Annotated in this window: 104 protein-coding genes, 1 tRNA gene, 2 pseudogenes and 4 riboswitches (2 of these 111 cut by a window edge); of the genes and pseudogenes, 75 read left to right on the forward strand and 32 right to left on the reverse strand. The window is 67.2% G+C overall.

The genetic code is table 11. The annotated features are described in order from the left end of the window. On the forward strand, nucleotides 1-269 hold the 3' portion of the coding sequence (locus ASE96_RS00280) for a carbon storage regulator (RefSeq protein WP_056424404.1). 4 nt of this gene lie to the left of the window's left edge; 269 of the gene's 273 nt are visible here — the last part of the coding sequence; the start codon falls outside the window, past its left edge; it ends in the stop codon at nucleotides 267-269. A 60-nt stretch (nucleotides 270-329) separates the two neighbouring features. Here the strand turns inward: ASE96_RS00280 and flgN are convergent, their stop codons facing one another. Continuing rightward, a complete protein-coding gene (gene flgN / locus ASE96_RS00285; protein ID WP_056424407.1) occupies nucleotides 330-896 on the reverse strand; it encodes a flagellar export chaperone FlgN in 567 nt (188 codons plus the stop codon). A gap of 216 nt (nucleotides 897-1112) precedes the next feature. On the opposite strand from flgN, the gene ASE96_RS00290 reads away from it, so the two are divergent. Then, a complete protein-coding gene (locus tag ASE96_RS00290) occupies nucleotides 1113-1931 on the forward strand; it encodes a sigma-70 family RNA polymerase sigma factor (RefSeq protein WP_056424411.1) in 819 nt (272 codons plus the stop codon). A 209-nt stretch (nucleotides 1932-2140) separates the two neighbouring features. Further along, nucleotides 2141-2620, forward strand: coding sequence for a Dps family protein (locus ASE96_RS00295; RefSeq protein WP_056424415.1), 480 nt, complete (start codon nucleotides 2141-2143; stop codon nucleotides 2618-2620). Between the two features lie 74 nt (nucleotides 2621-2694). Here ASE96_RS00295 and ASE96_RS00300 read toward each other — a convergent pair whose 3' ends face one another. Next, complete coding sequence (locus ASE96_RS00300) at nucleotides 2695-4236, reverse strand: MFS transporter (protein WP_442853879.1); 1542 nt, start codon at nucleotides 4234-4236, stop codon at nucleotides 2695-2697. A gap of 217 nt (nucleotides 4237-4453) precedes the next feature. On the opposite strand from ASE96_RS00300, the gene ASE96_RS00305 reads away from it, so the two are divergent. The 10 genes and pseudogenes from ASE96_RS00305 (at nucleotide 4454) to ASE96_RS18665 (ending at nucleotide 14247) form a co-directional block, all read left to right on the forward strand. Continuing rightward, nucleotides 4454-4993: a TetR/AcrR family transcriptional regulator gene (locus tag ASE96_RS00305; protein ID WP_056426469.1), complete on the forward strand. Its 540-nt coding sequence runs from the start codon at nucleotides 4454-4456 to the stop codon at nucleotides 4991-4993. A 299-nt stretch (nucleotides 4994-5292) separates the two neighbouring features. Further along, a riboswitch (glycine riboswitch) is annotated at nucleotides 5293-5391 on the forward strand. A 1-nt stretch (nucleotide 5392) separates the two neighbouring features. Continuing rightward, nucleotides 5393-5510, forward strand: a riboswitch (glycine riboswitch). A 39-nt stretch (nucleotides 5511-5549) separates the two neighbouring features. Continuing rightward, on the forward strand, nucleotides 5550-8438 hold the full coding sequence (gene gcvP, locus ASE96_RS00310; protein WP_442853870.1) for an aminomethyl-transferring glycine dehydrogenase: 2889 nt from the start codon (nucleotides 5550-5552) through the stop codon (nucleotides 8436-8438). A 12-nt stretch (nucleotides 8439-8450) separates the two neighbouring features. After that, complete coding sequence (gene gcvT / locus ASE96_RS00315) at nucleotides 8451-9599, forward strand: glycine cleavage system aminomethyltransferase GcvT (RefSeq protein WP_056424421.1); 1149 nt, start codon at nucleotides 8451-8453, stop codon at nucleotides 9597-9599. A gap of 546 nt (nucleotides 9600-10145) precedes the next feature. Beyond that, complete coding sequence (gcvH, locus tag ASE96_RS00320) at nucleotides 10146-10529, forward strand: glycine cleavage system protein GcvH (RefSeq protein WP_056424424.1); 384 nt, start codon at nucleotides 10146-10148, stop codon at nucleotides 10527-10529. A 174-nt stretch (nucleotides 10530-10703) separates the two neighbouring features. Further along, on the forward strand, nucleotides 10704-11402 hold a 699-nt coding region (gene glyA / locus ASE96_RS19410; protein ID WP_268753727.1), incomplete at its 3' end, for a serine hydroxymethyltransferase. 1 nt (nucleotide 11403) lies between these two features. Beyond that, nucleotides 11404-11829 (forward strand): annotated as a pseudogene (locus ASE96_RS19415) (serine hydroxymethyltransferase); the annotation flags it as partial. A gap of 4 nt (nucleotides 11830-11833) precedes the next feature. Next, the gene (locus ASE96_RS18660) at nucleotides 11834-12214 is read left to right on the forward strand and encodes a hypothetical protein (protein WP_082492566.1); all 381 of its coding nucleotides are present in this window, start codon (nucleotides 11834-11836) and stop codon (nucleotides 12212-12214) included. Nucleotides 12215-12382: 168 nt separating this feature from the next. After that, nucleotides 12383-13312 (forward strand): L-serine ammonia-lyase (locus ASE96_RS00330; protein ID WP_056426475.1); only part of this gene is annotated, 930 nt, incomplete at its 3' end. Between the two features lies 1 nt (nucleotide 13313). Then, a pseudogene (locus ASE96_RS19775) lies at nucleotides 13314-13910 on the forward strand (L-serine ammonia-lyase, iron-sulfur-dependent, subunit alpha); the annotation flags it as partial. Between the two features lie 43 nt (nucleotides 13911-13953). Continuing rightward, the gene (locus ASE96_RS18665; protein WP_442853871.1) at nucleotides 13954-14247 is read left to right on the forward strand and encodes an L-serine ammonia-lyase, iron-sulfur-dependent, subunit alpha; all 294 of its coding nucleotides are present in this window, start codon (nucleotides 13954-13956) and stop codon (nucleotides 14245-14247) included. A gap of 16 nt (nucleotides 14248-14263) precedes the next feature. Here the strand turns inward: ASE96_RS18665 and ASE96_RS00340 are convergent, their stop codons facing one another. Beyond that, nucleotides 14264-14818, reverse strand: a complete 555-nt coding sequence (locus ASE96_RS00340) for a TspO/MBR family protein (RefSeq protein WP_056424427.1) — start codon at nucleotides 14816-14818, stop codon at nucleotides 14264-14266. Between the two features lie 115 nt (nucleotides 14819-14933). On the opposite strand from ASE96_RS00340, the gene ASE96_RS00345 reads away from it, so the two are divergent. Continuing rightward, on the forward strand, nucleotides 14934-16007 hold the full coding sequence (locus ASE96_RS00345) for a lipid II:glycine glycyltransferase FemX (RefSeq protein ID WP_056424430.1): 1074 nt from the start codon (nucleotides 14934-14936) through the stop codon (nucleotides 16005-16007). Nucleotides 16008-16038: 31 nt separating this feature from the next. Then, nucleotides 16039-17535, forward strand: a complete 1497-nt coding sequence (locus tag ASE96_RS00350; RefSeq protein ID WP_056424434.1) for a threonine/serine ThrE exporter family protein — start codon at nucleotides 16039-16041, stop codon at nucleotides 17533-17535. Between the two features lie 136 nt (nucleotides 17536-17671). Here the strand turns inward: ASE96_RS00350 and ASE96_RS00355 are convergent, their stop codons facing one another. Next, nucleotides 17672-18511 carry a siderophore-interacting protein gene (locus tag ASE96_RS00355; RefSeq protein WP_056424437.1) on the reverse strand — a complete coding sequence of 280 codons (840 nt, stop codon included), beginning with the start codon at nucleotides 18509-18511 and terminating at the stop codon, nucleotides 17672-17674. A gap of 62 nt (nucleotides 18512-18573) precedes the next feature. Next, entirely contained in the window at nucleotides 18574-19359 is a 786-nt protein-coding gene (locus ASE96_RS00360; RefSeq protein ID WP_442853872.1) for a uracil-DNA glycosylase, read from the reverse strand. Between the two features lie 123 nt (nucleotides 19360-19482). Between ASE96_RS00360 and ASE96_RS00365 the strand changes: the two genes are divergently transcribed. From ASE96_RS00365 to ASE96_RS00390, 6 genes are all read left to right on the forward strand, one after another. Then, a complete protein-coding gene (locus tag ASE96_RS00365; protein WP_056424444.1) occupies nucleotides 19483-19800 on the forward strand; it encodes a DUF3263 domain-containing protein in 318 nt (105 codons plus the stop codon). An 80-nt stretch (nucleotides 19801-19880) separates the two neighbouring features. Continuing rightward, nucleotides 19881-20483 (forward strand): LytR C-terminal domain-containing protein, encoded by a 603-nt coding sequence (locus tag ASE96_RS00370; RefSeq protein ID WP_056424446.1) that lies wholly within the window; start codon nucleotides 19881-19883, stop codon nucleotides 20481-20483. A gap of 228 nt (nucleotides 20484-20711) precedes the next feature. Beyond that, nucleotides 20712-20915: a cold-shock protein gene (locus tag ASE96_RS00375; RefSeq protein WP_056426478.1), complete on the forward strand. Its 204-nt coding sequence runs from the start codon at nucleotides 20712-20714 to the stop codon at nucleotides 20913-20915. 143 nt (nucleotides 20916-21058) lie between these two features. After that, entirely contained in the window at nucleotides 21059-22321 is a 1263-nt protein-coding gene (locus tag ASE96_RS00380; protein ID WP_156367494.1) for an ABC transporter substrate-binding protein, read from the forward strand. A gap of 318 nt (nucleotides 22322-22639) precedes the next feature. Continuing rightward, the gene (gene groL, locus ASE96_RS00385; protein ID WP_056424449.1) at nucleotides 22640-24277 is read left to right on the forward strand and encodes a chaperonin GroEL; all 1638 of its coding nucleotides are present in this window, start codon (nucleotides 22640-22642) and stop codon (nucleotides 24275-24277) included. A gap of 171 nt (nucleotides 24278-24448) precedes the next feature. Then, nucleotides 24449-25444: a ribonuclease HI family protein gene (locus ASE96_RS00390; protein ID WP_056424453.1), complete on the forward strand. Its 996-nt coding sequence runs from the start codon at nucleotides 24449-24451 to the stop codon at nucleotides 25442-25444. Between the two features lie 27 nt (nucleotides 25445-25471). Here ASE96_RS00390 and ASE96_RS00395 read toward each other — a convergent pair whose 3' ends face one another. From ASE96_RS00395 to ASE96_RS00420, 6 genes are all read right to left on the reverse strand, one after another. Further along, nucleotides 25472-25759, reverse strand: a complete 288-nt coding sequence (locus ASE96_RS00395; protein ID WP_056424456.1) for a WXG100 family type VII secretion target — start codon at nucleotides 25757-25759, stop codon at nucleotides 25472-25474. Between the two features lie 122 nt (nucleotides 25760-25881). Beyond that, entirely contained in the window at nucleotides 25882-27399 is a 1518-nt protein-coding gene (locus ASE96_RS00400; protein WP_082492504.1) for a sensor histidine kinase, read from the reverse strand. 6 nt (nucleotides 27400-27405) lie between these two features. Continuing rightward, nucleotides 27406-28116: a response regulator transcription factor gene (locus ASE96_RS00405; RefSeq protein WP_056424463.1), complete on the reverse strand. Its 711-nt coding sequence runs from the start codon at nucleotides 28114-28116 to the stop codon at nucleotides 27406-27408. Nucleotides 28117-28220: 104 nt separating this feature from the next. After that, nucleotides 28221-29867, reverse strand: coding sequence for a DNA repair helicase XPB (locus ASE96_RS00410; protein WP_056424467.1), 1647 nt, complete (start codon nucleotides 29865-29867; stop codon nucleotides 28221-28223). Beyond that, nucleotides 29864-32353 (reverse strand): helicase-associated domain-containing protein, encoded by a 2490-nt coding sequence (locus tag ASE96_RS00415; RefSeq protein WP_056424468.1) that lies wholly within the window; start codon nucleotides 32351-32353, stop codon nucleotides 29864-29866. The genes ASE96_RS00410 and ASE96_RS00415 overlap by 4 nt, the downstream gene beginning before the upstream one ends. 10 nt (nucleotides 32354-32363) lie before the next feature. Then, entirely contained in the window at nucleotides 32364-32597 is a 234-nt protein-coding gene (locus tag ASE96_RS00420; protein WP_056424471.1) for a hypothetical protein, read from the reverse strand. Nucleotides 32598-32776: 179 nt separating this feature from the next. Between ASE96_RS00420 and ASE96_RS00425 the strand changes: the two genes are divergently transcribed. From ASE96_RS00425 to ASE96_RS00435, 3 genes are read left to right on the forward strand one after another with little or no spacing between them, the layout of a single operon-like run. Then, nucleotides 32777-33160, forward strand: a complete 384-nt coding sequence (locus tag ASE96_RS00425) for a cold-shock protein (RefSeq protein WP_056426482.1) — start codon at nucleotides 32777-32779, stop codon at nucleotides 33158-33160. Nucleotides 33161-33168: 8 nt separating this feature from the next. Continuing rightward, nucleotides 33169-33858 (forward strand): DUF3027 domain-containing protein, encoded by a 690-nt coding sequence (locus ASE96_RS00430; RefSeq protein WP_056424474.1) that lies wholly within the window; start codon nucleotides 33169-33171, stop codon nucleotides 33856-33858. A 41-nt stretch (nucleotides 33859-33899) separates the two neighbouring features. Beyond that, nucleotides 33900-35231 (forward strand): MFS transporter, encoded by a 1332-nt coding sequence (locus ASE96_RS00435; protein ID WP_056424476.1) that lies wholly within the window; start codon nucleotides 33900-33902, stop codon nucleotides 35229-35231. A gap of 1 nt (nucleotide 35232) precedes the next feature. On the opposite strand, the gene serC is transcribed toward ASE96_RS00435, so the two are convergent. Next, entirely contained in the window at nucleotides 35233-36360 is a 1128-nt protein-coding gene (serC, locus tag ASE96_RS00440) for a phosphoserine transaminase (RefSeq protein ID WP_056424478.1), read from the reverse strand. A 264-nt stretch (nucleotides 36361-36624) separates the two neighbouring features. On the opposite strand from serC, the gene ASE96_RS00445 reads away from it, so the two are divergent. The 8 genes from ASE96_RS00445 to ASE96_RS00480 all read left to right on the forward strand — a co-directional run bounded on the left by ASE96_RS00445 (nucleotide 36625) and on the right by ASE96_RS00480 (nucleotide 47254). Continuing rightward, complete coding sequence (locus ASE96_RS00445; RefSeq protein ID WP_056424481.1) at nucleotides 36625-37320, forward strand: metal-dependent transcriptional regulator; 696 nt, start codon at nucleotides 36625-36627, stop codon at nucleotides 37318-37320. 144 nt (nucleotides 37321-37464) lie between these two features. Then, nucleotides 37465-37679: riboswitch (cyclic di-AMP (ydaO/yuaA leader) on the forward strand. A 4-nt stretch (nucleotides 37680-37683) separates the two neighbouring features. Beyond that, complete coding sequence (locus ASE96_RS00450) at nucleotides 37684-38505, forward strand: M23 family metallopeptidase (RefSeq protein WP_056424484.1); 822 nt, start codon at nucleotides 37684-37686, stop codon at nucleotides 38503-38505. 137 nt (nucleotides 38506-38642) lie between these two features. Then, nucleotides 38643-38812, forward strand: a riboswitch (cyclic di-AMP (ydaO/yuaA leader). Nucleotides 38813-39121: 309 nt separating this feature from the next. Continuing rightward, the gene (locus ASE96_RS00455; protein WP_056424486.1) at nucleotides 39122-39898 is read left to right on the forward strand and encodes an NlpC/P60 family protein; all 777 of its coding nucleotides are present in this window, start codon (nucleotides 39122-39124) and stop codon (nucleotides 39896-39898) included. 222 nt (nucleotides 39899-40120) lie between these two features. Then, nucleotides 40121-40621 (forward strand): HNH endonuclease, encoded by a 501-nt coding sequence (locus ASE96_RS00460; RefSeq protein WP_056426487.1) that lies wholly within the window; start codon nucleotides 40121-40123, stop codon nucleotides 40619-40621. 79 nt (nucleotides 40622-40700) lie between these two features. Continuing rightward, the gene (locus ASE96_RS00465) at nucleotides 40701-41681 is read left to right on the forward strand and encodes a DUF6457 domain-containing protein (RefSeq protein ID WP_056424490.1); all 981 of its coding nucleotides are present in this window, start codon (nucleotides 40701-40703) and stop codon (nucleotides 41679-41681) included. Then, nucleotides 41678-43180, forward strand: coding sequence for a molybdopterin molybdotransferase MoeA (locus tag ASE96_RS00470; RefSeq protein WP_056424492.1), 1503 nt, complete (start codon nucleotides 41678-41680; stop codon nucleotides 43178-43180). The genes ASE96_RS00465 and ASE96_RS00470 overlap by 4 nt, the downstream gene beginning before the upstream one ends. Before the next feature lie 75 nt (nucleotides 43181-43255). After that, on the forward strand, nucleotides 43256-44128 hold the full coding sequence (gene fdhD, locus ASE96_RS00475) for a formate dehydrogenase accessory sulfurtransferase FdhD (RefSeq protein WP_056424495.1): 873 nt from the start codon (nucleotides 43256-43258) through the stop codon (nucleotides 44126-44128). A gap of 102 nt (nucleotides 44129-44230) precedes the next feature. Next, on the forward strand, nucleotides 44231-47254 hold the full coding sequence (locus ASE96_RS00480) for an alpha-mannosidase (protein ID WP_056424499.1): 3024 nt from the start codon (nucleotides 44231-44233) through the stop codon (nucleotides 47252-47254). 249 nt (nucleotides 47255-47503) lie between these two features. Here ASE96_RS00480 and ASE96_RS00485 read toward each other — a convergent pair whose 3' ends face one another. Genes ASE96_RS00485 through ASE96_RS00495 form a run of 3 tightly spaced genes read right to left on the reverse strand, consistent with a single transcriptional unit; the run spans nucleotide 47504 to nucleotide 49766 of the window. Further along, nucleotides 47504-48244, reverse strand: coding sequence for a hypothetical protein (locus ASE96_RS00485; RefSeq protein ID WP_056424502.1), 741 nt, complete (start codon nucleotides 48242-48244; stop codon nucleotides 47504-47506). A 44-nt stretch (nucleotides 48245-48288) separates the two neighbouring features. Next, complete coding sequence (locus tag ASE96_RS00490; protein WP_056424504.1) at nucleotides 48289-49023, reverse strand: hypothetical protein; 735 nt, start codon at nucleotides 49021-49023, stop codon at nucleotides 48289-48291. Further along, nucleotides 49020-49766: a hypothetical protein gene (locus tag ASE96_RS00495; RefSeq protein WP_056424507.1), complete on the reverse strand. Its 747-nt coding sequence runs from the start codon at nucleotides 49764-49766 to the stop codon at nucleotides 49020-49022. The genes ASE96_RS00490 and ASE96_RS00495 overlap by 4 nt, the downstream gene beginning before the upstream one ends. A 228-nt stretch (nucleotides 49767-49994) precedes the next feature. Here ASE96_RS00495 and ASE96_RS00500 point away from each other — a divergent pair, with 228 nt between their 5' ends. Together ASE96_RS00500 and ASE96_RS00505 are read left to right on the forward strand one after the other, a co-directional pair. Then, nucleotides 49995-51665 carry an ABC-F family ATP-binding cassette domain-containing protein gene (locus ASE96_RS00500; protein ID WP_056424510.1) on the forward strand — a complete coding sequence of 557 codons (1671 nt, stop codon included), beginning with the start codon at nucleotides 49995-49997 and terminating at the stop codon, nucleotides 51663-51665. Then, nucleotides 51662-53575 carry an ABC transporter ATP-binding protein gene (locus ASE96_RS00505; protein ID WP_056424513.1) on the forward strand — a complete coding sequence of 638 codons (1914 nt, stop codon included), beginning with the start codon at nucleotides 51662-51664 and terminating at the stop codon, nucleotides 53573-53575. The genes ASE96_RS00500 and ASE96_RS00505 overlap by 4 nt, the downstream gene beginning before the upstream one ends. Nucleotides 53576-53619: 44 nt before the next feature. Here ASE96_RS00505 and ASE96_RS00510 read toward each other — a convergent pair whose 3' ends face one another. The 3 genes from ASE96_RS00510 to ASE96_RS00520 form a co-directional block, all read right to left on the reverse strand. Then, on the reverse strand, nucleotides 53620-54039 hold the full coding sequence (locus tag ASE96_RS00510; protein ID WP_056424516.1) for an NUDIX hydrolase: 420 nt from the start codon (nucleotides 54037-54039) through the stop codon (nucleotides 53620-53622). After that, a complete protein-coding gene (locus tag ASE96_RS00515; RefSeq protein ID WP_056426493.1) occupies nucleotides 54036-54533 on the reverse strand; it encodes a DUF6314 family protein in 498 nt (165 codons plus the stop codon). Before ASE96_RS00515 ends, ASE96_RS00510 begins: the two co-directional genes overlap by 4 nt. Before the next feature lies 1 nt (nucleotide 54534). After that, nucleotides 54535-54607, reverse strand: a tRNA-Arg gene (locus ASE96_RS00520). A gap of 86 nt (nucleotides 54608-54693) precedes the next feature. Between ASE96_RS00520 and ASE96_RS00525 the strand changes: the two genes are divergently transcribed. Next, the gene (locus tag ASE96_RS00525; RefSeq protein WP_056424521.1) at nucleotides 54694-55464 is read left to right on the forward strand and encodes a DUF998 domain-containing protein; all 771 of its coding nucleotides are present in this window, start codon (nucleotides 54694-54696) and stop codon (nucleotides 55462-55464) included. A gap of 29 nt (nucleotides 55465-55493) precedes the next feature. Here ASE96_RS00525 and ASE96_RS00530 read toward each other — a convergent pair whose 3' ends face one another. Genes ASE96_RS00530 through ASE96_RS00540 form a run of 3 tightly spaced genes read right to left on the reverse strand, consistent with a single transcriptional unit; the run spans nucleotide 55494 to nucleotide 58306 of the window. Continuing rightward, nucleotides 55494-55898 carry a hypothetical protein gene (locus ASE96_RS00530; protein WP_056424525.1) on the reverse strand — a complete coding sequence of 135 codons (405 nt, stop codon included), beginning with the start codon at nucleotides 55896-55898 and terminating at the stop codon, nucleotides 55494-55496. A 9-nt stretch (nucleotides 55899-55907) separates the two neighbouring features. After that, nucleotides 55908-57395 (reverse strand): PGAP1-like alpha/beta domain-containing protein, encoded by a 1488-nt coding sequence (locus ASE96_RS00535; protein ID WP_056424527.1) that lies wholly within the window; start codon nucleotides 57393-57395, stop codon nucleotides 55908-55910. Continuing rightward, nucleotides 57392-58306, reverse strand: coding sequence for a hypothetical protein (locus ASE96_RS00540; protein ID WP_156367464.1), 915 nt, complete (start codon nucleotides 58304-58306; stop codon nucleotides 57392-57394). Before ASE96_RS00540 ends, ASE96_RS00535 begins: the two co-directional genes overlap by 4 nt. 482 nt (nucleotides 58307-58788) lie before the next feature. Between ASE96_RS00540 and ASE96_RS00550 the strand changes: the two genes are divergently transcribed. After that, nucleotides 58789-59238: a DUF7793 family protein gene (locus ASE96_RS00550; protein ID WP_056424535.1), complete on the forward strand. Its 450-nt coding sequence runs from the start codon at nucleotides 58789-58791 to the stop codon at nucleotides 59236-59238. Then, nucleotides 59228-60763: a putative bifunctional diguanylate cyclase/phosphodiesterase gene (locus ASE96_RS00555; protein WP_056424538.1), complete on the forward strand. Its 1536-nt coding sequence runs from the start codon at nucleotides 59228-59230 to the stop codon at nucleotides 60761-60763. Before ASE96_RS00550 ends, ASE96_RS00555 begins: the two co-directional genes overlap by 11 nt. A gap of 81 nt (nucleotides 60764-60844) precedes the next feature. On the opposite strand, the gene ASE96_RS00560 is transcribed toward ASE96_RS00555, so the two are convergent. Continuing rightward, complete coding sequence (locus ASE96_RS00560; protein WP_056424542.1) at nucleotides 60845-61141, reverse strand: hypothetical protein; 297 nt, start codon at nucleotides 61139-61141, stop codon at nucleotides 60845-60847. Between the two features lie 211 nt (nucleotides 61142-61352). Between ASE96_RS00560 and ASE96_RS00565 the strand changes: the two genes are divergently transcribed. After that, complete coding sequence (locus ASE96_RS00565) at nucleotides 61353-62375, forward strand: hypothetical protein (RefSeq protein ID WP_056424545.1); 1023 nt, start codon at nucleotides 61353-61355, stop codon at nucleotides 62373-62375. Nucleotides 62376-62585: 210 nt separating this feature from the next. On the opposite strand, the gene ASE96_RS00570 is transcribed toward ASE96_RS00565, so the two are convergent. Beyond that, complete coding sequence (locus ASE96_RS00570) at nucleotides 62586-63239, reverse strand: hypothetical protein (RefSeq protein WP_056424548.1); 654 nt, start codon at nucleotides 63237-63239, stop codon at nucleotides 62586-62588. A gap of 108 nt (nucleotides 63240-63347) precedes the next feature. Between ASE96_RS00570 and ASE96_RS00575 the strand changes: the two genes are divergently transcribed. From ASE96_RS00575 to sucD, 5 genes are all read left to right on the forward strand, one after another. Continuing rightward, complete coding sequence (locus ASE96_RS00575; RefSeq protein ID WP_056424551.1) at nucleotides 63348-64205, forward strand: inositol monophosphatase family protein; 858 nt, start codon at nucleotides 63348-63350, stop codon at nucleotides 64203-64205. 347 nt (nucleotides 64206-64552) lie between these two features. After that, the gene (gene pcrA / locus ASE96_RS00580; RefSeq protein ID WP_442853880.1) at nucleotides 64553-67081 is read left to right on the forward strand and encodes a DNA helicase PcrA; all 2529 of its coding nucleotides are present in this window, start codon (nucleotides 64553-64555) and stop codon (nucleotides 67079-67081) included. 80 nt (nucleotides 67082-67161) lie between these two features. Next, entirely contained in the window at nucleotides 67162-67869 is a 708-nt protein-coding gene (locus ASE96_RS00585; RefSeq protein WP_056424558.1) for a hypothetical protein, read from the forward strand. A 224-nt stretch (nucleotides 67870-68093) separates the two neighbouring features. Then, nucleotides 68094-69263 (forward strand): ADP-forming succinate--CoA ligase subunit beta, encoded by a 1170-nt coding sequence (gene sucC / locus ASE96_RS00590; protein ID WP_056424561.1) that lies wholly within the window; start codon nucleotides 68094-68096, stop codon nucleotides 69261-69263. Between the two features lie 12 nt (nucleotides 69264-69275). Then, complete coding sequence (gene sucD / locus ASE96_RS00595; RefSeq protein WP_056424563.1) at nucleotides 69276-70178, forward strand: succinate--CoA ligase subunit alpha; 903 nt, start codon at nucleotides 69276-69278, stop codon at nucleotides 70176-70178. 443 nt (nucleotides 70179-70621) lie between these two features. On the opposite strand, the gene ASE96_RS00600 is transcribed toward sucD, so the two are convergent. Together ASE96_RS00600 and ASE96_RS00605 are read right to left on the reverse strand one after the other, a co-directional pair. Continuing rightward, nucleotides 70622-71104, reverse strand: a complete 483-nt coding sequence (locus tag ASE96_RS00600) for an SRPBCC family protein (RefSeq protein ID WP_056424566.1) — start codon at nucleotides 71102-71104, stop codon at nucleotides 70622-70624. After that, complete coding sequence (locus ASE96_RS00605; protein WP_056424571.1) at nucleotides 71101-71499, reverse strand: ArsR/SmtB family transcription factor; 399 nt, start codon at nucleotides 71497-71499, stop codon at nucleotides 71101-71103. The genes ASE96_RS00600 and ASE96_RS00605 overlap by 4 nt, the downstream gene beginning before the upstream one ends. 182 nt (nucleotides 71500-71681) lie before the next feature. Between ASE96_RS00605 and ASE96_RS00610 the strand changes: the two genes are divergently transcribed. The 9 genes from ASE96_RS00610 (at nucleotide 71682) to ASE96_RS00650 (ending at nucleotide 82211) form a co-directional block, all read left to right on the forward strand. Next, the gene (locus tag ASE96_RS00610) at nucleotides 71682-72086 is read left to right on the forward strand and encodes a tautomerase family protein (RefSeq protein WP_056424574.1); all 405 of its coding nucleotides are present in this window, start codon (nucleotides 71682-71684) and stop codon (nucleotides 72084-72086) included. Between the two features lie 244 nt (nucleotides 72087-72330). After that, a complete protein-coding gene (gene iolC / locus ASE96_RS00615; protein WP_056424576.1) occupies nucleotides 72331-73332 on the forward strand; it encodes a 5-dehydro-2-deoxygluconokinase in 1002 nt (333 codons plus the stop codon). Continuing rightward, complete coding sequence (locus tag ASE96_RS00620) at nucleotides 73329-74291, forward strand: Cgl0159 family (beta/alpha)8-fold protein (RefSeq protein WP_056424579.1); 963 nt, start codon at nucleotides 73329-73331, stop codon at nucleotides 74289-74291. The genes iolC and ASE96_RS00620 overlap by 4 nt, the downstream gene beginning before the upstream one ends. Before the next feature lie 39 nt (nucleotides 74292-74330). Next, nucleotides 74331-76259 (forward strand): 3D-(3,5/4)-trihydroxycyclohexane-1,2-dione acylhydrolase (decyclizing), encoded by a 1929-nt coding sequence (gene iolD, locus ASE96_RS00625; RefSeq protein ID WP_056424582.1) that lies wholly within the window; start codon nucleotides 74331-74333, stop codon nucleotides 76257-76259. A gap of 62 nt (nucleotides 76260-76321) precedes the next feature. Further along, nucleotides 76322-77836, forward strand: coding sequence for a CoA-acylating methylmalonate-semialdehyde dehydrogenase (locus tag ASE96_RS00630; protein WP_056424585.1), 1515 nt, complete (start codon nucleotides 76322-76324; stop codon nucleotides 77834-77836). Nucleotides 77837-77886: 50 nt separating this feature from the next. Further along, on the forward strand, nucleotides 77887-78798 hold the full coding sequence (locus ASE96_RS00635) for a sugar phosphate isomerase/epimerase family protein (protein ID WP_056424588.1): 912 nt from the start codon (nucleotides 77887-77889) through the stop codon (nucleotides 78796-78798). A gap of 19 nt (nucleotides 78799-78817) precedes the next feature. Then, complete coding sequence (locus tag ASE96_RS00640; RefSeq protein ID WP_056424591.1) at nucleotides 78818-79831, forward strand: Gfo/Idh/MocA family protein; 1014 nt, start codon at nucleotides 78818-78820, stop codon at nucleotides 79829-79831. A gap of 83 nt (nucleotides 79832-79914) precedes the next feature. Continuing rightward, entirely contained in the window at nucleotides 79915-80790 is an 876-nt protein-coding gene (locus ASE96_RS00645; RefSeq protein ID WP_056424592.1) for a sugar phosphate isomerase/epimerase family protein, read from the forward strand. Further along, nucleotides 80787-82211: a sugar porter family MFS transporter gene (locus ASE96_RS00650; protein WP_056424595.1), complete on the forward strand. Its 1425-nt coding sequence runs from the start codon at nucleotides 80787-80789 to the stop codon at nucleotides 82209-82211. Before ASE96_RS00645 ends, ASE96_RS00650 begins: the two co-directional genes overlap by 4 nt. Nucleotides 82212-82241: 30 nt before the next feature. On the opposite strand, the gene ASE96_RS00655 is transcribed toward ASE96_RS00650, so the two are convergent. Continuing rightward, nucleotides 82242-82691, reverse strand: a complete 450-nt coding sequence (locus tag ASE96_RS00655; protein ID WP_056424597.1) for a MarR family winged helix-turn-helix transcriptional regulator — start codon at nucleotides 82689-82691, stop codon at nucleotides 82242-82244. 171 nt (nucleotides 82692-82862) lie between these two features. Here ASE96_RS00655 and ASE96_RS00660 point away from each other — a divergent pair, with 171 nt between their 5' ends. The 7 genes from ASE96_RS00660 to ASE96_RS00690 all read left to right on the forward strand — a co-directional run bounded on the left by ASE96_RS00660 (nucleotide 82863) and on the right by ASE96_RS00690 (nucleotide 90382). Continuing rightward, complete coding sequence (locus ASE96_RS00660) at nucleotides 82863-84092, forward strand: MFS transporter (protein ID WP_056424600.1); 1230 nt, start codon at nucleotides 82863-82865, stop codon at nucleotides 84090-84092. 271 nt (nucleotides 84093-84363) lie between these two features. Next, the gene (locus ASE96_RS00665) at nucleotides 84364-85359 is read left to right on the forward strand and encodes a substrate-binding domain-containing protein (RefSeq protein ID WP_056424603.1); all 996 of its coding nucleotides are present in this window, start codon (nucleotides 84364-84366) and stop codon (nucleotides 85357-85359) included. Nucleotides 85360-85411: 52 nt separating this feature from the next. Beyond that, entirely contained in the window at nucleotides 85412-86461 is a 1050-nt protein-coding gene (locus ASE96_RS00670; RefSeq protein WP_056424606.1) for an ABC transporter permease, read from the forward strand. Between the two features lie 15 nt (nucleotides 86462-86476). After that, nucleotides 86477-87394 carry an ATP-binding cassette domain-containing protein gene (locus tag ASE96_RS00675; protein ID WP_056424609.1) on the forward strand — a complete coding sequence of 306 codons (918 nt, stop codon included), beginning with the start codon at nucleotides 86477-86479 and terminating at the stop codon, nucleotides 87392-87394. Nucleotides 87395-87426: 32 nt separating this feature from the next. Next, the gene (locus tag ASE96_RS00680; RefSeq protein WP_056424611.1) at nucleotides 87427-88557 is read left to right on the forward strand and encodes a Gfo/Idh/MocA family oxidoreductase; all 1131 of its coding nucleotides are present in this window, start codon (nucleotides 87427-87429) and stop codon (nucleotides 88555-88557) included. Then, nucleotides 88557-89351: a TIM barrel protein gene (locus tag ASE96_RS00685; protein ID WP_056424615.1), complete on the forward strand. Its 795-nt coding sequence runs from the start codon at nucleotides 88557-88559 to the stop codon at nucleotides 89349-89351. The genes ASE96_RS00680 and ASE96_RS00685 overlap by 1 nt, the downstream gene beginning before the upstream one ends. After that, entirely contained in the window at nucleotides 89348-90382 is a 1035-nt protein-coding gene (locus ASE96_RS00690; RefSeq protein WP_056424616.1) for a Gfo/Idh/MocA family oxidoreductase, read from the forward strand. Before ASE96_RS00685 ends, ASE96_RS00690 begins: the two co-directional genes overlap by 4 nt. Before the next feature lie 125 nt (nucleotides 90383-90507). Here ASE96_RS00690 and iolB read toward each other — a convergent pair whose 3' ends face one another. The 3 genes from iolB to ASE96_RS00705 form a co-directional block, all read right to left on the reverse strand. Further along, nucleotides 90508-91404 (reverse strand): 5-deoxy-glucuronate isomerase, encoded by an 897-nt coding sequence (gene iolB / locus ASE96_RS00695; protein WP_056424620.1) that lies wholly within the window; start codon nucleotides 91402-91404, stop codon nucleotides 90508-90510. A 173-nt stretch (nucleotides 91405-91577) separates the two neighbouring features. Beyond that, complete coding sequence (locus ASE96_RS00700; protein WP_056424623.1) at nucleotides 91578-92318, reverse strand: GntR family transcriptional regulator; 741 nt, start codon at nucleotides 92316-92318, stop codon at nucleotides 91578-91580. 169 nt (nucleotides 92319-92487) lie between these two features. Beyond that, a complete protein-coding gene (locus ASE96_RS00705; protein ID WP_056424626.1) occupies nucleotides 92488-93297 on the reverse strand; it encodes a gamma-glutamyl-gamma-aminobutyrate hydrolase family protein in 810 nt (269 codons plus the stop codon). A 53-nt stretch (nucleotides 93298-93350) separates the two neighbouring features. On the opposite strand from ASE96_RS00705, the gene ASE96_RS00710 reads away from it, so the two are divergent. The 5 genes from ASE96_RS00710 to ASE96_RS00730 all read left to right on the forward strand — a co-directional run bounded on the left by ASE96_RS00710 (nucleotide 93351) and on the right by ASE96_RS00730 (nucleotide 98292). Then, nucleotides 93351-93863, forward strand: a complete 513-nt coding sequence (locus ASE96_RS00710) for a polyketide cyclase / dehydrase and lipid transport (RefSeq protein ID WP_056424629.1) — start codon at nucleotides 93351-93353, stop codon at nucleotides 93861-93863. A gap of 85 nt (nucleotides 93864-93948) precedes the next feature. Beyond that, nucleotides 93949-94656 (forward strand): FadR/GntR family transcriptional regulator, encoded by a 708-nt coding sequence (locus ASE96_RS00715; protein ID WP_056424632.1) that lies wholly within the window; start codon nucleotides 93949-93951, stop codon nucleotides 94654-94656. A 202-nt stretch (nucleotides 94657-94858) separates the two neighbouring features. Then, nucleotides 94859-96244 (forward strand): MFS transporter, encoded by a 1386-nt coding sequence (locus tag ASE96_RS00720; protein ID WP_056424634.1) that lies wholly within the window; start codon nucleotides 94859-94861, stop codon nucleotides 96242-96244. Between the two features lie 26 nt (nucleotides 96245-96270). Next, nucleotides 96271-97044 (forward strand): SDR family NAD(P)-dependent oxidoreductase, encoded by a 774-nt coding sequence (locus tag ASE96_RS00725; protein WP_056424637.1) that lies wholly within the window; start codon nucleotides 96271-96273, stop codon nucleotides 97042-97044. 114 nt (nucleotides 97045-97158) lie between these two features. Further along, nucleotides 97159-98292, forward strand: coding sequence for an LOG family protein (locus ASE96_RS00730; protein ID WP_056424640.1), 1134 nt, complete (start codon nucleotides 97159-97161; stop codon nucleotides 98290-98292). Between the two features lie 4 nt (nucleotides 98293-98296). Here the strand turns inward: ASE96_RS00730 and ASE96_RS00735 are convergent, their stop codons facing one another. Both ASE96_RS00735 and ASE96_RS00740 read right to left on the reverse strand, forming a co-directional pair. Next, nucleotides 98297-99205, reverse strand: coding sequence for a matrixin family metalloprotease (locus ASE96_RS00735; RefSeq protein WP_056424643.1), 909 nt, complete (start codon nucleotides 99203-99205; stop codon nucleotides 98297-98299). Beyond that, nucleotides 99205-100404 carry a VIT1/CCC1 transporter family protein gene (locus tag ASE96_RS00740; protein WP_056424645.1) on the reverse strand — a complete coding sequence of 400 codons (1200 nt, stop codon included), beginning with the start codon at nucleotides 100402-100404 and terminating at the stop codon, nucleotides 99205-99207. The genes ASE96_RS00735 and ASE96_RS00740 overlap by 1 nt, the downstream gene beginning before the upstream one ends. A gap of 263 nt (nucleotides 100405-100667) precedes the next feature. Between ASE96_RS00740 and ASE96_RS00745 the strand changes: the two genes are divergently transcribed. Next, nucleotides 100668-100904 carry a hypothetical protein gene (locus ASE96_RS00745; protein WP_056424648.1) on the forward strand — a complete coding sequence of 79 codons (237 nt, stop codon included), beginning with the start codon at nucleotides 100668-100670 and terminating at the stop codon, nucleotides 100902-100904. A gap of 110 nt (nucleotides 100905-101014) precedes the next feature. Here ASE96_RS00745 and ASE96_RS00750 read toward each other — a convergent pair whose 3' ends face one another. Next, nucleotides 101015-102538, reverse strand: a complete 1524-nt coding sequence (locus ASE96_RS00750; RefSeq protein WP_056426498.1) for a sodium:solute symporter — start codon at nucleotides 102536-102538, stop codon at nucleotides 101015-101017. A gap of 310 nt (nucleotides 102539-102848) precedes the next feature. Between ASE96_RS00750 and ASE96_RS00755 the strand changes: the two genes are divergently transcribed. From ASE96_RS00755 to ASE96_RS00800, 10 genes are all read left to right on the forward strand, one after another. Beyond that, on the forward strand, nucleotides 102849-103424 hold the full coding sequence (locus tag ASE96_RS00755; RefSeq protein ID WP_056424651.1) for a helix-turn-helix domain-containing protein: 576 nt from the start codon (nucleotides 102849-102851) through the stop codon (nucleotides 103422-103424). 150 nt (nucleotides 103425-103574) lie between these two features. Beyond that, nucleotides 103575-104663 carry an agmatinase gene (speB, locus tag ASE96_RS00760; protein WP_056424655.1) on the forward strand — a complete coding sequence of 363 codons (1089 nt, stop codon included), beginning with the start codon at nucleotides 103575-103577 and terminating at the stop codon, nucleotides 104661-104663. Then, nucleotides 104660-106324, forward strand: a complete 1665-nt coding sequence (locus ASE96_RS00765; protein ID WP_056424657.1) for a thiamine pyrophosphate-binding protein — start codon at nucleotides 104660-104662, stop codon at nucleotides 106322-106324. Before speB ends, ASE96_RS00765 begins: the two co-directional genes overlap by 4 nt. A 162-nt stretch (nucleotides 106325-106486) precedes the next feature. Beyond that, nucleotides 106487-106966, forward strand: a complete 480-nt coding sequence (locus ASE96_RS00770) for a MarR family winged helix-turn-helix transcriptional regulator (RefSeq protein WP_056424660.1) — start codon at nucleotides 106487-106489, stop codon at nucleotides 106964-106966. 10 nt (nucleotides 106967-106976) lie between these two features. Further along, nucleotides 106977-108713 (forward strand): MDR family MFS transporter, encoded by a 1737-nt coding sequence (locus ASE96_RS00775; RefSeq protein ID WP_235500059.1) that lies wholly within the window; start codon nucleotides 106977-106979, stop codon nucleotides 108711-108713. Between the two features lie 249 nt (nucleotides 108714-108962). Continuing rightward, nucleotides 108963-110696: an ABC transporter ATP-binding protein gene (locus tag ASE96_RS00780; RefSeq protein WP_056424663.1), complete on the forward strand. Its 1734-nt coding sequence runs from the start codon at nucleotides 108963-108965 to the stop codon at nucleotides 110694-110696. A gap of 158 nt (nucleotides 110697-110854) precedes the next feature. Continuing rightward, nucleotides 110855-112798: an ABC transporter ATP-binding protein gene (locus ASE96_RS00785; protein ID WP_056426501.1), complete on the forward strand. Its 1944-nt coding sequence runs from the start codon at nucleotides 110855-110857 to the stop codon at nucleotides 112796-112798. 68 nt (nucleotides 112799-112866) lie between these two features. Beyond that, nucleotides 112867-113295: an acyl-CoA thioesterase gene (locus ASE96_RS00790; RefSeq protein WP_056426504.1), complete on the forward strand. Its 429-nt coding sequence runs from the start codon at nucleotides 112867-112869 to the stop codon at nucleotides 113293-113295. 133 nt (nucleotides 113296-113428) lie between these two features. Beyond that, nucleotides 113429-113689 (forward strand): hypothetical protein, encoded by a 261-nt coding sequence (locus ASE96_RS00795; protein WP_056424665.1) that lies wholly within the window; start codon nucleotides 113429-113431, stop codon nucleotides 113687-113689. Nucleotides 113690-113765: 76 nt separating this feature from the next. Next, nucleotides 113766-114754, forward strand: the beginning of a protein-coding gene (locus tag ASE96_RS00800; protein ID WP_056424667.1) for an McrB family protein. Its footprint extends 1243 nt past the window's final position; only the first 989 of its 2232 coding nucleotides appear in the window; its start codon is at nucleotides 113766-113768; its stop codon lies beyond the right edge, outside the window.

Raw genomic sequence — 114754 nt, forward strand, 5'->3', positions numbered from 1 at the left:
TGGTACTTACACGCAAGCCGGGCGAACAGATCATGATCGGCGACGGGATCGTCATCACGGTTCTGGAAGGCCGCGGCGACGGTGTTCGGATAGGCATTGAGGCCCCCCGCGGGGTTCCGATCCAGCGCCGCGAGGTCATCGAGGCGATTGCCGCGGCGAACCTGGCGGCGGCTGAAGCCGGAGCAGAGGCCGGGCAGGACGCGGAGGACGCGCTGCGCGGGCTCCTGCCCCCGGCCCCGGCCCCGAAGCCGGCCCGCTCCGCGGACTAAGCGCCGGCGCTTAACCCCCGAACGGGCACACGCAGACGCGTCACGCACAGACAGTCGCAGTCAGCCGCGGTTGCCGCCCAGAAACTGCTCCAGAAGGGGCTGGGCCGTCCGGCGGACCAGCGCTAGGGCGCGCTCAATGTTTCCCGCCGTCGTCAGCTGGTCAAGAGTCCCCGCAGTGTCCGCGGGCAGGGTGGCAGCGGCGTCGCCGTTGCGCGTTCCGGCGGCCGCGCCGGACGCGACCGGCCGGCTCAGGTTGCGCAGCGTGTCCTCGTTGGCGAGAGCGGCATCGTTGAGCTGCCGGAGCAACGCGCGCAGGCCGTCCAGATGATCCTGCAGGACCTCGGCCCAGGCGCCAGGCGGTGCCCCCGCGGCGAGCTCGTTCAGGGTTGCCTGGGCGGGCAAACCCCACTCGGCCGCCACCGCGGCCGACTCGACACCCCGGGCCAAAGCCTCAAAGCGCAGGCGATCAAGGACGCTCTCCACTTCGGAGGCCGTGAAGCTCAACCACTGGACGTTGCCGGCCAGGACATGGAGCCGCTGCGTCTCCAGTCTGAATAAGAGCAATTCCAACTGACGGCGCTCCTGCCAGAGAGCTGCCGAAAGATCACCTGCACCCATGGGCCCCATTCCCCTTGCCGCCCCGGCCGAGAAGCCTTACCGCATTTTCAGCCAAGCTTTTCCCTGAGGTTACACGCAGAGCGCGGATCAGGTGATAGGTTTCGACTTGGGTGCTGCGCCCGGGTTTTTAACACCGACTTCCATGGGGGGAGCACGGGGCCCATTTCGGGTGCGGCTCCCGCTCGTTTAAGGCTGCCGGATCCTGTCTCATGGGGGGACACTCTATTGAATCGCGTGGAACGCAACGAGATGGTCACACAGCATCTTCCGCTGGTGGGCTACCTCGTCTCAGACTTGTGCTCAAAGGCGTCACACCTTTCCCGCGATGACCTGGCGTCTGCGGGCGCCATTGCCCTGATCACCTCGGCGGACTCCTTCGACCCGGACCTCGGCGTGCCGTTCGGTGCCTTCGCGCGCCGGCGGATCCTGGGCGCGTTCGCGGACGAGATGCGCGCCAGCGACTGGGCCACCCGCTCGGCGCGGCGCCGGATCAAAGAAACCATGTCGGTCCAGGAAACCCTCGCCGCTGCCCTCGGACGCACCCCCAGCGTCGACGAGATCGCCGCAGCCCTGGGTGTGCAGCAGAGCGTCGTCGAGGCAGCCCTCGCGGACGCCTCCCGGACCCTGACGCCACTGGATGAAGCCGTGGTCGACACGCTGGCCGCGGAGACCCTGACCCCCGAACATTCCGTACTCGCGGACGAGCGGCTTCAGTACCTCCGCGCGGCGGTTAAGTCCCTCCCGGAGCGGATGCGTTACGTCGTCGAGGAGATCTACTTCGGCGACAGGACCGTCAAGGATCTGGCAGCGGAACTTGGATCCACCCACGCCGCCGTTTCCCAGCAGCGCGCCGAGGCCATCCGGCTCATGCGTGACGGCCTCACCGCGCACTACTCGGACGATCCCGGGCAGGGTTTTGAGCCGCAGTCCCGGATCACCCCCAAGCGCCGTAATGACTACCTCGCCCAGCTGGCAGAGACCACCACGGGCGGATTCACGCGGGCCATCTTCCCGCAGGGGCCGGTGCTCAACGAGGCCGTCTAAACGGTTCCCGGACGCACCCCCCGGCAAGTAGTAAGCCGACTTAGTAAGCTGACCGAGAAATTATCGGCGGAGCGTCGCGGTCCCTCCCGGCGCTGGGGTAGCGTCGGTAGCATCGGATCTGGCGGTACCGGACGAACCAGCAGTGGACTCACCAGCATCGGTTCAACCGCAACGCGGCGCGACGGTACCGGAACTACTCAGGAGGACGCATGAAAGCAACACCAACGCTCACGACGAACCTGCAGGCAGTGCTCGTGGACCTGATCGAACTTCACGTTCAGGGCAAGCAGGCGCACTGGAACATCGTCGGGACGAATTTCCGGGACCTCCACCTGCAGCTGGACGAGATCATCGACTCGGCCCGCGCTTTCGCGGATGACCTGGCGGAGCGCATGCGCGCCCTTCACGCCCTCCCGGACGGCCGGAGCTCCACGGTGTCCAAGTCCACCTCGCTCGCTGAGTTCCCGGCCGGTTTGATCAACACCAAGGACGCCATCGAGCGGATCGTCGCAGCCCTCGAGGCCGCCGTCGGTACCATGCGCAAGGTTCACGACGCCGTGGACGAGGAAGACCCCACGACGGCGGACCTGCTGCACGAATTCATCGCCAAGTTCGAGCAGTACGCCTGGCTGGTCAACGCCGAGACGATGCGGGCCAACACCAGCGTCACCACGGCGGACAGCAAGTAACGTCCGACGGCAACGTCAGCGCCCGGCGCCGGTTCCCACCGGCGTCGGGCGCTTTGGCGTTTAACCCCTCGGGGCTACCGGGCCGTCGGCACCTTGCGGAGGACGACGGCGGCGAGGACTGACGCTCCCGCCATCAGGACGAGCGCGATGGCCGCCGTGATGTGGACGCCCGAGTCAAAGGCGGCCCGGGCGGCCGTCATCACCGCGTCGGCCAGCGGTCCCGGCAGTCCCTGGGCCAGCTCGACGGCGCCCGCGAGGGTCTCGCCGGCCTGGGCGGAGGCCTCCGCGGAGGCAGCCTCGGCGGCGCCGGCGGGAAGCCGGAGGTTGCCCTGGTAGGAGGCCGTCAGGATGGAGCCCAGGATGGCGGTGCCAAGCAGGGAGCCGATTTCATAGCCGGTCTCCGAGATCGCGGCCGCGGCACCGGATTTATCCGCGGGAGCGGCGCCGAGGATCAGGTCGTTGGAGATGGTTTCCGCGGCGCCGACGCCGAGGCACAGCACCAGCAGGGCCGCCAGCAGCAACGCCGGGCCGTTGCCGTGATCGCCGAAGGCCACCACGAAGTAGCCGGCTGCGCTCAGGAGCAGCCCGCCGGCCACCACAAAACCGGGGCGGACCTTCTTCACCAGCGGCACCACCAGCAGCCCGGCCGCCACAGTGGCGATGAGGGCGGGGATCATGGCGACGCCTGATTCCGAGGGCGATTGCCCCTCAAGCAGCTGCAGGTGCTGGGCGAGGAACAGGATGAAGCCGTTGAAGGAGAACAATGCCAGCACGTTGGCGATGATGGCGGTGCTGAAGACCGGGTTGCCGAAAAGGCTGATATCCAGCAGGGGAGCGGGGCGGGTCCGTGCCCCGGCGGCGCCTTGTGCCGGGGCTGCTACTGCCGGACTGTTCTGTGCCGGGGCTGCCGGCAGCAGGTGCCGCTGGCGCCGGATGAAGACATAGCCCATCAGCAGGCCAAAGCAGATGGCGGCCAGCGGTTCCGCGGCCGGTCCGTGGGTGGCCAGGATCTTGATGCCGTAGACGACCGGCACCATCACCAGCAGGGACAGGATGATGCTGGGCACGTCCACCCGTCCCGGGTTCGGGTCGCGGGATTCCGGAATCAGGGCCGGACCGAGGATCAGCAGCGGGAGGATGATCGGCGCGGCCACGAGCAGGACGGCGCCCCACCAGAAGTTCTCCACCAGCCAGCCGCCGAAAATCGGGCCCAGGGCGGCGCCGCCGGAGAAGCCTGCGGCCCAGATGGCCACGGCCAGCCGGCGCCGGTTGGGCTCGGGGAAGATGTTGCGGATCAGGGACAGCGTGGAGGGCATCAGCATGGCGCCGAAGAAGCCCAGCCCGGCGCGTCCGGCAATCAGCCATTCGGCGCTCGGGGCGAACGCGGTGGCCGCCGAGACGGCGGCGAAGCCTGTACTGCCGATGAAAAGCAGCCGGCGGCGGCCAATCCTGTCGCCGAGGCTGCCCATTGCCACGAGCAGGCCGGCGAGGACCAGCGGATAGGCGTCGACAATCCAGAGCAGCTCCACACCGGTGGCGTCGAGGCTGCGCGCGATCGCCGGCAGGGCAAAGGTCAGGGCGGTGTTGTCGACGGCCACGAGCAGCACCGGGAACATCAGCAGCGCCAGCGCCAGCCAGTCACGCCACGGCGCGCGCGGTGCCTGGCCGGATGTTGCCCCGGTGGGCGTTTTTCCGACCGCGTTGGTGACAACCGGGCCGGTGCTGTTGCGGGTGATGGAAGTGTTGCTCATGCGCTTAACTGTACCGTCTGGACGGTACAGTTAGGAAACCCGGCGTTAAGAAACGCTTCCGCCACGGGGCATGATGGAACGCATGGCCAGAAAACCCGTCGCCCGCGAAGCCGTCCTTGACGCGTTCGAGTCCCTGCTGATTGAAGAGGGTGAGCGGGCCGCGACCCTGGATGCCGTGGCCCGGCTGGCCGGGGTCTCCAAGGGCGGGCTGCTCTACCACTTTCCCAACAAAGAAGCGATGATCTCGGTCCTGCTGGAACGGCTGGACCGGCTGCTGGCCGAGGACCTCGCTGCCATGGCAGCCGCACCGGAAGGCGCCGCGGCGTTCTTCATCAAGTCCTCGGTCTGGGCGGACACGCCGCTGGACCGGGTCTTTGTCGCCGCCACCCGACTCGCCGAAGTGGCCCACCAGGAAACCCTGCGGCGGATGGCCGCCGTCCAGGCGTCCTGGCTGGAACTGCTGGCGGCCGACGTCGGTCCCGCCATGGCCAAGCCGGTCCTCTATATGGGGGACGGGCTGTACTTCAATGCCATGCTGGCGCGCGGGCCGGGCGGGCCGGATCCGGAGGTCGGCGCCGACGTCGAAAGTCTCCTCACCGCCCTGGGGCGGCTCCGCGGCTGAGTCGGCTCAACACATGACGCTCCCGCACGTCTGGCGGGTCAACACAGGACGCTCCCGCACGTCTGGCGGGTCAACGCAGAACGCTCCCGCACGTCTGGCGCGAGAGAGTTTGGGAACTTCAGTCGAATGCGTCGGAGCGTTTGGGAAACTTCAGCCGGATGTGCGGGAGCGTCTGTCGTGGGCCGACGGCGGCTCCGGCGCGTAACGCTCGCGCGGCCCCGGTTCGTTGGTTTGCGGACGCGGGCCGGGCGTAGGACAATGAGAGCTGTGACTGTTGTCACGCCAAGTTAATATGCCTTTGATCTGCGGCGGGAGAGTTCTGCTTGTAGGTACAAGCAGGCGCCGTAGGAGCAAACCCTCCCCAGGAATCTCTCAGGCCCATGTACCGCCGCGGCAAGGCAACTCTGGAAAGTAGCAGGCATGTCTTTTGACTTGCTGTGCTCACCGACGGTGCAAGCGGAGCCATGCGAGAGCACGGCTACGCGGAAACTCTCAGGTCCAATACAGAGCGGGGAGGAACCCGAATCAATGTGGCGTACCCTGCGCCGCCTTAGTTATGGAGTTCCTTGTGACTGTTACCTCAGCCTCCACGTCCTTCGTTGACCGGCACATCGGCGCACGCCGTCAGTCCGACGTCGACGCCATGCTGAAGGCTGTCGGCTACGACACCGTCGACGCCCTCGTGGACACCGCCGTTCCCAAGGACATCCGGCAGGACTCCCCGCTGGCGCTGGGCGCGGCGCTCAGCGAAGTCGAGGTCCTGGCTGAGCTGCGCCAGCTGGCCGCGATGAACAAGACCGCCGTCCAGATGATCGGCCAGGGCTACTACGACACCGTCACTCCGGCCGTCATCCGCCGGAACATCCTCGAAGCCCCGGCCTGGTACACGGCCTACACCCCGTACCAGCCGGAAATCTCCCAGGGCCGGCTCGAGGCGCTGCTGAACTTCCAGACCATGGTCCAGGACCTCGTCGGCCTTCCGATCGCCAACGCCTCACTGCTGGACGAAGCCACCGCCGTGGCCGAGGCCGTGCTGATGATGCGCCGGGCCAACAAGAATAAGTCCGCGCACGACGGCAAGACCGTCCTCGACGCCGACTGCCTGCCGCAGACCATTGCGATCGTCAAGGGCCGCGCCGAGGCCCTCGGCTTCGAGGTGGAGGTCGCTGACCTCTCCAAGGGACTGCCCGACGGCGTCATCAACGGCGTCGTCCTGCAGCAGCCCGGCGTCTCCGGCCGCGTGTTCGACCACACCGCCGTGATCGCCGAGGCCAAGGAACGCGGCGCCCTCGTCACCGTCGCGGCGGACCTCCTCTCCCTGACCCTCCTCACGTCCCCGGGCGAGCAGGGCGCCGACATCGCCGTCGGCTCCGCCCAGCGCTTCGGCGTCCCGCTGTTCTTCGGCGGCCCGCACGCCGCGTACATGGCGGTCCAGAAGGGCCTCGAGCGGTCCATGCCCGGCCGCCTGGTGGGCGTGTCCAAGGACAACGCCGGCGTTCCGGCCTACCGCCTGGCCCTGCAGACCCGCGAGCAGCACATCCGCCGCGAGAAGGCCACGTCCAACATCTGCACCGCGCAGGCGCTGCTGGCCATCGTCTCCTCCTTCTACGCCGTTTACCACGGCCCGGACGGCCTCAAGGCAATCGCCGAGACCACCCACGGACACGCCCGGACCATCGCGGCCTCGCTCAAGGCCGCCGGCCTGGACGTGCTGCACACCTCCTTCTTCGACACCGTCACGGTCTCGGTCCCCGGCAAGGCAGCGGACATCGTCGCCGCCGCCGAGGCGAAGGGCATCAACCTGCGCGGCATCGACGCGGACACCGTCGGCATCTCCACCGATGAAGCCACGACGGCGGCCATCGTCGCCGACGTCGTCGCCGCCTTCGGGGCGACGGTGGCTGACTCAGTAGAAGGCTTTGCCCTGGATGCCGCCGTCGAGCGCACCTCCGACTACCTCCAGCACCCGGTCTTCAACACCCACCGCTCCGAGACCCAGCTGCTGCGCTACATCCGCCGCCTTTCCGACCGCGACCTCGCCCTGGACCGCACCATGATCCCGCTGGGCTCCTGCACCATGAAGCTGAACGCCACGGCCGAGATGGAAGCCATCTCCTGGCCGGAGTTCGCCTCCATCCACCCCTTCGCCCCCGAGTCCCAGACCGCCGGCTGGCGTGAACTGATCACGGACCTCGAAGCGCAGCTGACCGAGATCACCGGCTACGACCAGGTGTCCATCCAGCCCAACGCCGGATCCCAGGGCGAGCTCGCCGGCCTGCTGGCCATCCGCGGCTACCACCACTCCCGCGGTGACGAGCAGCGCAACATCTGCCTCATCCCGGCCTCCGCGCACGGCACCAACGCGGCCTCCGCCGTGCTCGCCGGCATGAAGGTGGTCGTCGTCGCCACCGCGTCGGACGGCACGATCGACCACGCGGACCTCACCGCCAAGATCGAGCAGCACCGGGACGCCCTGTCCTGCATCATGATCACCTACCCGTCCACCCATGGTGTGTACGACGCCGACGTCCGTGAAGTCTGCGACGCCATCCACGCCGCCGGCGGCCAGGTCTACATCGACGGCGCCAACCTCAACGCGCTCGTCGGGCTGGCCCAGCCGGGCCTGTTCGGCGGCGACGTCTCGCACCTGAACCTGCACAAGACCTTCTGCATTCCGCACGGCGGCGGCGGCCCCGGCGTCGGCCCGGTCGCGGCCAAGGCGCACCTGGCACCGTTTATGCCCGGCAACGCCGCGGATCCGGCCAACGGCGAAAGCGGCACGCCGATCTCCGCCTCCCGCTACGGCTCCGCCGGTGTGCTGCCGATCTCCTGGGCGTACGTGAAGCTCATGGGCGGCCAGGGCCTGACCGAGGCCACGAAGTCCGCCCTGCTCGCGGCCAACTACATCGCCTCCCGCCTGAACGACTTCTTCCCGGTGCTCTACACCGGCGAGGGCGGACTCGTGGCCCACGAGTGCATCCTGGACCTGCGCGAGCTCACGGCCAAGACCGGCGTCACCGCCGAGGACGTGGCCAAGCGCTTGATCGACTACGGCTTCCACGCCCCCACCCTCGCGTTCCCGGTGGCCGGCACGCTGATGGTCGAGCCCACCGAATCCGAGGACCTCGGCGAGATCGACCGGTTCATCACGGCGATGATCTCCATCCGTGCCGAGATCGACCAGGTGGCCCACGGCGACTTCGCCGTGGAGCACAGCCCGCTGCGCAACTCCCCGCACACCGCCGCTGCTGTCATCAGCACCGACTGGACCCGGAAGTACCCGCGTGAACAGGCCGTTTTCCCGGTCCACACGCTCAAGCAGGACAAGTACTTCCCGCCGGTCGGCAGGATCGATGGCGCCGCCGGCGACCGCAACCTGATCTGCTCGTGCCCTCCACTCGAAGCCTTCGAAGACCACTCCGACGACTCCGCCTCTGACAGCTAAGGACAGCCACCGATGACTGAGAACTACACGGCCCTTTACGAAGAGCACAAGAAGCTCGGCGCCTCCTTCACGGACTTCGGCGGCTGGCAGATGCCGCTCAAGTACAGCTCCGAACTCGCCGAACACCACGCCGTCCGCAAGTCCGCGGGCCTCTTCGACCTCTCCCACATGGGCGAAGTCTGGGTCACCGGCCCGGACGCCGCGGCGTTCCTGGACTACGCCTTGGTCGGCAAGATCTCCGCGATGGCGATCGGCAAGGCCAAGTACTCGCTGATCTGCAACGAGGACGGCGGCATCATCGACGACCTCATCACCTACCGGCGCCCGGCGGGGGCCGGCAACACTGATAAGTTCCTCGTGGTTCCCAACGCGGGCAACGCCAAGGTCGTGGCCGCGGCCCTGGCCGAGCGGGCTGAAGGCTTCCAGGTCACCGTCCAGGACGCCTCCGCCGAGATCTCGCTGATCGCCGTGCAGGGTCCCAAAGCCCAGGAAATCCTGCTGCGCCTGGTTCCCGCCGCGCAGCACGAGCTCGTCACCGGGCTGAAGTACTACGCTGCGGTGGAGGTTCCGTTGATGTTCGGCGGCACCAGCCAGGAACTCCTGCTGGCCCGCACCGGCTACACCGGCGAGGACGGCTTCGAGATCTTCGTGTCCAACGGCGACGCCGCCGCTCTGTGGCAGGCGCTCGTCACGATCGCCGAGGACGGCGAGCTGACGCCCGCCGGGCTGGCGTCCCGCGACTCGCTCCGCCTCGAGGCGGGGATGCCGCTCTACGGCAACGAACTCTCCCTCGAAGGCGACCCGTTCGCCGCCGGGCTGGGCCCGATCGTCGCGCTGTCCAAGGAAGGCGACTTCGTCGGCAAGACCGCCCTGGCCGCCAAGAAGGAAGCCGGCGCCGGATCCACCACGGGCCGCAAGCTCGTCGGCCTCAAGGGCCTCGGACGCCGGGCCGGCCGCGGTCACTACCCGGTCCTCAAGGACGGCAACGTCGTCGGCGAAGTCACCTCCGGCCAGCCCAGCCCGAGCCTCGGCTACCCGGTCGCGATGGCCTACGTCGACGTCGAGTTCACCGAACCCGGTACCGCCCTGGACATCGACCTCCGCGGTAAGGCAGAGCCGTTCGAAGTTGTGGCACTGCCTTTCTACAAGCGCCAAAAGTAGCCCGGCTGGTCCCGGGGCTGCGTGACTATGGTTGCGTTAGCCCGTCGGGTCCGACATCCTCTGCATGCTCGGTCGCGAAGACGCCCGCTGGGCGGACGTGACGCTCCCTTAGACGCATGCTGCCGGATGTCGGGCCCGAAGGGGCCCTGCTCACCTCGGGTGCAACTCACTTCCAGTCCCAGGCGTCATTGGGGGCGCCTTTGAAAACCAAAGGTGCTGGAGGATGAACCACCTACCGAGGGTCGGCCATAAGAGATTTCGAAGGGCCACGGTTCCTTTCCGGAACTGGGGCCAGTCAGACACTGTTGGCTCCCGGAACTGAACTGGCTGCTAGCGGCGGGGGCGCGGCATCCGGAAGCGTGCGTCTAAGCGAGTGCCCCATCGTCCGGGTTCCCTGACCGAGCTTGCGAGGTTAGGGGGACGGTGGGGTGTACGAGCGAGCACGCGGAGGATGGCGAACCCCGCCGCGTAACCCAGCCACGGTCCGTACGTAAGCCAGCCACAATAGATTTAGCACCAAGACCACTCCGAGACTTAGGAAAAAACATGGCAAGAGTTGCCCCTGAACTGCAGTACTCCGACGAGCACGAGTGGGTTGCGCGGGAGGCCGGGAACGTTGTTTCCATCGGCATCTCCGCCGTGGCCACGGACGCCCTGGGCGACATCGTCTACGTGGACCTGCCCGAGGTGGGCGCCACGGTGACCGCGGGGGAGACCTGCGGCGAAGTCGAGTCGACCAAGTCCGTCTCGGACCTGTACGCCCCCGTCACGGGCGAGGTCACCGAAACCAACCCCGCCGTCGTCGACGACCCCTCCCTGATCAACAGCGATCCGTACGGCGCAGGCTGGCTCTTCAAGGTTGCCGCCGAATCGGACGGTCCGCTGCTCTCCGCCCAGGAATACGCGTCCAAGAACGGTGGCGAACTGTGAGCGCGGCTCGGACGGCAGGTTCACAGACACTGACGTTTGAGCAGGTAATCTCCCCGAGCCTGGACGCGGACCTGTCCGCTTTGGATCCGGAGATCGCCGCGAAGATCGACGCCGAACTCACCCGCCAGCGGGACGGCCTGGAAATGATCGCCTCGGAGAACCACACCGCCCGCTTTGGATCCGGAGATCGCCGCGAAGATCGACGCCGAACTCACCCGCCAGCGGGACGGCCTGGAAATGATCGCCTCGGAGAACCACACCGCCAAGGCCGTCATGCAGGCGCAGGGTTCGGTGCTGACCAACAAGTACGCCGAGGGCTACCCGGGCAAGCGCTACTACGGCGGTTGCGAGCACGTGGACGTTGTGGAGCAGCTGGCGATCGACCGGGTCAAGGCCCTGTTCGGCGCCGGGTTCGCCAATGTCCAGCCGCACTCCGGCGCGCAGGCCAACGCCTCGGTCATGCACGCCCTGATCCGTCCGGGCGACACCATCATGGGCTTGAACCTGGCCCACGGCGGGCACCTGACGCACGGCATGAAGATCAACTTCTCCGGCCGCCTGTACAACGTCATCCCGTACCAGGTCCGCGAAGATGACCACCGGATCGACATGGCCGAGGTGGAGCGCCTCGCCCTGGAGCACAAGCCGCAGCTGATCGTGGCCGGCTGGTCCGCGTACGCCCGGCAGCTGGACTTCGCCGAGTTCCGCCGGATCGCGGACTCCGTCGGGGCCTACCTGATGGTGGACATGGCCCACTTCGCCGGGCTCGTCGCGGCCGGGCTGCACCCCTCCCCGGTGCCGCACGCCCACGTCACCACCTCCACCACGCACAAGACCCTCGCCGGTCCGCGCGGCGGCATCATCCTCTCCAACNGCCGGGCTGCACCCCTCCCCGGTGCCGCACGCCCACGTCACCACCTCCACCACGCACAAGACCCTCGCCGGTCCGCGCGGCGGCATCATCCTCTCCAACGACGCCGACATCGCCAAGAAGATCAACTCGGCGGTCTTCCCGGGCCAGCAGGGCGGGCCGCTGGAGCACGTCATCGCCGGCAAGGCYGTGGCCTTCAAGATCGCCGCGTCCCCCGAGTTCAAGGARCGCCAGGARCGYGTGCTGGCCGGCGCCCGGATCCTKGCCGAGCGGCTGGTCCAGCCGGACGTCACCGCGAAGGGGATCAACGTGATCTCCGGCGGCACCGACGTTCACCTGGTCCTCGTGGACCTGCGCAACTGCGAACTCAACGGCCAACAGGCAGAGGACCGCTTGGCGGAAATCGACAGCGCAGGGCTGATTCGATCGNCGGCTGGTCCAGCCGGACGTCACCGCGAAGGGGATCAACGTGATCTCCGGCGGCACCGACGTTCACCTGGTCCTCGTGGACCTGCGCAACTGCGAACTCAACGGCCAACAGGCAGAGGACCGCTTGGCGGAAATCGACATCACGGTCAACCGCAACGCCGTCCCGTTCGACCCGCGCCCGCCGATGGTCACCTCGGGACTGCGGATCGGCACCCCCGCGCTGGCCACCCGCGGTTTCGGCGAGGCGGCCTTCGCGGAAGTCGCGGACATCATCGCGGAGGCCCTCATCGCCGACGCCGGCACGGACCTGTCCGGTCTGCGATCCCGGGTGGAGGCGCTCGCCGCCGCCCACCCGCTCTACCCCTCGGTTGATAACCTCGCCTAAGGGACGTATTACAGAAGTAGAAGCAGTGCAGATCACGACGCCGGGCCGCCGCCACAAGCTGCCGCCCGGCGTCGTGCATCCGGCGGCACGCACCGCCAACCGGCGGCCGCACCGCCTTCCGGCAGGACCCTCTGCCGGGCCACAGTTAGCGCTAGTTAGGAACCGACAATGGCCGTTGGAGTCTTCGACCTCTTTTCCATCGGAATAGGACCGTCCAGTTCACACACGGTGGGTCCCATGCGGGCCGCCGCCGTCTTCGCCGAGGAGCTCAAGGCTTCCGGAGACCTGGACAAGGTGGCGTCGCTGCGCGTTGACCTGTTCGGTTCCCTCGCCGCCACCGGCCACGGCCATGGAACCATGACCGCCATCCTGCTCGGGCTGGAAGGCTTCCACCCCGAACTGATCCTCCCCGAGGAGCTCGAGGAACGGCTCGCCGCGATCGCTGAGACCGGGAAGCTGCAGCTGGCCGGTTCCGTCCAGCTTCCCTACGGCGTCCAGGACATGATCCTGCGCCCCCTGACCATCCTGCCCCGGCACACCAACGGTATGACCTTCACGGTTTCCGACGCCAACGGCGAAGTCCTGCACCGCGCCACTTTCTTCTCCGTCGGCGGCGGCTTCATCGTGCGCGAGGGCGAGGAGGACGCGGCCCTGAAGGAGCTCGACGAATCCAAGAAGGAACTGCCGCTGCCCTTCCGCACCGCCGCGGAACTGCTGGGCCGCTGCCAGTCCAAGGGCCTCTCGATCGGCGAAATCATGTTCGTCAACGAGCGCGCCTCCCGGACCGAGGAAGAGATCCGGGAAGGGCTTCTGCACATCTACTCCGTGATGGAAGGCTGCGTCGAGGTCAGCCTCAAGCGCGAAGGGCTGCTGCCCGGCGGACTCAAGGTCCGCCGTCGTGCGCCCGACTGGCACGAACGCCTCATGAAAGAAGGCCGTGACCACGATCCGGACTACCGGGACCCGAAGTACTGGCAGGAGTGGGTCAACCTGATCGCCCTCGCCGTGAACGAGGAAAACGCCTCTGGCGGCCGGGTGGTCACCGCCCCCACCAACGGCGCCGCCGGCATCATCCCCGCCGTGCTCTACTACGCCCTGNGGGCTGCTGCCCGGCGGACTCAAGGTCCGCCGTCGTGCGCCCGACTGGCACGAACGCCTCATGAAAGAAGGCCGTGACCACGATCCGGACTACCGGGACCCGAAGTACTGGCAGGAGTGGGTCAACCTGATCGCGCTCGCCGTGAACGAGGAAAACGCCTCTGGCGGCCGGGTGGTCACCGCCCCCACCAACGGCGCCGCCGGCATCATCCCCGCCGTGCTCTACTACGCCCTGCACTTCGCCCCCGGCATGGACAAGGCCACCCAGGCCGACCGCGACGACGTCGTCGTTAAGTTCCTGCTGACCGCCGCCGCCATCGGGGTGCTCTACAAGGAACAGGCCTCCATCTCCGGCGCCGAAGTCGGCTGYCAGGGCGAGGTGGGCTCGGCATCGTCGATGGCCGCCGCSGGCCTGGCCGAAGTTATGGGCGGCACACCCCAGCAGGTGGAAAACGCCGCGGAAATCGCGATGGAACACAACCTGGGCCTGACCTGCGACCCGATCGGCGGCCTCGTGCAGATCCCCTGCATCGAACGCAACGCCATCGCCGCAGCCAAGGCCATCAACGCCGCCAAAATGGCGCTGCCAGGGCGAGGTGGGCTCGGCATCGTCGATGGCCGCCGCCGGCCTGGCCGAAGTGATGGGCGGCACACCCCAGCAGGTGGAAAACGCCGCGGAAATCGCGATGGAACACAACCTGGGCCTGACCTGCGACCCGATCGGCGGCCTCGTGCAGATCCCCTGCATCGAACGCAACGCCATCGCGGCCGCGAAGGCCATCAACGCCGCCAAGATGGCGCTGTGGGGCGACGGCTCGCACCGGGTGTCCCTCGACGAGGTCATTGTGACCATGCGGGAGACCGGCCGGGACATGAGCTCCAAGTACAAGGAGACCGCGATGGGCGGCCTCGCCGTGAACGTGGTGGAGTGCTGAGTCCGTTGTTCAGCGGTCAGTTATTCAGGGCTACCCAGAGGTTCAACGACGAGGCGAACACCACCCAGGCGAGATAGGGCAGCAGCAGGAGCCCCGCCGTACGGCTGATCGGTCCGAAGTAGAGCACGGTGACGGCCACGGCCACAGCCAGGGTCACGATGATGACGAAGGCGATCCACAGGGCGGGCGTGCCAAGCGCCGGGTACAGGCCGAAGAAGACCGGGGTCCACAGCAGGTTCAGCACCAACTGGACGGCGTAGGCGGTGAGCGCGGGCCGGGTTTCTGCGGTCCTGCGGCGCCAGACCAGCCACGCAGCCACGGCCATTGCGGTGTAAAGCAACGTCCAGACCGGCCCGAACACCCAGTTCGGCGGCGACCACGGTGCTTTGTCCGCGGTGGCGTACCAGCCGTCAACGTTGGTGGCGGTGGCCAGCCCGCCGAGTCCCGCAACCAGCGCGGAGGCCGCGAGGAAAGCCAGCAGCCCCAGCACCTGGATGCCCACCCCGCGCTGTCCGGACGGGAGGGTCCGGCTTCCGGATGCTGCAGCTGGTGAGTTCTGATCTGGCGGCATGCTTCCAGCGTAGCGGCTCCGGTCCGGGCGGGAACATGGGGTGTGGCGGATAGACTTGAACCTGCATGTCCGCATGCCGCCGACGCTCGTACCGCAATGATTGGATACCGCACCCTTGCGTGAATTCACCGCCCGCTTTGCCTCTGCCGAAGAGATCGCCAACTGGGATGCCCATGTCACCGCGAACCCCAATGGCGGCAATCTTTTGCAGTCGGAGGCGTTCGCCGAGGTCAAGCAGCACTTCGGCTGGAAGCCCCTCCACCTTGTATACGAAACGGCCGACTACACGAGCTACAACCTGGTCCTGGAGAAGTCCTTCCCGCTCCTGGGCAAGCTCTGGTACCTCATCAAGGGCCCTGATGTGGCCTCCGTTGACGACATCCCGGGCATCGCCGCGGCCAACGCCGAGTTCGTCAAACGTGCCCGGCTGGGGGTCTTCGCCATCAAGATCGAGCCGGACATTGTGCTCTCCGAGTCGGCAAAGAGCGTCATCGAAGCTGCCGGACTGGTCAAGACCCATAATCTGCAGCCCAACGACTCGACGGCCCTGCTGGACATCTCCCCGGAGGAGAACCAGCTGCTGCGCAACCTGCACTCGCGCGGCCGTAACGCCGTCCGCCGCGCCATCCGCGAAGGCGTGGAGGTGCACAACGTGGAGCCCACCGAAGAAAACTTCCGTGCCATGTACGCCCTCATGACCACCACCGTGGAAGCCAAGTCCCAGGTCCGCGTCCGCGAATACGAGTACTACCGGCAGTTCTGGACCAACTTCATCAAGCGGGACCAGGGGCGGCTCCTGTTCGTCTACGAGAACGACGTCCCGTCGGTGGGTGCCTTCGTCATCAACTACGGCCGCAAAGGCACCTACAAGGACGGCGGCTCGCTGCAGAAGCGCGGCCAGTACGGTGACTCCCACCTTGTGCAGTGGCAGGCCATCAACCAGCTCAAGGAACTCGGCTGCACCGAATACGATTTCTGCGGCACGCCGCCCAGCGGTCAGCTCAAGGACACGTCCAACCCGTTCCACGGCCTGGGCCTGTTCAAGACCAGCTTCAGCAAGACCGTGACCGACTTTGTCGGCTGCTACGACCAGGTGCTGAACCCGTTGAAGTACAAGGCGTGGATGGCTGCGGGGGAGCGCGTGGCACGCCAGCTCTACACCCGCCGCACCGGCCAGCAGTTCTACTAAACCGGCCGCCACGGACATCAAGGACGCCGGAATGACCAAGGAACCCGACGGCCGCCGGAGGCCGCCCACCGACGCACTGCCCAAGACCGAGCCGATGTCGGCCACGCAGGTGCGGCAGAACGCCGCGGCCAAGCGGATGCTGCGCCGGCTGGTCCAGGGGGAGAACCCTCCCACCGCCCCGATGAGCATCGTGGACCGCCTCGCCGGCAGCCCCTACGCCAACCCCATGATCCAGGTGGGCGGGGTGGACACCTCCGCCCGCAAGACCATCGACTTCGCGCTTCACCTGGCCGAGTCCATGTTCCGGTACGGAGCCGGCGCCCTCGAAGTGGAAACCAGCATCATCGCCGTGACGGCTGCGCTGGGCCTCAAGCACATCGAGGTGGACATCACCAACCAGTCGGTGGCCATCAACTACGCCCCCAAGGACCAGACCCCCATCTCGCTGCTGCGTGTGGTCAGGTCGTGGACCAACAACTACGCCGGGCTCTCCGAGGTGCACCAACTGGTCACCGAGATCGTTGCCGGCGGTGTGGGCCGCGATGAGGCCGTGCGCCGGCTCGAGGAGATCACCCACAGGTCCAAGCCCTTCCCGCGCTGGATGGTTACCGTAGCGTTCGGGATCTTCTCCGCCGTCTTCGTCGGTGTCCTGGGCGGCGGTCCCGGCGCCTCGGCGGTGGCGTTTGTGTCCAACCTGCTGGTCAGCCTGCTGGCCCGGCAGCTGGGCCGCTGGCGCACCCCGGACTTCTTCATCACGGCCTCATGCTCCTTCCTGGTGACCTTCATCGCCCTCCTGCTGTGGCGGTTCGGCGGCCTGGTGGGGATCCAGATCGCCCCCGAGATTGTGGTGGTGGGCGGCATCCTGCTCCTCCTGCCGACCGGGCGGCTGGTCTCCTCGGTCCAGGACGCCATCAACGGCTTCCCGGTTACGGCGGCCGGCCGGTTCCTCTCCACGATGCTGACGTTCGGCGCACTCGTGGCCGGCATCGCCGTGGGCTTTGTGGTGGTGGCGATGACGGGGATGGAGCCGATCGACGTTACCAAAACATTCCCGCCGGCGTATCCGTTATGGGCGGTGGTGATCCTGATTGCCATCGCCGTGCTGATGATCGGCATCACCGAACAGACCGGCTGGACGCTGCTGCTGCCGACCGCGGCGGTGGGCGTCGTGGGCTACCTGGTCCTGATCGGGGCAGAAGCCGCGGGCATCGGGATGCGCTTTTCGCCGGCGCTCGCCGCCGTTGTGATCGGGCTGCTGGCCCGGGTGGTGGCGCTCCGGATGGGCGCTCCGCAGCTGGTGGTGGCTGTTCCGGCCGCGTTGATCCTGTTGCCCGGACTCACCATATTCCGTTCCATGTATGTATTGACGATTGAGGAATCGGAAATCCTGCTGGGCGCGGGGGGCATGCTCAACGCCGGTGCCATCGTTATGGGTGTCGCGGCCGGCATCGTGCTCGGCGACACCCTGGCCCGGCCCCTGACCCGCGGCCTGGCCAGCAACGAACGCCGCCGGGCACGCCGCCGCTAACGCTCTTTGCGGCACGGCCCGCCGGGTCACCCCACCTTTGCCGGGTCCCGACGGCGTGGCGGGCTGCCCTGCCGGCGAGCCCCGGCGTCGCGATGGCAAAGGCGGGGAAACCCCGCAGCGAGCCGCCCAGATGGTGCTAGATCTTCCCGACGGGGAGCTTCTTCTCGGCCTGGAAGTCGTCCTCCACACGGCCTTTGGCCCAGTAGCCCGACAGGGACACCTGGGAGCGCTCCAGACCGTGTTGCACGTAGAGCACGTCGCGCAGGCTCTTCATGTAGCCGCGCTCGCCGTGCGCGAAGACCTGCACCCGGCCCTCAGGCCAGGCGGCGTCGCGCACGGCGCTGACCAGCAGTTCGCTGGCACCGGCCGGAACGCCGCCGCGTCGCAGCCAGCGCAGTTCGACGCCGGCCGGCGCTGCGATTGCCTGGATATCGGCGTCGCCGTCCACCTCGAGGAACGCCAGGCCGCGGGCGTCCTGCGGCAGCGATTCGATCGAGGCGCTGATGGCCGGCAGCGCGGATTCGTCGCCCGCGAACAGGAACCAGTCCGCGGCCGGATCCGGGTTGTAGCCGCCACCCGGGCCGGTGAAAATCAGGGCGTCGCCGGGCTGGGCGGACGCGGCCCAGGGGCCCGCGAGGCCTTCGTCGCCGTGGATCACGAAGTCGATGGCGAGTTCTCCGGCGGCCTCGTCGACCCAGCGGACGGTGTAGGTCCGGGTGTGCGGCCACTGATCCCGCGGCATGGTGTCCCGGATCTCCCAGAGGTCCAGCGGGTCCGGATAGGTGACCCCGGGCTGCGGGAAGACGATCTTGACGTAACGGTCCACGAAGGCGTTGTTCACGTAGCCAGTGAAGCCCGGGCCGCCGGCCACGATCCGGACCATGTGCGGCGAGAGCTGCTCGCGGCGCAGGACGGTCAGGTTGGTCTGCGGGCGGGATTTCCGGGTGGCCGAAGTGGCGGCGGGGACTGATGTCATGGTGCCAAGCCTAGCCAAGAACCAGCCAAGAAGGATGGGCGGGACCGGGTCTGTGAAGCCGGTTAGGGTAGCGGCGGCAGTTCCCAGTCCACCGTGCCGTCGCCTTGTTCCTGGAGCAGCGTATTGGCGCGGCTGAACGGCCGTGAGCCGAAAAATCCCCGCGCGGCCGAGAGCGGGCTCGGATGGGCGCTTGCGATCACCGGCGTCGAACCCAGCAGCGGCCGGACAGCTTCGGCATCCTTGCCCCACAGGATTGCCACGAGCGGGACCGGCACGCCGTTCGCGGTGACGCGGTTCGCCAGCGCGCCGATCGCCGTCGCCGTAATGGCTTCCCAGCCCTTGCCCCGGTGCGAGCCGGCCTCCCCGACCCGGACGCTGAGGACCCTGTTGAGCAGCAGCACACCCTGGTCCGCCCACCGGCTGAGGTCGCCGTGGATCCGCGGCGGCAGCCCCAGGTCGGCGTCGAGTTCCTTGTAGATGTTTGCGAGGCTGCGCGGGATGGGCCGGGTGGAGCCGTCCACGGCGAAGGACAAGCCGACGGCGTGGCCCGGCGTCGGATACGGATCCTGGCCCACGATGAGCACCCTGACATCCGCCAGCGGCTGACGGAAGGCCCGCAGGAGGTTCGACGCCGGCGGCAGGACCGCATGGCCGCCGGCAACCTCCCTGCTGAGGAATTCCAGGACTTCGCGCAACGGCCCCTCGACCGGTGCCAGCGCCTCGGCCCAGTCGGGAGCCACCAGCTCCGTCAGCGGCAGGCGGGCCAACTCGGCGAACCCGACGGCCTCGGCCGGGACGGGCTCCAGGTCGAACAGGGCATCGGAGTCAAGGGAATCTGAGGTGGGCACAGAGCCCATTCTCGCAGGACGGCAAATGACAACCCTGTTATTCGCCCGTAGCATGGGGGAAGACTTTTCACCGGATCCGTCCGTACCGGAACAATCCTCACCGTAACATGCAGGGAGTGTGCAGTGGCCGAACAAGCGCAAGAGCACCTTTCGACGGCGGATTCGGTTGCCGCCGGGACAAGCCCCGAATCGCCCCTGAGCAGCAGGGACCAGCAGATGCTGGCGCTCGAACGGCAGTGGTGGAAGTACGCCGGCGCCAAGGAACAAGCCATCCGGGAGCTGTTCGACCTTTCCGCCACGCACTACTACCAGATCCTCAACGCCCTCATCGATACCGAGGCTGCGCTGGCCCACGATCCGATGTTGGTCAAGAGATTGCGTAGACTACGTACGTCACGCCAACGTGCGCGCACTGCCCGCCGCTTGGGCTCAGACGCGTAAAACACAGCCGGATGCGCGGATTCCCGCGCGACAGCCGGCGTCGACAATTCGTCAGAAATCAGCAAGGACGTCGTTTTACCATGACCAAATACGCTCGGGATGAATTTGATCGGGTCCCGGAGACCTCCACCCGCCAGGGTGTCCACCGGGCCGTCGCCGAAACCCGCCGCCGCCGTCTGGCACCCATCCTGGCCGTCGGCGCCGCAGCCCTGGCAGTCGGCCTCGTGGCGTTCCTGATCCTGCCGAAGCTCGGGCTCTCCAGCGGCGGAAACACTGCGGCGGTATCGGCAGAGCAGGCCGCCGGCAGCGCCCCCGCGACCACAGCCTCCAGCCCGGCATCACCCAGCGTGACGCCCTCCGCATCCCCCACGCCATCCGCCACGCCGACGCCGACACCGACCGCCGCCGTCGACAAGACCCAGCCGGTGGCGATCTTTAACGGCACCACCACCGCGGGACTGGCCAGCAGTGTAGGCAACACGGTCTCCACTGCCGGCTGGACGCTGGGCGAGTTGGGTAACTGGGGAGGAGCGCCCCAGCAGCGCTCCGTCGTCTTCTACAGCGGCGCCGCGCAGAAGGGCAACGCCGAGGCCCTCGGCCAGCTCCTCGGCATCGAGACCGTGGTGGACTCCGCCGAATTCCAGATGCCGCTGGTCGTCGTGCTGGCGCCCGGCTTCCAGTAGCCGTTCCGGTTACGCCTGAATAACTATTCGGGGCCGAACCGGCCCGCGCCGGCCGCTCCGGCCGGGGGCTGTGGGTACAGTATTTGCGGACTGTTTGTGCCTTCCGTGGTTTGCATCCTGTGTTGTGCATTCTGTGTTGTGCATTCTGCGTTGTGCATTCTGCAGGTCGCATTCCGCGGCGCACATTGTGGTGGTCCGCCCGCAAAGCCAACTGAAAGTGTGGACACCATGGCATTGGGAACCGTGAAATGGTTCAACGCCGAAAAGGGCTACGGCTTCATCACCGTGGACGATTCCGGCGCTGACGTCTTTGTGCATTGGTCCGCCATCGCGGGGGAGGGCTACCGCGCACTGGACGAGGGACAACGGGTGGAACTCGAAGTCGGCGAAGGCGAAAAGGGCCCGCAGGCCGAAAGTGTCCGGCCAGCCTAGTGACCTTCGCCGCAGCCGCAGCACCAAGGCAGGACCCTGCAGGAATTAGCCCTGCAGGCATCAGCTCCGCAGGAAAGAACCCTGCCGGAAAGCAACCCGGTCCGAAGACCGCCGGCGGCACCGTCCGTCAGCGGGCTGTGGCCCTGCGCCGGGGCTGGGCCCTGGCGGTGCTGGCCGCTGCCGCGCTGACCACCACGGGGTGCCTGGGACCGGCAGGGGGTGCCCGCGTGGAGCAGGCCGACGCGAGCGGCGACGGAATCCTGCGGATCGGGCTGATCCTCGACAACACTGGAGCGCAGAGCTTCCTCAACGCCCCCCAACTTGCCGCCGCGAAGCTCGCCGTCAAGGAAATCAACGCTGCGGGCGGCCACAAGGGCAAACCGGTGGAGTTGCTTCCGGAGACCGTCGGCGGAGACACCGCGGCGCAGGCAAAAGCCCTGGTTGCCGCCAAAGCCGACGTCGTCATCGGTCCGACCGACTCAAGCCGCGCGCCTGCCGCGATCGACGTCCTGTCCAACGCCAAAGTGGCCATGATTTCCCCCGCGAACACCGCCAGCGGACTCAGCCGTTACGAGAGCAACGGCTACTATTTCCGCACCTCGGCAGCCGACATCGCGCAGGCCCCCGTTCTGGTCAAGCTCGCCAAGGACGGCGGCGCGGCGACCATTGCCGTTGTGTACGAGGAAGGCAGCTACGGCAAGGACGTGTCCAACGCGGTGGCCGCCGCGGCGAAGGAGGCCGGACTGGGGCCTGTGGCCGTCGCTGGGTTCACCCCGGGCCAGGCACAGCAGGCGTCGGCTGCCGCGAAGGCAGCGGCTCCCGACGCCGTCGTCCTGGTTTCCCGCGAAGGTGCCCAGGGCGCCCTCGCCGAACTGAACAACGCCGGTTTATCCGGCAAGAAGCTCATCCTCAGCGACGGGGCCGTCAACCAGTACGGTTCCGGCCTGGGGTCCCGTGCACTGGACGGTGCGCGGGGGATCCTGCCGGGGACCTTTGCCTCGGCGCACTTCCAGGGCGAGTTGGTCTCCGTGGATCCGGAGCTGAAGGACATGACGTTTGCCGCTGAGACGTATGACGCCGTCAACCTTGCCGCCATCGCGGCCGCCGCAGCCCAGGACGACGCCGGAACGTCCGTGGCCGGCAGCCTGATCGCCGTGTCGGGAGGCAACGTCCAGACCTCAGGCAGCGGCGGGCCCTCCGGCGAAGCCACGGTATGCAAGACCTACCAGGAGTGCCTCGACGCCCTCCGGGCAGGCAACCGGCCCGACTACGACGGGGAATCCGGGCCGGTCGGCTTCGATTCCCACGGTGACGTCAGTTCCGCGAACTATGTCGTCTACACCTACGGGTCGGACAACACGGCCACCATGAGCGGCAACGAAACTGCCAACAGCAGCGGGAGTTAATCGCCCGTAGCGTATTGAGCCGCGCTGGAGTGCCGCCAGCACGCCGATGCAGCGCACCTCCGGCTCATTCACTGCTTGCACTCTCCCCGGGGGAGTGCTAATTATTGATTTAGCACTCCCGCGTATTGACTGCTAAAACGACGCCCGGTTCACCCGGCCGCGAAGTTGAGGCCGCCGATCCAGGAGCGAAGAAACACCTGGCTGGGGTGAGATTCCGGGTTCAGTGGCATACAGAGGCCACAGGGCCGGGATCGTCCGTCGCGGGCACCGCAGCAAAGGTTCATTCTTAACGACTGTCCCGAAAGGACTACTGCCGTTATGGCCAAGATCATTGCATTTGATGAAGAGGCACGCCGCGGTCTTGAGCGGGGCCTGAACATCCTCGCCGACGCCGTCAAGGTCACCCTCGGCCCGCGTGGACGCAACGTCGTCCTCGAAAAGAAGTGGGGCGCCCCCACGATCACCAACGATGGTGTTTCCATCGCCAAGGAGATCGAGCTGGACGATCCTTACGAGAAGATCGGCGCCGAGCTGGTCAAGGAAGTTGCCAAGAAGACGGACGACGTCGCTGGCGACGGAACCACCACCGCCACCGTGCTGGCCCAGGCCCTGGTCAAGGAAGGCCTGCGCAACGTCGCGGCCGGCGCTGATCCCCTGTCCCTCAAGCGCGGCATCGAGAAGGCTGTCGAAGCCGTCACCCGCGAGCTCCTGGCCTCCGCCAAGGAAATCGAAACCAAGGAAGAAATCGCCGCCACCGCGTCCATTTCTGCCGGTGACAACGAGATTGGCGCCCTGATTGCCGAGGCCCTGGATAAGGTCGGCAAGGAAGGCGTCATCACCGTCGAGGAGTCGAATACCTTCGGCCTGGAGCTGGAACTCACCGAAGGCATGCGCTTCGACAAGGGCTACATCTCCGCTTACTTCGTCACCGACGCCGAGCGCCAGGAAACGGTCCTTGAGGATCCGTACATCCTGATCGTCAATTCCAAGATCTCCAACGTCAAGGAACTGGTTGCTGTCCTCGAAAAGGTCATGCAGTCCTCCAAGCCGCTGCTGATCATCGCCGAAGACATCGAGGGCGAGGCCCTGGCCACGCTCATCGTCAACAAGATCCGCGGCACGTTCAAGTCCGTCGCCGTCAAGGCTCCGGGCTTCGGCGACCGCCGCAAGGCGCAGCTCGCGGACATCGCCATCCTCACCGGTGGCCAGGTCATCTCCGAGGAAGTCGGCCTCAAGCTTGAGACCGCCGGACTCGAACTCCTGGGCCGCGCCCGCAAGGTGGTTGTCACCAAGGACGAGACCACCATCGTCGAGGGTGCAGGCGACGCTGACCAGATCGCCGGCCGCGTGTCCCAGATCCGTGCCGAGATCGAGAACTCCGATTCGGATTACGACCGCGAGAAGCTGCAGGAGCGCCTGGCCAAGCTGGCCGGCGGCGTTGCAGTCATCAAGGCCGGTGCCGCAACCGAGGTTGAGCTCAAGGAACGCAAGCACCGCATTGAGGACGCTGTCCGCAACGCGAAGGCTGCTGTCGAAGAGGGCATCGTCGCCGGTGGTGGCGTGGCCCTGATCCAGGCCGGCGCCAAGGCCTTCGCGAACCTGCAGCTCTCCGGCGACGAGGCAACGGGTGCGAACATCGTCCGCGTTGCCATCGACGCCCCGCTGAAGCAGATCGCCTTCAACGCCGGCCTCGAGCCCGGCGTTGTGGTCGACAAGGTCCGCGGCCTGCCCGCAGGCCACGGCCTGAACGCAGCCACCGGCGAGTACGTCGACCTGCTTGCCGCCGGCATCAACGATCCGGTCAAGGTCACCCGCTCTGCCCTGCAGAACGCGGCGTCCATTGCCGGACTGTTCCTCACCACCGAGGCCGTTGTGGCCGACAAGCCCGAGAAGGGTGGCGCCCCGATGGGCGGCGGCGACGACATGGGCGGCATGGGCGGTATGGGCGGTTTCTAACCCCCGCTCCAGTGCTGCTCAACCAGCCCTGAACGTGCAGTAAACAACGACGGCGGTCCCTCCTTCGGGTGGGGCCGCCGTCGGCGTTAACGTGTTTTGGCGCATGGCTGGCGGAAAGCTGGCGAAAGCTCCGGGGCATCGGGCCGGGCGGAGGTCTGGCAGGATGGTGCAGTGACGATTACAGCAGCAGCCGACGGTTCGGCTTTAGGCAATCCCGGCCCGGCCGGATGGGCATGGTACGTGGACGACGACTGCTGGCGGGCCGGCGGATGGCCGCACGGCACCAACAACATGGGCGAGCTCATGGCCGTGCTGGACCTGTTCCGCTCCACCGCCCACCTGTCCGGCGAGGATCTGCACATCCTCTGCGACAGCCAGTACGTCATCAACTCCGTGACCAAATGGATGCCGGGCTGGAAGCGCAAGGGGTGGCGCAAGTCCGACGGCAAGCCGGTGATGAACGTCGAGCTGCTCAAGGAAATCGACCAGGCACTGGTCGGCCGCAAGTACACCTTCGAATGGGTGCGGGGCCACGCCGGTCACGACCTCAACGAGGCGGCGGATGACCGGGCCAGGGCTGCTGCCACGGCCTTCCAGGAGGGCGTGGCCGTGCGCCAGGGCCCCGGGTTCGGCGCGGCGGCCGAGGCCGCCGTGGAGGCAGGGGCTCCGGGAGCCCAGGCATCGCCCGCTGCGGCGCAGGCAGCCTCCCGCCCGGCGCAGCCGGAGAGCGCCAGGCAGCCGTTGTTTGGTGAACCGTCCCTCTTTGACGAACCGGATCTTTTCAGCGTTCTGGACGAGGACCCGACGCCCGCGCCGGGCACTGACGCGAGCCCGGAGGTCATCGTCGAGGCTTTGGAGCGCGAGCTCCTCCTGCCGGAAACGCGCTCCGACCTGGGGCGTACCGGAGTGCTGCTGCACCCTGACTTCACCGAAATCGGGACCTCAGGCCGGATCTGGACCCGCGACGCCATGATGATGTCCCTGGAAGACAATCCGGGCGGCCCCACCGAGGTGGAGATCCTGGGTGCTGACCGGCTGGGCGAGCAGACTATTCTCCTGACATACCGCAGCCGCGCCCGGACGGGGACGGCCCTGCGCAGCTCCCTGTGGGTCCACGACGGCGCCCAATGGCGGCTCCGCTTCCATCAGGGCACGCCGGAGGCCTGAGCCTCCCTGCGGCGCGCAGGCGGCCGGTCAGCTGAACCGCTGCGTGTTGGTCAGTTCGGCCTGGGCGTAACTGGCCGCCGCGGAGTTCAGTGCCAGGTTGATCGATGCGAGGGATGCCTCCACTTTGCCCTGGGTCAGCGTCCACTCGGCCACAAGGGCCTGGAAGTTGGTGGCGGCCGAGCCGCGCCACGTGGCCTGCAACTCGTCCAGCCCCCGTTTCATGGCCTGGACGTCCGAGCCGATCCGGTCGACTGTGGCCTTGACGGTTGCTGACTTGAGCTGGAGGAGTTCCGTATCGACGGAGATAATGCTCATTGGGGTGCCCTCTCGACAGTGCCTGCTCCGGGATTTCCGGATACTGCGAGCCTAGGCAGGTCGCGGGGCGCGGGCTAAGCCCGGCCACGGTATGTGGAAAAAGCGTCAGGATCGCGGGCGCGCTACTCCCCGCGGGCGTCGTCCGGGCCGGTGTCGGTCTCGTGATCCGCAGCCGAACCGGCACTGACACTGGAGCCGGTGTCCTCCATGGACTCGTCCAGGAACGGAAGACTGACCACCAAGGTGGCGCCGCCGCCGTCGGTCTCCTCGACCCGGACGGTGCCGGCATGCGAGCCGACGATGGCCGCGACGATCGCCAGCCCAAGCCCGCTGCCACCGGTCTCCCGGGTGCGGGAGGTGTCCGCCCGGTAGAACCGCTCGAAGATCTTTGCGGCTTCCTCGGCGGGGACGCCGGGACCATGGTCGCGGACCTCGATGACGGACAGCCGGCTGCCGTCCGCCGCGGTGCGGGCGCCGACGGCGAGTTCAATGGGCGTGCCCTCGGGGGTGTAGCGCAGGGCGTTGCCCACGAGGTTCCCCACCACCTGCCGTAGTTTGGCCTCGTCGCCCACGACCGGGGCCGGCGCGGGCGGGCCGCCGTCGAGCCCGGTCAGCGAGATGACACGGCTGCGGTCGCTCGCCTGGGTGTCCACGACGGCGTCGTTGGCGATCAGCAGCAGATCGGCGGGTTTCTGCTGGAGCGGCCGCTGCTCATCGATCCTGGCAAGCAGCAGCAGGTCCTCCACCATGGCCCCCATCCGCTTGGCCTCGCTTTCGATCCGCCCCATGGCGGTCGCCACATCCTCCGGGGTGGACAGCGCGCCCTGCCGGTACAGCTCGGAGAAACCGCGGATCGTCACCAGCGGCGTGCGCAGTTCATGCGAGGCGTCCGCGGCGAAGCGGCGCATCCGTTCCTCGGAAGCCATCCGGGCGGCGAAGGCCGTTTCGATGTGGGCCAGCATGGCATTGAGCGAGCTGCCCAGCCGGCCCACCTCCGTGTTGGGGTTTTCGATTTCGACGCGCCGGGACAGATCGCCGGCAGCAATGGCCGCCGCGGTCCTTTCGACCCGTGCCAGCGGCCGGAAGGACCGGGAGATGCTCCACGTGGCGATGAAGAACGCCAGGACAAGAGTCAGCAGCCCGACGCCGACCACCACCAGGACAGCGTGTTCCATGACGGAATCGACCGGCCACAGCGGCAGCCCGATGACCACGACGGAGCTGCGCTCCTTGCTGTCCACAACGTTCAGCGCGACCACCCGCCAGTTGCGTCCGTCCGTGCCGCGGACCTGGAAGGGGGCCTGGTCGCGGGCAGCGGCTTCCTGGGAGGTGATGGTGGGGATATCCGGGTGGAGCACCTTGTTGCCGCCGAACGGCACTGCCGGCTGCCCCGGCGCGAACAGCATCAGCGAGTAGTCGGTGGGGATGCTCTGGGTCTGGTCCTGGAGCTGGCTGAAGGACTGCTGCTGGCGCACCGAGGCAATCGCGGCCCGCAGCTTGTCGTCGACCTGCCCCTGCAGATAGCTGTGCAGCAGCGTCAGGGTCCCGGCGCCGGTGGCGGTGAGGGCCACCAGCATCAGTGCGGTCATAATCGCGACGAGCTGCGACCTCAGCGACGCCGACTTCCAACGGAGCAGCAACGGAGGTCAGCGCTTCTCGGCCGTCCGCAGCACGTAGCCCACGCCCCGTTTGGTCTGGATCAGGGCCGGGCCATCGGGGTCAATGTCCACTTTGCGGCGCAGGTAGGAGATGTAGGACTCCACGATCGAGGCATCTCCGTTGAAGTCGTACTCCCAGACGTGGTCCAGGATCTGGGCCTTGGACAGCACCCGGTTGGGATTCAGCATGAGGTAGCGCAGGAGCTTGAATTCGGTGGGGGAGAGCTCGATCACCGTGCCGCCGCGGCGCACCTCGTGGGCATCGTCGTCGAGCTCGAGGTCATCGACGCGGATGACGGCGTCGTCATCCTGGAGGGGCTGCGTACGCCGCAGCACGGCGCGGATCCGCGCCACCACCTCATCGAGGCTGAAGGGTTTGGTGACGTAGTCGTCGCCGCCCACCGTCAGGCCCATGACTTTGTCTTCGGTGTCATCCTTGGCCGTCAGGAAGAGAACGGGGAAGTGCTTGCCCGCGGCCCGGAGCCGGCGGGTGACGGTGAAGCCGTCCATATCCGGCAACATGACGTCCAGGACGGCCAGATCGGGGGAATGGAGATCGGCCGCCGCCAGGGCTTCGCGCCCGTTGGCCGCCGAGACGACTTCAAAGCCGGCAAACCGCAGGGACGTGGACAGCAGCTCGCGGATGTTCGGTTCATCATCGACGACGAGCAGCTTGGCTTCGGGACCGTTCTTCTTCATGACTCCCATGATGCTCCCAGACTCTGGGAGTTTTCTGAATGGCTCATGTGTGTTGCATGTTCCCGGGGTGCCAGGAATTTCCGGGAACAGGCATTGCCGGGCGCCTAAATCGCCGTCCCGACGTCCTTGGCATCCATGATCCGGTAGGCGTACCCCTGCTCGGCAAGGAAGCGCTGGCGTTTGGCCGCGAAGTCCTGGTCCAGCGTGTCCCTGGCCACCAGGGAGTAGAAGCGTGCGGCGCGGCCGTCCTTCTTGGGCCGCAGCAGCCGGCCGAGGCGCTGCGCCTCCTCCTGCCGGGAGCCGAAGGAGCCCGAGACCTGGATCGCCACAGACGCCTCGGGCAGGTCGATGGAGAAGTTCGCGACCTTGGACACCACCAGGGTCTGCACTTCGCCGGCGCGGAAGGCGTCAAAGAGCTTCTGGCGTTCCTTGACGGACGTGTCGCCCTTGATCACCGGCGCCTGCAGGCGCTCGCCGATCTCGTCCAGCTGGTCGATGTACTGGCCGATCACCAGCAGTTGCTCGCCCGCGTGCTCGGCGACCAGCCGTTCCACCACCAGGGTCTTGGACTCGGACGTGGCGCACAGCCGGTACTTGTCCGCGTCCTCGGCCATCGCGTAGGCCACGCGTTCGTCGCGGGGCAGGTCGATCCGGACCTCGACGCAGTCGGCCGGCGCGATGTAGCCCTGCGCCTCGATGTCTTTCCACGGCGCGTCGTAGCGCTTCGGCCCGATCAGGCTGAAGACCTCGCCCTCGCGGCCGTCTTCACGGACCAGCGTGGCGGTGAGGCCGAGCCTGCGGCGGGCCTGCAAATCCGCGGTCATCCGGAAGATCGGCGCGGGCAGGAGGTGGACCTCGTCATAGATGATGAGCCCCCAGTCGTTGCCGTCCACCAGCTCCAGATGGGGGTAGAGCCCGCCCCGCTTGGTGGTCAGGACCTGGTAGGTGGCGATCGTGACGGGCCGGACCTCCTTGACGGAGCCGGAGTATTCGCCGATCTCCTCCTCGGTGAGGGAGGTCCGCTTCAGCAGCTCGTCCTTCCACTGCCGGGCGGACACCGTGTTGGTCACCAGGATCAGCGTCGTGGTGGAGCTGGTGGCCATCGCGGCGGCGCCCACCAAGGTTTTGCCGGCGCCGCAGGGGAGCACGACGACGCCGCTGCCGCCGGCCCAGAAGTTCTCCATCGCCAGCTGCTGGTAGGGGCGGAGCTTCCAGCCGGACTCGTCGAGCATGATGGGGTGCGGCGTGCCGTCGACGTAGCCGGCCAGGTCCTCGGCCGGCCAGCCGATTTTCAGCAACAGCTGCTTGAGCTGGCCGCGCTGGGAGGAGTGCACCACCACGGTCTCACCGTCGATCCTCGGGCCCAGCAAGGGGGCGATTTTCTTGGCGCGGCTGACTTCCTCCAGCACCGGATAGTCGGAGGTACGCATGACCAGGCCGTGCTGCGGGTCCTTTTCGAGCCGGAGCCGGCCGTACCGGGACATGGTCTCTTCGACGTCGATCAGCAGGGAATGCGGCACCGGGAAACGGGAGTACTTCAGCAGCGTGTCCAGCACTCTTTCGGCGTCGAGCCCGGCGGCCCGGGCGTTCCAGAGGCCCAGCGGCGTCAGTCGGTAGCTGTGCACGTGCTCGGGGGCGCGTTCCAGCTCGGCGAACGCCGCGATGGCGTGGCGTGCTTCGGTGGCCAGTTCGTGGTCGACTTCGAGCAGGATGGTTTTGTCACTCTGGACAATCAGCGGTCCGTCGGTCACTGGAGCAATTCCTCTGCGGCTTCTACGTCGATAATCCGGTGGATGGACAGGACGCGTTCGGTTTCCTTGTCCGGATCGAACACCCGGACCCGCCCACCGTTCACAGCTACCGGAACAACTGTCTCCCGCACGGCATTCCCCAGGCCGTCGACGACGTTCATCACCACACGCTGCTTGAGCCGGATTGCCTTCTGCAGGGTTTCCAGTCCCAGCTGGGTTGCCTCCTCGCTGCCGGGTGCCGCCGCGGGATGCCCGACGGCGCCGCCCGCGGCGGGCCGCTCGCTGCGCAGCAACGCCAGCTGGGCGTCGACGTCGGCTTCCGGAGGGGCAGTGCGCGGCGCGCTATAGACCGGCCGGGCACTGCCGGGCAGCGCCGTGGTGCGGCGCAGCCGGATGCCGCCGGCTTCGGACTCCTCCACGGACGGGGACAACCCCAGGCTCCGGAGGACCTGCGCCGTGTCGCGCGGCGCCGCGTGCGAGACCAGCACGGTGGGTGCGAGCCGCACCAGGCCCAGGCCGGAGGCGCCGGGAGTGTTGAGCAGTTCGAGCAGGGCCGTTTCGTCGTCGCTCTGGATGAAGCTTGCGGCAGAGCCCACCCGCAGCCTGGCATGGCGGGCGGCGGTGTCCTCGATCAGGTACTTCAGCGGTTGAGGGATCGCCGTTGCCGAGTGCAGGCCCAGGAACTCCAGCATGGCCGCGGCATCCTGGCCCGCGTCGAGCGCGCGCCGGACCGAGGCGGTAGAGAACCGGTAGATCGTGGCCGGGCCCTGGCCTTCGGCGTCGGCCATGGTGAGGAGCTTTTCGGTGAGATCCGGTGCGAGGTAGCCGGGGGCCACCGCTGTGAGGTCCGCCTGTAGCAGCACATGGTTCAGGGCTGCCGGCAGGTGTTCGCCCAGGATTCCCATCGCCTCGTCGGGCTGCTCGGCGGCGATCGCCGCCCCGATCTGGCTGAGCGCGCCCGAGCCGATCAGCCCCAGCATCTCGGCCTCGGCCAGGACCCCCCGGATCAGGGAGCTGAAACGCCGCGCCATCCGGGGCTGGGTCCAGTCGGCGCGCTCCAACACAGCCGCGGCGTCCAGTACCGGGGCCTGCCCGTCGGCGGCCGCGGCCTCCCGGGTCAGTTCAGCCAGGATTTCCAGGATCCGTTTCCGGACCACCGGGGCGTCCGGGCGCTGGGCTTCGGCCGAGAGCGCATTGATGGTGTTGACGGCGCCGCGGTGGAGGGCCGGGACCGCGGCCTGGCCGTTGACCGGCTGCCCGACGAGGGAGGGCGCCCGCTCGCTGGCGAGCCAGGCGTTGACCAGCCAGAGCCACTGCTCCTGCCGCGGAAGCGTCAGCCACTCCAGCTGCGGCGGCTGGACCCAGGCGGAACTGTCCACGTCCAGGCGGATGAGCCCGGCCAGGGCGCACACTTCCGCCAGCACGCCGGCGTCGTGCATCTCGAGCCGGAGGCCCTCGGCCAGCCGCTTCAACTCCCGGACGCCCACACCGCCGCTGCGCAGGGTGACGAGAGGCTGCTCGCGGACGACATGGAGCAGTTCGCCGACCAGCCGCAGGGTCTCTGCGATCGCGCCCAGGGCGGCGTTGCGGCGCAGCGCCGCAGAAGTGGATCCCAGGCGCGGAACCGGGGGAGTCAGCGCAAACTTCTCGATGACAAAGCCGCCACGCAACGAGACGCCGACGCTGTGCGGAAGCTCCACGTGGGCGGCGTCCAGGGGAACCAGCAGCCCCCGGGCGAGGAGCCAGTCCACCGGCCCGACGTCGGCGGCCTCGTGCAGGACGGAAGCGCGGCGTTGGGCCTGGGGAACGGCACCCATGGCCCAGTTCCCGAACCGTGCCAGGAGTGCCGCGGTGCGGTCGGGGGCGGTGTCCAGGATCTGCCGGAGGGACTCCGGCGTGGCCGTCCAGTGCTGCAGCGACAGCGCGGCCTCCATCGGCGTCGTCGCGGGCGAGACCGCCGCGCCGCTGCGGTGCAGTTCCCCGACCAGCTGGACCACCCGCTGCGCAAAAGCCGGCTGGAGCCGCACGAGCTCTGTGTAGCTGCGCCCCAGCCCGGCCGGATAGATGCCGATCACGTCCTTGAGGCTGCCGACCGGCAGGTAGTACCGCTGCTTCGGGCCGGCGGCCGGGGCGCCGTGCGGGGGTTCCGCCCGGTGGACCAGGGCCAGTTCCTGCAGGGACTGCAGCATCTTGTCGATTGAGGCCAGTGTGGAGCCGTTGATCAGCTTCTTCAGCATTGCCGCGGAGGCGCTGTGCCCGGTGTCCGTGTTGGTGCACAGGTGCAGGGTCTCAAGGACCTGCATTTCCGGGCGGTTGAGCCGCTCCAAGGCGCGTTGCACGCTGACCCGGCCGCTGGCCCGCGCCGCGAGGGCTGCGAAGTCCGGCACGCCGGGGGTGATGAGGTCCGGCCGCGCGGTGAACAAGGCCCGCAGCGAATCATCGCTGCGTGCCTGCAGTTCCTTGCTGAGCGCGCGGATAAGGGACATCAGTGCAAGGCTACCTTTCGTCCGGTCCTCGGGTCCGGCGGCGGGCTGCCACGCCGTCGATCACGAGCAAGAGCATCAGCAGGAACGCCACGGGCAGCCCGTAGAGTGCCGTGGAGGTGATCCACACCGGCGAGGCGGCGTTGTTGAAGGCCATTGCCATCACGACGCCGACTGCCGCGAGGGACAGCACGGCGGCGACGGCCGCAACGATCAGCAGCGGCCGCCGGAAGCGCAATGGAGTCATGGAGCTAACGCTAACAGTCCGGCTTGTCCCCGCGCCCCAAACGGTCAAAGTGGGCAAGGCAGGATAACCTTGAGGGAACAGACCAACACGGTCCGGGCAGTCATACCCTGAACCCGCATATCCATGCGGATGCGGTGACCGCCGGCCGTGTCACCAGCAGAACGAAGAGGGTTGATTACGTGCCTACCGGCAAGGTCAAGTGGTATGACAAGGACAAGGGCTTCGGATTCCTCGCGGGCGAGGACGGTCAGGAAGTCTTCCTGCCGAAGTCCGCGCTCCCGGAGGGCGTAACCGAGCTCAAAGCCGGCACCCGGGTTGAATTCGGTGTGGCCGACGGCCGCAAGGGCGCCCAGGCCCTGGGCCTGCGCGTGCTGGACAAAACACCGTCCATCGCCAAAGCCAAGCGGCCCAGCGCCAAGGATCTCGCGCCGCTGGTGCAGGACCTCGTGACCGTCCTGGACAACCTGTCCGGAACGCTGTCCGCGGGCAAGTACCCGGAAGGCAACAAGGGCAAGGCGATCGCCGTCGCCCTGCGTAAGGTTGCCGACGAGCTGGACGCGTAAGGCTCCTGATGACGCCGGAGACAGATCAGACCGAGCCCACTGCCGTGGGAAGCAGCGCCGCCGGGGATAAAGCAGCAGCCGGGAACAAGAAAGCCGGAACCAAGCAGGGCCCCAAGCCGCGCGCCGGGGTCCCTGTCTGGCGTACCGGCAAGCCGGATGCTTTCCTGGCTGCCGCCGTCGACGTTGCACGTGCTGCCATTAAGGGCATCGCCCCCGCCGAGCAGATCGGCCCGCACCTGGCAGCCAAGAGCGAAGGCGACCGCCTGGTCACGCATCTCTTCGAGTCAAAGCTGCCCGGCTACGGCGGCTGGCAGTGGTATGCCGTGCTGACCCGGAACTCAAGGTCCAAGGAGGTTACGGTCGACGAGCTGGGTCTGCTGCCGTCCGAAGACTCGATCCTGGCACCCGAATGGATTCCCTGGGCGGAACGGGTCCGCCCCGGCGATGAACAAGGCGATGAAGAACTCCAGGCCGCCGCAGGCGCAGCTCCCCAGGAGGGGGCGGGCGAGGCAGCCGCCGTCGCAGCGGCTACCACCGACGCTGAGGACGCACCGGAAGACGACTCCGACGACGCCGACGGCAAAGCGGACGGTGCCGGCGACGAGTACGACACCGACGCACCGGAAGACGACGATGTCGATGACGCTGGCACCGGAGATGCTCCGAGAGACGAGTCACCGGCGACGGAGGATGACTAGCGGTTGGAACCATCAGGGGTGCTTCAGAGTGAGGGCTGGTCATGACGTCCACCTTCAAATCCCTGCACATCCTGAACTACCGGATCTGGTTCATCGGGGCGATCATTTCCAACATCGGGACCTGGATGCAGCGCACTGCCCAGGACTGGCTGGTTTTTGACCACCTGACCGAGCACGACGCCGGGGCCATGGGCATCACCATGGCCTTGCAGCTTGGCCCCCAGCTCTTCCTGGCGCCCGTGGCCGGACTGGTTGCCGACCGCTTCAACCGCAAGCACCTGCTCGTCCTGACCCAGTCCGCGATGGCAGTGCTGAGTGCAGCCCTCGGCATCCTGGTGGTTACCGGGGCCGCGCAACTGTGGCACGTTTATGCCTTTGCCCTGCTGCTGGGCGTTGTTTCCGCCCTGGATGCCCCCGTGCGCCAGACGTTCGTCTCCGAGCTGGTCCGCGACGACTACCTGCCCAACGCGGTGGCCCTCAACAGTGCCTCCTTCAATGTGGCCCGAATGATCGGCCCCGCGGTGGCGGGCATCCTCACGGTGGCGGTCGGTCCCGGCTGGGTCTTCCTGATCAACACCCTGACCTTCGTGGCGCTGCTGCTGAGCCTGTGGAAAATTCCCACCGCCTCGCTGCGCCGCCTGCCCCGGGCCGCGGCCGGAAAGGGCAGGATCCGCGAGGGACTGCGCTACGTGCGGTTCCGGCCGGACATCGTGGTGGTGCTGGTCGCGGTGTTCATTGTGGGCACCCTGGGCCTGAACTTCGTGCTGTTCATTGCGGCCATGGTGGGAACTGAATTCGGCCTGGATGCCAGCGCTTTCGGGTTGATGAACTCCATTATGGCCATCGGCTCCGTGGCCGGTGCCCTGCTGTCCGCCGGCCGCCAGAAACCCAGGCTGCGGATCATCTTCGGGGCCGCCGGGGCCTTCGGCGTGGCCTCCGGCATCGCCGCGCTGGCGCCCAGCTACTTCTGGTTCGGCGTGGCGCTGGTTCCGGTGGGGCTCTTCGCCATCACGATGATGACCAGCGCCAACGGCTACGTCCAGACGACCACGGATCCTGTCATGCGCGGCCGGGTGATGGCGCTCTACATGGCGATCTTCATGGGCGGCACGCCCATCGGAGCGCCGTTCGTGGGATGGGTCGCAAACGTTGCGGGCCCCCGCTGGTCCATGAGCGTTGCGGCGGCCGCCGGCCTGATCGCTGCCCTGATCGGGCTGGTGTGGATCATCCGGGCCAAGCAGCTGCGGATCCGGTTCGACCGCCGCGCCCGCGGGCTGCCCCACTTCCGCGTCGTGTCCGCCGTCCCGGGCGGGACCGGCCCTGCCGGGGCCGGCCCCGGCGATGCCGGCCCCGGCGGAGACGCCCGGGAATGAGCTACTTCTTCAGCTCGCCCACAACGAAGTCGATGCATTCCAGCAGCGCCGACACATCGTCCGGCTCGATCGCGACGAAGGTTGCGATGCGGAGCTGGTTGCGGCCCAGCTTGCGGTAGGGCTCGGTGTCCACGATGCCGTTGGCGCGGAGCACCTTGGCGATCGCCGCGGCGTCGATGGTGTCGTCGAAGTCGATGGTCGCGATGACGTTGGAGCGGTCCTCAGCCTGTGCCACGAACGGGGTAGCGTACTCGGAGGCCTCGGCCCAGCGGTAAATGCGGCCGGCCGAGTCCGCCGTCCGGGCGGAAGCGAAGTCCAGGCCGCCGTTCCCGTTCAGCCACTGCACCTGGGCATCGAGGGTGACGAGCGTCGCCAGCGCAGGAGTGTTATAGGTCTGGTTCAGCCGCGAGTTGTCGATGGCCGTCTGGAGATCCAGGAAGTCCGGGATCCAGCGGCCGCTGGCCTTGATCCGAGCGGCACGCTCCAGGGCTGCCGGGGAGAACAGGCCGAGCCACAGGCCGCCGTCGGAGGCGAAGTTCTTCTGCGGGGCGAAATAGTAGACGTCCGCTTCGGCGACGTCGACGTCCAGTCCGCCGGCAGCCGAGGTGGCATCAACCAGGACCAGGGAGCCCGCGTCGGCGCCGGCCACTCGCTGGACCGGGGCAGCCACGCCGGTGGACGTTTCGTTCTGCGGCCAGGCGTAGACATCGACACCGGCCTCAGCCCGGGGCGCCGGCCGGGTTCCCGGCTCGGACGTGATGATGGAGGAATCCGCGAGGAATGGCGCCTTGTTGGTGGCGGATGCGAATTTCGAGCCAAACTCGCCGAAGGACAAGTGCTGTGCCTTGTTGTCCACGAGCCCGAAGCTGGCAATGTCCCAGAACGCGGTGGACCCGCCCACGCCAAGGATGACCTCATAGCCCTCCGGAGCGCGGAAGAACTGGCTAAGCCCGTTCCGGACCGACCCCACAAGGTTCTTGACCGGCGCCTGGCGGTGAGATGTTCCCAGCAGCCCCGAAGCCGCGGCGAGGGCTTCCATCTGTTCCGGGCGGACCTTGGACGGCCCGGCGCCGAAGCGGCCGTCCTTGGGAAGGAGGTTTGCGGGAATCGTGACGTTGGTGTCGCTCACAGTGGCTCCAATTTTCGGCTGGTACAGGTGTTGGCTCGGGAGGCGGCCCGGCAGGGTGGCTGCAGCGGAGCCTGTCGTTTCATTCTGCCTGACCGCCCGGCGGAGGAGGCAAAAGCGGCCGTCATAGTCCGGTCAGTGAGATTATCCGGAGTAATTCAAAATAGGCTAAGCTGACCTGCGAACGTACGGCGGCCCCCGCCGGGGCGCAGGCAACCCGCGGTACGGTGGGAACACGCAAGGACGGCGCTCGAGGAGCTGAGCTGAATGACGGATCTGATCGATACAACCGAAATGTATCTCCGGACCATTCTGGAACTTGAAGAAGAAAACATCGTCGCCCTCCGCGCCCGCATCGCCGAACGGCTGCGTCACTCTGGCCCCACCGTTTCCCAGACCATCGGCCGCATGGAACGCGACGGTCTGGTGGTTGTTTCCGGTGACCGGCACCTTGAACTGACAGAAACCGGCCGGAAACGTGCCATTGAAGTCATGCGCAAGCACCGGCTCGCGGAGCGGCTGCTGGCTGACGTGATCGGTCTCGACTGGGCCTATGTGCATGAGGAAGCCTGCCGCTGGGAACACGTGATGAGTGAGCGGGTGGAGCGCCGGATCTTCGAACTGCTGAACCACCCCACCGTGTCGCCCTATGGCAACCCGATCCCAGGCCTTGCGGAACTGGGCGGCCTGCCTTCCCGGCCCTACACGGACGGCGTGGTGAACCTGCTCGAGGCCATGGCCGGCTACGGCCCGGATTCGCAGGTCAGGGTCAACCGGCTGGCCGAGCCCATCCAAGTGGAACCGGAACTGCTGGTCCAGCTGGATGAAGGCGGCATCCGTCCCGGTGCCCTGGTGTCGCTGGAACGGGTGGGGGAGTACATCTCGGTCCGGGTGCCGGATATCGAAGGCGCCTTGGAACTCCCGCCCGAGGTTGCGGCCCACGTCTTTGTTACGGTCGGTTAATTCGGCCTAACCGACTGGTCGTCGGACGTCCCAGGAGTTGTGCACAGTCCGATAACGGATTTATCTCTGGATGGCTTAATCGCCTATAGTTAAACACTAGTACCGATACCAAAGCGTTATCTGATCCGAAGCCGAGCTCTGCCAGCGGATCAGTAGCAGAGTCACCTTCTGGCAGGGGCGGGGGAACCACTTCCGGCTGTTTAGCAGCCTTGGGGTGAAGTCCGTCAGCGGCAAGCACATACCACCGAGGAACTCTTTTGGACGCCTCTGTGCCTGGATGCTTGCTACGGCGGACCGGGTCTTTGATCTCTCTGACCCGAATCCGACAGCTAACTTCGCAGGCTCACCAGAGAGGAACCGTTCTTGACCACCCAGACCGCCAGGGGCCGCCGTCGTGCGACCGGTCCCGCTCCGGAGCAGCGTCCGGCCGTCGCCGTTATGGCAGACCGCCCGCGTGACGCGCACCGTGACGAACGCAGAGGCCGCCGCAGTCCGTTCCGCCAGGTGACAGACTTTGCCGCCGCCAGTGGCGTGGGGCAAAAGGCGGGCATTGCCCTGGCCGCCACGGGCCTGGTCCTCACCGTCACCGTCCCCGCCACGGGTCCCGTTATGGCCACGGACGCCGGAAACTCGTCCGGATCCGTCTCGGCCGCGGTCCAGCCGGACGTCACGGCCTCCGAGGCCAAAATCGACTTCAACCGGACCGCCGTCACCACCAAGGGAGACCCGGACGGAAAGCTCAAGCAGCTGCTGAGCGCCCAGTCCGTTGGTTCGATCAGCCGGGCAGCCTCCGCGGGCAGCCTGGGGGCGCCGCTGGCACAGCTGAAGACCGCATCGCCTTTCGGATACCGCGTCAGCCCCATCACCGGCGGCTCCGGCGAATTCCACCGCGGACAGGACTACTCCGCCCAGTGCGGCACCAGCGTCCTTGCGGCGGCAAGCGGTACCGTGACCTTCAATGGCTGGCACCCCTACGGCGGCGGTAACCGCGTGGTGATCGACCATGGCAACGGCCTGGAAACCACGTACAACCACTTGTCTTCAGCCAGCGTGACCGTCGGCCAGCAGGTCTCCCGCGGCGATGTCGTCGCAATGAGCGGCACCACCGGCGCTTCCACGGGCTGCCACCTCCACTTCGAAGTCATGGTCAACGGCGAAGTCGTTGACCCCACCGGCTGGCTCTAACAAAGCTGATCGGAAGCTCTCGCATTCTTGTGACACGCCGTGATCTGAATGTGACATTGAGCCCCAACTGCTGTACCGTTTGACCTACGCCAACTTTTCCGAAGTTGGCGCTCTTGAGTGGATTGCCTAGCTCTGCCACCGCTCAAGGTCCGTTCGCATTACATCGTCTGGCAGGGGCGGGGGAACCAATTTTGGTCTTCGCAAGAAGACCTAGGGGTTAAGTCGCAAAGCTTCCCAGGAAGCAGCGCGGCCGGGTGACTCCCATCCGAATCCGACAGCTCACCTCGTAGGCATTGGGAGAGGCTACTTTCGTGTCTTCACGCCACAATGCTGCGCGTCACCGCGCTTGCGCGGCTCTTTCGAGCCCGCTGAAATCCGACTCCCGGGCTGCCCTTGCCGGCACCCGGAACGGATCTCACACCGCCGTCTCAATCTCTGCTGAGTCCGGCCCGCAGGCCATGCACCTGCACGCAGTTCCCGCTTTTGGCGCGTCTTCGCAGTACACCCTTCGCTAAGTAACCCATTTCGGGGCGATCCGGCGTACCCCCAAGATGCCGGAGCGTCCTCAGCCCGCGCCTGAAAAGCGCGGACCCAGGATCACGAAAGAGAGAACTTAATGACTACTCGTGCAATCGCACGGCACCGCGCCGAGGTCACCAAGACCAACTCGCTGGCCGTTATTGCCAAGGCTGTCGGCGACAACGCCGGCGGCATGGGCCGCCAGGCCGCAGTTATCGCTGCAGCTTCCGGCCTCGTCCTGACCAGCGGTATCGCAGCCAACGCAGCTGAGGCCAACGTTCAGCGCGAATCCACCTCCGCTTCCACGCTCGAAGTACAGTCGGCCGCCCCCGCCACCATCTCCGCTGCTTCGACCATCGCTATCTCCTACGAGAAGCCTGCCGTCACCACCACCCCGGCCCCCGTCGTCGAGGCCCCGAAGCCCGTCGTGAAGGTCCAGGAAACCCCCGAGGCCGCCGGCACCGAGGTCGGCGCAGCCGCCACCGCCAACGGCGCCACCGCGACCGCCGCTGTGGCCAGCACCAAAGCGCCGGCTGCTGCCAGCGGCATGGGCTCCACGATCGCTGCCGCTGCCTACGCGCAGATCGGCGTGGCCCAGGACTGCACCGCACTCGCCACGAACGCACTGGCCGCTGCAGGCATCAACTACCACGGCTGGCCGGCAGGGTACCTGTCCCTGGGCCGCACCGTCAGCGCCGCCGAAGCACAGCCGGGCGACCTTGCGTACTACCAGAACGGTGGCACGGGCATGGCTCACATCGCTGTTTACGTCGGCAACGGCATGGCCGTTCACGGCGGCTGGAACGGCGGAACCACGTCCCTCCAGAGCGTGAATGTCGGCTCCGGCCCCGTCTTCATCCGCGTCGGCGGCTAAAGACACCAGAACTTAGCAACACCAAGGACCCTTGCCGCCCGGCAGGGGTCCTTTGCGTTGCCGCCGCGTGAACTCCTGCCGACACGTGCCGCGGCCGCAAAAAAAGATTCGGTGAAACGGCACCTTCGTGTTTACTCTTGTTTTGTCGATCCATAGCCCGACCATGCAGAGGGCAGCCGGCCCTCGTGCCCCTGGCGGGTGCGGCCGTGAAGAGGTATGCGGATGCGCACTCTCGTTCTGAATGCTGGATATGAACCGCTGGCGGTTGTAACCTTCCGCCGGGCGCTCGTACTTGTGCTGACTGGAAAAGCCAGCGTCGTGGCGGAAGGCGACGATCCTGTCGTCGGTCCGCAGGATGTCCTTGGCCGGCCCTCGGTGATTCTCCTGAATCGCTATATCAGGCCCCGCTACAACACGATCACCGCGGTCAGCCGCCGTGGAGTGCTCCGCCGTGACGGGCACCGCTGCGCTTACTGCGGCAAGGCGGCGCACACCATCGATCATGTTCAGCCCAAATCCCGGGGCGGTGCGGATTCCTGGGAAAACCTCGTCGCTGCCTGCCTGCGGTGCAACAATGCCAAGGGCGACCATACACCGGGCGAAATGGGGTGGAAGCTCAGCTTCAGCCCCGCGCCGCCCAAGGGCACAACCTGGCAGATCAAGGAGCTGGAGAAGCCGACGCCGGCCTGGGACCCCTTCCTGCTGCCGGAATCTGCTGCCTGAACCGTCTCCGGGCCGGACTCTGCAACGCCGGACTCCAAAGCGCCGAACGTTCCGTGCGGGACCGCGCTAGGCTGGGCCGGTGGAATTCGATGCTGTCATTCTTTCCGGGGGCCGGTCCTCCCGGCTGGGAGGAGTGCCCAAAGCAGGGCTGGTGCACGACGGGGCCACCCTCCTTGAGCGCGCGCTGCAGGCCGCGGGCGGCGCGGCGGCTGTCGCCGTCGTCGGCCCCGATCCGGGAACGCTGCCGGCAGGCGTACTGAGCTGCCGGGAAGACCCGCCCTTCGCCGGACCGGCCGCAGCCATCGCGGCAGGAATCGCCGCCCTGGAGCGGCACCGGCGCGGGGACCCCCGTCCCCGGCCTGCACCCCCCTACACGCTTGTCCTCGCCTGCGACATGCCCCGGGCGGGCACCGCCGTCCGGGCGCTGCTGGACGCGGCCGGGGGAGTCCCGCCCGGTGAGGGGCTGATGGCTGTGTCCGCCGACGGACGCCGGCAGCCACTCGTGGGTTTATATGGCACAGCCGCGCTACAAAGGAGCATTGCTGACGCCGAGCAGGGCGGCACCCTTGAAAACGCCTCGGCGTTCACCCTTCTTGCTAGGCTGGAGGTGCGCGAAGTCAGCGTCCCCGGGGGGTCCACGGATGATGTGGATACCTGGGACGATGCCTCCGCCTTGGGGGTCACGGTCCCGCCCGGCAGTCATGACCGCGTCAGCCATGATTCGGGCATCCGGCCCGGGGCTCCCCAGCTGAATTCGACTTTGGAGGCAACGGTGAAGAGCCAGGACGAAACACTGGAAGACTGGTGCCGTGCCCTGCTCCAGGCCCTGGAGCTGGAAGACGTCGAGGTGGACGTGAACGAGGTGTTGGCCCTCGCCGGAGTGACCGCTCACTCCGTGGTCCGCCCGGCAGCTCCTTTGACGACGTTCATTGCCGGCTTCGCGGCAGGCCTGGCGTCAGGGTCCGGCCAGGCCACGGATGCCGTCTCGATGCAGGCCGCAATGGGCGTAGCCCGCAAACTCGCCAAGGATTACGCAGCCAACGAAGCCTCCGGCGCATGACACCTGCACCCCCTCCCGGCAGTGCAGCTGCCGCCGGGGACGAGCATGCGTTCGGCGCCGCCTCGGCCGGCCGTGCCGGAGCACTTCCGGAGGGTCCCGAGGACCGGTCCGCCGACGCCGCCCCGGACGGGGAACCCGAGCCGCCGCACCGGCACGTCGCGCACACCTGGCAGGAAGCCCGGCAGCTCGCCTTCGACTGCGCGACTCCCATTCCTGCTGCACCCGTTGCCCTGCGGGGTGCCCTGGGGCGGCAACTCGCGGCCGACGTGGAAGCGATTGTGGATATGCCGCACTACGCCTCGTCAGCCATGGACGGCTGGGCCGTCAACGGCAGCGGACCCTGGATCCTCGCCGAACCGGGCCAGCGGCTGGCCCCCCACCAGGCGAGCCCGATCGTCACGGGCGGTCTGATCCCGCCCGGGGCCAAGGCCGTGCTGCGGAGTGAAAGCGGCGAAATCGCCGCCGACGAGGACGGGCTCCCGATCCTGCAACTCGGCGGCGGCGCCAAACCCGGAGAGCCGCGAAACGGCGAACATATTCGAAAAGCCGCAGAGGAAGCGGCCGCCGGCGAGGTCCTGATCAAACGCGGGACCTTGCTCAACCCCGCCCACCTGGCCCTCGCGGCCCTCGCCGGCCACGACACGCTGCCGGTCCTCGGCAAAGCGCTGGTCCGGCTGGTGTTCACCGGCTCCGAGGTGGTCACAGCAGGGGTCCCGCAGCCGGGCGAGGTGCGCGACACGTTCGGTCCCCAGCTCGCCGGCGTGGTGGACATGCTCGGCGGGATCTGCACCGGCGAAACGAAAATCGGCGACAGCTACGCCGAGTGGCTCACGGCGCTCGAGGATGCGGACCCGGCCGGGGCGTTCGGCGAAAGTGGCGACGGCCAGGCTTCCGGGAGCGCGGCCGCAGAACTGTTGCCCGCCGACGTCGTGATCACCACGGGCGGCACCGGCCGGTCCGGAACCGACCACCTGCGGCGTTCCGTGACGGAACTTGGCGGACGTCTGCTGATCGACGGGATCGCCATGCGTCCCGGCCACCCCGCCGTGCTGGCCGAACTGCCCGATGGCAGGTTCATTATCGGACTGCCGGGCAACCCGCTCGCGGCCATGATGGCACTGTCAACCCTCGGTGCCCCGCTCCTGGCGGCACTGGGACACCGGACGTTGCCGCCCGTCACCGACGTGCCCTGCGGCTCCACAATCGACCCTGATCCCGGCAGAACGCGCCTGATGCCTTTCCGGCTGGTCTATGGCATGGCATCTCCCGCGCAGCACACCGGCCCGGGAATGATGCGCGGGCTGGCCGCCGCCGACGGTGTGCTGGTGGTCCCGCCGCACGGTGTGCAGCTGGGGGAGCCGGTCCCTGCCTTCGCTCTACCCTGGGGTACGGACCTTCCGGATCTGACGGCGCCGAAAGACAAGCCTGTCCCCAAACGGGCCGCCCGGAAGCCTGCCGGCACCGGTGGTCCCGTCGACTGGAGCGCCCTGCTGGGGTAGCCCTGTTCTTGAACGTGCGCTGGCCACCCGGCCCGGCGCTTGCCATGATGGAAATATGTTGGTTAGGAGTGCCTGATGGGCCGCGTCACGCAGCGCCGCAAGGTGCACAAATATGTTCTGGACGGGTCGCCGCAGGCCCTCGAATTCCCGGTCCGCCACCGGGAGGACGTGCTCGCCGTGGAGGAGCCGCTGGAAATCCGGATCGGCAACCTGTCCTTCTCCGTGACCATGCGGACCCCCGGGAACGATTTTGATCTCGTCGCGGGTTTCCTTGTATCCGAGGGGGTCATCTGGAGCCCCGACCAGCTGGTTTCACTGCGCTTCTGCGCCGGGGAAGACGAGGACGGCGTCCAGACGTTCAATGTGGTGGAGGCGCAGCTGAGGCCCGACGTCGTCCGCCCTGACACCGGGCGGAACGTCTTCACCTCCAGCTCGTGCGGCATCTGCGGCACGGATTCCATTGAGGCCGTGCACAAGTCCTCCCATTTCACTCCTGCGGCCGACCCGTTGACAGTTCCCGTGGCTACGCTCGCGTCGCTGCCGGACCGGTTGCGGGAAGCCCAGGCCGTTTTCGACGTCACCGGCGGCGTCCACGCCGCCGGCCTGTTCCGGATCGCCGATGACGGCTCAACCGAACTGCTGTGCCTGCGCGAGGACGTGGGGCGCCACAACGCTGTGGACAAGGTGGTGGGCTGGGCACTCCGCGAGGGACTGTTGCCGCTGCGCGGAACCGTGCTCCAGGTCTCCGGGCGGGCGTCGTTCGAGCTCGTGCAGAAGGCCGCCCTGGCCGGCATTCCCATCCTGGCCGCAGTCAGCGCCCCGTCGAGCCTGGCCGTCGAACTGGCCGAGGCGAGCGGGATGACGCTGGCCGGGTTCAGCCGCGGCACGTCACTGAATGTCTATGCGGGAGCCCACCGGGTGGCCATGCCCGCAGCCGTAACCGGATAACCTCCGCCCACAGCTCCTTGGCTTGCGGCCAGCGGCAACGTAAGTTATATCCATCGATTGGATGCATTCCAGCGTCATCCACGCAGCGCTAAGAGGATCACATTGCACGACGACCGTCGTCTCACGGAAGTCCGGCTCGACCGCTTTGTTCGCGAACGCCTCGCCCCCGCGGTCTATCCGCGCAGCGTGCCGCTGGCCCTGAGCAGCTGGGATGTCCCGGATGAGCCGGTACCTGTCCTGGAGGCCCTCCGGCAGCAGTTCACGCCCCAGGAGCACGGATCGGCCTGGGGCCGGCCGTGGAGCACCAAGTGGCTGCGCCTCCAGGGGCAGGTTCCGGACGGCTGGGGCAAGGCTGCGGACACCTCGGTGGAAATCATCGTGGACCTGGGATTCAGCAGCGACTTGCCAGGCTTCCAGTGCGAAGGCATCGCCTGGCGCCCGGACGGAACCATCGTCAAGGCAATCTCGCCGCGGAACCAGTACGTTCCGCTGAAGCTCCTGGGCAGCGGGATGTCTGTCGATTTCTACGTCGAGGCGGCCGCCAACCCAGACCTGTCGCAGGGGTGGACCTTCGCGGCCACCCCCTACGGGGACAAGGCGACCTCGGGCGATGAACCGAAGTACCGGCTCGGCAGGATCGCCATCGCCGAACTGAACCAAACGGTCTGGGAGCTGCAGCAGGACGTGTGGACCCTCAGCGGCCTTATGCACGAGCTGCCGATGGAGCTGCCCCGCCGCCATGAAATCCTCCGCGCCTTGGAACGGATGCTGGACGTCATGGACCCGGATGACGTCCCGGGCACGGCAGCCGCCGGGCGGGAGGCCCTCTCCGGGGTCCTGGCCCGGCCGGCCTACGCCTCGGCGCACCACCTGACGGCCACCGGGCATGCGCACATCGACTCCGCCTGGCTCTGGCCGGTCCGGGAAACCATCCGCAAATGCGCCCGCACCTTCTCCAATGTGGTGGCGCTGATGGACGAGGATCCCGGGTTTGTGTTTTCCTGCTCCTCGGCCCAGCAGCTTGCCTGGATCAAGGAGTTGTATCCGGAGCTTTTCGGGCGGATCCGGGAGAAGGTCAAAACCGGACAGTTCGTCCCCGTGGGCGGCATGTGGGTCGAATCCGACACCAACATGCCCGGCGGCGAGGCCATGGCCCGCCAGTTCCTGGAAGGGAAAGGCTTTTTCCTGGCCGAATTCGGGCTGGAATGCGAGGAAGCATGGCTGCCCGACACCTTCGGCTATTCGGCCGCGATGCCGCAGATCGTCAAGGCCGCCGGCAGCAAATGGTTCCTGACCCAGAAGATCTCCTGGAACCAGGTCAACCGGATGCCGCACCACACCTTCAACTGGGAGGGAATCGACGGCACCCGGCTCTTCACGCACTTCCCCCCGGTGGACAGCTACAACTCGGAACTCAGCGGGCGGGAACTCGCCCACGCCGAGCGGAACTACCGGGACCACGGCCGCGGCACCACCTCGCTGGTCCCGTTTGGATACGGCGACGGCGGCGGCGGCCCCACCCGCGAGATGCTGGCAGCGGCGCGCCGCACTGCGGACCTGGAAGGATCGCCAACGGTGGAACTCGGCTCGGCCGCCAGTTTCTTCGCCCGGGCCCAGGCCGAATACGAAGCACTCCCCGTCTGGGTGGGCGAGTTGTACCTCGAGCTGCACCGCGGCACCTACACAAGCCAGGCCAAGACAAAACTGGGCAACCGGCGCAGCGAGCACCTGCTGCGCGAAGCCGAACTCTGGTGCGCCACGGCCGCCGTGCGTGCCGGGTACAGCTATCCGGCCGCGGAGCTCAAGCGCCTCTGGCGGTTGGTCCTGCTGCAGCAGTTCCATGACATCCTCCCCGGCAGCTCCATCGCTTGGGTGCACCAGGACGCCGAGCGGAACTACGCCGCCGTCGGAAAGGAACTGGAGGCGATCATCGCCGACGCCGCCGGGGCGCTGCTGGGCGCCGGGGAATCGGACTTCCTGCTCAACGCCGCCCCGCACGGGCGCCAGGGTGTGGCGGCGCTCGCCGCTGCCGAGCCGGTCCTCTCCGGAGAGCTGGTGCGGGTCACCGACGCCGCCGGCGGCTACATCCTGGACAACGGGGTCATCCGGGCCGTCATCAATGCCGACGGCCTGCTCGTCTCCCTGGTCGACCACGCGAGCGGGCGCGACGCGATCGCCCCCGGGCAGTTCGGGAACCTGCTGGAGCTGCACCGGGACACCCCCAACGAATGGGACGCCTGGGACATCGACGCCTTCTACCGCCGCAACGTTGTGGCGCTGACCAGCGTCCGCTCGCTGGCGGCGGAACACACTGGCCGGGACGCCGTCGTGGTGGTGGAACGCCTGGCCGGCACCTCTGCGGTGACGCAGCGGATCTCGCTGGGGCCGGAAGCGGAGTCGCTGACGATTTCCACGGCCGTGGACTGGCAGGAAAGCGAAAAGCTGCTGAAGCTGGGGTTCGCCCTCGATGTCCGGGCGGACCGCTCGGCCGCGGAGACCCAGTTCGGCCACGTCTTCCGCCCGACGCACCTCAACACCTCCTGGGAAGCCGCGAAGTTCGAGATCTGCGCCCACCGGTGGATCCACGTCGCCGAGCCCGGCTACGGGGTGGCCATTTCCAACTCGTCGACCTACGGCCATGACGTCACCCGCAACATCCGGGAGGACGACGGCGGGACCACCACCACTGTGCGCCTCTCCCTGCTGCGCTCTCCCAAGTTCCCGGACCCCGGCGCGGACCGCGGCCGGCACGAATTGCACGTCACGATCCGGCCGGGCGCCAGCATCGCCGACGCCGTCCGGGAGGGCTACCGCACGAACCTGGCGCCGCGGGTAGTCAAGGGCGCCCACGGCGCGCTCCCGCTCGTGACCGTCTCCAACCCGGCCCTGGTTGTCGAAGCCGTGAAGCTGGCCGAAGATGGCTCGGGCGACGTCGTCGTGCGGGTTTACGAATCGCTGGGGGAGCGGTCCGCAGGGCTCGTGGCGGCCAACTTCGAGGCCAGCGGCGTCCGCGCCGTCGACTTGCTGGAACGGCCCGCGGCGGCGCCGGGGGTGACCCTGCGGGGGGATTCGGCGGAGCTTGTGCTCCGACCCTTCCAGCTGGTGACGTTGAGGTTCGTGCGCTGAGGCGCGGGGGCCCTGGGCCAGAATGCCTCAGCGAGGGGGCCGGCACGGAGCCTCGGCCCTGAGCGGCTGGCCCAGAGACTGGCCGTTAAACAGGCTGAGTGGGAGCGGTCCAACCGGACCGCTACCACTCATCCCCCCAATGGCGCTCGGGCGGCTGCCTCGGCTCCGCACGGATTGTCCCCGTTCACGAAGCGTATGCCGCTTTCACACATTCATGATTCTCTCACGGTCTAATGATTTTGTGAATGCCTAGTCGCCGTTGTTGCTGAATGTTGCTTTAGCGTTACCTGACGTGTTGGCGATCAGCCCGGAGAACCAGAACACCGCGAGCCCACTGACGTAGCCCAGGACCGCCGCATAGTTGACAAAGCGGAGCCCTCCGGCCCAGCTGGCCGGCGCCAGGGATACCGGAAAACTCAGGACCGCGAACACAGCGCCCAGAAAGACCAGCAGGGCCCCGGCCCGGACCAGGCGCGGCTTCCGGCTCCTGGCGGCGGCCAGCAGCGGAGGCACCAGGATGAGCGAGACGAACGCGGGATAGCTGCGGCCGGCAGCGGTGTAGTAGGAGGCCAGGGCGGTATTCCCTTCACCGGTACCGGAGAGCGTCTGTAGACCTGCCGGCGCACCGGTTGTGTCCATCAAGAGGAACGTCACAGTCACCGCCAGGCAGCACAGCGCCAGTGCCCAGCGCCCGGGCCATCCGGCAATGAGTGAGTATTCGCGCGAAGCGGCGAGGCCCCTGGTGATCCGGAGACCAACCAGCAGGACGGTGGCAAAGACCAGGTAGCGCAGGATCAGGCTCGTCACGTGCCGCCCGCCCAGCACGCCATCGATTGCCGCGTAGAGTTCGGAGACGGCAAGCGCACTGCACAAGGTGGCCAGCAGGAGGATTCCGAAAACGGTCCTGTTCCGGCCCTTGACGGCGTCCGGCACACGCAGCAGAAGCGCCGCGCAGCACACCGTCAGCGTCGCCCACTCCAGGGTTGCCATCAGCAGGGATCTCCCTTATCGCCTGTCGGCTCAGCACACAATGACTATCCGGTGACGTTAGTCTGCATCTCCTGCGTCCGTTTGGCCACGGCCTTCGACAGCCAGATCGTGGCCAGACCCACGATGAGGCACAGAATCGCGGTGTAGTTGATGAGGAACCGGAGGTATGCCAACGACTCAGGGATCACCGGGAACAGGAGGCTCAGCGTGATGGCTACGGAACCGACGGCCAGAAGCGCCGCTCCCACCCTTACCAGGCCGGGGAGCCTGCTGCCGACCGTCCGCAGCATGGCCGGCAGGAGGGCAAGCATGACGTACGCGGGATAGAGGCGGCCGGCGGCACCGTAGTACTCCACGAGCAGTGCATTGCGGGCGTCTTTGGCATGGACCGCGATGAGTCCCGCTGATGAACCCGCTGTGTCCATCATCAGGAAGACCACCATCACGGCCACCGATGCCAGCGCCGCGACCGCGACCCCGACGGGGCCGGTGAGGAGTCGAAGGGCGTCGTCGGCGCCGAAGCCCCGGGCGATCCGGAGCCCGAGGGCGAAGATGGCGCCGAAGATGATGAAGCGCAGAACCAAGTTGGCCAGGTTCAGGCCGCCCAGGGCCTGGTCAATGGCCACGTAAGGCGCGTCGATGCTCAGGAGGATAGCCACCGTGAGGAACAGGTAGACGAAGAACAAGGACCGGTTCTCACCCCGGAGGGCACTCGGAACCCGCGCGATCGCGGCGAGGGCGCAGACCGCCAACGTGCTCCACTGCAGGATCGCGATCATCCGAGGTTCTCCCAAATCTTTTTTGTCTGTTCGTGTTCCTGCTCCTGGCGGCGCAGGGTCCTGCCAAGGGACTGCAGGCGCTCGCCGGCCAGGGCCGTGAGTTCTCCATCGGAGAGAGCGTCCAGTGCGGCCTGCTTGGCGGCCGGGGTCCAGCCGGCCTCCGCCTCTGTCAGCAGGCCGGTAGCGACCAGCCCGCCCGTGAATCCTACGCCTGCCGCGCGGGAGGTGGCGACCGCCAACTCCGGTGCGAGCCGGTTCGCGGTCAACTGTGCCGAATAGTTCTGCGGGGCGACTCCGGTGGCGGCCGATACCCGGTGCCGCAATTCGCCGTCGTCGATCGCGTCCACCCAGTTGCGGACGGACGTGGCGTGCGGGGCGGCGCTGAGCGGGGGAGTCAGGGCGCTGCCGTGGTCTCCGAAACCGCCATAAGCCGGGGACGAGCGGGAAATGACCGCGCGGAGCAGGTCCATGGTGGCAATCTGGCTCACGAGTTCGGCAGGAGTGGGTAGCTGCGGCTGCTCCGCAAGGCCCGCAAAGCTGTCAAAGGAGGCGAGATCGTCCAGGGGGCTGCGTTTCAGGGCGCGGCTGATGCTGACCAGCGTGGACTCCGAGACCTTCCCCCGGACCAGCTGCTGGGCGAGGGTGGTGCGCTTGATCCCGGAGATCCTGCAGATATCGGCCGTGCTCGCCGTCGGAGCAACGCTATGGAGCCAGAGTTGGAACGCCTTGGCGGGTAGTGGCATCTATGGCTTCCTGCGGAGTCGAATGTGAGGGGTGGTTCTGACGTTCGGTGGAGCAGTGACTGCATCGATTTTACGGGAGGAGCTGATTCAACTATGCTAGATGCTCGAACCCGCTGGTCCGTACACCCCCCAAGTCCGGACCAGCGGGTTCTTTCATGCCCGGCGGCGATTGGCCGCCTGGAGCGCCCTTCGGCGGGCTGTTTTGGGCCGCGGTGAGAGGATGGACTAATGACTGCAACCCTTGTTGCCAAGGACCTTTCCGGTGGCCATGACCACCGCACACTTTTCTCCAAACTCTCCCTGACCGTCGCGCCGGGCGACGTCGTCGGCGTCGTGGGAGCCAACGGCGCGGGCAAGTCCACCCTGCTCCGGCTCCTGGCCGGGGTGGACGAGCCGCAGGAAGGCACCATCAGCCTGGCCCCGGCGGACGCGTTCGTGGGTTGGCTGCCGCAGGAACACGAACGGATCGCCGGCGAAACGGTGGCCGGCTACATCGCGCGGCGCACCGGCTGCGCCCAGGCCACCCTGGACATGGAAGCCGCCGCGGACGCCCTGGGCAGTGGCGCCCCCGGCTCCGACGACGCCTACTCCCTGGCGTTCGACCGCTGGATGGCCTCCGGCGCCGCCGACCTGGAAGACCGCATCCCGGCCGTGCTGGCGGACCTCGGGCTCGACGTGGGACCCGACGCCGACATGACCGGGCTCTCCGGCGGCCAGGCCGCCCGCGTGGCGCTCGCAGCACTGCTGCTCAGCCGCTTCGACATCGTGCTCCTGGACGAGCCCACGAACGACCTGGACCTCAACGGACTCGCGAAGCTGGAGGCCTTCGTGCAGGGTCTCCGCGGCGGCGTTGTGCTGGTTTCCCACGACCGCGAGTTCCTGGCCCGCTGCGTGACCACCGTCGTGGAACTGGACCTCGCGCAAAACTCCGTGGCGGTCTACGACGGCGGCTACGAGGCCTACCTGGAGGAACGCGCCGTGGCCCGCCGGCACGCCCGCGAACGGTACGAGGAGTTCGCCAACACCAAGGCCGACCTGGTCTCCCGCGCCCGCACCCAGCGCGAATGGAGCTCCCAGGGTGTCCGGAACGCGATGAAAAAGAACCCGGACAACGACAAGATCCGCCGCGCGGCCAGCACCGAATCCTCCGAGAAACAGGGCCAGAAGGTCCGGCAGATGGAATCCCGCATCGCCCGGCTCGAGGAGGTCGAAGAGCCCCGCAAAGAATGGCAGCTGCAGTTCAGCATCGGCCAGGCACCGCGGTCCAGCGCCGTGGTGGCGACGCTCCGCGACGCGGTGGTCCGGCAGGGCGGTTTCACGCTGGGACCGGTGAACCTGCAGCTCAACGCCGGGGAACGGATTGGCATCACCGGCCCCAACGGCGCCGGCAAATCCACCCTGCTCCGCCTGCTGCTGGGCATCCAGCACCCGGATTCCGGCGACGCCTCGATGGGCGCGTCGGTGGCGGTCGGCGAGATCGACCAGGCCCGCGGGCTGCTGGCCGGCGGGCTGAAACTGGCAGCCGCCGTCGAAGCCGTCCTGACGGACCAATCGCCGGCGGAAGTCCGGACGCTGCTGGCCAAGTTCGGCCTCAAGGCGGACCACACCTCCCGCCCGGTGGACTCCCTGTCGCCGGGGGAACGGACCCGGGCTGCGCTGGCGCTGCTGCAGGCGCGCGGCGTGAACCTGCTGGTGCTCGACGAGCCCACCAACCACCTGGACCTCCCGGCGATCGAACAGCTTGAAGAGGCCCTCGAGGGCTACGACGGCGCGCTGCTGCTGGTCACCCACGACCGCCGGCTGCTGGAAAACGTGCGCCTTGACGCGCGCTGGAACGTGGACGACGGCGTCGTCACCGAACTCCTGGGCCACACGGCCCCGAAAGGCAGTACCACATGAGCATGGACCGGGTCGCCTGGAGCTCCCTGTACAACATCACTCGCGCCTCGAGCGGCTCGAAGCCGTTCTCGAAGGAAACGCTCAAGCGGGTGTTCGGCTTCGCCCGTCCGCACCGGGGCAAGCTGATCGCCTTCGTCCTGCTGTCGATCGTGATGGCCGTCCTGGCCGTGGCCACCCCGGTCCTGGCCGGGCAGGTGGTGGACGCGATCATCGCCGGCGCCGCCACTGACGTCGTGGTCTGGCTGGCAGTGCTGATCGCCATCGTGGCGGTCGCCGAGGCCGGGCTGGGACTCGTCACCCGCTGGCTGTCCTCCACGATCGGTGAAGGCGTGATTGTGGACCTCCGCACCAAGGTCTTCGACCACGTGCAGAAGATGCCGATCGCCTTTTTCACCCGCACCCGCACCGGCGCGCTGGTGAGCCGGCTGAACAATGACGTGATCGGGGCGCAGTCGGCCTTCGCCGGGACCCTGTCCGGCGTCGTCAGCAATGTGGTGGCCCTCGCCCTGACGCTGGTGGTCATGCTGGGCAAATCCTGGCTGGTGACGGTGCTCGCCATGATCCTGCTGCCGATCTTCCTCATTCCGGCCCGCCGGATGGGCTCCAAGCTGGCCGATCTGCGCCGCGAGGCCGCAGAACACAACGCCTCCATGGGCACCCAGATGACGGAGCGCTTCTCCGCCCCCGGTGCCACCCTCGTGAAGCTCTTCGGCCGCCCCGACGAGGAATCCCGGGAATTCGCGGCCCGCGCGGGACGCGTGCGGGACATCGGCGTCCGCACCGCCATGCTGCAGTTCACCTTCGTGACGGCACTGACCCTGGTCTCGGCGCTGGCCCTCGCCCTGGTCTACGGTCTGGGCGGCTTCCTGGCGCTGCAGGGGCAGCTGGCCGCGGGCGACGTCGTGGTGCTGGCCCTGCTGCTCACCCGCCTCTACGCCCCGCTCACCGCGCTCTCCAACGCCCGGGTGGAGATCATGAGCGCCCTGGTCAGCTTCGAGCGGGTCTTCGAGATCCTGGACCTCAAACCGCTCATCCAGCAGAAGCCCGACGCGGTGTCCTCGCCGCCCGGGCCGCTGTCCGTGGAGTTCGACGACGTCCGCTTCTCCTACCCCTCGGCGGACAAGGTCTCGCTCGCCTCGCTGGAGGACGTCTCAACGCTCGACACCCGCGGCGGCGAAGAGGTGCTGCACGGCATCAGTTTCCGGGTGGAGCCGGGCCAGACCGTCGCCCTCGTGGGCTCGTCGGGCGCCGGCAAGTCCACCATTGCGCAGCTGCTCTCGCGCCTGTACGACGTCGATTCCGGCGCCGTGCGCTTCGGCGGAACCGTTCCGGGCACCGGCGTGGACGTCCGGGACCTGACCTTCGATTCCATGCGGCACACCCTCGGCATGGTGACCCAGGACGGGCACCTGTTCCACGAAAGCATCGCTTCCAACCTGCGGCTGGCCCGCCCGGACGCCAGCGATGAGCTCATGTGGGATGTGCTGCGCCAGGCCCGGCTGGAAGACATGATCCGCTCCCTCCCGGACGGCCTGAACACCGTGGTGGGGGAGCGCGGCTACCGGCTCTCGGGCGGCGAACGCCAGCGCCTCACCATTGCCCGGCTGCTGATCGCCCAGCCGCGCATCGTCATCCTGGACGAGGCCACCGCGGCCCTGGACTCCACCAATGAGGCCGCTGTGCAGGAGGCGCTCGGCGCCGCGCTCGAGGGGCGCACCGCCGTCGTGATTGCCCACCGGCTGTCGACCATCCGGGCCGCCGACGCCATCCTGGTGGTGGAGGACGGCCGGATCGTGGAACGCGGCACGCACACCGAGCTGCTGGCCGCCGAGGGCCGCTACGCGGAGCTGTACCGGACCCAGTTCGCCGAGGCCAGTGCCGTGGCGGAAGAGGCCGTTCCCGGGCGTTAGTGTTACGGGTTTTTAGCCGCTCCGGGCCTTAGCCACTTCCGGCTTTAGCCCGGCTGGCCCCACAGGGCCGGCAGGACGTGGTCGGTGAGCAGCGGGGCGAGGTCGTCCGGCAGCTCACCGGCCAGATCCAGCCAGCGGATCTCGGCGATCTCCGCCGAAGGATGGGCATGCCAGGCGCCCGGGGCCGTGAAGACCGTGGCCTGGATCTGCGTTGCGGCCTCGTTGGCGGCGTCGGCCAACCAGATTCCCAGCGGCACCAGTTCCTCGGCCGCGAGGACGATCCCCACTTCTTCCGCCAGTTCCCGCGCGGCCGTCTGGGCGGCTGTCTCGCCCGCCTCCGGCTTGCCGCCGGGATGCATGAACTTGTCCGTGCCCCGTTTGCGGACGGTGAGGAGGCGTCCCGCCTCGTCGAAGACACAGACGGCGGAGACCACGATCAGAGGGTTGGTGTTCAGCGCGTTCATGCGGCGGCGTCCGTGGTTCGGCGCAGCACGGACGTGAGCAGCTGGTCCTTCGCCGGGCCGGTGACATCCCACTCGTAGCGGAATTCGTCCGGGCCTATTCGCGTGTAGTTCACGCGGTAGTTGTCAGGATCGCACCAGTGCTGGTCCCGGTGGCTCTGGGGCCCAAAGCCTATGCGATGGAAGGGCCGGCCGTCGGGGAAGAACATGTCCATCGTGTCCGGCGTTTCGGTGGGCCGCAGCAGGTATTCGCGGCTGGCCGGACCGGTGAACGGTGTGCCCGCCGGCGCGCCGGGGACGGACGCCCACGCGACGGTGCCGTGTTCGCGGAAGCGGAGGCCGCCGTCGTCGGCTGTTTCAGTGAAGCGGACGACGCCGGTGAAGGACCCGCGGGTGCCGGCGGACCGGTCCAGCAGGGTTCGCTCCACGGTCCAGGTGCCCAGCAGGTAGGCGCGGAGATCGAAGTCCGGAGCGGCGTCCGGGGACTGGGGGTTCAAGTGCCCTCGATTGGAATCGAACCAACGACACCGGCTTTAGGAGAGCCGTGCTCTATCCACTGAGCTACGAGGGCGGGCATCCGTTCCGGCCGGCCGCGGGCCGGCCCGTGCGGACACGCCTATAAGCATACAAGGTGGCGGCCCGTACTACGCTCTTGGCATGGCCGCACCCGCTGACTCGCCGTCCCAGGGCATCATCTATATCCCCCATCTGCCGTCCACCCGGTTCTATGCCGGCGCGCTGGCGCTGCTGAGCGTGCTGCAGTATTTCGTGGCGGAGGCGGCCGTGATCGGCGCGTGGGCGGGGCAGCAGCCCTACAGCCGCCGGACCGGCTACATCAGCGACCTCGGCGCCACGGGCTGCGGGGTCTTTGACGGGCGTGACGTCTGCTCGCCGGCGCACGTGCTGATGAACGCCTCGTTTGTGGTCCAGGGGATCGGCATGATGGTCGGCGCGCTGCTGCTGAGCGCGGCGGTGTTGTGCACGGCGGCCCGGCCCGGGGCGCAGTTCACGCTGGTTCCGGGCAGCCGGATGGTGTGGGTTGCCGCGATCTCCGCACGGGCCCTTACTGCCGCAGCCGGCGCCGGCACCGTCCTGGTGGGGCTGGTCCCTGAGGACGCGGGCTCCGTGTGGCATGCGGCGGGCGCCATCATGTACTTTGTGGCCGGCGGGCTGGCCCTGGTGCTGCTGGGTTGGGTCTGGCTTCGGCTGACACCGCTGAGCTGGCCCATCCTGGCGTGCGGGCTTGTGTCGCTGGCGGCGCTGATCGCCGGCGGCGTGACGGGGATGGATGTGCCGGAGCCCGGCACCCTGGAGCGGCTCATGGGTTACCCCATCACCATCGGCACGGCCGCGGTGGGCCTGGTGGTCGCGCAACGCGTGGGGGAGCAGCGGGCCGCTGTGAAGCGGGCGCGGGCGGCGGTGCGCTGAGAAGTCCCGGGGCCCGGCGCGAGCGGCGCTTACTTGCCGAGGAACTGCCGGTAGCTGGTCAACGACCCGGTCCCTGAGTACCCCAGATCGGTGGGCGAGACGGCTGATGCCCCGTCGGCGGAGATGACCTGGATGGCCAGATTTACTTCCGGGTCGCCGGCTGCTGAGTCCACAAGCGCCGGAAATGCCTCCCGGAGGACGTCCAGCATAGTTTCCCGGTCCGAGGTGTCGGCGTGCAGGAAGACATCCCCGCTACGGCCCATGCCGCCGGCGGACTTGTAGCTGGCGTCCACTGTGGCCACGTGGGCGAGCGGCTCCACCGCCGCCTTGTACTTGGCGGCGTACTCCGAGTCCGAGGTTCCCGGCGTTGCGCCGCAACCCGCCAGGATCATGGCCAGCAGACCCGCGGTCAGCACGGTGAAGATTTTTCGCATGTTCCGACTCTATTCTTTTCGGCCGATGCCGGATGTTGTCGACGTGACCTGGCGGGGGTCCGCCGTGATGAACGCTTGGGTTGACGGGTGGTTCCGGTAGGCCGCGAGGGCACCAGACGATTCGTTGGCCTCGACGGAGGCGACGTAGGCGTTGTAGTCGTGATTGCCCGCAACGTCGCCCATCCCGGCGCCGGCCGGGCTGGGAAGGGTGACCACCGTGGCGCCGTTACTGCTCTCCCAGCCAACCAGGCCAGGTCCCCCCGGTTTTGAGTTGCCGAGGTCCAGGCGGGGCACGACGTCGAACGGGTGCTGGAGGGCGAGCGTGTTCACGCCGCCGGGAATGGGGGTCGAATCGATGGGGGAGCCGTAGGTTAAAACGTTGGTGACGTTGAAGTGGCCGCGGAACTCCGCATCGGCCGCAAGGTTCGCGGCGGTCATGCCGCCCTGCGAGTGCCCCACCAGCATGACCGGCGCGTCACTGGGAATCCCCGCCTGCTGCATCGCCAGCTGGACAGCCTCCGAAGCCGTGGACATGGTCCCTGACGCGGAGGAGAGGTTGCCCACGGTATCCATGGGGTTGGAACCGGAGCGGACGTTCCATTCGGACGTGCCCGGGATGGTCACGATGTACGCCGGCCCGCTGCCTTTGTCCACGGCAGTAATTCGAATGGCCGCGTCGGGAGTTCCGGACTTGCCGCCGTCGTCGTAGGCCGCCGTGACTCCTCCCATGATCTGCGCGAGGCTGCTCGGCACGGGAGTGCTGCGATGGCCGTCCTGCGCCGGGTCCGACCCCACGCCCACGGTTTGCGGGTCACCAGCCACCGGAGATCCGTCATCAAGCAGGTGCGGGTGCAGGAGGCCGGCGGAGGACAGGGTAACGCTCGCGTTCACCCCGGCGGCCAGCAGCACCGTTCCGCCGGCGATCAATTCGGTGACCGAGGGCGGCTCTCCGGTGCGGAGAAAGTCCCAGCCGAGGCCGCCGACGTCGCGCAGCCCGCTCAGTACATCTCCGCCCGCGTCAGCCAGATTGGACGTGGCCTCGGAAGCCCGGCCACCGAGCCAGCCCAGGCCATCGCCCACGGTGTCGCCTACCTTGCCGCCCACGGTGTCGATGAACTCGCCGGTTCCGTCCCACAGGTCGCCGGCCGCGCCGCCGGCACCCTCGATCAGGGTGTCCAGCAGGGTCGTCGATGCGCTGCCGTACTGGCTGCCGCCGGGCTGGGCGTCACCCGTGCGTCCTGAACTGGCGTCCTGCTGCTGGCGGACGTTTTCCCGCACGGCGTCCGAGGCCGCCCGCAGCGCCTCCGAGGTGGCCAGCAGCATCCTGCTGTGGGCCTTCCAGTCGCTGCGGAACTGCTCGCCGTCGGGCCCGCGCCAGGGGCTGGCCGTGATGACCGGTGTCAGTTGCCCGCTCAGCTGCGCGAAGCGCCGGCTCGCGCGGGAGAGCTCCTTCGCAAGGTGCTCACCTTGTTCCAGGTCCATGCCGTGCAGGCTCATGATGCCGACTCCGCGGAGGTTCCGCCGGCCAGGAAATCGTGGGCGCCGAGCACGTGCCAGACAAGCTGGCGGGCGATGTCGCCGGCCGGGGCGTCGACCATTGCCAGGCGGCGCGCCGTGGCCGGCCCGGTGGTGCGGACGGAATACAAGTTGTCCGACAATGCCCAGACTCCGGCCCCGTGATACTGCACGCCGGTGCCGGCCGCCCGGGAGCGAACCTCGAGGTAGACCGTGGCGTTGGCCGCACTCACGGCGGCTGCCACGCCGGCTGCGATGCCGGTGGTGTTGCCTCGGGACAGGGCGGCGACGTCTGCTGCGGAGAGGGTGGTCTTCCCGCCGTCCCGGCCGGGTGCCGGACAGGATTTCCCGGTGACGATGTCGGGGCGTCCCGCCCCGGCCGTCAGCTCGGGGAACTGCGGCATCGACCTGGCCATGACCGGCCACAGCACCGCCTCCGATAGCAGCGTGACGGTGACGACGTCGGCGACGCTGACCGCAGTGACCCGTCCATCCGCTGAGGTGTCCACCGGTCGCGTAAATTCGACGGCGAGACCCCTGCCGTCGAAGAGGTTCACCCGGCAATGCGTCGAGAAGCCGTCCCAGCGTGACACCAGGCCTACTTGGATCGGAGCGGCTGCACTCTGTCTGAGCGCACGCAGCCACTGGGGCCGGAGGGTTCCTGCGTCGTCCGTGATCCCGGCGGTGGTCAACTCGCGGGCAATGGCGGACCGGGTCGGTTCGTCCAGCCCCGCCAGGTCCGCCAGTGCGGCCGGGGCCGGGCCGGAACCGGAGCCCGCCAGGTCTGGGCCGCCGGCCTCCAGCGTTTCCGTGGCGCCCTGCACAGCCACGGCCCAAGCGAGGCTGGTCATCCGGAACGTGGTCGTCGCAGGAATCACTGCGGAATCTGGCATGGCTGGGACCTTTGGTTTGGGAACTGGTCGGAGGTGCGATGAGCCGCGATGACCGATGTATGGCAGGCTAACGCACTGCCTCACCCGGGGCCATGGGGACAACTTCCCGGCCCTGGCCGCCTGCTGGACTGAGGGGCGTACGGGCGGGGGCGGCTGCCCGGCGACGTCCCGGCGTCGGGCGTTCATGACGGCGCTATTGTTCCGGGGTGTCTTATGTCTCACAATGGCCCGGCCGTGGATTATCATGAGGGCATTCACCGGTACATTCCGGTGCCGCCTGCGCTACGAGACTCCGGCGCTGGCCAACTTTCCGACCATGGAGTCCAATGGGGACAAATGTCTGATCAGCTAGCCTTGCCGCGCCATGCCGCAGCGACTGCCGTGGGGGTCCTGGCGGATGGCATTGTCCGACGTGGGAGCGGCCGCACGGCCGGCGACTTGCCGGCGTCGTCCCGTTCCCGTTGCCGTTGGGTTGCGGGCCGATGACGATCGAGGCCACGGCCGACCCCGGCGAATTGCTCCCGCAGGAGCCTTCGGCCGAACATGATGGCGGGCTGCAGGTCCGCGCCGGCGCCCCGATCGGCGTCCGGATGATCGACGGCGGCATCATTGAAGTTGCGCTCCCGGCCAACGAGGAAATCGAAGGGCCCGCGGCGCGCGTTGCCGGTGCCACGGTCCGGGCGATGGCCAACGGCCGGCGGATGCCGGTGATGCTGGTTATTACCGGCGTGGTCGGCGTCAGCGTCGAAGCCCGGCAGGTTTACGCCGGTTCCATCGCCGCTTCAGCCTTTGCCCTGGTCGGTGAAAGCCCTGTTGACCGCGTGATCGCGCACTACCTGCTGCGCTCCAAGACCGAGACGATCCCGGCGCAGTTCTTCACCTCCGAGGCCGAGGCCATCGAATGGTTAGGGCAGTACACGAGTGAAGACTGATCCGCCGGACCCCAGGTTGCACGCCCTCGTCGAAGGCATCGTCCGCATCGCAGGCGGCGACCTGACCACCAGAATTCCCCACTCCGGTGCCCGGGACGACGTCGCCGCGGTCATCGCCGGCATCAACCTGATGGCCGACGACCTGCAGACCATCTACCAGGAACTCGAGGAGCGTGTCGAAAGCCGGACGGCGATGCTGCGCGAGGCCCAGGTCGAGCTCGAGCGGATGGCCCTCACGGACCCGCTGACCCAGCTGGCCAACAGGACGGCGCTCAACTCGGTCCTGAGCCACGCCCTGGCTGAGACGTCCCGGGGCGAAATGCCGCCGGCCCTCCTGGTCCTGGACCTGGATTCCTTCAAGGGCATCAACGACACGCTGGGACACAGCGCCGGCGACGATGTCCTCCGGGTGATCTCGCGGCGGCTTCAGGATGCCGTCAGGGAGACCGACACCGTCGCCCGCCTCGGCGGCGACGAATTCGCCGTGATGCTGCCGAAGTCCAACCTGGTCCGGGCGCGGCGGGTCGCCAACAGGATCCTCAAGGCCCTCGGCGAGAGCCTGGAAATCGGGGACCTGCGCATCACATGCGGCACCAGCATCGGACTGCGGGTCGCGGAACCCGGCCAGTCCGTGGACGATCTGGTCATGGAAGCGGACACCGCGATGTACGCGGCCAAAGCCCAGCCGCACAGCAGCATCAAGGTGTTCGAACCGGCACTCCTCTACGCACGCCGGCTGCAGAGCGTCATGATTACTGAAATGCGCGAGGCGATCCTCCAAGACCAGCTCACGCTGCACTACCAGCCGGTGGTGGAACTGGCCACCGGCAGGATTGAAGGCGTTGAGGCGCTGGTGCGCTGGAACCATCCGGAGCGCGGCCTGCTGATGCCCGATTCCTTCATCCCGCTCGCGGAAGAGACCGGGATGATCGTGGACCTCGGACACTGGGTGCTGCGGAACGCGGTGCGCCAGCTGCGGAGCTGGCAACAGAACCTGAAAGTGGACAGCGATTTCAACGTCCGCGTCAATATCTCCACCACCGAGCTGCAGAACCTGGACCTGATCGAACACGTCCGCGACATCCTCCGCGAAACAGGGGTGGACGCCGCAAACCTCATTGTGGAACTGACGGAGTCCATGGCCGTCAACGGCGGGGATGTGGACAAATACTCCCTTAGCGGGCTGCGGCGGCTGGGTGTGCAGCTCGAAATCGACGACTTTGGCACCGGCTATTCGTCCATCAGCTACCTGCGGAAGCTGCCGGTCAACGTGGTCAAGATCGACAAGAGCCTGATCGACGGCCTGGGTTCCGACGCGGACGAGAGCAAATTCGTGGCAGCGGTGCTGCACCTCATCCACGCGTGCGGGCTCAAAGCCGTCGCCGAGGGCATCGAGACGCCGGAGCAGGCGGCCGAACTGGTCCGGCTGGGCTGTTCGAGCGGCCAGGGCTACTACTTCGGCAGGCCCGTCCCGGCGTCGGACATTGAGGCGATGATCGGGCAGGGGAAGCTGGGGCAGCGGTAGCCGCCGGTCGGCGTTGAGCGGATATGAAGAACGGCGGGTACCGGAAGTCGCCTTCCGATACCCGCCGTTTTATTGCCAGCCTTAGACGCTCGGCTTGACGTCCGGCCACCAGCCCGGCGCTGCGGTCGGCGTGGAGTCCGGCCACCAGCCCGGAGCTGCGCTCGGCTTGACGTCGGGCCACCAGCCCGGAGCTGCGCTCGGCTTGACGTCCGGCCACCAGCCCGGAGCTGCGCTCGGCTTGACGTCCGGCCACCAGCCCGGAGCTGAGACCGAAGTCTGCCCCGAGTTGTCGCCGGAAGCCGAGATCGCGGCCGTTGCGGAGACACCCGCAGCAGCCAGCGCACCGGCGGCAAGGAGGATCGCGATGGATTTCTTCATTGAGTGCTCCTGATACGTATGTGACTGATGTTACTCGAGTGGTGCGAGTTCAGTATAAGGACAATCGACACGCCATGATGCAACAATTTTTCTGGAGGGTGAAAGCCTTGTGGTATTTGAGTATTCCTGCGTGGCCCTTGCGCAAATACTGCGGCGGTCATTATTGCCCGTGGTGTACATTTCAGGTCCCGCGGCAACGGATAATTGAGGCATGCAACAAAACTCCGTTTCGCCGCAGTATGTCGCCGCAGAGCTACTCGCGCGGGAACAGTGGGCCAATCACGACTTCGGTAACGCTGCCAGCAACGCGCGCAGTGCGGCGGAGATTGCTATGACTGACGGAGACCCGGAGGCTTGGTGGAACATGACGTTCTTCCAAGCAGAATGTCTTCTCGCCTCTGGAGAGTTCGAGCAGTGTGCGCTTATTGCTGCTCAGCTCGTCAGTGCACCGCTCGTTGGCGGAGGGCAGCTCCAAGCCAGGGTCAGAATAATGTTGTCCAAGGCGTGGCAGGGAGCGGGTCTTCTTGAAAGGGCAGCGGACGAAGCCAGGGAAGCAGCGGAACTGGTCACCGACGAAGCCGACATTGAGATCAACGTGACTGCCAGGCTGGCTTTGGTTGCGGCCTTGGGCGAAAGCGGCAAGATGGATGAGGCCTGGGCCGAGAGCCTTATCCTCGCCGACGTCATTTCGGCTGAAGTGGACGATCAGCTGCTTGGCAAGGCCTACTGGGCGATAGGCAACGCAGCATTCCTCAGCGGCCGTGTAGACGACGGGCTCCTCTACCATGATCTTGCGGCAAGCACCTTTTCGCCGGCAAGAAATCTGCATGTCTGGGCCAAGTTCAACAGCGCCTCGGCTGCCATGCGGCTGGCTGCTGAAGTGGCCGATGCGTCGACGCTTCGCTGCATTGAACGAGCAGAGTTGGCCACTGACGTCATAGGTGGAAGCGAAGAAGGCGTCCTGCTGCAGAAGTTGAACCGTGGCCATTGGAACTACTTGGCGGGCGACTGGGCCGGCGCTGTTGAGCTCCTGGGCGAAATCTGCTGCGATGCTGAAGGGCTGCCGCCCCAGACGCTGGGCGAAGCCTGCCTGCTCTTGGGCCGGGCAAATGCTGCTATGGGAGACCTCGAAGCAGCCCAGGAGAATTTGCAGAAAGCCGCCGATCAGTTCGAAGCCGCAGGCGCACCGCAACGTGCCGACCAGGCCCGAGAGTATCTCGCAGCCGAAGCCTGATCCGGCCTGACTGGTTCTACCGCCGGACCCGTGGCGCGCCGCGTTGAGCGTGCCCTCCGAGTGCCTCCACAGATGGACATAGTGGGACTCTGTCCAGTGGTCGCGACTAAAGCTGGGCATGTCCCGTTGGCCTCGTGGCGCGCCGCGTTGAGCATGCCCTCTGGATGCCCCTAAGGATGGACATAGTGGGACTGTGTCCAGTGGTCGCGGTTAAGGCTGGGCATGTCCCGTGGCGGGAGCGGTGGTGGAGGCAGGCTTGCGGCCCAGGAAGACTGCGGCGCCGCCAACCACCAGGCTCAGCACCAGCAGCACCCACCCGGCGACGGTGAGGCCCGAGGCGAGGGCCACCTGGCCGGCGTCGACGGTTTCGGCGGACATCATCGAATCGATCACCGCGTTGCCCCACAGCCTCACTCCCGCGAAGAGCAGGGGCACGGCCCACAGCGCCCAGCGCAATCCCTTCCGCGCCACGTTCGTGCCAATGAGCAGCAGCCAGGTGAAGCCGAAGATCAGCGGGAAGAGTGTGCCGGCCGTTTTGTGGATGTAGTTGAGTTGGCCCCGGGCGTCCTCGTCCATCGCGGCGCGCAGCTGCTCCACGAAGCTTTGGTCGAAGCCTCCGATCAAGGAATCCGGCATGGCAAGGCCGCCGCTGAGCTGGGTGAGCTGGTTGAGCGTGAGGAGGTGGAGGTACCAGAACAGGAACAGGCTGGCCACGACACCGGCAATCAGGATCAGGTTGCTGTTGCTCTGCGCCTTCTGCGGCGTCCGGCTGGTGCTGGGGTTGATCACCGCCGGCAACTGGTGCTGGGGGACGGCTGCGTTCGCGCCGTGTTTCTTGATCCGCTGTGCGGGAGTCTTGGCCATGGCTCCATTATCGCCCGGTCACACGCGCTGGGGGCGCCGGCCGTCGCGGGGCGGCGTTGCCCGGCCCGCGCCTGTTCACTGCCAGCGGGCGCCGATAGGCTGGAGCGCGTGACCGAACAAGGAAAGCACCGGCTCGGCCGGCACAGCACTGCTGAACTCAACCCCGCCCTGGACGACTACCAGCTCGCCGAGGCCCTTGTGCGCGAGGCCGGGACGCTGGCCCTCCTCATGCGGCAGGCCGGGCTGGAGGGACGGCAAAAGACGTCGGTGTCCGACGTCGTCACCGCCGCAGACCACGCCGCCGAGGCCTATGTGCTGGAACAGCTCCAGCGCTGCCGGCCCGACGACGGCATCCTCGGCGAAGAGGGCGCCTCCGTGGACGGCACCAGCGGCCGGACCTGGGTGATCGACCCGGTCGACGGGACGTATAACTTTCTGCATGGTTCCACCTACTGGTGCTCCGCTATTGCCCTCAAGGATTCTTCCGGTGTGGTGCTCGGCGGGATCTTCCAGCCCGAGGAGGACAAGCTTTGGCTCGGCGGAACAGCCCGGCCGGCAACGCTCAACGGCGAACGGCTGACCACTTTCGGCGGCGCGGGGGTCCCCGGCGCCGGCCGGGCGGAGACGCCATTATCCGAACTCGGTGCCGCGACCTACATCCACCCCACCTGGCTCGCCGATCCGCTGTGCGCGATGCCATGGCACGCCGCCGCGACGTCCGCCGCCGCGCTGCGCATGTTCGGCTCGGGCTCCTGCGACCTGAGCCGGGTGGCCGACGGTGAACTGGGCTGCTGGTTCCAGCACAGTTGCCCGGAATGGGACTGGCTGCCCGGGAAAGCCATTGTCCTCGCGGCCGGCGGAGCGGCCGACGTCGTGCGGGTCAACGGACTCGACTGGTTCGTTGCCGGCGGCACGACGGCGGTCCGTCAGCTCCGCGCCGCCCTCGAATCCGGCTCCGTGGCCTAGGTCCGGGCGTCCCGCTCCCTCCGCCCTGCGGGGGACATGCTCGTTGCCGACGCTGAACTGGTCACGCGCAGGACTGGACATGCTCATTCTTCGCTTCCGCGGCCGGGGGACATGCTTATTCTTTCCCGCCGGGAGTGGGCATATGGGCAGTATGTCCAGTGGTTGCGGCTAGGGGAGGGCATGCCCGGATGGAGGGTCTGTACGGTCGAGGGGACATGCTCATTCTTGGCCGCGGGGGGATGGGCATCTGGGCAGTATGTCCCGTGGCTGCGGCCAGGGGAGGGCATGTCCCAAGGGGGCGGACCTGACTGTCAGCGGCACCGCCTAGACTTGTTAACACCATGGATATGTTGTTTGACCCTTACGCCGACGGACCCTTCCAAGCTGCCTCGAAGACGGGGACGCGCACCAAAACGCCTGCCGGCAACGGGATGACGGCTCTGGGTTCCGCCCTGAATTCTGCCCCGGGCGGCGGGCACGAGGGCGGCCACGGGGACCGCCCGGCCGGGGAGGGGGACCACCCCCGGCTCCCGGGCGCGGCCGAGCTCCTTGAAGGGCTCAACCCCCAGCAGGAAGAAGCCGTCAAACACTCCGGCAGTGCCCTCCTGATCGTCGCAGGCGCCGGCTCGGGCAAGACCCGCGTGCTCAGCAACCGCATTGGCTACTTGATCGCCACCCGGCGCGCACACCACGGTGAGATCCTGGCCATCACCTTCACCAACAAGGCTGCCGCCGAAATGCGGGAACGGGTCGAAGCCCTCGTGGGCGCCCGGGCCAAAACCATGTGGGTCTCCACTTTCCACTCCTCCTGCGTCCGCATCCTGCGCCGCGAAGCCAAGAATGTCGGCCTGAACTCCAACTTCTCCATCTACGATTCCGCGGACTCGCTGCGCCTCATCACCCTCGTGGCCAAGAACCTGGACCTCGACCCGAAGCGGTTCGCCCCCAAAGCGATCCAGCACAAGATCTCGGCGCTCAAGAACGAGCTGATCGACGCTGACAGCTACTCCTCCAGCGCCAATTACAACGACCCCTTCGAACAGGCCGTCGCCGAGGTCTTCAAGGGCTATACGCAGCGGCTCCGCCAGGCCAACGCCATGGACTTCGATGACCTGATCGCCGAAACGGTCTACATGTTCCGGGCCTTCCCCGCGCTCGCCGAGTCCTACCGGCGGCGCTTCCGGCACGTCCTGGTCGACGAATACCAGGACACCAACCACGCCCAGTACGCGCTGGTGCGCGAGATCGTGGGCGAGGGCGAGGGCGCGGCGGAACTCACCGTCGTCGGCGACTCTGACCAGTCGATCTACGCCTTCCGCGGCGCGGACATCCGGAACATCGTGGAGTTCGAGAAGGACTACCCGGACGCCCGCACCATCAAACTTGAGCAGAACTACCGCTCCACCCAGACCATCCTCAGCGCCGCCAATTCGGTCATTTCCCGTAACCCCAACCGGCCGGAGAAGCGGCTGTGGACAGCGGAGGGCGACGGCGAGAAGATCGTCGGCTACGTCGGCGAGAACGAACACGACGAAGCCCAGTTCATTGCCAAGGAGATCGACCGGCTGCAGGACGAAGGCGACCTCCGGCCCGGGGACGTCGCCATCTTCTACCGCACCAACGCACAGTCCCGCTCCATCGAGGATGTCCTGGTCCGCGTCGGGCTTCCGTACAAGGTGGTCGGCGGGACCCGCTTTTACGAGCGCAAGGAAATCAAGGACGCGCTCGCCTACCTGCGCGTGCTGGTCAACCCGGACGACGACGTTAATCTCCGCCGCATCCTGAATGAGCCCAAACGCGGCATCGGCGACCGGGCGGAGGGCGCGGTGGCCTCGCTCGCGCAGCGCGACCGGATCTCCTTTATGGCGGCAGCCCGCCGCGCCGATGAGGCGCCGGGCATGGCCACCCGGTCCGTTAATGCCGTCCAGGGCTTCGTGAAGTTGCTCGACGACCTCGCCGAGGTGGCCTCCGGATCCGGTGCGGCCGCTGCCCTGGAAGCCGTGCTCGAACAGACTGGCTACCTCGCAACCCTGCGTTCCAGCACCGACCCGCAGGACGAGTCCCGGGTGGAGAACCTCGCCGAACTGGTCGCCGTCGTCAGGGAATATGAACGCGACAACCCGGAGGGGTCACTGGGCGCCTTCCTGGAAGGCGTCTCCCTCGTGGCCGACGCCGACCAGATCCCGGATGCGCCGGAGGGGTCCGCCGACGAGCTGGCGGCCGCCGTCGCCGAAGCCAAGCGGCTGGGCGTGGTCACCCTGATGACCCTGCACACCGCCAAGGGACTGGAATTTCCGGTGGTGTTCCTGACCGGCATGGAGCACGGCCTGTTCCCGCACCAGCGCTCCGCCACCGACCCCAAGGAACTCGCTGAGGAACGCCGGCTGGCGTACGTCGGCCTGACCCGGGCCCGGAAGCGCCTGTACCTGACCCGCTCCGAGGTCCGCAGCATGTGGGGCCAGAGCCAGTACAACCCGGCCAGCCAGTTCATCGAGGAAATCCCGGCCGACCTCGTGGAGTGGAAGCGTGAAGGCTCCACCCGCCAGGCCGGCGGCTGGGGGAGCGGTGCCTCCATCGGCTCGAGCCGCTACGGCGGATCGTTCTGGGGAGCGGGCACCGCGCGCGGCGCCGAAGCCAGCCCCACGGCCGGATTTAATGCCGACGTCCCGGCGGCCATCGCCAAGAACCGCGTGCAGCCGCAGAAAGAGGTGGTCGCCGTCAGCGTGGGGGACAAGGTCAACCACACGAGCTTCGGCAACGGCACCGTGCTGGCCGTCGAGGGGGCGGGGGACAAAACCGTCGCCAAGGTGAAGTTCAGCGTCGGAGAGAAGCGGCTCCTGCTCCGCTACGCCCCGCTGACAAAGCTCGACGCCTGACAGGCCCCGCACCCGGCAAGCCGGCACATGCCGTGCCGCCGCGCCCGGCTGAGTCCGGCCGGCCACATCGGACAGGCATAATGGAGCCCATGCGACGGACACTGCTGGGGACCCTGGCCGCCCTTACCTTGATGGCGTCCACGGCATGCACCGTCACGCAGAAGGACCCGGACTACGTTCCGCCCGCGCCACTGCCTGCGCTGGAGCAGCTCACGCAGGCGCCCCTGACGGACGCGGCGAAATACGCGGCGGGCCAGGACGTCCTCAGCTTCGCGACCGCGGACCGGAACGTGGTCTGCTCCCTGACGTCGGCCAAAGGCCGGCACGTGAACCTCCCGTACGAGCAAAACGGCTTCGCGGATTCCAACAACAACAAGCTGGCCACGGTCCCCGTGGCGCATTGCGAACTTGCGGCCTATCCCAAGCCGGCGCCGAAGGACATCACGGACGACTGCGGCGGAACGGGCCTCGGCTACCTCGGCGGCGTCGCGCTGCTCACCCCGGAGAAGGCCGGATACGGCGAATGCCGTTCCGGCGTCACACAGCAGGAGGCCGAATTCGGCCCCGGCGGCAGCCGCAAGGGCCCCATTTCCCAGCTGCCCGTTCTCGACGACGGCCAGAACCTCGAGCGCAACGGCCTGCGCTGCTCGGCCTACAACGGCGGTATCGCCTGCGGAAACGTCTCCGCCGGCGTCGCCTTCTTCGTGTCGCGGGATCATTACGAGCTGATCCCGGCCGCCGGAAAAAAGGCCCCGCAGGCCCCCTCGGAAGCCTCAAAAACCCCGTAATCTAGCGGTTTTTCTACGCTCCATAGAATAGTGTCCTTACTCACATAACGGGTACTCTGGAACGGGCTGGTCCCCAGAAAGGACTAGAGTTCCGAAAGGAGCATTGCGCCGTGTGGCTCGTTTCCAAGCTAGTCGCAGGGTGCGTTTATTCCGCAGACCGGTAACCGCGATAACGTGGGGTCCGGCTGTACAGAAACTACTTCGACGTAGAAGGACACTAAACCGTGGACCTGTTTGAATACCAGGCGCGCGATATGTTCGAGGCGCACGGTGTACCCGTGCTTGCTGGCATCGTGGCGCACACCCCTGAAGAAGCAAAGGCAGCTGCCGAAAAAATCGGCGGAGTCACTGTCGTAAAGGCGCAGGTCAAGGCCGGAGGCCGCGGCAAAGCCGGCGGCGTCAAGGTCGCCAAGACCGCTGACGAGGCGTTTGAACACTCCACCAACATCCTCGGCATGGACATCAAGGGCCACACCGTCCACCGCGTGATGATCGCCCAGGGTGCGGACATCGCCGAGGAATACTACTTCTCCGTTCTCCTGGACCGGGCCAACCGCAACTACCTGGCCATGTGCTCGGTTGAAGGCGGCATGGAAATCGAGCAGCTCGCCGTTGAGCGCCCCGAAGCCCTTGCCAAGATCGCGATCGACCCGGCCGTCGGCATCGACCAGGCCAAGGCCGACGAAATCGTCGCCGCCGCAGGCTTCGCCGAGGAACTGCGCGGCAAGGTCGCCAGCGTCATCCTGAAGCTCTGGGACGTTTTCAAGAAGGAAGACGCCACCCTCGTGGAGGTCAACCCGCTGGTCCTGACCGGTGCCGGCGACATCGTTGCCCTCGACGGCAAGGTCTCCCTCGACGAGAACGCTGACTTCCGTCACCCCAAGCACGCCCACCTTGAAGACAAGGACGCTGCTGACCCGCTCGAGGCCAAGGCCAAGGCGCAGGACCTCAACTACGTCAAGCTGGACGGCTCCGTCGGCATCATCGGTAACGGTGCCGGTCTGGTCATGTCCACCCTCGACGTCGTTGCCTACGCCGGCGAGAACCACGGCAACGTCAAGCCCGCCAACTTCCTGGACATCGGCGGTGGAGCTTCCGCCGAGGTCATGGCCGCAGGCCTCGACGTCATCCTGGGCGACCCGCAGGTCAAGTCCGTCTTCGTCAACGTCTTCGGCGGCATCACCGCCTGTGACGCCGTCGCCAAGGGCATCGTCGGTGCACTGGCCGAGCTGGGCCACTCCGCGAACAAGCCGCTGGTAGTCCGCCTCGACGGCAACAACGTTGAGGAAGGCCGCCGCATCCTGGCCGAGGCCAACCACCCGCTGGTTACCCTGGCCGCCACCATGGACGAGGGCGCCGACAAGGCTGCCGAGCTCGCCAACGCAGCGAAGTAGAGGGACTCGACTATGTCTATTTATCTGAACAAGGACTCCAAGGTCATCGTCCAGGGCATCACCGGCGGCGAAGGCACCAAGCACACCGCACTGATGCTGAAGGCCGGCACCAACGTTGTGGGCGGCGTCAACGCCCGCAAGGCCGGCACCACGGTCCTGCACGGCGACACGGAGATCACCGTCTTCGGCACCGTCAAGGAAGCCATGGCCGAGACCGGCGCTGACGTTTCCATCGTCTTCGTCCCGCCGGCCTTCACCAAGGACGCCGTCGTTGAAGCCATCGAGGCCGGCATCGGCCTGGTCGTCGTCATCACCGAAGGTGTGCCCGTCCAGGACTCCGCCGAGTTCTGGGCACTGGCCCAGTCCAAGCTGGACGCCAACGGCAAGCAGGTCACCCGCATTATCGGACCGAACTGCCCCGGCATCATCACCCCCGGCGAGGCCCTCGTTGGCATCACGCCGGCCAACATCACCGGCAAGGGCCCCATCGGCCTCGTCTCCAAGTCAGGCACCCTGACCTACCAGATGATGTACGAACTGCGCGACCTCGGCTTCTCCACCGCCATCGGCATCGGCGGCGACCCTGTCATCGGCACCACCCACATCGACGCGCTCGAAGCGTTCGAGGCTGACCCGGAGACCAAGGCGATCGTCATGATCGGCGAAATCGGCGGCGACGCCGAAGAGCGTGCCGCCGACTACATCAAGGCACACGTCACCAAGCCGGTTGTCGGCTACGTGGCCGGCTTCACCGCTCCGGAGGGCAAGACCATGGGCCACGCAGGCGCCATCGTCTCGGGCTCCGCGGGCACCGCCCAGGCCAAGAAGGAAGCCCTCGAGGCTGCTGGCGTCAAGGTCGGCAAGACGCCGTCCGAGACCGCCACGCTCCTGCGCGAAGTCTTCGCAGCCCTCTAGGCTCACAGCACCACCACACGCGGGGTCACCGCCGGCCCGTCCTACTCGCTGGGATGGACCGGAGGTGACCCCGCGTTGTGCGTTTAACGAAAGTACGACGGCGGCGGGTCACCATCCCCACGGATGGTGACCCGCCGCCGTCGTGCACTGCTTTCAAGAACACGGCCGTTCGGCACCACGGCCAGCCAGGAACGGTGCAGCTCAGACTTTTGCGCCGGCCAGGAGTTCGTCGAGCCGCTCGTCGGGCCGTTCGGGGGTGAAGAAACCGTCCGTCAGCAGCCGCCACCNGGCGCAGTACCGGCCGTCGTTGGCGAATGTGGCGAACGCGCTGGCCATGGTCAGCGGCGAGGTCTGGGTCCCCACGGATGGTGACCCGCCGCCGTCGTGCACTGCTTTCAAGAACACGGCCGTTCGGCACCACGGCCAGCCAGGAACGGTGCAGCTCAGACTTTTGCGCCGGCCAGGAGTTCGTCGAGCCGCTCGTAGCCTTCGGTCAGCCCGCCTTCCATGCCGGACTGCGCCATGCCGTCGCGCGCCTCCATGCTGGGATACACCCCGTGGGCCTTCAGCCGGGTGCGGCCGCCGCCAAGATCCTCGAAGGTGAGGAACTCGATGCTGACGACGTCCGGGTAGCCGTCGAACTCGAAGGTCTGGATGGCGAAGTCGTTTTCCCGGACCGTGTGGAAGACCCCGGTGAAGCCGTAGGTGTCGCCGTCCGGTCCCTTGTGGGTGTAGCGGTAGCTGCCGCCGGTCCGGAAATCGTAGTGGTCGATCTCCATCTTCAGCCGCCGCGGGCCGAGCCACTGGGCTACGAGTGCGGGTTCCTTGTGGGCCCGGAACACCTCGGCGACGGGGAAATCGAACTCCCGCTCGCAATCGATGAAGGGCAGGCCCTCCGGGACACTGAGTTTCAGGGCGTTGGTCATGATGATGAGTCCTTTGCCTGGGTGCCGCGTGCCGCGGCGTTCGATTGGAGCACGGCGTCAAGGCTGCGGAACTGCTCCTCGCGGACCAGCCGGTACTGGTCGATCCATGCGGTGAGCGCCTCCAGCCGTGCGGGGTTCAGGTGGACGGGCCGGCGCTGCGCGTCACGGGTGCGGGTGACCAGCTGCGCCTGCTCGAGGACCTGGATGTGTTTCGAGACCGCCTGCTTGGTGATCGCGAAGGGTTCCGCCAGTTCGTTCACGGTGGCCGGGCCCCGGCTAAGCCGGGCAATGATGCGGCGGCGGACGGGGTCGGCGAGGGCCAGGAAGGCCGAGTCGAGCATGTCGTCGTCGCGGACCTGCACTTGGTTCCCCACCTCCTCGCCGTCGGTAGCCATCCGGTTGTCATTCAGTAATCAACCTTCTGCTAATCAACTAAATCATTGATCAACCTTCTGGTTGTTTAAGACTACGCCTGGTGGCCGGGCGCGCGCAATGCCTCAACGCGGGGTCACCAAACCTTGCGTCACTCTTCCACGCTTTGTTAGTATGTCAGGACAAACTATCGAAGGAGCAAAGAGTGCCTCTCGTGCGCATAGACGTCAACCAAGGCCGCGGCCCCGAGCGGCTCCGGCAGATCAGTCAGGGCATCCACGACGCCATCCTGGCCGAATACGGCATTCCGGAGCGGGACTATTTCCACGTGCTGACTGAGCATGCGCAGGGGCAGATCGTCGCCCTGGATGCGGGGCTGGGGTTTGAGCGGACGCCGGATGTTGTGATGATCCAGATCTTTACGCAGGCGGGACGCAGCCAGGAGGCCAAGCAGTCCCTGTTTGCGGCGATCGCCGCAAACCTGGCCGCAGACGGAATCACCGGCGGAGACGTCTTTATCGGCTACGTCGAAAACGGGCCGGGGGACTGGTCGTTCGGTTTCGGCCGCGCCCAGTATGTGACCGGCGAACTCGCCACTCCCGGGCGGTAGTTCCGGCGCGCCCCAGATGTCACAGGGAGTGCGCAGGGGGTTGCGGGCCGGGAAGATTTCGGGCTCCGTGTCATGTTGTAAATATGTCAGTACAAACCTTTGACAGTACATGGATTCTAGGGCAGAGTAGTCGATGTGGCCCCGCTCACTGCGGGGCATCCGGAGCCCCCTCCGGGCCACACATACTGACATGCAGCCGCTGTGTAAAGGTACAGAGTTCACACCAGAAAGGTCCACGATCACCGTGACCCACGAACTGCTCACGATCGGGCGCATCAGCGTTGATATCTACCCGAATGACATCGGGGTGGATCTGGAGGATGTCACGTCCTTCGGAAAGTACCTGGGCGGCTCCCCGTCCAACGTGGCCGTGGCCGCGGCCCGCCACGGCCGCCGAACCGCCGTCATCACCCGAACCGGCGACGACGCCTTCGGCAGATACCTGCACCGCGAACTGCGCAAGTTCAACGTGGACGATTCCTTCGTCACCGCCGTCAAGGAATGGCCCACCGCGGTGACGTTTTGCGCGATCAAACCCCCGGAGGACTTCCCGCTGTACTTCTACGGACGGTTCCCGACGGCGCCGGACTTGCAGATCAAGGCAGGGGAGCTGGACCTCGGCGCCATCCGGGACGCCGGCATCTTCTGGTCCACGGTGACGGGCCTCTGCCAGGAGCCCAGCCGCGCGGCGCACCTCGCCGCCCACGAGGCACGGCCCCGCACCGGGCTGAAGCCGGGCCAGTTCACCATCCTGGACCTCGACTACCGGCCGATGTTCTGGGCCTCGGAAGAGGAAGCCCGGGAGCAGGTCGCCAAAATCCTTCCGCACGTCACCGTCGCGATCGGCAATGACAAGGAATGTGCCGTCGCCGTCGGCGAGGGCACCCCGGACGAGCAGGCGGACCGGCTGCTGGCGGCCGGCGTCGAAATCGCCGTCGTGAAGCTTGGCCCCGAAGGCGTGATGGCCAAGACTCGCACCGAGCGTGTCGTGTCCGCCCCGGTCCCGGTGGAGACCGTCAACGGCCTCGGCGCCGGCGACTCCTTCGGCGGGGCCTTCTGCCACGGACTGCTGTCCGGCTGGCCGCTCGCCCAGATCCTCGACTTCGCCAACGCAGCAGGCGCCCTGGTCGCCTCCCGGCTGTCCTGCGCGGATGCCATGCCGACGCCGGGGGAAGTCACCTCCCTGCTCGCCGAACGCGGCCGCCTGGTGCCGGGCACCCATGCCCCCGAAGGAGCAACGCTGTGAGCCTCAATCCCGCCTCCGCCACCACCGCCACGGACGATGATCCCCGCCGCTACGAGCATCTGAGCACCATCCGGCTCGAGGACCCGGACGCGATCGCCCGCGCCGCGAAGGCGCGCCGCCGCCACCCCGGTCTGAAATCCGGCACGCAGAACTTCATTGTCGCCGCCGACCACCCGGCCCGCGGCGCCCTCGCGGTCGGCAACGACCCCGTGGCGATGGCAGACCGCCGCCAGCTCCTGGACCGGCTGCAGATCGCGCTCGCCAACCCGGACGTGGACGGCATTCTCGCATCCCCGGACATCATGGACGACCTGCTCCTGCTCGGGGCGCTGGACGGCAAGCTGCTCTTCGGCTCGATGAACCGCGGTGGGCTCTCCGGCCTCGTCAACGAGTTCGACGACCGCTTCACCGGCCACACGGCCGCCGCGCTGGAAGCGCTGGGGGCCGACGGCGGCAAGATGCTCACCCGCATCTGCCTCGGCGATCCGGACACCGTGGCCACCCTGGAAGCCACCGCCAAAACCATCGATTCGCTCGCCGAACGCAAGCTCATCGCCATGGTGGAACCCTTCCTGTCCGTCCGGGAGCACGGCAAGGTCCGCAACGACCTCTCCACCAATGCCGTGATCAAGTCGGTGGCCATCGCCGAGGGGCTTGGCTCCACCAGCGCGTACACCTGGATGAAGCTCCCGGTGGTGGCTGAGATGGAGCGCGTCATGGCGGCCACCACAATGCCCACCGTGCTACTCGGCGGAGATCCGGACAGCAGCCAGAACGACGTCTTTGCGAGCTGGGAAGCGGCCCTCGCGCTGCCCGGCGTCCAGGGACTCACCGTCGGACGGACCCTGCTGTACCCGCACGACGGCGACGTCGCCGGCGCCGTGGCGACCGCGGCCTCGTTGCTGCACCGGTCCGCCCCGCGCACCCTGTCCACCCGCACCGCAGAAGTATCGGAGTAACTTCCCATGGGAATCAGATCTGCCTCAGGAACACGCAGAATGACGGTCGCCCAGGCCGTCGTCGAATACCTGTCCAAGCAGTACACCGTCGACTCGATCGGCGGCCAGGACTACCGTGAGCGGCTGATTCCGGGCACTTTCGGGATCTTCGGCCACGGCAACGTTGCCGGCGTCGGGCAGGCCCTCAAGCAGTATCAGCAGCTCGACCCGACGATCATGCCGTACTACCAGGGCCGGAACGAACAGGCCCAGGCGCACCAGGCCGTCGGCTACGCCCGGCACACCCGGCGGCGCCAGACCTTCGCGATCAGCACCTCGATCGGTCCGGGTTCCTCGAACCTGCTCACCGGCGCGGCGCTGGCCACCACCAACCGGCTCCCCGTGCTGCTGCTGCCCAGCGACACCTTCGCCACGCGGGCCGCCGACCCCGTGCTCCAGCAGCTCGAGCAGCCCTACGCCTACGACATCACCGTCAACGACGCGTTCCGGCCGCTGTCCAAGTTCTTTGACCGGGTCTCCCGGCCCGAGCAGCTGTTCTCCGCGTTCCACCACGGGTTGCGTGTCCTGACGGACCCGGCCGAAACCGGCGCCGTCACCATCTCGCTGCCCCAGGACGTCCAGGCCGAGGCCTTCGACGTGCCGGAGGAATTCCTCGCCGAACGCGAATGGCGGATCCGCCGTCCCGACGCCGACGACGAGGACATCCGCCGCGCCGCGGAAGCGATCCGCGCCGCGAAGCGTCCGCTCATCATCGCCGGCGGCGGCGTGCTCTACGCCTACGCCAACGACGAACTCGCCAGGTTCGTGGAGCTGACCGGCATCCCGGTGGGCAACACCCAGGCCGGTGTCGGTGTCCTGCCGTGGGACCACAAGTTCTCCCTCGGCGCGATCGGCTCCACCGGCACGACGGCGGCCAACGCCATCGCCGCCGAGGCCGACCTGATCATCGGCATCGGCACCCGCTATGAGGATTTCACCACCGCGTCCCGGACCGCGTTCCAGAACCCGGACGTGAAGTTCATCAACATCAACGTAGCCGCGATCGACGCCTACAAGCACGGCAGCTCCCTGCCGATCGTCGCGGACGCCCGCAAGGCCCTGATCAAACTGAAGCAGGCCCTCGGCGGCTACCGGATCGGCGCCGACCTGGAACAGCAGATCGCCACCGAGAAGGCCCGCTGGAACACCACGGTGGACGCGGCGTTCGACACCCGCTTCACCCCGCTGCCGGCCCAGAACGAGATCATCGGCGCCACCAGCCGGGCCATGGACGCCCAGGACGTCGTCATCTGCGCGGCCGGGTCCCTCCCCGGGGACCTGCACAAGATGTGGCGCGTCCGGGACCCGTTCGGCTACCACGTCGAATATGCCTACTCCTGCATGGGCTACGAAATCCCGGGCGGCCTCGGCGTCAAGCGCGCGGCGCTGGCCGAAGCCGCGAACGGCGGAGCGCAGCGTGACGTCGTCGTGATGGTGGGGGACGGTTCCTACCTGATGATGCACACCGAACTGGTCACCGCCGTCGCCGAACGGATCAAGCTGATTGTGGTCCTGATCCAGAACCACGGCTACGCCTCGATCGGCTCGCTCTCCGAGTCCCTCGGCTCGCAGCGCTTCGGCACCCAGTACCGCGCCCTGGACGAGGAGCACCACAGCTTCGACGACGGCGAGCGCCTCCCCGTGGATCTGGCCCTGAATGCCGAAAGCCTCGGCGTGAAGGTGATCCGGATCGAACCGGGGGAGAAGGTCATCGCCGAACTCGAGCAGGCCGTCCGCGACGCCAAAGCGGCGCCCGAACGTGGCGGCCCGATCGTCATCCACGTCGAATCCGACCCGCTGCTGGACGCCCCCGGTTCCGAGTCCTGGTGGGACGTTCCGGTGTCCCAGGTCTCCGAGCTGGACTCCACCAAGCAGGCCTTCCAGACCTACGTCGACCACAAGAGCCGCCAGCGCAAGCTGCTGGGCTGAGCCCCCTTCACCCCTCCCGCATAGCCACAGTGCATAGCCACAGACCAAGGAAGTCCATCACCATGTCAACGACGACAGTCACCACCAAAACCATCCACCACTTCATCAACGGCGCAGAAACCGCCGGCGACGGCACCCGCACCCAGCCCGTCTACAACCCGGCCACCGGCGCCGTCACCGGGGAGCTGCGGCTGGCCAACCGGGCGGACCTGGACGCCACGGTGGCCGCCGCCCGCGCGGCCGCCGACAGCTGGGGCGACTTCTCGCTGGCCAAGCGCACCGCCGTGCTGTTCAAGTTCCGCGAACTCGTCGCGGCGCACGTCGACGCCCTCGCCGAGCTGATCACCGCCGAGCACGGCAAGGTCCTCTCCGACGCCAAGGGCGAGATCGGCCGCGGCCTGGAGGTCGTCGAGTACGCCTGCGGCATCCCGACACTCCTCAAGGGCGACTACTCGGACCAGGTCTCCACCGGCATCGACGTCTTCTCCTTCCGCGAGCCGCTCGGCGTCGTCGCCGGCATCACCCCGTTCAACTTCCCGGTGATGGTGCCGCTGTGGATGGCTCCCATGGCGATCGCCACGGGCAACGCCTTCATCCTGAAGCCCTCCGAACGCGACCCCTCGGCCTCGATGCTGCTGGCCAAGCTGTGGAAAGACGCGGGCCTGCCCGACGGCGTCTTCCAGGTCCTGCACGGCGACAAGGAAACCGTCGACGGCCTGCTGACCCACCCGGACGTGGACGGCATCTCCTTTGTCGGCTCAACCCCGATCGCCAAGTACGTCCACGAGACCGCCACCAAGCACGGCAAGCGCGTCCAGGCCCTCGGCGGCGCCAAGAACCACGCCATCATCCTGCCCGACGCCGACCTCGACAATGCCGCGGACCACCTCGCCGCCGCCGCCTTTGGGTCCGCCGGTGAGCGCTGCATGGCCATCTCGGTCGCCGTCGCCGTCGGTGACGCGGCCGAGCTGCTGGTCGAGAAGGTCCAGGAACGCGCCCTGGCGGTCAAGGTCAACAACGGCACCGCGCCGGGCGCCGAAATGGGCCCCGTCATCACCCCGGCGTCCAAGGAGCGCATCGTCCGGATCGTCACCGAAGCCGAGGCCGCCGGAGCGGCGATGGTGGTGGACGGCCGCGGCCTGGTCGTCGCAGGCCACGAGGACGGTTTCTGGGTGGGCCCCACCGTCATCGACCACGTCAAGACCGAAATGACCGCCTACAGCGAGGAAATCTTCGGACCCGTCCTCGTCGTCGTCCGGGTGGAGGACCTGGACGCCGGTATCGCCCTGATCAACTCCAACCCCTACGGCAACGGCACCGCCATCTTCACCTCCTCCGGCGCCAACGCCCGCAAGTTCCAGCGCTCCGTCACCGTGGGCATGATCGGCATCAACGTGCCGCTGCCCGTGCCGGTGGCGCACCACTCCTTCGGCGGCTGGAAGGCCTCGCTCTTCGGCGACAAGCACATCTACGGCCCCGAAGGCGTCTCCTTCTATACCCGCGGCAAGGTGGTCACGTCCCGCTGGCCCGAACCGACCCACGCCTCGGGCGCCTCCTACAACTTCCCCTCCAACTAGTCCCGGCCCGACCAAGTAGTCCCGGCCCGACCAAGAAAGACAACGCTGTCATGACTGAGAACAAGCTGATCATCGGCACCGCGCCGGACTCCTGGGGCGTCTGGTTCGCGGATGACCCCAAGCAGACCCCATGGGAACGCTTCCTCGACGAGGTGGCCGAATCCGGCTACAAGTGGATTGAACTCGGCCCCTACGGCTACCTCCCCACCGACCCCGCCCGGCTCGCCGAGGAGCTCAAGGCCCGCGACCTGCAGATCTCGGCCGGCACCGTGTTCACCGCCTTCCACCGTGGCCTGGACCAGTGGGAAACCGCGTGGGAGCCGGCCCGCAGGGTCGCCGAACTCACCGCCGCGATGGGCGGCGAACACATCGTGGTGATCCCCGCGATGTGGCGCGACGACGTCACCGGCGAGGCCGTGGAAAGCGGCGAGCTCACCGAAAAGGCCTGGGCCGACCTCTTCGCCGGGCACAACCGCCTCGGCAAGACCCTGCTGGAGGACTTCGGCCTGAAGCAGCAGTTCCACTCCCACGCGGACTCCCACGTCGGCGCGCAGGAGGACATCGAGACCCTGCTCGCCGCCACGGACGGCCAGTACCTCAACCTGTGCCTGGACACCGGGCACGCCGAGTACTGCGGTGCGTCCAGCCTGGAGTTGATCAAGAACTACCCGGACCGGATCGGCTACCTGCACCTCAAGCAGATCAACCCGGACATCCTCAAAAAGGTCAACCAGGAGAACATGACCTGGGCCGCTGCCAACCTGGCCGGCGTCATGACCGAACCGCCGAACGGCCTGCCGGACCTGCGCGCCGTCATCGAGGCCGTCGAGGCGCTGAACCGCCCGATCTTTGGCATCGTGGAACAGGACATGTACCCCGTAGCCTTCGATGTGCCCATGCCGATCGCCAAGCGCACCCGCAACTACCTGCTCTCCTGCGGCTCCCGCACCGCCGTCAACTAGAACTCAAAGGACCAGAACCATGACCAAGACCCTCCGTGTAGCTGTCATCGGCGCCGGCCGTATGGGCGCAGACCACATCCTGCGGCTTAACACCCGCATCCACGGCGCGGAAGTTGCCGCCGTCGTCGACGTCGACCTGGCCCGCGCCCAGGCCGCCATCGAGGGAATCCCGGGCGCCGTCGCCCTGGCCGACGCCGACGAGGCGCTCAACAACGGCGACGTCAACGCCGTGCTGATCGCCACTCCCGGCTTCCTGCACGAGGACATCCTGCTCAAGGCGATTGCCAAGGACATCCCGATCCTCTGCGAGAAGCCGCTCACCCCGGACGCCGCCTCCGCCTGGAAGATCGTCCAGGCCGAGGAACAGCTGGGCCGCCAGCGCATCCAGGTCGGCTTTATGCGCCGCTTCGACGCGGAATACGCCGCCCTGGGCGACATCATCCGGAGCTCCGAACTCGGCGAGCTGCTGATGCTCCACCACCAGCACCGCAACCCGACCACCCCGGCCGGCTTCACCAACGAGATGCTGATCAACGACTCCGTGGTGCACGAGTTCGACGCCATCCGGTTCTTCACCGGCGAGGAGATCACGTCCGTCCAGGTCCGCCTCGGCAAGGCCACCAGGAACGCTCCGGCAGGCCAGCACGACCCGCAGCACGTGCTGATCGAAACCGAATCCGGCGTCCTGGCCGACGTCGAGATCTTCGTCAACGCCAAGTTCGGCTACGAGGTGGCCACGCAGGCCTCCTTCGAGGACGGCATCGTCAGCATCGGCGGCGACAAGGGCCCGTCCACGCGCACTGCCGGCCGCTGGGGCGGGAACATCACCCCCGGCTTCGAGGAGCGCTTCGGCGCCGCCTACGACGTCGAAATCCAGTCCTGGGTGGACGCCGCCGTCCGCGGTGAAATCGGCGGACCGACGGCCTGGGACGGGTACGCCACCGCCGCCTGCTGCGAGGCCGGCGTCGAGGCGCAGAAGAACGGCGAAAAGGTCGCCGTGAAGCTCAACGCCAAGCCCGCGCTCTACCGCTAGGACGAACGGGAGGGGGCCGTGGCCCCCTCCCGTTCCTCCGGTCCCACGCTCAACCCGCCAGATCCGCAATGGAGTGTTCCGAAGTGAAAATCGCACTTGATCCCACGCCGTTCCACCACAGCCACGGACTCCTGGAGTTCCCGCGCGTCGTCGCCGACCTCGGCTACGAGTACATGCAGATGACCCCGCACCCCGATTTCATCCCGTTCTTCAACCACCCGAAGGCCGACGACGAACTGGTGGGCCAGCTGAAGGCGGCCTGCAAGGACGCCGGGATCGAAATCGCCTCCGTGCTGCCGGTCCTGCGCTGGTCCGGGCCTGATGAGGACGCCCGCGAAGCCGCCGTCCGCTACTGGAAGCGCGCCATCCAGATCGCCGTGGACCTGGGCGTCAGCACGATGAACACCGAGTTCAGCGGACGCCCGGAGAAGGCCGAGGAATCCGAGCGTGCGTTCTACCGCTCCATGGAGGAACTGCTGCCGATCATCGAACGGGAAGGCATCGACCTCCTGATCGATCCGCACCCGGACGACTTCGTCGAGGAGGGCCTCGCCGCGATCCGGGTGATCCGCGGCCTGAACTCCAAGAACGTGGGCCTGGTCTACGTGGCCTCTCACAGTTTCCACATGAAGGACGCGCCGCTGGATATCATGCGCGCGGCGGGGGACAAGCTCCGCCTGGTCCACGTCGCCGACACCATGGACCACCACGCCTCGCACGGGCTGCGCTACATCACCAACCCGCCCGGCAACCCGGTCCGGGTGCACCAGCACCTGAAAATCGGCGACGGCGACGTCAACTGGGACGAGTTCTTCGGGGGCCTGCAGGGAATCGGCTTCCTAGATCGGGAGGACACCGTGATGGTCTCCAGCGTCTTCGCCGAGGACGACAACGCCGCCGAGGTCTCCCGCTACCAGCTGGACACGATGAAGCAGCAGATCCAGAAGGTGAGCGTATGACGCCGACGGCAACCGCCCAACAGCGGAAGGCGCCGCCGGCCAACCATAAAAAGGCATTGCGCACCGCCACCATCATCTCCACCTTCGGCGGCCTCCTCTTCGGCTATGACACCGGCGTCATCAACGGTGCCCTGCCTTACATGCAGGAGGACCTGGGCCTCACGCCGCTCACCGAAGGGCTGGTGACCTCCTCGTTGCTCTTTGGCGCCGCCTTCGGCGCCCTGTTCGGCGGGCGCCTCGCGGACCGCAACGGACGGCGCAAGATGATCATGGTGCTGGCCGTGATCTTCCTGGTCGGCACCCTGGCCTGCACCGTCGCCCCGAACACCGAGGTCATGATCCTGGCCCGCTTCGTCCTGGGCCTCGCCGTCGGCGGCGCGTCCGTCACCGTGCCCGTCTACCTCGCCGAGGTCTCTCCGAGCGCCCGGCGCGGCCGGATCGTCACCCAGAACGAGCTGATGATCGTCACCGGCCAGCTGCTGGCCTTCATCTTCAACGCCTACCTCGGCAACACCTTCGGCGAATCCGGCGGGATCTGGCGCTGGATGCTCGTCATCGCCACCCTGCCGGCGATCGCACTCTGGATCGGGATGAACTTCATGCCCGAAAGCCCGCGCTGGCTGGCCTCGATGGGCAGCTTCGGCGAGACCCTCAGCGTGCTGCAACGGATCCGCTCCCAGTCCGAGGCCCGGGCCGAGTTCGAGGAAGTCAAGGCCATGGCCGTGGAGGACTACAAGTCCAAAATGGGCTCCTGGCGGGACCTCGGTGTGCCCTGGCTGCGCCGCATCTTCGTGGTGGGCATCGGCCTGGCCGTCATCCAGCAGATCACGGGCGTGAACTCGATCATGTACTACGGCACACAGATCCTCGCGGAATCCGGCTTCGGCCGCGAAGCCGCGCTGACGGCCAACATCGCCAACGGCATCATCTCCGTCGCGGCCACCTTCGTGGGGATCTGGCTGCTGGGCAAGGTGGGCCGGCGCAAGATGCTCATCACCGGCCAGATCGGCACGACGGCGGCGCTGCTGCTGATCGGTGTCTTCTCCCTGGTCCTGCCCGAAGGCACCGCCCGGGGCTTCGTGATCCTGGCCCTGACCGTGACATTCCTGGCCTTCCAGCAGGGCGCGATCTCCCCGGTCACGTGGCTGATGCTGTCCGAGATCTTCCCGCTGAAAATCCGCGGCCTCGGCATGGGCGCCTCAGCCTTTGTGCTGTGGACGGTGAACTTCCTGGTCGGGTTCGGCTTCCCTCAGCTCCTCGCCGCGATCGGTCTCGCCAGCACGTTCTTCGTCTTCGCCGTGCTGGGTGTCGGCGCCATTGCGTTTGCCGCGAACTACATCCCGGAAACAAAGGACAAGAGCCTGGAAGACCTGGAGCACCACTTCAAGCAACTGGCTGCCAAACAACCCGTCGCCGCGTAGCCTGGCCGGGGGCGGCGCGGGGCTAAACGGCTACGCGTGCGCGTGCAGCTTCGGAAGCGCATCGACCAGGGGCGCCAGCTCCGGCACCTCCTGCGCCTCGGCCAGCGCACGCTCCAGCGTGGCGTCGTGGCTGGGCCGGGCCTCCTCCAGCAGTTTGATGCCGCCCGGAGTGAGCTCGGTGTAGATGCCGCGGCGGTCATCGGCGCACAGGATCCGGGTCAGCAGGCCGCGGTCCTCCAGCCGGTTGACCAGCCGCGTGGTGGCGCTGGCACTCAACGCCGTGGCGCGGGCCAGCTGCTGCATACGCATGTGCCAGCCGTCCTGGCGGCTCAGCGCATCCAGCACGGTGTACTCCACGACGGACAGCTGCGCCACCGCCTGCAGCGCGCGCTCCAGCTCCGCCTCGATCAGTCCGTGCAGGGCCGCCAGGGTCCGCCAGCCTTGCGCCCGGACCTCGACGGCGTCGTCCTTGATGCCCATCAGTTCTTCCCTTCAGATCAGCCCGCCCCGCCCGGAAAGTCCCGGAACAACGGCAGCCCACAAATTAGTTGCTTGCGCGGCATAGTTGCTTGTGCAACAATAAATAACGCGTCTGCAACTAATAGCTTACGCTTCGCAATTCTTTCCGTACAGTTTTGAAGGAGCACCTCCATGCCAATCGGCCTGATAGCACTTGCCCTCGGCGGGTTCGGGATCGGACTCACCGAGTTCGTCATTATGGGCCTGCTGCCCGAAGTGGCCGCCGACTTCCGCGTCAGCGAGGCCACGGCCGGCTGGCTGATCTCCGGCTATGCGCTCGCCGTCGTGGTCGGGGCGTTGCTCCTGACCGCCGCCGTAACGCGCTTCGAGCGCAAACCGGTCCTGGCCGTGCTGATGGTGCTGTTCATCGCGGGCAACCTGATCTCGGCCGTCGCGCCGGACTACTCGCTGATGATGATCGGCCGCATCATCGCGGCGCTGGCACACGGCGCCTTCTTCGGCATCGGCGCGGTGGTCGCCGCCAGCATGGTGGCCCCCACCAAAAAAGCCGGGGCCATCGCCATTATGTTCACCGGGCTGACCGCAGCCAATGTCCTGGGCGTTCCGTTCGGCACCATGCTGGGCCAGGCCGCCGGCTGGCGGTCCACCTTCTGGGCGATCACAGGCATCGGCGTGCTGGCCCTGGTCGGCATCCTCACCCTGGTCCCGAAGACCGGCGCGGGCCAGGCCGGCGGCCTGCGCGGGGAACTCCGGGCCTTCCGGTCAGGCCAGGTCTGGCTCTCCATCCTGGTCACCATCCTCGGCTACGGCGGCATGTTCGGCGCCTTCACGTACATCGCCTTCACGCTCACCGAGGTCACCGGATTCTCCGCCTCCACCGTGCCGTGGCTGCTCATTCTCTTCGGCGTGGGCCTGTTCATCGGCAACACCGCGGGCGGCAAGGCCGCGGACCGGAACGTGGACCGAACGTTGCTCGTGGCGCTCTCCGCCCTGGTTGTGGTCCTGGTGATCTTCGCCCTGACGTCCGGAAGCCAGCCCATGACCATCGCCTCCATGGTGCTGCTGGGCGGCTTCGGCTTCGCCACGGTCCCCGGACTTCAGATGCGCGTCATGAAATACGCCACGACCGCCCCCACCCTGGCCTCCGGGGCCAACATCGGAGCCTTCAATGTGGGCAACGCCCTCGGCGCCTGGCTGGGCGGCGTGACCATCACGGCCGGCCTCGGCTACACCTCGCCCATCTGGGCCGGCGCCGGGATCACGCTGCTGGGCCTGGCCGTGATGGTGGTCGCCGCAGCCTCTGCCAGGCGGCAAGGCGGCGGGCGCAACGGCGTTCTCGCCGCGGCCGACGGCGCCGGCGCGGACGGTTTGCGGGAGGGTGCGGAGCTCCAGCGGGCCTAACTTCCTCAACTTCATTTTCGAACATCGCGACGACGGCGGCGGCCTTGGGCTGCCGCCGTCGCCGGCGTTTGCCGGCAGTTTGGTGCCCCGCGGAAGGGCCCGAACCCCGGCGTTTGTTTACTGGCCGAAAGTCAATCGTTACGTGATTACATCCTAATGTCAGGACAAACTATTGACATGAGTGAGGTAAATCACCATGATCAGTTGTAGGCGGCTCACGGACTGACGCAAAGATGCGGTCGGCGTGGCCCGGAATCAAAGGAGATTAATCGTGACCAAGTTCTCGTGGCGGAAGACGGCCCTCGTGGCGGCCGTGGTACCCATGCTGGCCCTGAGCGCGTGTTCCAGCACCGGCGGCAAGCCTGCAGACTCCGGCGCTGCGGCCGGCGGCGGCCAGGTCGCCTCCACGGAGCGGATGAAGATTGCCCTGATCACCCACGCCGCTGCAGGTGACACCTTCTGGGACATCGTCCGCAAGGGGGCCGAGGAGGCGTCGGCGAAGGACAACGTTGAGCTCCTCTACACATCCGATCCCGAAGCCGGGCGCCAGGCCCAGCTCATCCAGCAGGCTATCGACCAGAAGGTTGACGGCATCGCGGTGACGCTTGCGAAGCCCGAAGCCCTTAAAGACGTCCTGAAGAAGGCCACCGACGCCGGCATCCCGGTTGTGAGCCTGAACGCCGGCGAGGGTGTCTCGGCGCAGCTGGGGGCCTTCACCCACTTCGGCTCGAACGAAAATCTCGCCGGTGAGGCAGTCGGCACCCGGCTCGCGGCGGAAAACTTCAAGCACCCGGTCTGCGTGATCCAGGAACAGGGCCACGTCGGACTTGAAGCACGATGCGCAGGCGTCAAGGCGAAAGTGCCCGCAACGGAGATCCTGTACGTCGACGGAAAAGACATGACCTCTGTCCAGTCCACGGCGACGGCCAAGCTCCAGGCTTCCAAGGACGCCGACGTCATCATCGGCCTCGGCGCCCCCATCACCCTGACTCTCCTCAAGTCGGTCACGGACGCCGGCAGCTCGGCCAAGGTTGCCAGTTTTGACCTGAACGCGGACCTCGCCCAGAAGATCGTGGATGGTGCAGTTCTGTTCACCGTGGACCAGCAGCCGTGGCTGCAGGGCTACGGCGCCGTTGATGCGCTGTGGCAGAACAAGCGCGGCGGCTTCACCATCGGTGGCGGCCAGTCGGTCCTTACCGGCCCGAGTCTGGTCGACAAATCCAATGCCGCCGATGTCCTGACCTTCGCCCAGCAGGGCATCCGCTAACAGTCCGCTGGCCGGGCCGGCTCACACCGGCCCGGCAGCAAGGAGAGCTATCATGACCATCACCCAGACAAAGACCCCGGCGCCGACGGCCGATGAGCGTGTCGCCAAGCGCAGTCCGTTCCAGAAGTTGCTTGGCCGGCCCGAGATTGGCGCCCTGGTGGGCGCGATCGTCCTGTTCGTCTTCTTCGCGTTGGTATCCCCGACGTTTACCCAGCCGAATGCCTTCGCGACCGTGCTGTACGGTTCCTCCACCATCGGGATCATGGCGGTGGGTGTGTCCTTGCTGATGATCGGCGGGGAGTTCGACCTTTCCACCGGCGTCGCCGTGATCTCCTCGGCGCTGACGGCGTCGATGTTCAGCTGGTACTTCAGCACGAACGTCTGGGTCGGCGTCGGCCTGGCCTTGGTGGTGTCCCTGGGCATCGGCTACATCAACGGCTGGATCCTGATGAAGACCAAGCTGCCCAGCTTCATCGTCACCCTGGCCACGTTCCTGATGCTGACCGGCCTGAACCTGGGCCTGACCCGCCTGATCGGCGGCGGCGTGTCATCGCCCTCGATCTCCAACATGGAGGGCTTCGACTCCGCCCGGGCCGTGTTCGCTTCCTCGGTGAACATCGCCGGCGTCGACGTCAAAATCACGGTGTTCATCTGGATCGCGCTCGTCGCGGTGGCCACCTGGGTGCTGATGCGGACCCGGGTGGGCAACTGGATCTTCGCGGTCGGCGGCGACGCGAACGCGGCGCGCGCCGTGGGTGTGCCCGTCAAGGCCACCAAGATCGGCCTGTTCATGGGCGTGGGCTTCTGTGCCTGGATCCTGGGCATGCACAACCTCTTCGCCTTCGACACCGTGCAGTCCGGTGAAGGCGTGGGCAACGAATTCCTCTACATCATTGCCGCGGTGATCGGCGGATGCCTCCTGACCGGCGGCTACGGTTCGGCGATCGGCGGCGCGATCGGCGCCTTCATCTTCGGCATGGCCAACAAGGGCATCGTCTACGCGCAGTGGAACCCGGACTGGTTCAAGTTCTTCCTCGGCCTGATGCTGCTGCTGGCCACCATCGTCAACCTCATCGTCAAGCGCCGCGCGGAACTCAAGTAAAGGGGCCGGAGAGAAATGAATGCCAACGAGATCGACCAGCAAACGCTGCTCCAAAACGAAAAGGATCCCCTCACGCACACGCCCGTCCACCTGCTCTCCCTCGAGAGGGTCGGCAAGCACTACGGCAACATCATCGCCCTGTCCGATGTCACAATGGCCGTGGACAACGGCCGCGTCACCTGCGTGCTGGGCGACAACGGCGCCGGCAAGTCCACGCTGATCAAGATCATCGCCGGACTGCACCAGCACGACGCCGGGGTCCTGAATATCATGGGCGAGGAACGGAAGTTCGGTTCTCCCCGGGACGCCCTGGACGCGGGCATCGCCACCGTCTACCAGGACCTGGCCGTGGTGCCCCTGATGCCGATCTGGCGGAACTTCTTCCTCGGTTCCGAGCTCACCTCCGGCTTCGGCCCGTTCAAGAGCATGGACGTCGAGAAGATGAAGGAGATCACGCTCAAGGAACTCGCCGCGATGGGCATCGACCTCCGCGACGTGGAGCAGCCCATCGGGCAGCTCTCCGGCGGTGAACGCCAGTGCGTCGCGATCGCCCGGGCCGTGTACTTCGGCGCGAAGGTCCTGATCCTGGACGAGCCCACCGCGGCCCTGGGCGTGAAGCAGTCCGGCGTGGTACTCCGCTACATCCTGCAGGCCCGCGACCGGGGCCTCGGGGTTATCTTCATCACCCACAACCCGCACCACGCCTTCCCCGTCGGCGACCGGTTCCTGCTGCTCAAGCGCGGCAAATCGATCGGCTACTACGACAAAAAGGACATCACCCTCGACGAGCTCACCGCCCAAATGGCCGGCGGCGCCGAACTCGCCGAACTCGCCCACGAACTCGAACAACTCGGCGGCCATGGCGACATCGTCAAGGAAGTCAAGGGCGAAGTCGCCGACGTGGCCCAGACAACCGGCAAAACCTACGGGTAAGCTGCCGTCCCGATTCTTGAAAGGACAAGCCTTTGGCTTACCTGAACCGCAACCCGTCCGACGCAACCCAGCCGGTGAAGATCGGACTGATCGGCTCCGGCTGGATGGGCGCTTTCCACGCAGAGAGCATCGCCCGCCGGGTCCCCGGCGCCGAGCTCGCCGCCATCGCGGACCCCAATGTTGAGTCCGCCGCTGGGCTGGCGTCCGTCCTGGGTGCCAGCAAGGTGACGGCGGACGCCGCCGACATCCTGGCCGATCCGGAGATCGACGCCGTGATCATCGCGAGCCCGGCGCGCTTCCACTCGGCCCTGATCGCCCAGGCTGCCGCCGCTGGCAAGCATGTGTTCTGCGAGAAGCCGGCCGGGCTGGGCCTGGCTGAGCTCGACGCCGCCATGGCCGCCGTGGAGGCGGCCGGCGTGCACTTCCAGATCGGTTTCAACCGCCGGTACGCTGCCGACTTCCAGGCTGCCAAGAAGGATCTAGCCGCGGGAACGGTCGGAACGCCGCAGCTGCTGCGCTCGCTGACCCGGGATCCCGGCACCGGAAGCATTCCAAACGCGGCCAGGGTCCCGGCCTGGACTGTCTTCCTGGAAACCCTGATCCACGACTTCGATACCCTGAACTGGTTCAACGAAGGCGCGGAGCCGGTGGAGGTCTACGCCATCGCCGATGCGCTCGTGGAACCGGGCCTGCGCGACCAGGGCTTCTTGGACACGGCGGTCGTGACCATCCGCTACAGCAACGGTGCCATCGCCGTGGCCGAGGCAAACTTCAGCGCCCTCTATGGCTACGACATCCGCGGGGAAGTCTTTGGTTCCAAGGGCATGGTGCAGGCCGGGCGGGCCACGGAAACCGCCGCCCGCCGCTACACCGCCGACGGCATGTCGGCGGACACACCACGGCTGAACGTCGAGCTCTTCCGGCAGGCCTATACGGACGAACTCGTCGACTTCGCCGAGTCCGTGCGGGCACGGCGGGACGGACGCAGTGACGATCCAGCGCCGTCGTCGGCCGCGTACTCACTCACGCCCGGCGCGGCGGACGCCCGGCGCGCGCTGGCCATGGCGTTGGCCTGCATCGAATCGGTCAAGCGCGGCACCCCCGTAGGGGTCAACGCAGCGCCGGTCAATACTGCGGCAGTCAACACCGCGGCGGTCCTCTGATGCGCCTTGCCGTCTGCGCCGAGATGGTCTTCACCGACCTTCCGTTCACGGAGCGGGTGCGCCGGATCCATGAGGCCGGCTTCGACGTCGAGCTCTGGGACTCGCGGACCAAGGACATCGGTGCCCTCAAGGCCACCGGGGCGGTGTTTTCGTCCATGACGGGCTACACCGCCGGCAGCCTGGTTGACCCGGACTCGGCCGACGAGGTGGTGCGGACGGCGGAGACGCTCATCCCCACTGCCCTGGAGCTCGGCGTGAGCCGCATGGTGGTGCACCCGGCTGAACTCATCGACGGCCAGGCAGCCCGTCCGGTCTACCGGCCCAGCGGCCACATGTGGAGCACGGGGGCGGGGACCCTGGAGCGGCTTGGCCGGCTCGGCGAGAAGTACGGGGTGACCTTCTGCCTTGAGAACCTCAACACCATCCTCGACCACCCCGGCATCCCGCTGGCCCGGGCCAAGGACACCCTGGCGCTGGTACAGGCCGCCGGGCACCCCAACGCCAGGCTCATGCTGGACCTCTATCACGCCCAAATGGGGGAGGGAAACCTGATCGAGCTCGTCCGGAACGCCCTGCCGTACCTCGGCGAAATCCAAGTGGCGGATGTTCCCGGGCGCTGCGAACCCGGCACCGGGGAAATCAACTACGCCGCCGTCGCCAGGGCGCTCGCGGAGGCCGGCTACGGCGGAACCGTGGGCATGGAAGCCTGGGCCAGCGGTGACAGCTACGCGGCCCTGGAGGCCTTCCGGGCAGCGTTCACCGTGCCCGCACCACACGCGGAAGTAGGAGCATGAGAGACGTAATCCTTGGACTGGTCGGCGTGGGCCGGATCGGCGTCATGCATGCCAACAACATCGCAGCGCTCAACGAGGTGCTGAATCCGCAGGGCATCAACGTCCGGCTCCGGCTCACTGACGTCGCCGCCAACCACGCCCGGGCCGTAGCCGCCGGGCTCGGTGCCGAGTTCCTGCCCTCGGTGCAGTCGATCCTGGCTTCCGGGCTGGACGGACTGGTCATCGCCACGGGAACCGGGACCCACCCCGAGCTGATCAAGGCCGGCGTAGACGCCGGAATCCCGGTCTTCTGCGAGAAGCCCGTGGCCCTGAACGTGGCGGACGCCCTGCCCGTGCTCGACTACATCCGGGACCGGCAGGGCGTGGTTCAGATCGGCCACCAGCGGCGCTTCGACGCCGGCTACCAGGAGGCCCGGCGGGCCTACCAGGCCGGGGAACTGGGCTGGATCCACTCGCTGCGCGCCGTCACGTGCGACATGACGCCACCGCCGGTCGAGTTCCTGGCCAGCTCCGGCGGGCTGTTCCGGGACTGCTCGGTCCACGATTTCGACATCCTGCGCTGGCTCACCGGCCGGGAAATCGTCGAGGTCTACGCCCGGGGTTCCAACAACGGGGACCCTGCCATTGGTGCCGCCGGCGATGTGGACACGGCCCTCGCGCTGGTGACGTTCGACGACGGCACCGTCGGGACGGTTTCGGCCACGCGGTACAACGGCGCCGGCCACGACGTACGGCTGGAAATCCAGGGTTCCCGCAGCTCGCTCATGGTGGGCCTGGACGACAAGACCGCGTTGGCCTCCGCCGAAGCCGGGATCACGTTCCCGGCGGGGGAGCCCCACCGCACGTTCGCGGAGCGGTTCGACCAGGCCTACCGCTCGGAGATGGCGGCCTTCGTCGAGCTGATCCTGGGCCGCCGGGACAACCCCTGCACCCCCGAGGACGCCGTGGCAGCCTCCCGGGTGGCCGACGCCGCACAGGAATCCCTCGCGACCGGCGTGCCGGTCCGGGTGGCCCAGACCGTGGCCCGCTAAGCCGGCACTCCACCCCGGTTCCGTCACCGGGGTGGAGCGCCAAAGACGAAAGAACCCCGGAGCCTGGTGGCTCCGGGGTTCTTTGCGCTGTGCGGGCTTGCCGGGATAGGTATTTCGGTTCAGCTTCAGGCGCCGAACGGCAGGCGCGGGTCGAGGTCCTGGCCTTCCCAGGTCTGGCGGATCCAGCCGTGGTGCGGGTCATCGCTGATCAGCCAGTCGCGGACGGGGCCGGGGCCCGCCATCACGTTGAGGTAGTACATGTCGTAGCCCGGGGCTGCCATGGCCGGGCCGTGCCAGCCGTAGGGCACCAGGACGACGTCACCGGTCCGCACTTCCGCGGAGACGTCGATGGGCCGCTCGTCCGAGGCGTAGACGCGCTGATACCCGATCGCGTCGTCCGCTCCCAGCCGGGCCGGCGCGCCGGGGGAGACCCGGGTCTCGAAGTAGTAGATCTCCTCGAGGCTGGTCTCGCCGTCCTTCTCCTCATCGTGCTTGTGCGGAGGGTAGGAGGACCAGTTGCCGGCCGGCGTGAGGACCTCGCAGACGATGAAGCGGTCCGCCTCCAGTGCGGCGGGGGTCCCGAAATTGTGGACCTGGCGGGAGCAATTGCTGGCTCCGCGCAGTTCCACCGGCGTCTCGGCGGCCGTGATGAGGCGCGTCGGGTATGAGGATTTGGCCGGGGCGGTGGCGACGGCGACGCGTCCGCCGTCGGACGAACTGATGGTCACCGCCTTGCCCGTTCCGGTGTACAGGACGTCGCTGGGGCCGCTGAAGACGCTGTCCCGGCCGGCCAGCCGGTACTCCTCGCCGTCGACGGACACCGTAAAGGCGCCGTTAAGCGGGACCACAATGCGCTCCTCGTCCGCGGCGGGAAGTTCGACGGCGGCCGCGGCCGCCAGCGTGGCGACCTTCAGCCCGGTGTGGGCCCAGCCCACCACCTCCAGCGTGGAATCGGACGTTCCCAGGGAGACGTCCCAAGTGCCTTGGGCGGCGGTGCCGAGCGGATAGACCCAGTTGGCCATGAGTTGTGCCCTTTCGTTTGTCGCGTCACTGCCGCGCCGGAGGGAGGCGCGTTGGGATACGGGGTGGGTGCGTTCACGACGTCGCGCAGTGCACCACCGCCTGGCGCCCAGGCCGGGCAATGCCGGACTGGCAACGCCGGACGGCCGGCGCTGCCCGTTGGCGCCGGTGGGGCCTAGCGTTGGACGAGCGTCATTTCGAAGCTGTAGGAATCCGCGCGGTAGACGTGGTGTCCGGTTTCCACCTGGCGTCCGGTGTCATCCACGGCGGTGCGTTCCATGGTGACGAGGGCTGAACCGGGGGTTGTGTCCAGCAGCGATGCCTGGTAGTCGTTGGCGATCATGGCGCCGATGCGCTGCGACGCGAGGCGGAAGTTCACGCCGCCGTTGCGGAGGATCCCGTAGAGGCCCTGCGCGCCGAGGAGCGCCTCGTCGATGGGGGTGATGTCATCGCGGACCCAGTTCTCCATCAGCGCCAGCGGTTTTCCGCCTACCTTCCGGAGCCGGGTGAAATGGTAGACCTTTGCGCCGTCGGGAAGCTGGAGTGCCGCCCGGGTGGCGGCGTCGGCCTCGTCGTGGGAGAAGCTCAGCACCTCCGTGGTGGGCTTGCTGCCGTTGTTGCTGAGGTCATCGAAGAGGCTGGACAGCTCCAGGGGGCGCCGTACCTGGCTGGAGACCACCTGCGTGCCGACGCCGCGCTTGCGCACCAGCAGGCCCGAGCGGACCAATTCGTCCATGGCCTTGCGCATGGTGGGGCGGGAAAGGTTCAGCTGGGCGGCAAGGTCGATCTCGTTGTCGAGGCGGCTGCCCGGGGGAAGCACCCCGCCGTGGATCGCGGCTTCAATACCCTGGACCACCTGGTGGTAGAGCGGCACCGGGGAGGACCTGTCGATGTTGAGATTAAGTTGATTCGCCACTTTTTGCATAGCCACTGTTGAAGCGCTCCCTTGTGCCCCGGACTGGAACCCGGTCCGACCGCCAGTCATGTGTCCGGCATATGTTCGCTTGATAGGACATACTGCCTAAGTTGATAGTAGCAGGGGAAAGCCGGGGATGTCAGGACAACATAAGTCCGAGCTGCCGCCTCTACCGCAGCTGCCGCCGTCGACAGATCTCAACAAAGGCGCGGAACGGGGCGAGCCGTTCTTCGGCCGGGAGTTCCAGGGCCTCGGGGTGCCACTGCACGGACGCCACCCAGCGCTCCGGGTCCTCCAGCGCCTCGACGGTCCCGTCCTCGGCGACAGCTGTCACCACAAGACCTTCGGCGACCCGCGCCACGGCCTGATGGTGACCGGAGGCAATCTTGACCGTGGCGCCAGCGCCGTCCGCCCTGCCGCCGTTCCCCGTGCCGCCGTCCCCCAAAGCGCCGTTCCCCAAAGCGCCGTAGAGTCCAGCCACTTTGCTTCCCCCGTGCAGGTCAACCTCGTGCCAGGCCCATGGCCCGGCTCCGTGCGCGGGCGCGGGTTCCCGGTGCGCTACGGTTCCCGGGTCCATGTCCTGGATCAGCGTTCCGCCATAGAGGACGTTGAGCAGCTGGTGCCCCCGGCAGATGCCCAGCACCGGCAGTCCGGCGTCGATGGACCGCCGCGCGATGGCCAGGTCCAACTCGTCCTGGGCATGGCTGACGTCGTAGCAGGCGTCACCGGGTTCCTCGCCGTAGAGCCGGGGGTCCAGATCGCCGCCGCCGGGAAGGACGACGCCGTCGAGCGCCTTAAGCGCCTCATCTGGCGCCGCCAGAAGCACCGGTTCGCCGCCGCCGTCGCGCACCAGTTCCACGATGTAGTCAAAGAGCTCGTTGGCCTCCGCCACGCGCGGATCCGGTTCAGTAGAGCTGCTGAGCCGGACCGGAATTCCGATGCGGGGCCGGCTGCTGCGGGGGAGGGGCGGAGTCTGCATGATTTATTTTGCACCACAATTTCTGTGTCATAACGCAGGGCTAGGATTGCCGGATGACGAACAGATATCTTGTGTCCCGCAGCCGTTTCATCGCCGCCGCGCCGGTTGCCATCTTCGAGGTGCTGGCCACGCCTGCGCTGCACAGTGTCATCGACGGCTCGGACACCGTCAAGGGTGCCCAGTCGCGCGGCCCTGAACGGCTGGCCCTCGGTGCGAAGTTCGGCATGGAAATGAACATGAAAATGGACTACAAGATCCTCAACACGGTGTGCGAGTTCGAGGAGGGCCGGCGGATCGCGTGGCGGCACTTCTACGGCCACGTCTGGCGCTACCTGTTGGAGCCCGCCGCGGATTCGGACGGAAAGCCGGGCACACTGGTCACCGAACAGTGGGACGCGCGCCAGGTCCGCGGCAAGTTCTTCCTGCGGCTCGCGGGCTACCTGCGGCGGCACCCTGCCAACCTGGAAAAGACCCTGGCCAAGCTTGAGGCCTATCTGGCGTCTTCCGGGCCGCGCGAAGCGGGCCGCGCGGGGAGTTCCACGGACGGCCACCCAGAAGGCCGGTGACGCCGGCCGGTCCCGGTCCGTCCCCCGGCTTCTGTAATGTGGGTGGCACCGGGAGCACAAGGCAAGAATGAAGGTGGGACGCGCAATGGGCCGCAGGACACTCGTTGACGACCTCGTTGACGGCCTGCTCGACGACATACTGGACGGCAAGCTGCAGCCCCACGAAGCCATCCCGCCCGAGGCCGACATCGCCAAGGCCTACGACGTCAGCCGCCTCACGGTGCGCGAGGCGCTCAAGGCCCTCCGGGCGCAGAACATCCTGTACGTCAAAGCCGGCCGCGGGACCTTCGTCAACCCGTCCGACAACTGGACCGGGCTGGATGCGATCTTCAAGGCTGCTTCGCACGGGAACGGCGCGGAGCAGGTCGCGGTGGGCCTGATCGAAATGCGGCGCATGGTGGAAACCGGGGCCGCCGCGCTCGCGGCCAAACGCCACACCACCGAGCACGCAGAGCAGATGCGCCAGTGCATCGCGGATATGAAGCGCTTTCACGATTCCGGCGACCTGGATGCCTTCGTCGCGGCCGACATCGGTTTCCACGACGCCGTCCTGAGGGCCGCCGGAAACCCCTTTATCCGGGCGCTGTTCGCCCAGCTGGGCCAGCTCCTCTACGTGAAGCGACGCGAGACCTCTGCCGTTGAGCAGATCCAGGTGCACGCCATCGAATACCACCAGAAGGTCATGGACAGCATCCTCAGCGGCGACTCCGAGCTGGCCCGGCGCACCATGGACGATCACATGGAGCAGACGTACCAGGACTACGAACGCTACGTGCACAACCCGGCCTCCTGATTTAACGCCACGCACCAGTAGGGTCTTGACGTAATCCACATCACTCTTCTATGCTTTTTCTCAGTTCCTCAATCAGATGTCTGACATCTGACTTAGATTGCGTCAGCTCCAGTTCCCCCGTTGAACCGGACCGCCCCCACATATCCCCACGGATTCCCGCCACTATCGCAGGTGACGGCCTCCGTTAGACAGAAGGTCGAAGATGACTTCACTCTCCTTAAAGTCCGCCGGACTCGGCGAGCTTGGCGAGCGTACGCTCCGCAAGGTCCGCCGCCGCGTTATGCCCCTGATCGTCCTGCTCTACTTCGTTGCCTACCTTGACCGCAACAATGTGGGCTTCGCCAAACTCACCATGAGTGAGGACATCGGCCTGAACGCCGCCGCCTATGGCCTGGGCGCCGGTATTTTCTTCCTCGGCTACGCGCTCCTGGAGGTCCCCAGCAATGCGGGCATGTACCGGTTCGGCGCACGCAAGTGGCTGGCCCGGATCCTCATCACATGGGGCATCTTCGCGACGGCCATGTGCATGGTGAACGGTGAGACCACCTACTACATCATCCGGTTCCTGCTGGGTGCGGCAGAGGCAGGGTTCTTCCCCGCCATCCTGTTCTACCTGACGCTGTGGTTCCCCGCCGCGCAGCGTGTCACGGTGCTCGGCATCTTCATCCTCGCGCAGCCCGTGTCCAACGCCCTCGGCGCTCCGGTCTCCGGCCTGCTCCTGCAGATGGACGGCATCATGGGTCTCCAGGGGTGGCAGTGGCTGTACATCATCGAAGGCATCCCGGCCATCCTGCTGGGCCTGCTCACCCCCATCCTTATGACCGACCGTCCGCGGGACGCCAAGTGGCTCGCCCCGGAGGAGCGCGAATGGCTTGCCTCCACCATGGACAAGGAACTGGCCGTCAAGTCCAGCACCGGCAACCACAATTTCCTGGCAGGCCTGAAGGACAAGCGCACCCTGACCTACTCCGCCCTCTACTTCGGACTGGTCTGCGGCATCTATGGACTGGGCCTGTGGATGCCCACGATCGTCTCCGCCATGGGAACGTTCTCCACGGCGCAGATCGGCTTCATCGTGCTGATCCCCTACTCCGTGGCCGCCGTTTTTGTGTACTTCTGGAGCAAGCGTGCAGACCGGACCGGCAAGCGTGCCTGGCACACCGCCGTGAGCATGGTGCTGGCCGGCATGGGTCTGCTGGCCGCAGGATACCTGCTGCCCGTCAACCCGATCCTGGCCATGATCGGCCTGACGGCCTCCGCCATGGGTATCTACGGCGCGATCGCCCCGTTCCTTTCCATGCCGTCCGCCGCACTGACGGGGGCGGCGGCAGCTGCCGGGCTGGCCTTGATCAACTCGCTGGGCAACCTGGGCGGGTTCGTTGCCCCGTACGCCGTAGGACTCCTGAACGATGCCACGGGCAACAACCAGAGCGGCCTGCTGTTCCTGTCCCTCTGCTTGTGCATCACCGCGGTGGCCACCTACCTCTACGCCCGTAAACGCCCGGAAGGCGATGCCGCGCTGGATCCGGCAGTTGCCGCGACTGCCGATGTGACCGCTGACTCCGCGGCCACCGCCAAACTCTCCTGATCCCGAAATCCCCGAAGGAAAACCTCATGACTCCCAGCACCTTCCCCTCCGAACGCACGGTTGTCCTGACCGGCGCCGCGTCCGCACGCGGCATCGGCCGCGCGGCCGCCGACCGGATGGCCAGCGAGGGATGGTCCATCGCCATCCTTGACATCAATGCGGAGGACGCCAAGTCTGCCGCCGCGGAGATTGGCTCCAACCGTGCGGTCAAGGCCATCGGCGTCGGCGCCGACGTATCCGACGAAGCGTCCGTTGACCGGGCAATCGCCGAGATCGAAGCCTCACTCCCGCCGATCGTTGCGCTGGCCAACCTGGCGGGCATCAGCTCCCCGACGCCGTTCATGGAAACCACGGTGGAGGAGTGGGACAAGGTCTTCGCCATCAACATGCGCGGAACCTTCATCGTGTCCCAGCGCGTGCTCAAGGGCATGATCGAGCGCAAGCTCGGGCGCATCGTGAGCATTTCCTCCATCTCCGCCCAGCGCGGCGGCGGCACGTTCTCGAAGGTTGCCTACAGCGCCACCAAGGCCGGAATTCTTGGGTTCACCCGTGCGCTGGCCCGTGAAGTTGGCGAGTTCGGAATCACGGTCAATGCCATTGCCCCCGGCCCGATCGACACCGACATCATGGGTGGAACCCTCACCGATGAGCGCAAGGCACAGCTGTCCGAGGGCATCATGATGGGCCGCGTCGGCACCCGCGAGGAAGTGGCGGCCTTGATCGCCTTCCTGCTGGGCCAGGACTCGGGCTACATCACCGCCGCCACCTACGACATCAACGGCGGTCTCCAGGTTTCCTGACCGGAACCCGGCCCACCGCCCGTTGCGCTATCACTTTTTCGGCCTCATCCTCCCGGAATGGCCGCCAAAAGTGATAGCGCAACGGGGTTAAACGCCACGGTCTAGGCTGGCTCCATGAACGCCGCCCGCAGCCTGCACCCCAGCCCCCGCACGCTGGAGGTCGAATCCCTCGACAGCTTTGACCGGCTGGTCGCGGCCGGGGCCAAAACCATGCAGGGCTGGCATGTCCAGTCACTGGACCTGCGCGGACGGACGGCACAGCTCGCCGGACTGCACGCGCAGGGCGGGATCTTCCTCGGATGCACCTTCGACGCCGGCATGGAGGAGTCGCTGCGCAGCCGCGGTGCCCTGATCTTCCCCAAACTTGAGGCGGTACCGTTCAACCCGTACCGCGGGCGTCTTTACACCCCGCAGGAGCTCTACGCGGGGATCTCGGACTCACGCTATGAGGACACCCCCGACGCCAGGGTGTACCAGTGGAGCATCCGGCCGGGCCAGCGCCACCGGCTGGACGCCACCCTGGCCGCGGCACTGCATGACCATTCGATCGGCGATGCCCTCGATGAACTGACCCGCTCGGAACTCTGCGCCGGCCGGACCATGGTGGGCGTCATGGGCGGGCACGCCGCCCACCGCGGTTCCGCCGTTTTCGAGGAGGCCGCACTGCTGGGACGGCTGCTGGCGAGGGCCGGCCGGCTGGTGGCCACCGGCGGCGGGCCCGGCACCATGGAGGCCGCCAACCTGGGCGCCTACCTGAGCACTGCTCCGGAGCGGGACTTCCGGCGGGCCCTCTCCGATCTCGCCGCGGTTCCCGGGTTCTTGCCCTCCGTGTCAACGTGGGCGCGGTCCGCCGCCGCCGTCGTCGAACGTCATCCGGACGGCACGCCGTCGCTGGGGATCCCCACGTGGTTCTACGGGCACGAGCCCCCGAATTTCTTCGCCACGCACATCGCCAAGTACTTCGCGAACGCCATCCGCGAGGCCGTCCTCCTGGAATTGTGCAACGGCGGCATTGTCTTCCTGCCCGGCTCCGGCGGCACCGTCCAGGAGATCTTCCAGGATGCCTGCGAGAACTACTACGGCACCCCGGAGACCATCATGCCGATGGTGCTGGTGGGGCAGGAGCACTGGCTCCGGCGTTACCCGGCCTGGCCCCTGCTGCAGAGCCTCGCGGCCGGACGGCAGATGGAGAGCCGGATCTTCCTGGTGGACACCGTGGAGGAAGCGCTCGCCGTCCTGGACCGCTGATCGGTCAGAGGTCCTTGCGGCACTGCGCCTTGCCCAGCTGGTACAGGCCGTTCAGGTCGCCCGCGGCCAGTCCGTCCGGGGCGCCGATCTCGGGGTACATCAGCTGCACCGGGTCGTTCACATGCTCCAGCCCCATGACGTGGCCCAGTTCGTGCAGGATCACCGCGGTGGCATACGCGGAACCGTCCGTCTGGCTGAGGTCCTCGGCGATCTGCGGGGCGTCGAGTTCCAGGCTGCCCGTGACAAAGCTCTTGGGCCCGTCGCCGAAGCTGAAGTGGGTGCTGCCGCCGGTCCCGATCACCGGTCCCTTGAGCTGCGGCGCCTGGTCCGGGGTGGTCCACGCGATCAGCAGCGGCGCCCAGCGTTCCCCGTAGACGTCCCGCTGGTACGGGATGCGGGACTGCGACGGCGCCTCGGTGGTGGGACCGTCGTCGACGAACTGAATGCCGGTCGCCCGGGAGATCGTGCTGATCGCATCCTCGACCAGGCGCTCGGCGCCTTCTGGAGCGAGCGCCGCGTTCACCACGTAGTGCAGCGGCCGGCATGGCGAATAGCCCACTGGGGTGCCGTCGTCGTTCGTGGCCAGGAACTTGTACGATTCGCTGGCGACGTCCGGTTTCTGCGGGTGGCCCAGCGGCTCGTCCTGTTCTTCGACTCCGGGCGGGGGAGTGTCCGTCCGGACCGACTCAGCGACAGCCGGCTGCCCGGGCTGGCCCGCCATCGCTGTGCCCGGACCGGTTCCGCGGCTGACTTCGAAGAGTCCCGAGAAGCGCGGATCGCCGTAGATGAAGCCTGCGGCCAGGAACGCCGCGCCGGCAATGACCGCAGCGGCGGCGAGGCCGCGGAAGATCCGCCACGTGGTGCGCGGACGGCTATGCCGCGGTGACCGGTCCCGGAACTCAGGACCGTCCACTAGGCGACCACAGCGCCGAAGGCCATACCCAGCAAGTACGTCACACCTGCCGCGCCCATGCCGATCGCCAGCTGGCGGAGCCCGCGGGTGGTGGGCGACGTCCCGGAGAGGAGCCCGACGACGCCGCCGGTGAACAGGAGTGCCAGGCCCACCAGAGCCGCGGACACCACGAGGGCCGCGACCCCGGTCATGCCCAGGACAAAGGGCAGGATGGGAACGATGGCGCCGGAGGCAAAGAAACAGAAGCTCGACGCCGCCGCGCTCCAGGCGGTGCCGACGGCAACATGTTCGTCACGGGATTCAGGCACCTCCGGCTGCAGGGAGAGGCTGGGATCGCAGTCGCAGTCGCGCAGGCCCATCCGCTCCGCCACGCGGTGTTCGGCAGCCTCCCGCGACATGCCGCGCGCCAGGTAGACCAGCAGGAGTTCGTTGTGTGCGATGTCCAGCGACGGTGCGGCGGCCAGGGTGATCTGGGTGGGGAGCGTAGCGGCCAGGAGTTCGCGCTGGGAGCGCACGGAAATGAATTCGCCCGCCCCCATGGACAGCGCCCCGGCCAGCAGCCCGGCGACACCGCTGAGCAGGACCACGGAACTTCCCACGCCGGAGGCGGCCATGCCCATGACCAGGGACAGGTTGCTGACCAGTCCGTCGTTGGCCCCGAAAACGGCCGCGCGGAACGTTCCGGCCAGCCGGTTGCGGCCCCGGGTAGCGAGCCCGCGGACCACTTCCTCGTGGATCTGCTCGTCGGCGACCATGGCCGGCGTGGCGGAGGGCTCGGTGGCGTAGGGGGACCGGCTTTCGGCCCGCTGGGCGAGGGCCAGCACAAAGACCGAGCCGAAGTGGCGTGCCAGGAAACCCAGGAACTGGCTGCGGAGTGAGGCGGGGCGGGGGCGGCCGGCCTGGTCGCCGAGCAGTTGGAGCCAGTGCGCCTCGTGGCGGCCTTCGGCTTCGGCCAGGGCGAGGAGGATCTCGCGCTCTTCGCCGTGGCGGTTCTGGGCGAGGTCCCGGTAGACGGAGGCCTCGGCGCGTTCGTCGGCGAGGTACTGCCGCCACCGTTTGATATCCGCGGCGCTGGGTGCTGCGGCGGGCGGAATTGCGCTGCTGGGGGCAGCGGCGGGTGTTGCGGCCGGCGCGTCCTCGCGGGGTTCCGGGCGGCGGGGGTCCGGGTTGGACGGATCAGATGTGGCGTGCTGAGACACGGAAGCTCCTGGGCTTAAGCGGGCATGGTTCGGCCCCGTTGCGTTTCCAGCGTACCCCGTATTTCCGCGTTTTTTCGGCTGGCGATCCTCAGCGGGGAGTTTAGGCAAACCGTAAAAATTCCGGTGCCGCCGGGACGTTTGCGGCTGTCGCGGTCAGCGCCGGCGGGAGGTCTTGACCGGCCGGGTTCCCAGTGTTCGAATGAAAACCCAGGGCGCGCTCTTCGGAGCCGCTGCCGCCACCCCAGTCACACGGAGGTTGCATCATGGACAACATCGGTTCACGTCCTATCCAGCCGGCCCGGGATTCCCTCGAGTCCGATCCCGCTTACGATTACGCCGAGGACGCGCCTGTGAGTGACTCCGCGGAAACGGAAGAGGAAGAGCTTTTCGAAGAGGCCGACCGGATCGTTCCCTTGGAGGAACAGGACTTCCTGGGCGACGACAAACCGGTGGTGGCCCGCGACGGGGAAGAATTCCTTGAGCCTGAAGAGAATGAGTGATTGTCCCAGCGTTTGAGTGGCAAGCGGCCTCAAGGCTCAGCTTAAAAGTTCGACGGCGGTGCCCCCTCAAAGGGAGCGCCGCCGTCGACCTTTAACTCGCTGGCAGGACCCTAGTGGGTCAGGACGGGGACCTGTTCTTCCTCGGCGGCGCCGCCGGCGACGCGGCGGTGCCAGTTGGCCATGACCGCGGGGTCCGTCGGCTTGGTCAGCAGGGACACCGCAATGTAGACCACTGCGGAGGCCAGCAGGCCGAAGTAGATCGGCTCGTTGGCGTAGATGCCGTCGAGCGGGACCTCGGCGTTGATCTCCAGGACGATCATGGTCCCGAGGGTGATGACCGAGCCCACCGCCATGGAGGCGGCGGCGGCCACGCCGGTGCCGCGCTTCCAGACCAGGCCGCCCAGGATGGCGACGAGGAGGCCGCCGACCAGGATGTCGTACGCGATGGTGAGGGCTGCGACGACGTCCTTGGTGATGATGGCGATGACGATCGCAACGATCCCGAGGCCCAGGACCCACATGCGGTTGGCCCTGACGTCGTGCTCCGGGTTGTCCGTGTCATCGGTGTTGATGTTCTTGCCGAACCAGCTGGCGACGAACGGCAGGACGTCGGCGCGGGCCACGGTGGCGGCGGCGATCAGGGCGCCGGAAGCCGTGGACATCATGGCGGCGACGGCCGCGGCGAGCACCAGGCCGCCGATGCCGATCGGGAGCAGGTTGGTGGCGACCTCCGCGTAGACAACGTCCTTGCCGAGGGCCTTGACGTCGATGTCCGGCAGCGCGACGCGGGCGCCGAGGCCGATCAGGGCGCCGGCCGCACCATAGAGGATGCAGTAGATGCCGGCCGTGGCGCCGCCCCAGCGGGCCACCGTGGGGGTCTTGGCGGTGAAGACGCGCTGCCAGATGTCCTGGCCGATCAGCAGGCCCAGGGTGTAGACGACGAAGTACGTAATGATCGTCTGGATGCCGATGCCGTCAATCTGGAAGAAGCTGGCATCCACGCGGGCCCGGATGCCCTCGAAGCCGCCGGCTGCGTTGAGCGTGAAGGGCAGCATCAGGAGGAAGATACCGACCGTCTTGATGACGAACTGGACCTGGTCGGCCAGCGTGATGGACCACATGCCGCCGATGGTCGAGTAGACCAGGACAATCGCGCCGCCGATGGCGATCGCGAGGGCGCGGTCCCAACCGAAGAGCACCACGAAGATGGTGGCGTAGGCGCCGGTGGAGGTGGCGCAGAGCATCAGCGTGTAGGCCAGCATCACGATGCCGGACGTCTGGGTGGCGTTGCTGCCGTAGCGCAGGCTCAGCATCTGGGACACGGTGTAGATCTTGAGTTTCTGGATGGTGCCGGCGAACAGCAGGCTGAGCAGCAGCACGCCGGCGCCGATTGCGACCACGAGCCACATGCCGGAGATGCCGAACTTGTAGCCCAGGCCGACGCCGCCGACGGTGGAGGCGCCACCGAGCACGACGGCGGCCATGGTTCCGGTGTAGAGGAACGGGCCGAGGCGGCGGCCGGCCACCAGGAAGTCGCTGTTGTTCTTGGTGCGGGACTTACCCCACCACCCGAACGCCAGCATGGCGACCAGGTACACCACCACAATGGCGATGTTGACGAAACTTGCGTCCATTAAGGGCTCCTCAGAGCTGTTCGGAGCACGGCTGAACCCGCCGGCGCTCAACAGGGCGCCGGGGCTCAGGTGCTTCTTGACGGGTACGGTGACGGACTGCCGGCGGAAGGGTCCCTGGGTAAGGTACTCCACCACGCCTTTTGGCATCTATTGCCTAATAGGCAACACTTGTTGCCAAACAGTATGTTGTGATCCGGGTAACAGTCAAGACGCATTACGCGGCGCGGGCGGATCCGGTGTTCCACGGGTGCCGTCCCGCTAGTATTGCTCCAACAATGGGGCCGAGCGGCCGGCCGTGAAAGGTTCCTACATGAAGGCTCTACCAGTTGAACCGAGCAACGTTCCCGTTGCCATCGGTTCCCGGATCCGTGCCGCTAGGCAGTCGCAGCGGCTCACCATCGAGCAGGTGGCCGATGCCACCGGGCTGACCAAGGGTTTCCTCAGCCGGGTCGAGCGCGACCTCACATCACCGTCAGTGGCGTCCCTCGTGACGCTGTGCCAGGTGCTCTCCATCTCGATCGGCGATCTCTTCGCCGCCCCGGAAACGCATCTCACCAAGAAGAACGAAGGTCCACGGATCTCGTTGGGCGGCGAGGGTATCGTGGAGCGGCTGCTGACGGCGCGCTCGGAGCGCCGCGTGCAGATCATCCAGGCCGTGATCGAGCCCCGCGGCCGCGGCGAATCGGAACTTTATGCGGTGGACTGCGACGTCGATGTCCTCCACGTGGTCAAAGGCAGCATCCGGCTGATCCTCACCAACGAGGAATTCGAACTGCACACGGGGGACACCGTGACCTTCCCGGGCCGCGAGCCGCACACCTGGGTAAACCCGACGGATGACGCCGTCGAGGTCCTCTGGGTGCTGGTCCCAGCCGCCAGTCGCTAGGTCCGGCGGGGGCGCCGTTGTAGCTGGGCAGGAACGTCGCGACCCGCGCCCGCAGACGAGCATCGGTAAACATTTGATGCACAAGAGGCAACTTCGAGTGTATGATGGCTGTCACACCCGTCGGTCAATCCTCGAAGGAGAGGCTTTCTTTTGGAAGAGCTGCGCATCGAGGCCAATGGCAACCTTGGCCCCATCGATTCATCCCGCATTCCGCGCTACGCGGGAGCCGCCACCTATGCGCGCCTGCCGCGGCTGGACCAGGTCGCGAAGGCGGACGTCACCCTGGTCGGCGTCCCCTTCGACTCGGGCGTCTCCTACCGCCCCGGCGCCCGCTTCGGGTCCAACCACATCCGCGAGGCCAGCCGCCTGCTGCGCCCGTACAACCCGGCCTGGGACGTCAGCCCCTTCGAAAACATCCAGGTGGCCGACGCCGGCGACATGGCTGTCAATCCCTTCAATATCAACGAAGCGATCGAGACCATCCAGCAGAACGCCCTGGACCTGACCGCCTCCGGCAGCAAGCTGGTCACCCTCGGCGGCGACCACACCATCGCGCTGCCGCTGCTGCGCGCGGCCGCAGAACGCGCCGGCGAGCCCGTTGCCATGCTGCACTTCGATGCGCACCTGGACACCTGGGACACCTACTTCGGTGCCGAATACACCCACGGCACGCCGTTCCGCCGCGCTGTCGAGGAAGGCATCCTGGACACCGAGGCCATCAGCCACATCGGCACCCGCGGCCCGCTCTACGGCAAAAAGGACCTCGACGACGACCACCGCTTCGGCTTCGGCATCGTCACCTCCGCCGACGTCTACTACCAGGGTGTGCTGGAAACCGTCGCCAAGGTCCGCGACCGGATCGGCAACCGCCCGCTCTACATCTCGGTGGACATCGACGTGCTGGATCCCGCCCACGCGCCCGGCACCGGAACCCCGGAAGCCGGCGGCATCACCAGCCGCGAGCTGCTGGAAATCATCCGCGGCTTCCGCGGCATGAACCTCGTGGGGGCCGACGTCGTCGAGGTCGCCCCCGCGTACGACCACGCCGACATCACCGGCGTCGCGGCCAGTCACGTCGCCTACGAACTGGTCACCCTGATGGCGGACCGCGCCGTGGAAGGCGACCGCTTCGGTGCGGCCACCGGCTACGCCGCCCAGGCCCTCGGCCAGGAATCCCGCCGCCCGGCCGGCTTCGCGACTCCTGCGTCCCCGCGCGTCCAGAGCGGGGTGTCCCAGTGACGGACGTACGCAACGGCGGTGACCTCGTCGTCGAGACCCTTGAAGCGCTCGGCGCCAAGACCGTCTTCGGCATCCCGGGCCAGCACGCCCTGGGCCTCTTCGACGCGATGGGCCGCGGAAACCTGCACTTCGTCTCCTCCCGGGTGGAGAACAACTCGGCCTTCGCCGCTGACGGCTACTCCCGCGCCACCGGCGAGGTGGGTGTCCTCTTCCTCTCCACCGGACCCGGCGCCCTGACCTCGCTGGCCGGGCTGCAGGAGGCCTACGCCACCGGCGTTCCCATGGTGGTCGTCGCGAGCCAGATCCCGCTCGAAGGACTCGGCGCGCGCCGCAAGGGCATGCTGCACCAGCTCGATGACCAGAAGGCCTCGGCCGCGAACGTCACCAAGAGCCAGCGGCTGATCCAGCACGCCTCCGGGATTCCCTCCGCCATCCAGGACGCCTGGACCGAGGCGATCTCCTCGCCCCAGGGACCGGTGTGGCTTGAAATCCCGCAGAACGTCCTGCTGGATCCCATCATGGTTCCGCCGGTGGAGGACGCCCTCGCCGAGGCCGCCGACAACCCGCCCCGCGTGGAACTGGTCCGCGAAGCCGTGAAATGGCTCTCGACGGCGGAACGTCCCGCCATCATCGCTGGCGGCGGCACCCGCCGCGGCCGGGCCGAAAAATCGTTGCTCTCCATCGCCGAGAAACTGCGGGCGCCGGTCATCTGCACCCCCGGCGGCAACGGCGCGTTCCCGTGGAACCACGAGCTCTCACTGCAGTCCTGGATCGAGGACCAGCACATGACAGAGCTGCTCGAAGACGCCGACGTGCTGATCGTCATCGGCTCCTCGCTGGGTGAAGTGACCTCCAACTACTTCACCTTTGAGCCGCGCGGCAGGATTATCCAGATCGACGCTGAACCCCGCGTGCTGGAATCCAACCGCCCCGGCCTGGGCATCCGGGCCGACGCCGGCCAGGCGCTCGACGCCCTCGACGCTGCCCTGACAGAACCGCACGGGGAGCGGGCGGACTGGCACGGCACCTCACCGGAAGCCTTGGTCAAGGAATCCCTGGCCAAGGTCAAGGCCCGGCTGGAATCCCAGGACCTCGGCAAGGAACTGAAGTTCATGGCGGACATCCGCGAGGCCGTCCCCTCGGCCATGCAGACGTTCTGGGACATGACCATCTCCGCATACTGGGCCTGGAGCTGCTGGGACGCCCGCGAAGGCCAGTTCCACTCCGCCCAGGGCGCCGGCGGGCTGGGCTTCGGCTTCCCCGCGGCGATCGGCGGCGCCGTCGGCCTGGAAACCACCGGCAGGCCCGGCGGTTCGGCCCGCGTGCTCGCCGTGTCCGGCGACGGCTCGGCGATGTACTCCATTTCCGAACTGGCCACGGCCAAGCAGCACAACGTCCCGGTCACCTGGCTGATCGTGGACGACGGCGGCTACGGCATCCTGCGCGAATACATGGTGGGCGCCTTCGGTAAGGCCACCGCCACCGAACTTGCCCGCCCCGACTTCGTGAAGCTGGCGGAGGCGTTCGGGGTTCCGGCTGTCCGCGTTGCCCCCGAGGACGTCGGGGACGCGCTCAAGGCCGGATTCGCCGCCGACGGACCCAACGTCGTCGTCGTCGAGACCCTGCTCAAGATGTTCGCCCCCACCCACCTGGAGGCATAAGCACCTGGACGTCTGAGCACCACGCTCCACGCCCCTGCGAGAACAAGCGCGGACCGGCAGCACTGCTGCCGGTCCCCAAGCCCCCAGAAAACAGGGTTAGTTTCCCAAAGTAACTAATTTCCGGTATATTTGTTGCCTTAGGCAAACAAAAGGGGAGCCGCTATGGCAGTCGCGCCGGACACCGCCGCCAAACTCGTCCACCAGATCTTCGACCTGCAACGCGCCGTCCGATGCGTCGCCGCCCTGAAGCTGCGCGGCGAGGACACCGGCGTGGCACTGCAGGGCGTCCTGCGTTTCGTGGGGGAGGGGGAATCCCGCGCCACAGCGCTGGCGGAACGGCTCGGCGTCAGCGCCCCCGTCCTCAGCCGGCACATCGCCGAACTGGAGGAACAGGGCTACGTGGTCCGCCGGCCCGACCCCCTGGACGGCCGGGCGCAACTGATCGCGCTCTCCGCGTCGGGGGTCGAAAAACTCCGCGCCATCGAGGACCAGCGCGCCGCCACACTTCTCGGCTTCCTGCAGGACTGGAGTGAGCAGGACGTCGAGGAAACCACCAATACCCTGCAGAAACTTGCTGAGTCCCTCAGGACATCAGCCCGGGCAACGACGGCCGGATCCACCACCACGACCGACATTGTTTGAGGAGCACGCCATGACAGCAATCACAGAGAAGCCACCCGCCCCGGCGGCGGTGATGACCCACCGCCAGATCATGGAAGCCCTCACAGGCCTGCTGGCCGCGTTCTTCACCGCGATCATCAGCAGCACGATCGTCGCGAACGCCCTGCCCACGATCATGTCCGAGCTCCATGGAACCCAGACGGACTTCGCCTGGGTTATTACCGCTGCCCTGCTGGCCAACGCCGCCACCACGCCCATTTGGGGCAAGCTGGCCGACCTCTTTAACAAGAAGCTCCTGGTCCAGCTGAGCATCGTGATCTTCGTGGCCGGGTCCGTCATGGCAGGCCTGTCGGAGACCATCCCGCTGCTGCTGACCGCCCGCGTTATCCAGGGCGTCGCCATGGGCGGGCTTACGGCACTGGCCATGGCCATTATCGGCTCCATCATCCCGCCCCGCGACCGCGGCAAGTACTCCGGCTACATGGGCGCCGTGATGGCCGTGGGTACCGCGGGAGGACCGCTGCTCGGCGGTTTCATCGTGGACAGCCCGCTGGGCTGGCGCTGGACCTTCTTCGTCTGTGTCCCGCTGGCCATCATTGCCCTCATCCTGCTGCAGGTCACCCTGAAGCTGCCGCACGTCCGGCGCCCCGCGAAAATCGACTGGCTCGGCTCCATCCTGCTGACCTCCGGCGTGAGCCTGCTGCTGATCTGGGTGTCCTTCGCCGGCAACCCGGATTACTACGACTGGTGGTCCTGGCAGACCGTGGCCATGGTGGGCGGCGCCGTGGTCCTGCTGGCGCTGCTGGTCCTGGTGGAATCCAAGGTGCCGCAGCCCATCATCCCGCTGAAGATCATTTCGCAGCGAACCACCGCCCTCGCCATCCTGGCCTCAATCGCCGTCGGCGTCGGGATGTTCGGTTCATCCGCCTTTCTCGGCCAGTATTTCCAGGTGGCGCGCGGCGCGTCGCCCACCGAAGCGGGGCTCCTGACCCTGCCGATGATCGCCGGCAACCTGATCGGTTCCGTAGTCTCCGGGCAGCTGATCAGCCGGACCGGAAAATGGAAGCGGTACCTCGTGGCGGGCGCCATCCTGCTGATCAGCGGCCTCGGACTGACCGGAACCATCGATCACACCACCGAACTCTGGCAGACCGGTGTGTACACCGCGATCCTCGGCATCGGTCTGGGCCTGCTGATGCAGAACCTCGTCCTGGCAGTCCAGAACACCGTGCGGGCCAGCGACATCGGAACCGCCAGCGCCTCCGTCGCGTTTTTCCGGTCGGTGGGCGGCGCCATCGGCGTCTCCGTCCTGGGCGCCATCATGGCCAACCGCGTCAAGGAACTCGCCACCGAGGGACTCGCCGCCGCGGGCATTCCCGTCAGCGGCGGCGCCGGCGCCAGCATGGACCTCAAAGACATGCCGGAACCCGTCCGCGAGATCATGCGCGCCGCCTACGGAGACGCCACGGCCCAGATCTTTATGGTCTCCGCGATCATCGGCCTGGTCGCCCTGGTTGCGATCCTCTTCATCAAGGAAGAACCGCTGCGGCGCACCGTGGACATCGTCAACCCCCCGTCAAAGGGTGTCGACGGCGGCGGCCCGGCCCCGTCTGCAACGGCCCCGTCCGCTGCGACTGCGGTTGAGTCGGCGGCGCCCGTCTCGGCCGCGTCCGCCAGTCCCATGGCAGGGACCGGAATCGTCGACCTCGACCGGGAATTCGTTGACGTGCTCAGCCGGCAGCGCGAAAGCCAGCGCCGGGGCGACTGAGTGGGGGAGCGGCACGCTGGCCGGCCCGGACAGGGCCGGCCGCGGGCTCCCCGGGAGATCCGGGCGCGAAAAGTACGCCGTTTGGATGATTTTCGGTCGCCGATGTTCCACCCGGGCTGGTCGTTTCGTAGAGTTGGATGGCTATGGCTGTCGGCCCCCTTTGCTACTACTGGGAGCATCCGGTTGATGTTCCCCCGCCAGGCACTTCTCCAGCCTCATTTATTCGGTATCTCCTAAGGACTCGTGGGCATGCTTGTCACTCTTATACGGCGCTATTCGAAGCCGTATCTGCCGTACATCTGGGCAGTCATTTTCTTCCAGTTGGCCTCCACCATCGCGGCGCTGTACCTTCCCAGCCTGAACGCCCAGATTATTGACGAGGGTGTTTCCCGCGGCGACACGGACTACATCTGGCGCACCGGCGGGGTGATGCTGGGCGTCGCCCTCATCCAGGTCGCCACCGCGATCGCCGGGGTGTACTTCGGGTCCAAAGCGGCCATGGCTTTCGGCCGCGACCTGCGCCGCGGCGTGTTCCGCCAGGTCACCAGCTTCTCCGCGAAGGACGTCAACGTATTCGGCGCCCCCACCCTGATCACGCGTGGCACCAACGATGTCCAGCAGGTGCAGATGCTCATGCTGATGGGCTTGAACTTCATGGTGGCCACCCCCATCATGTGCATCGGCGGCATCTTCATGGCTGTCCGGGAGGACGTCAACCTGTCCTGGCTGGTCTGGGTATCGGTTCCGGTGCTCGTGGTGGTTGTGGGCTACCTCGTGGTTCGCCTGATGCCGTTGTTCCGGTCCATGCAGACGAAGATCGACCGGCTCAACGGCGTCCTCCGCGAACAGATCATCGGCATCCGCGTTGTCCGTGCTTTCGTCCGCGAACCCCACGAGGCCCAGCGCTTCGGCGCTGCCAACAAGGACCTGACTGACGTGTCACTGAAAATCGGTGCGCTGTTCGTCCTGATGTTCCCTGCGATCGGCATGATCCTGCACATCTCCACCGCGGCCGTGCTGTGGTTCGGTGGCCAGCGGGTCGACGCCGGCGAAATGCAGGTCGGCGCGCTCACGGCCTTCCTCCAGTATCTGCTGCAGATCCTGATGGCGGTCATGATGGGCACCTTTATGGCCATGATGATTCCGCGTGCCTCGGTCTGCGCGGACCGCATCGGTGAGGTGCTCGACGTCGAACCTTCCATCCACGAGGCACTCACCCCCGTGGCGCCAGCTGAGAAGGCGGGCCGGGTGGAATTCCGGAACGTGTCCTTCGCGTACCCCGGCGCCGAGGCGCCGGTGCTCAGCGACATCAGCTTCACCGCCGAACCCGGGCAGACCGTGGCGATCATCGGCTCCACCGGCGCCGGCAAGTCCAGCCTGCTGGCCCTGCTGCCCCGCCTCTACGACGCCGCCTCGGGGGAAGTGCTGCTCGACGGCGTCCCGGTCACCAACCTGGACCGGGCGGAAATCACGCAGCGCGTCGCCATGGTGCCGCAGCGGCCGTACCTGTTCTCGGGAACCATCGAGCACAACCTGCGCTTTGGCAAGCCTGACGCCACGGACGAGCAGCTCTGGGACGCCCTGACCGTGGCCCAGGCGGCGGACTTTGTGCGCGAGAAGAAAAACGGGCTCGGGTCGCGGATTGCCCAGGGCGGCACCAACGTCTCGGGCGGCCAGCGCCAGCGGCTCTGCATCGCCCGCGCCCTTGTCACGGAGCCCAAGGTCTTCCTGTTTGACGACTCCTTCTCCGCCCTCGACGTCGCCACGGACGCCCGGCTCCGCCGGGCCCTCAAGGCTAAAACCGCGGACGCCACCGTGATCATCGTCGGCCAGCGCGTCTCCACCATCGCCGACGCCGACCTGATCCTGGTGCTCGACAACGGCCGGATTGTGGACCGCGGCACCCACGACGAGCTGCTGGAAAGTTCCAGCACCTACCAGGAAATTGTCGAATCCCAGCTGACCGCGGAGGCAGTGGCATGAGCACCAAAGAGAACGTCACGCCAAAGTCCGGCAGGCCAATCGCCACGGAACCCGACCCGCAGTCCGTCGCCACGGAACCCGACCCGCAGCTCACCGCGACGGAGCCGGACGACGATTTCTACGAGGAGGAATACAAGCCCGGCGAAGCCGACGGCGGCATGTTCGGCGACATTCCGGCCAAGAAGGCCCAGCACTTCTGGCCCTCCGCGAAGCGGCTGATGGGTTTGCTCAAGCCCGAGCGGGCCGGCATCATGGCCGTGCTCGCGATGGTGACGGTCGCCGTCGTCCTCAACGTCGTCGCGCCGCGGATCCTCGGCCAGGCAATGGACGTGATCTTCGCCGGCGTCATCGGCAAGCAGTTGCCGGCCGGCGGCAGCAAAGAGCAGTTCGTCGAAGGCCTGCGTGCCCAGGGCCAGGACAACTTCGCGGACATGCTCGCCCGGATGGATGTTATCCCCGGGGTCGGCATCAACTTCCAGGAGCTCGCTTTCCTGATCAGCGTGGTGCTGGTGATGTACTTCGTCGCCAACATCTTCCTGTGGCTGCAGGGCTACGTCCTGAACATCCTGGTCATGCGGGTGGTCCGCAAACTCCGCGATGACACCGAGAAGAAGCTCAACAGGCTCCCGCTGAACTACTTCGACACCCGCCAGCGGGGCGACATCCTCTCGCGGGTCACCAACGACGTCGACAATATCCAGCAGGCGCTGCAGCAGGCCTTCGCGCAGCTGGTGAACTCGGCACTGACGGTGATCGGCATCGTCATCATGATGTTCATCGTGTCCTGGCAGCTGGCGCTGATTGCCCTGGTCGCGCTGCCGCTCTCGGCCGTCGCCGCCGGCATCATCGGCTCCCGCAGCCAGAAGCTCTTCGCCGCCCAGTGGAAAAACACCGGCGAGCTCAACGGCCAGATCGAGGAATCCTTCTCCGGCCACGACCTCGTCCGGGTCTTCGGCCGCGACGCCGACATGCTGGACCGCTTCGACGAGCGCAACGAGGCCCTCTACAAGGCCAGCTTCGGCGCGCAGTTCGTCTCCGGCATGATCATGCCGGTCATGCAGTTCGTGTCCTACCTCAGCTACGTCGGAATTGCCGTCGTCGGCGGCCTCCGCGTCGCGTCCGGCGGGATGAGCCTGGGCGACGCCACCGCGTTCATCCAGTACTCGCGCGAATTCACCCAGCCGCTGGGCCAGATGGCGGGGATGGCCAACATGCTGCAGTCCGGTGTCGCCTCCGCGGAACGGGTCTTTGAATTCCTCGACGCCGAGGAACAGGACGCCGAGACCGCCACCGAGCAGCTGCCGGCCAAGACCGACGGCCACGTCGAGTTCCGGCACGTGTCCTTCAGCTACACCCCGGACAAGCCGCTGATCGAGGACCTGTCCTTCACCGCGGAACCCGGGCACACCGTGGCGATCGTTGGCCCCACCGGGGCCGGCAAGACCACCCTGGTGAACCTCGTGATGCGTTTCTATGAACTCCAGGGCGGCAGCATCACCCTGGACGGCGTGGACATCACCCATCTGAGCCGTGCGGAATTGCGCGCCAAGGTGGGCATGGTGTTGCAGGATGCCTGGCTCTTCGGCGGAACCATCTACGACAACATCCGGTACGGCAAGCTGGACGCCACCGAGGAACAGGTGATGGAGGCAGCGAAGGCCACCTTCGTTGACCGCTTCGTCCGTGCCCTCCCGGACGGCTACAACACCGTCATCGACGAGGAAGGCAACAACGTCAGCGCCGGCGAGAAGCAGCTGATCACCATTGCCCGGGCCTTCGTGGCCAATCCCTCGCTCCTGATCCTGGACGAGGCCACCAGCTCGGTGGACACCCGCACCGAAGTGCTCGTCCAGAAGGCCATGGCCGCCCTCCGCACCGAGCGCACCAGCTTTGTGATCGCCCACCGCCTCTCCACCATCCGCGACGCCGACACCATCCTGGTGATGGAGGCCGGCCGGATCGTGGAGCAGGGCGCCCACGCCCAGCTGCTGGACCTCAAGGGCGCCTACTACCGGCTGTACATGTCCCAGTTCGCCGGCGAAGACGCAGAAACGGCCTTTTCGGAAAACACGGCAAACGACGCGACGGCGGTGCACAGCTGAGCGCCGCCGGCGCTGCGGCAGAGTCCGCAGCAGAGTCATTGTCCCGGCGCATCGAGGTGCAGATCCCGATGCGCTGGGGCGACATGGACGCTTACGGCCACATCAACAACGTCCAGATCGTCCGGATCCTCGAGGAAGCCCGCATCGCGGCCTTCGGGCCGCCCCGGGGCGCCGGGCTGCCGGGCATCGAGCCCCCGGTGTCCCTCTTCAACGAGGTCCCGGAGGGGACCCTGGCGTTGATCGTGGAACACAAGATCCGTTACGTCCGGACCCTCGAGTACCGCAACGTACCCGCTCTGGTCCAGCTCTGGATCGGCGCGGTGAAGGGTGCCAGCTTCGACATCCACTACCTCGTGCAGGATCCCGTCACCCGCGAAGACTGCGTCCGGGCCACGAGCCACCTGGCGTTCGTGGACGAGGCCACCGGCCGGGTGCTCAGGCTGACGCCGGAGCAGAAGGAGAAGCTCGCCCGGTTCACCCCGGTCCACGCCGGGTGAGCCATTCCGGGTGAGCCATCCGGCGGAGCCGGGGAGGCAAATCCGGTCCCATGGACTCTATCTCGCTCCACGGATCGTCCCTAGAATGAACCAACCCGCGGGCAGTCCGCCCCGAAGCCAAGGAGCACGAGTCATGGTGACCAAACGAGCACGCAAGAGGAACGCCCAGAAGAAGACCTGGAAGGAACTCTCGCCCATGGCGAAGTTCGGGACGATTTCCGCCGCACTCGTCCAGCTTTCGATGCTGGTCGCCGCGCAGCGGGACATCACCCGCCGCCCGGCTGAACAGATCCGCGGCAGCAAAACGTTGTGGCGGATGGCGACCTTGGTCAACTTCGTCGGACCAGGCAGCTATTTCACGTTTGGCGTCAAGCGCGGCCGCGCCGCTAAGTAAGGAAACGCGCTACCGTTCAGTAACTTCGGGGCGGACCGTGATGCGGGCTGTCAGCTTAAGCCTGTAAATTGAAAGCATGACCCCAACCAAAAAGCCTGCCATGCACCGCGCCCTCGGCATCTCCAAAGAGATCGAAGACGCGGCGTGGTTCGTTTTGGGGCCGGGGCTGCACGGTAAAGCGTCGGCCCTGGACGGACGCACCAAAACATGGTCGGTGCAGGCCGCAGCGGAGCTCCTCGACCGCCTCGAACGCGGGGTGCCGGACCCCAAAGCTCCCATGATGACCAACCTGCGGCAGAACCTTCAGGACGCTTCCCGGGGCGCCAAGCAGCTGGCGGTCGAGCTGCTCTTCCTGCAGTCCCTGCCTCTGGCACACGAGGTGAAGTCCCTCAAGGTCAAGCGTGCTCGGGTGGCCGAGGCTGCGTCCTGGCTGGAGCCGCCCCTGGAACTGCCGGACGAGCTGTACGCCGGCATGACGGATCACGGAGTCATCCGTGACCGCACCGCCGAGTTCAACTGGACCATCTGGGACCACCTGAAATGGCTCTGCCGGTTTGTGCAGCACGTCGCCCAGCGTCCGGCGGGCGCCGTCGCGGCGGCCGTCAAGGATCCGCTGGCATTCCACCAGCTGGTGGCCGGCACCCCCGATGACCAGCCGGCCATTCGCCGGAGCATCGAATTCCTGGTCTGGCCCAGCTACTTCGAGCCGGTGGTGGCCGATGTCGAACGCCAGGAGATCCGCGACGCTTTTGCCTCCCTGGTGGGCGGGGCGAAGGGCGACAGCGACGAGGAAGTTTCCGCGGACATCCACCGCATCCGGCTGCACCTCGACGAGCAGGCCGGCCAACGCATCGACTGGTACTCCCGGCAGCTGGTGAGCCAGTGGCGGAAGGTGGGCGACCCCGGCCGCCGCGCCTGGCTGCTGCGCACCCACCACGACAACGCTGACCTGCTTGGCACCTGGCAGGCCGAGGAATCGGTGACGCTCGACGTCGAGCACCTCCGCCTGCTGGACCCCGGCGTCACCGCCGGGCTGGTCCAACATGCCGTGGACGAGGACTACAA

This window comes from Arthrobacter sp. Leaf69, from assembly GCF_001422645.1.
Lineage (GTDB): Bacteria > Actinomycetota > Actinomycetes > Actinomycetales > Micrococcaceae > Arthrobacter.

Bases quoted from the DNA above. Each gene is read 5' to 3' on its own strand.
- ASE96_RS00685 (WP_056424615.1), top strand. From the start codon at position 88,557: ATGCGCCTTGCCGTCTGCGCCGAGATGGTCTTCACCGACCTTCCGTTC.
- gcvP (WP_442853870.1), top strand. From the start codon at position 5,550: ATGGAGTTCCTTGTGACTGTTACCTCAGCCTCCACGTCCTTCGTTGAC.
- ASE96_RS00675 (WP_056424609.1), top strand. From the start codon at position 86,477: ATGAATGCCAACGAGATCGACCAGCAAACGCTGCTCCAAAACGAAAAG.
- ASE96_RS00300 (WP_442853879.1), bottom strand. From the start codon at position 4,236: ATGTTCCCGGTGCTGCTCGTGGCCGTCGACAACACCGCCCTGACCTTT.
- ASE96_RS00750 (WP_056426498.1), bottom strand. From the start codon at position 102,538: ATGGACGCAAGTTTCGTCAACATCGCCATTGTGGTGGTGTACCTGGTC.
- ASE96_RS00445 (WP_056424481.1), top strand. From the start codon at position 36,625: ATGACGGATCTGATCGATACAACCGAAATGTATCTCCGGACCATTCTG.
- ASE96_RS00420 (WP_056424471.1), bottom strand. From the start codon at position 32,597: ATGACTCCATTGCGCTTCCGGCGGCCGCTGCTGATCGTTGCGGCCGTC.
- ASE96_RS00370 (WP_056424446.1), top strand. From the start codon at position 19,881: ATGACCAAATACGCTCGGGATGAATTTGATCGGGTCCCGGAGACCTCC.
- ASE96_RS00770 (WP_056424660.1), top strand. From the start codon at position 106,487: ATGGCAGTCGCGCCGGACACCGCCGCCAAACTCGTCCACCAGATCTTC.
- ASE96_RS00715 (WP_056424632.1), top strand. From the start codon at position 93,949: ATGGGCCGCAGGACACTCGTTGACGACCTCGTTGACGGCCTGCTCGAC.
- ASE96_RS00720 (WP_056424634.1), top strand. From the start codon at position 94,859: ATGACTTCACTCTCCTTAAAGTCCGCCGGACTCGGCGAGCTTGGCGAG.
- ASE96_RS00705 (WP_056424626.1), bottom strand. From the start codon at position 93,297: ATGCAGACTCCGCCCCTCCCCCGCAGCAGCCGGCCCCGCATCGGAATT.
- ASE96_RS00780 (WP_056424663.1), top strand. From the start codon at position 108,963: ATGCTTGTCACTCTTATACGGCGCTATTCGAAGCCGTATCTGCCGTAC.
- ASE96_RS00510 (WP_056424516.1), bottom strand. From the start codon at position 54,039: ATGAACGCGCTGAACACCAACCCTCTGATCGTGGTCTCCGCCGTCTGT.
- ASE96_RS00470 (WP_056424492.1), top strand. From the start codon at position 41,678: ATGACACCTGCACCCCCTCCCGGCAGTGCAGCTGCCGCCGGGGACGAG.
- ASE96_RS00435 (WP_056424476.1), top strand. From the start codon at position 33,900: ATGACGTCCACCTTCAAATCCCTGCACATCCTGAACTACCGGATCTGG.
- ASE96_RS00375 (WP_056426478.1), top strand. From the start codon at position 20,712: ATGGCATTGGGAACCGTGAAATGGTTCAACGCCGAAAAGGGCTACGGC.
- iolB (WP_056424620.1), bottom strand. From the start codon at position 91,404: ATGGCCAACTGGGTCTATCCGCTCGGCACCGCCGCCCAAGGCACTTGG.
- ASE96_RS00535 (WP_056424527.1), bottom strand. From the start codon at position 57,395: ATGAGCCTGCACGGCATGGACCTGGAACAAGGTGAGCACCTTGCGAAG.
- ASE96_RS00655 (WP_056424597.1), bottom strand. From the start codon at position 82,691: ATGGGCATCAAGGACGACGCCGTCGAGGTCCGGGCGCAAGGCTGGCGG.
- ASE96_RS00755 (WP_056424651.1), top strand. From the start codon at position 102,849: ATGAAGGCTCTACCAGTTGAACCGAGCAACGTTCCCGTTGCCATCGGT.
- fdhD (WP_056424495.1), top strand. From the start codon at position 43,256: ATGGGCCGCGTCACGCAGCGCCGCAAGGTGCACAAATATGTTCTGGAC.
- ASE96_RS00690 (WP_056424616.1), top strand. From the start codon at position 89,348: ATGAGAGACGTAATCCTTGGACTGGTCGGCGTGGGCCGGATCGGCGTC.
- ASE96_RS00725 (WP_056424637.1), top strand. From the start codon at position 96,271: ATGACTCCCAGCACCTTCCCCTCCGAACGCACGGTTGTCCTGACCGGC.
- ASE96_RS00350 (WP_056424434.1), top strand. From the start codon at position 16,039: ATGACCAAGGAACCCGACGGCCGCCGGAGGCCGCCCACCGACGCACTG.
- ASE96_RS00500 (WP_056424510.1), top strand. From the start codon at position 49,995: ATGACTGCAACCCTTGTTGCCAAGGACCTTTCCGGTGGCCATGACCAC.
- ASE96_RS00785 (WP_056426501.1), top strand. From the start codon at position 110,855: ATGTTCGGCGACATTCCGGCCAAGAAGGCCCAGCACTTCTGGCCCTCC.
- ASE96_RS00305 (WP_056426469.1), top strand. From the start codon at position 4,454: ATGGCCAGAAAACCCGTCGCCCGCGAAGCCGTCCTTGACGCGTTCGAG.
- ASE96_RS00295 (WP_056424415.1), top strand. From the start codon at position 2,141: ATGAAAGCAACACCAACGCTCACGACGAACCTGCAGGCAGTGCTCGTG.
- ASE96_RS18665 (WP_442853871.1), top strand. From the start codon at position 13,954: ATGGGCGGCACACCCCAGCAGGTGGAAAACGCCGCGGAAATCGCGATG.
- ASE96_RS00550 (WP_056424535.1), top strand. From the start codon at position 58,789: ATGACGATCGAGGCCACGGCCGACCCCGGCGAATTGCTCCCGCAGGAG.
- ASE96_RS00630 (WP_056424585.1), top strand. From the start codon at position 76,322: ATGTCAACGACGACAGTCACCACCAAAACCATCCACCACTTCATCAAC.
- ASE96_RS00460 (WP_056426487.1), top strand. From the start codon at position 40,121: ATGCGCACTCTCGTTCTGAATGCTGGATATGAACCGCTGGCGGTTGTA.
- ASE96_RS00605 (WP_056424571.1), bottom strand. From the start codon at position 71,499: ATGGCTACCGACGGCGAGGAGGTGGGGAACCAAGTGCAGGTCCGCGAC.
- ASE96_RS00640 (WP_056424591.1), top strand. From the start codon at position 78,818: ATGACCAAGACCCTCCGTGTAGCTGTCATCGGCGCCGGCCGTATGGGC.
- ASE96_RS00585 (WP_056424558.1), top strand. From the start codon at position 67,162: ATGGAGCCCATGCGACGGACACTGCTGGGGACCCTGGCCGCCCTTACC.
- ASE96_RS00455 (WP_056424486.1), top strand. From the start codon at position 39,122: ATGACTACTCGTGCAATCGCACGGCACCGCGCCGAGGTCACCAAGACC.
- ASE96_RS00405 (WP_056424463.1), bottom strand. From the start codon at position 28,116: ATGAAGAAGAACGGTCCCGAAGCCAAGCTGCTCGTCGTCGATGATGAA.
- groL (WP_056424449.1), top strand. From the start codon at position 22,640: ATGGCCAAGATCATTGCATTTGATGAAGAGGCACGCCGCGGTCTTGAG.
- ASE96_RS00600 (WP_056424566.1), bottom strand. From the start codon at position 71,104: ATGACCAACGCCCTGAAACTCAGTGTCCCGGAGGGCCTGCCCTTCATC.
- ASE96_RS00530 (WP_056424525.1), bottom strand. From the start codon at position 55,898: ATGCGAAAAATCTTCACCGTGCTGACCGCGGGTCTGCTGGCCATGATC.
- sucD (WP_056424563.1), top strand. From the start codon at position 69,276: ATGTCTATTTATCTGAACAAGGACTCCAAGGTCATCGTCCAGGGCATC.
- ASE96_RS00560 (WP_056424542.1), bottom strand. From the start codon at position 61,141: ATGAAGAAATCCATCGCGATCCTCCTTGCCGCCGGTGCGCTGGCTGCT.
- ASE96_RS00660 (WP_056424600.1), top strand. From the start codon at position 82,863: ATGCCAATCGGCCTGATAGCACTTGCCCTCGGCGGGTTCGGGATCGGA.
- flgN (WP_056424407.1), bottom strand. From the start codon at position 896: ATGGGGCCCATGGGTGCAGGTGATCTTTCGGCAGCTCTCTGGCAGGAG.
- ASE96_RS00490 (WP_056424504.1), bottom strand. From the start codon at position 49,023: ATGATCGCGATCCTGCAGTGGAGCACGTTGGCGGTCTGCGCCCTCGCC.
- ASE96_RS00570 (WP_056424548.1), bottom strand. From the start codon at position 63,239: ATGGCCAAGACTCCCGCACAGCGGATCAAGAAACACGGCGCGAACGCA.
- iolD (WP_056424582.1), top strand. From the start codon at position 74,331: ATGACGGTCGCCCAGGCCGTCGTCGAATACCTGTCCAAGCAGTACACC.
- ASE96_RS00730 (WP_056424640.1), top strand. From the start codon at position 97,159: ATGAACGCCGCCCGCAGCCTGCACCCCAGCCCCCGCACGCTGGAGGTC.
- ASE96_RS00790 (WP_056426504.1), top strand. From the start codon at position 112,867: ATGCGCTGGGGCGACATGGACGCTTACGGCCACATCAACAACGTCCAG.
- ASE96_RS00710 (WP_056424629.1), top strand. From the start codon at position 93,351: ATGACGAACAGATATCTTGTGTCCCGCAGCCGTTTCATCGCCGCCGCG.
- ASE96_RS00395 (WP_056424456.1), bottom strand. From the start codon at position 25,759: ATGAGCATTATCTCCGTCGATACGGAACTCCTCCAGCTCAAGTCAGCA.
- ASE96_RS00540 (WP_156367464.1), bottom strand. From the start codon at position 58,306: ATGCCAGATTCCGCAGTGATTCCTGCGACGACCACGTTCCGGATGACC.
- ASE96_RS00525 (WP_056424521.1), top strand. From the start codon at position 54,694: ATGGCCGCACCCGCTGACTCGCCGTCCCAGGGCATCATCTATATCCCC.
- ASE96_RS00635 (WP_056424588.1), top strand. From the start codon at position 77,887: ATGACTGAGAACAAGCTGATCATCGGCACCGCGCCGGACTCCTGGGGC.
- ASE96_RS00745 (WP_056424648.1), top strand. From the start codon at position 100,668: ATGGACAACATCGGTTCACGTCCTATCCAGCCGGCCCGGGATTCCCTC.
- ASE96_RS00430 (WP_056424474.1), top strand. From the start codon at position 33,169: ATGACGCCGGAGACAGATCAGACCGAGCCCACTGCCGTGGGAAGCAGC.
- ASE96_RS00485 (WP_056424502.1), bottom strand. From the start codon at position 48,244: ATGGCAACCCTGGAGTGGGCGACGCTGACGGTGTGCTGCGCGGCGCTT.
- ASE96_RS00495 (WP_056424507.1), bottom strand. From the start codon at position 49,766: ATGCCACTACCCGCCAAGGCGTTCCAACTCTGGCTCCATAGCGTTGCT.
- ASE96_RS00505 (WP_056424513.1), top strand. From the start codon at position 51,662: ATGAGCATGGACCGGGTCGCCTGGAGCTCCCTGTACAACATCACTCGC.
- gcvT (WP_056424421.1), top strand. From the start codon at position 8,451: ATGACTGAGAACTACACGGCCCTTTACGAAGAGCACAAGAAGCTCGGC.
- ASE96_RS00775 (WP_235500059.1), top strand. From the start codon at position 106,977: ATGACAGCAATCACAGAGAAGCCACCCGCCCCGGCGGCGGTGATGACC.
- ASE96_RS00340 (WP_056424427.1), bottom strand. From the start codon at position 14,818: ATGCCGCCAGATCAGAACTCACCAGCTGCAGCATCCGGAAGCCGGACC.
- pcrA (WP_442853880.1), top strand. From the start codon at position 64,553: ATGTTGTTTGACCCTTACGCCGACGGACCCTTCCAAGCTGCCTCGAAG.
- ASE96_RS00650 (WP_056424595.1), top strand. From the start codon at position 80,787: ATGACGCCGACGGCAACCGCCCAACAGCGGAAGGCGCCGCCGGCCAAC.
- ASE96_RS00415 (WP_056424468.1), bottom strand. From the start codon at position 32,353: ATGTCCCTTATCCGCGCGCTCAGCAAGGAACTGCAGGCACGCAGCGAT.
- ASE96_RS00355 (WP_056424437.1), bottom strand. From the start codon at position 18,511: ATGACATCAGTCCCCGCCGCCACTTCGGCCACCCGGAAATCCCGCCCG.
- ASE96_RS00795 (WP_056424665.1), top strand. From the start codon at position 113,429: ATGGTGACCAAACGAGCACGCAAGAGGAACGCCCAGAAGAAGACCTGG.
- ASE96_RS00670 (WP_056424606.1), top strand. From the start codon at position 85,412: ATGACCATCACCCAGACAAAGACCCCGGCGCCGACGGCCGATGAGCGT.
- gcvH (WP_056424424.1), top strand. From the start codon at position 10,146: ATGGCAAGAGTTGCCCCTGAACTGCAGTACTCCGACGAGCACGAGTGG.
- ASE96_RS00565 (WP_056424545.1), top strand. From the start codon at position 61,353: ATGCAACAAAACTCCGTTTCGCCGCAGTATGTCGCCGCAGAGCTACTC.